95 protein-coding genes, 2 tRNA genes and 1 pseudogene (2 of these 98 only partly in view) are annotated in these 115089 nt (G+C 70.9%); 47 read left to right on the plus strand and 51 right to left on the minus strand.

From position 1 onward, the window contains the following. A protein-coding gene (locus ACFY1J_RS01035; RefSeq protein WP_390730350.1) for an LLM class flavin-dependent oxidoreductase crosses the window boundary here: on the plus strand, window positions 1-63 show its 3' portion. Its footprint begins 1026 nt before the window's first position; the window shows 63 of its 1089 coding nt (coding positions 1027-1089); its start codon lies beyond the left edge, outside the window; the stop codon is at window positions 61-63. Here ACFY1J_RS01035 and ACFY1J_RS01040 read toward each other — a convergent pair. Beyond that, window positions 42-1883, minus strand: a complete 1842-nt coding sequence (locus ACFY1J_RS01040; RefSeq protein WP_390730351.1) for a putative bifunctional diguanylate cyclase/phosphodiesterase — start codon at window positions 1881-1883, stop codon at window positions 42-44. The two genes, ACFY1J_RS01035 and ACFY1J_RS01040, sit on opposite strands and share 22 nt — an antisense overlap. A 361-nt stretch (window positions 1884-2244) precedes the next feature. On the opposite strand from ACFY1J_RS01040, the gene ACFY1J_RS01045 reads away from it, so the two are divergent. Further along, window positions 2245-3459 (plus strand): M6 family metalloprotease domain-containing protein, encoded by a 1215-nt coding sequence (locus ACFY1J_RS01045; RefSeq protein ID WP_390730554.1) that lies wholly within the window; start codon window positions 2245-2247, stop codon window positions 3457-3459. 105 nt (window positions 3460-3564) lie between these two features. On the opposite strand, the gene ACFY1J_RS01050 is transcribed toward ACFY1J_RS01045, so the two are convergent. From ACFY1J_RS01050 to ACFY1J_RS01080, 7 genes are all read right to left on the minus strand, one after another. Further along, window positions 3565-3638, minus strand: a tRNA-Lys gene (locus ACFY1J_RS01050). Beyond that, window positions 3629-4210: a bifunctional DNA primase/polymerase gene (locus ACFY1J_RS01055; RefSeq protein ID WP_390706771.1), complete on the minus strand. Its 582-nt coding sequence runs from the start codon at window positions 4208-4210 to the stop codon at window positions 3629-3631. Before ACFY1J_RS01055 ends, ACFY1J_RS01050 begins: the two co-directional genes overlap by 10 nt. 160 nt (window positions 4211-4370) lie before the next feature. Next, window positions 4371-4742 carry a hypothetical protein gene (locus ACFY1J_RS01060; RefSeq protein WP_361614231.1) on the minus strand — a complete coding sequence of 124 codons (372 nt, stop codon included), beginning with the start codon at window positions 4740-4742 and terminating at the stop codon, window positions 4371-4373. Between the two features lie 315 nt (window positions 4743-5057). After that, complete coding sequence (locus ACFY1J_RS01065) at window positions 5058-6395, minus strand: AAA domain-containing protein (RefSeq protein WP_390706770.1); 1338 nt, start codon at window positions 6393-6395, stop codon at window positions 5058-5060. Beyond that, window positions 6392-7981, minus strand: a complete 1590-nt coding sequence (locus ACFY1J_RS01070) for a hypothetical protein (RefSeq protein ID WP_390706769.1) — start codon at window positions 7979-7981, stop codon at window positions 6392-6394. Before ACFY1J_RS01070 ends, ACFY1J_RS01065 begins: the two co-directional genes overlap by 4 nt. Then, on the minus strand, window positions 7972-9195 hold the full coding sequence (locus ACFY1J_RS01075; RefSeq protein WP_390706768.1) for a hypothetical protein: 1224 nt from the start codon (window positions 9193-9195) through the stop codon (window positions 7972-7974). The genes ACFY1J_RS01070 and ACFY1J_RS01075 overlap by 10 nt, the downstream gene beginning before the upstream one ends. Further along, entirely contained in the window at window positions 9092-10066 is a 975-nt protein-coding gene (locus ACFY1J_RS01080; RefSeq protein WP_390730352.1) for a phosphatase PAP2 family protein, read from the minus strand. Before ACFY1J_RS01080 ends, ACFY1J_RS01075 begins: the two co-directional genes overlap by 104 nt. Before the next feature lie 191 nt (window positions 10067-10257). Here ACFY1J_RS01080 and ACFY1J_RS01085 point away from each other — a divergent pair, with 191 nt between their 5' ends. Further along, window positions 10258-10854, plus strand: coding sequence for a histidine phosphatase family protein (locus ACFY1J_RS01085; RefSeq protein WP_390706766.1), 597 nt, complete (start codon window positions 10258-10260; stop codon window positions 10852-10854). Window positions 10855-11660: 806 nt separating this feature from the next. Here ACFY1J_RS01085 and ACFY1J_RS01090 read toward each other — a convergent pair. Next, window positions 11661-13100: a hypothetical protein gene (locus ACFY1J_RS01090; protein WP_390706765.1), complete on the minus strand. Its 1440-nt coding sequence runs from the start codon at window positions 13098-13100 to the stop codon at window positions 11661-11663. 265 nt (window positions 13101-13365) lie between these two features. Here ACFY1J_RS01090 and ACFY1J_RS01095 point away from each other — a divergent pair, with 265 nt between their 5' ends. Further along, a complete protein-coding gene (locus ACFY1J_RS01095; RefSeq protein WP_390730353.1) occupies window positions 13366-13770 on the plus strand; it encodes a hypothetical protein in 405 nt (134 codons plus the stop codon). Window positions 13771-13814: 44 nt separating this feature from the next. Further along, window positions 13815-14684, plus strand: a complete 870-nt coding sequence (locus ACFY1J_RS01100; protein WP_390706763.1) for a spermidine synthase — start codon at window positions 13815-13817, stop codon at window positions 14682-14684. A 54-nt stretch (window positions 14685-14738) separates the two neighbouring features. Here ACFY1J_RS01100 and ACFY1J_RS01105 read toward each other — a convergent pair whose 3' ends face one another. Continuing rightward, the gene (locus ACFY1J_RS01105; protein WP_390706762.1) at window positions 14739-15251 is read right to left on the minus strand and encodes a hypothetical protein; all 513 of its coding nucleotides are present in this window, start codon (window positions 15249-15251) and stop codon (window positions 14739-14741) included. 132 nt (window positions 15252-15383) lie between these two features. Here ACFY1J_RS01105 and ACFY1J_RS01110 point away from each other — a divergent pair, with 132 nt between their 5' ends. From ACFY1J_RS01110 to ACFY1J_RS01130, 5 genes are all read left to right on the plus strand, one after another. Further along, a complete protein-coding gene (locus tag ACFY1J_RS01110) occupies window positions 15384-16091 on the plus strand; it encodes a response regulator transcription factor (RefSeq protein WP_390706761.1) in 708 nt (235 codons plus the stop codon). After that, window positions 16088-17491: a sensor histidine kinase gene (locus tag ACFY1J_RS01115; RefSeq protein WP_390706760.1), complete on the plus strand. Its 1404-nt coding sequence runs from the start codon at window positions 16088-16090 to the stop codon at window positions 17489-17491. The genes ACFY1J_RS01110 and ACFY1J_RS01115 overlap by 4 nt, the downstream gene beginning before the upstream one ends. Window positions 17492-17600: 109 nt before the next feature. Next, entirely contained in the window at window positions 17601-19061 is a 1461-nt protein-coding gene (locus tag ACFY1J_RS01120; RefSeq protein WP_390706759.1) for a cellulose binding domain-containing protein, read from the plus strand. A gap of 238 nt (window positions 19062-19299) precedes the next feature. Beyond that, window positions 19300-19440, plus strand: coding sequence for a hypothetical protein (locus ACFY1J_RS01125; protein ID WP_390730354.1), 141 nt, complete (start codon window positions 19300-19302; stop codon window positions 19438-19440). Further along, entirely contained in the window at window positions 19440-19691 is a 252-nt protein-coding gene (locus ACFY1J_RS01130) for a hypothetical protein (protein ID WP_390730355.1), read from the plus strand. Before ACFY1J_RS01125 ends, ACFY1J_RS01130 begins: the two co-directional genes overlap by 1 nt. Before the next feature lie 115 nt (window positions 19692-19806). Here ACFY1J_RS01130 and ACFY1J_RS01135 read toward each other — a convergent pair whose 3' ends face one another. From ACFY1J_RS01135 to ACFY1J_RS01150, 4 genes are all read right to left on the minus strand, one after another. Then, complete coding sequence (locus ACFY1J_RS01135; protein ID WP_390706757.1) at window positions 19807-21240, minus strand: GH1 family beta-glucosidase; 1434 nt, start codon at window positions 21238-21240, stop codon at window positions 19807-19809. A gap of 127 nt (window positions 21241-21367) precedes the next feature. Then, entirely contained in the window at window positions 21368-22273 is a 906-nt protein-coding gene (locus ACFY1J_RS01140; RefSeq protein WP_390706756.1) for a carbohydrate ABC transporter permease, read from the minus strand. After that, window positions 22270-23295 (minus strand): carbohydrate ABC transporter permease, encoded by a 1026-nt coding sequence (locus ACFY1J_RS01145; protein WP_390706755.1) that lies wholly within the window; start codon window positions 23293-23295, stop codon window positions 22270-22272. Before ACFY1J_RS01145 ends, ACFY1J_RS01140 begins: the two co-directional genes overlap by 4 nt. Further along, window positions 23292-24623 (minus strand): ABC transporter substrate-binding protein, encoded by a 1332-nt coding sequence (locus ACFY1J_RS01150; protein ID WP_390706754.1) that lies wholly within the window; start codon window positions 24621-24623, stop codon window positions 23292-23294. Before ACFY1J_RS01150 ends, ACFY1J_RS01145 begins: the two co-directional genes overlap by 4 nt. Before the next feature lie 393 nt (window positions 24624-25016). Between ACFY1J_RS01150 and ACFY1J_RS01155 the strand changes: the two genes are divergently transcribed. Beyond that, the gene (locus ACFY1J_RS01155) at window positions 25017-26072 is read left to right on the plus strand and encodes a LacI family DNA-binding transcriptional regulator (RefSeq protein ID WP_390706753.1); all 1056 of its coding nucleotides are present in this window, start codon (window positions 25017-25019) and stop codon (window positions 26070-26072) included. A gap of 77 nt (window positions 26073-26149) precedes the next feature. Here the strand turns inward: ACFY1J_RS01155 and ACFY1J_RS01160 are convergent. The 4 genes from ACFY1J_RS01160 to ACFY1J_RS01175 all read right to left on the minus strand — a co-directional run bounded on the left by ACFY1J_RS01160 (window position 26150) and on the right by ACFY1J_RS01175 (window position 28951). Next, window positions 26150-26222 (minus strand) — tRNA-His (locus tag ACFY1J_RS01160). 117 nt (window positions 26223-26339) lie between these two features. Continuing rightward, window positions 26340-26942, minus strand: a complete 603-nt coding sequence (gene orn, locus ACFY1J_RS01165) for an oligoribonuclease (RefSeq protein WP_390706752.1) — start codon at window positions 26940-26942, stop codon at window positions 26340-26342. 165 nt (window positions 26943-27107) lie between these two features. After that, entirely contained in the window at window positions 27108-28313 is a 1206-nt protein-coding gene (locus tag ACFY1J_RS01170; RefSeq protein ID WP_390706751.1) for a helix-turn-helix domain-containing protein, read from the minus strand. 380 nt (window positions 28314-28693) lie between these two features. After that, complete coding sequence (locus ACFY1J_RS01175) at window positions 28694-28951, minus strand: hypothetical protein (protein ID WP_390706750.1); 258 nt, start codon at window positions 28949-28951, stop codon at window positions 28694-28696. 352 nt (window positions 28952-29303) lie between these two features. On the opposite strand from ACFY1J_RS01175, the gene ACFY1J_RS01180 reads away from it, so the two are divergent. After that, a complete protein-coding gene (locus ACFY1J_RS01180; RefSeq protein WP_263209035.1) occupies window positions 29304-29831 on the plus strand; it encodes a universal stress protein in 528 nt (175 codons plus the stop codon). 127 nt (window positions 29832-29958) lie between these two features. After that, complete coding sequence (locus ACFY1J_RS01185) at window positions 29959-30522, plus strand: GPR1/FUN34/YaaH family transporter (protein WP_390706749.1); 564 nt, start codon at window positions 29959-29961, stop codon at window positions 30520-30522. A 179-nt stretch (window positions 30523-30701) separates the two neighbouring features. On the opposite strand, the gene glmS is transcribed toward ACFY1J_RS01185, so the two are convergent. Together glmS and ACFY1J_RS01195 are read right to left on the minus strand one after the other, a co-directional pair. Further along, complete coding sequence (gene glmS, locus ACFY1J_RS01190; protein ID WP_390730356.1) at window positions 30702-32519, minus strand: glutamine--fructose-6-phosphate transaminase (isomerizing); 1818 nt, start codon at window positions 32517-32519, stop codon at window positions 30702-30704. A gap of 45 nt (window positions 32520-32564) precedes the next feature. Beyond that, window positions 32565-32822, minus strand: a complete 258-nt coding sequence (locus tag ACFY1J_RS01195; protein ID WP_390706747.1) for a hypothetical protein — start codon at window positions 32820-32822, stop codon at window positions 32565-32567. A gap of 186 nt (window positions 32823-33008) precedes the next feature. Here ACFY1J_RS01195 and ACFY1J_RS01200 point away from each other — a divergent pair, with 186 nt between their 5' ends. Then, window positions 33009-34574, plus strand: coding sequence for a purple acid phosphatase family protein (locus ACFY1J_RS01200; RefSeq protein WP_390730357.1), 1566 nt, complete (start codon window positions 33009-33011; stop codon window positions 34572-34574). A gap of 55 nt (window positions 34575-34629) precedes the next feature. Here ACFY1J_RS01200 and ACFY1J_RS01205 read toward each other — a convergent pair whose 3' ends face one another. Further along, entirely contained in the window at window positions 34630-35517 is an 888-nt protein-coding gene (locus ACFY1J_RS01205) for a DUF4429 domain-containing protein (protein WP_390706745.1), read from the minus strand. A 92-nt stretch (window positions 35518-35609) separates the two neighbouring features. Between ACFY1J_RS01205 and ACFY1J_RS01210 the strand changes: the two genes are divergently transcribed. Then, entirely contained in the window at window positions 35610-37178 is a 1569-nt protein-coding gene (locus ACFY1J_RS01210) for a beta-N-acetylhexosaminidase (RefSeq protein ID WP_390706744.1), read from the plus strand. 65 nt (window positions 37179-37243) lie between these two features. On the opposite strand, the gene ACFY1J_RS01215 is transcribed toward ACFY1J_RS01210, so the two are convergent. From ACFY1J_RS01215 to ACFY1J_RS01270, 12 genes are all read right to left on the minus strand, one after another. Then, a complete protein-coding gene (locus ACFY1J_RS01215) occupies window positions 37244-39013 on the minus strand; it encodes an IucA/IucC family protein (protein ID WP_390706743.1) in 1770 nt (589 codons plus the stop codon). Then, the gene (locus ACFY1J_RS01220) at window positions 39010-39534 is read right to left on the minus strand and encodes a GNAT family N-acetyltransferase (RefSeq protein WP_390706742.1); all 525 of its coding nucleotides are present in this window, start codon (window positions 39532-39534) and stop codon (window positions 39010-39012) included. The genes ACFY1J_RS01215 and ACFY1J_RS01220 overlap by 4 nt, the downstream gene beginning before the upstream one ends. Next, window positions 39531-40817: a lysine N(6)-hydroxylase/L-ornithine N(5)-oxygenase family protein gene (locus tag ACFY1J_RS01225; protein WP_390706741.1), complete on the minus strand. Its 1287-nt coding sequence runs from the start codon at window positions 40815-40817 to the stop codon at window positions 39531-39533. Before ACFY1J_RS01225 ends, ACFY1J_RS01220 begins: the two co-directional genes overlap by 4 nt. After that, the gene (gene desA / locus ACFY1J_RS01230) at window positions 40801-42267 is read right to left on the minus strand and encodes a lysine decarboxylase DesA (protein ID WP_390730358.1); all 1467 of its coding nucleotides are present in this window, start codon (window positions 42265-42267) and stop codon (window positions 40801-40803) included. The genes ACFY1J_RS01225 and desA overlap by 17 nt, the downstream gene beginning before the upstream one ends. A gap of 134 nt (window positions 42268-42401) precedes the next feature. Continuing rightward, window positions 42402-43235 (minus strand): siderophore-interacting protein, encoded by an 834-nt coding sequence (locus ACFY1J_RS01235; protein ID WP_390706739.1) that lies wholly within the window; start codon window positions 43233-43235, stop codon window positions 42402-42404. A gap of 158 nt (window positions 43236-43393) precedes the next feature. Beyond that, window positions 43394-44434 carry an ABC transporter substrate-binding protein gene (locus tag ACFY1J_RS01240; protein ID WP_390706738.1) on the minus strand — a complete coding sequence of 347 codons (1041 nt, stop codon included), beginning with the start codon at window positions 44432-44434 and terminating at the stop codon, window positions 43394-43396. 154 nt (window positions 44435-44588) lie between these two features. Next, entirely contained in the window at window positions 44589-45023 is a 435-nt protein-coding gene (locus ACFY1J_RS01245) for a hypothetical protein (RefSeq protein WP_390706737.1), read from the minus strand. A gap of 134 nt (window positions 45024-45157) precedes the next feature. Then, the gene (locus tag ACFY1J_RS01250) at window positions 45158-45904 is read right to left on the minus strand and encodes a peptidase inhibitor family I36 protein (protein WP_390706736.1); all 747 of its coding nucleotides are present in this window, start codon (window positions 45902-45904) and stop codon (window positions 45158-45160) included. Between the two features lie 355 nt (window positions 45905-46259). After that, window positions 46260-47423, minus strand: coding sequence for an acyl-CoA dehydrogenase family protein (locus ACFY1J_RS01255; RefSeq protein WP_363295302.1), 1164 nt, complete (start codon window positions 47421-47423; stop codon window positions 46260-46262). 5 nt (window positions 47424-47428) lie between these two features. After that, on the minus strand, window positions 47429-48373 hold the full coding sequence (locus tag ACFY1J_RS01260) for a hydroxymethylglutaryl-CoA lyase (RefSeq protein ID WP_390706735.1): 945 nt from the start codon (window positions 48371-48373) through the stop codon (window positions 47429-47431). Next, window positions 48370-50310, minus strand: a complete 1941-nt coding sequence (locus ACFY1J_RS01265; protein ID WP_390706734.1) for an acetyl/propionyl/methylcrotonyl-CoA carboxylase subunit alpha — start codon at window positions 50308-50310, stop codon at window positions 48370-48372. The genes ACFY1J_RS01260 and ACFY1J_RS01265 overlap by 4 nt, the downstream gene beginning before the upstream one ends. A gap of 11 nt (window positions 50311-50321) precedes the next feature. Next, on the minus strand, window positions 50322-51938 hold the full coding sequence (locus ACFY1J_RS01270; RefSeq protein WP_390706733.1) for a carboxyl transferase domain-containing protein: 1617 nt from the start codon (window positions 51936-51938) through the stop codon (window positions 50322-50324). A 95-nt stretch (window positions 51939-52033) separates the two neighbouring features. Here ACFY1J_RS01270 and ACFY1J_RS01275 point away from each other — a divergent pair, with 95 nt between their 5' ends. The 5 genes and pseudogenes from ACFY1J_RS01275 to ACFY1J_RS01295 all read left to right on the plus strand — a co-directional run bounded on the left by ACFY1J_RS01275 (window position 52034) and on the right by ACFY1J_RS01295 (window position 55933). Next, entirely contained in the window at window positions 52034-52639 is a 606-nt protein-coding gene (locus ACFY1J_RS01275) for a TetR/AcrR family transcriptional regulator (protein ID WP_390706732.1), read from the plus strand. A gap of 50 nt (window positions 52640-52689) precedes the next feature. Further along, a pseudogene (locus ACFY1J_RS01280) lies at window positions 52690-53083 on the plus strand (hypothetical protein). A 104-nt stretch (window positions 53084-53187) separates the two neighbouring features. After that, window positions 53188-54345, plus strand: coding sequence for an acyl-CoA dehydrogenase family protein (locus ACFY1J_RS01285; protein WP_390706731.1), 1158 nt, complete (start codon window positions 53188-53190; stop codon window positions 54343-54345). Window positions 54346-54381: 36 nt separating this feature from the next. Continuing rightward, a complete protein-coding gene (gene tesB, locus ACFY1J_RS01290) occupies window positions 54382-55248 on the plus strand; it encodes an acyl-CoA thioesterase II (protein WP_390706730.1) in 867 nt (288 codons plus the stop codon). Window positions 55249-55582: 334 nt separating this feature from the next. Further along, window positions 55583-55933: a hypothetical protein gene (locus ACFY1J_RS01295; protein WP_390706729.1), complete on the plus strand. Its 351-nt coding sequence runs from the start codon at window positions 55583-55585 to the stop codon at window positions 55931-55933. Window positions 55934-56025: 92 nt separating this feature from the next. On the opposite strand, the gene ACFY1J_RS01300 is transcribed toward ACFY1J_RS01295, so the two are convergent. After that, window positions 56026-56823 carry a phosphatase gene (locus tag ACFY1J_RS01300; protein WP_390706728.1) on the minus strand — a complete coding sequence of 266 codons (798 nt, stop codon included), beginning with the start codon at window positions 56821-56823 and terminating at the stop codon, window positions 56026-56028. A gap of 65 nt (window positions 56824-56888) precedes the next feature. Continuing rightward, complete coding sequence (locus tag ACFY1J_RS01305) at window positions 56889-58379, minus strand: PucR family transcriptional regulator (protein WP_390706727.1); 1491 nt, start codon at window positions 58377-58379, stop codon at window positions 56889-56891. A 189-nt stretch (window positions 58380-58568) separates the two neighbouring features. On the opposite strand from ACFY1J_RS01305, the gene ACFY1J_RS01310 reads away from it, so the two are divergent. The 3 genes from ACFY1J_RS01310 to ACFY1J_RS01320 are packed head-to-tail and all read left to right on the plus strand — an operon-like array spanning window position 58569 to window position 62763. Further along, on the plus strand, window positions 58569-60029 hold the full coding sequence (locus tag ACFY1J_RS01310; protein ID WP_390730359.1) for a sodium:solute symporter: 1461 nt from the start codon (window positions 58569-58571) through the stop codon (window positions 60027-60029). A 56-nt stretch (window positions 60030-60085) separates the two neighbouring features. Beyond that, entirely contained in the window at window positions 60086-61054 is a 969-nt protein-coding gene (gene speB / locus ACFY1J_RS01315; RefSeq protein ID WP_390730360.1) for an agmatinase, read from the plus strand. Between the two features lie 23 nt (window positions 61055-61077). Further along, window positions 61078-62763 carry a thiamine pyrophosphate-binding protein gene (locus ACFY1J_RS01320; protein ID WP_390730361.1) on the plus strand — a complete coding sequence of 562 codons (1686 nt, stop codon included), beginning with the start codon at window positions 61078-61080 and terminating at the stop codon, window positions 62761-62763. 12 nt (window positions 62764-62775) lie between these two features. Here the strand turns inward: ACFY1J_RS01320 and ACFY1J_RS01325 are convergent, their stop codons facing one another. Together ACFY1J_RS01325 and ACFY1J_RS01330 are read right to left on the minus strand one after the other, a co-directional pair. Next, complete coding sequence (locus ACFY1J_RS01325; protein WP_390706724.1) at window positions 62776-63129, minus strand: peptidase inhibitor family I36 protein; 354 nt, start codon at window positions 63127-63129, stop codon at window positions 62776-62778. 155 nt (window positions 63130-63284) lie between these two features. After that, window positions 63285-63593: a hypothetical protein gene (locus ACFY1J_RS01330; RefSeq protein ID WP_390706723.1), complete on the minus strand. Its 309-nt coding sequence runs from the start codon at window positions 63591-63593 to the stop codon at window positions 63285-63287. Window positions 63594-63751: 158 nt separating this feature from the next. On the opposite strand from ACFY1J_RS01330, the gene ACFY1J_RS01335 reads away from it, so the two are divergent. The 5 genes from ACFY1J_RS01335 to ACFY1J_RS01355 all read left to right on the plus strand — a co-directional run bounded on the left by ACFY1J_RS01335 (window position 63752) and on the right by ACFY1J_RS01355 (window position 71628). Then, complete coding sequence (locus tag ACFY1J_RS01335) at window positions 63752-64675, plus strand: serine hydrolase (RefSeq protein WP_390730362.1); 924 nt, start codon at window positions 63752-63754, stop codon at window positions 64673-64675. 53 nt (window positions 64676-64728) lie between these two features. Beyond that, complete coding sequence (locus ACFY1J_RS01340; RefSeq protein WP_390706721.1) at window positions 64729-65754, plus strand: esterase-like activity of phytase family protein; 1026 nt, start codon at window positions 64729-64731, stop codon at window positions 65752-65754. Between the two features lie 110 nt (window positions 65755-65864). After that, on the plus strand, window positions 65865-69608 hold the full coding sequence (locus ACFY1J_RS01345; RefSeq protein WP_390706720.1) for an ABC transporter ATP-binding protein: 3744 nt from the start codon (window positions 65865-65867) through the stop codon (window positions 69606-69608). Window positions 69609-69720: 112 nt separating this feature from the next. Next, a complete protein-coding gene (locus tag ACFY1J_RS01350; RefSeq protein ID WP_390706719.1) occupies window positions 69721-70110 on the plus strand; it encodes a hypothetical protein in 390 nt (129 codons plus the stop codon). An 84-nt stretch (window positions 70111-70194) separates the two neighbouring features. After that, a complete protein-coding gene (locus ACFY1J_RS01355; protein ID WP_390730363.1) occupies window positions 70195-71628 on the plus strand; it encodes an aminopeptidase in 1434 nt (477 codons plus the stop codon). A 30-nt stretch (window positions 71629-71658) separates the two neighbouring features. Here the strand turns inward: ACFY1J_RS01355 and ACFY1J_RS01360 are convergent, their stop codons facing one another. Further along, a complete protein-coding gene (locus ACFY1J_RS01360) occupies window positions 71659-72279 on the minus strand; it encodes a hypothetical protein (protein WP_390706717.1) in 621 nt (206 codons plus the stop codon). A 113-nt stretch (window positions 72280-72392) separates the two neighbouring features. Beyond that, window positions 72393-74234 (minus strand): glycoside hydrolase family 3 protein, encoded by a 1842-nt coding sequence (locus ACFY1J_RS01365; RefSeq protein ID WP_390706716.1) that lies wholly within the window; start codon window positions 74232-74234, stop codon window positions 72393-72395. A 398-nt stretch (window positions 74235-74632) separates the two neighbouring features. Between ACFY1J_RS01365 and aroA the strand changes: the two genes are divergently transcribed. Together aroA and ACFY1J_RS01375 are read left to right on the plus strand one after the other, a co-directional pair. Continuing rightward, complete coding sequence (gene aroA / locus ACFY1J_RS01370) at window positions 74633-75883, plus strand: 3-phosphoshikimate 1-carboxyvinyltransferase (protein ID WP_390730364.1); 1251 nt, start codon at window positions 74633-74635, stop codon at window positions 75881-75883. Further along, the gene (locus tag ACFY1J_RS01375) at window positions 75880-76482 is read left to right on the plus strand and encodes an RBBP9/YdeN family alpha/beta hydrolase (protein WP_390706714.1); all 603 of its coding nucleotides are present in this window, start codon (window positions 75880-75882) and stop codon (window positions 76480-76482) included. Before aroA ends, ACFY1J_RS01375 begins: the two co-directional genes overlap by 4 nt. On the opposite strand, the gene ACFY1J_RS01380 is transcribed toward ACFY1J_RS01375, so the two are convergent. From ACFY1J_RS01380 to ACFY1J_RS01395, 4 genes are all read right to left on the minus strand, one after another. Then, a complete protein-coding gene (locus ACFY1J_RS01380; RefSeq protein WP_390730365.1) occupies window positions 76457-77707 on the minus strand; it encodes an MFS transporter in 1251 nt (416 codons plus the stop codon). The genes ACFY1J_RS01375 and ACFY1J_RS01380 overlap by 26 nt on opposite strands. Window positions 77708-77845: 138 nt before the next feature. Continuing rightward, window positions 77846-78646, minus strand: coding sequence for a sugar phosphate isomerase/epimerase family protein (locus ACFY1J_RS01385; RefSeq protein WP_390730366.1), 801 nt, complete (start codon window positions 78644-78646; stop codon window positions 77846-77848). Window positions 78647-78662: 16 nt separating this feature from the next. Then, window positions 78663-79595 (minus strand): GNAT family N-acetyltransferase, encoded by a 933-nt coding sequence (locus tag ACFY1J_RS01390; protein WP_390730367.1) that lies wholly within the window; start codon window positions 79593-79595, stop codon window positions 78663-78665. A 583-nt stretch (window positions 79596-80178) separates the two neighbouring features. After that, complete coding sequence (locus tag ACFY1J_RS01395; protein WP_390706710.1) at window positions 80179-81225, minus strand: LacI family DNA-binding transcriptional regulator; 1047 nt, start codon at window positions 81223-81225, stop codon at window positions 80179-80181. Between the two features lie 306 nt (window positions 81226-81531). Here ACFY1J_RS01395 and ACFY1J_RS01400 point away from each other — a divergent pair, with 306 nt between their 5' ends. The 3 genes from ACFY1J_RS01400 to ACFY1J_RS01410 are packed head-to-tail and all read left to right on the plus strand — an operon-like array spanning window position 81532 to window position 84661. Further along, window positions 81532-82683, plus strand: coding sequence for a Gfo/Idh/MocA family protein (locus tag ACFY1J_RS01400; protein ID WP_390730368.1), 1152 nt, complete (start codon window positions 81532-81534; stop codon window positions 82681-82683). Beyond that, window positions 82680-83831, plus strand: coding sequence for a dihydrodipicolinate synthase family protein (locus tag ACFY1J_RS01405; RefSeq protein WP_390730369.1), 1152 nt, complete (start codon window positions 82680-82682; stop codon window positions 83829-83831). The genes ACFY1J_RS01400 and ACFY1J_RS01405 overlap by 4 nt, the downstream gene beginning before the upstream one ends. 29 nt (window positions 83832-83860) lie before the next feature. Further along, window positions 83861-84661, plus strand: a complete 801-nt coding sequence (locus tag ACFY1J_RS01410) for a sugar phosphate isomerase/epimerase family protein (RefSeq protein WP_390730370.1) — start codon at window positions 83861-83863, stop codon at window positions 84659-84661. 244 nt (window positions 84662-84905) lie between these two features. Here the strand turns inward: ACFY1J_RS01410 and ACFY1J_RS01415 are convergent, their stop codons facing one another. Continuing rightward, on the minus strand, window positions 84906-85808 hold the full coding sequence (locus ACFY1J_RS01415; protein WP_390706706.1) for a ribokinase: 903 nt from the start codon (window positions 85806-85808) through the stop codon (window positions 84906-84908). Window positions 85809-85954: 146 nt separating this feature from the next. Between ACFY1J_RS01415 and ACFY1J_RS01420 the strand changes: the two genes are divergently transcribed. Together ACFY1J_RS01420 and ACFY1J_RS01425 are read left to right on the plus strand one after the other, a co-directional pair. After that, on the plus strand, window positions 85955-88213 hold the full coding sequence (locus tag ACFY1J_RS01420) for an ATP-dependent RecD-like DNA helicase (RefSeq protein ID WP_390730371.1): 2259 nt from the start codon (window positions 85955-85957) through the stop codon (window positions 88211-88213). Window positions 88214-88410: 197 nt separating this feature from the next. Continuing rightward, the gene (locus ACFY1J_RS01425) at window positions 88411-89700 is read left to right on the plus strand and encodes a citrate synthase (protein WP_390730372.1); all 1290 of its coding nucleotides are present in this window, start codon (window positions 88411-88413) and stop codon (window positions 89698-89700) included. 768 nt (window positions 89701-90468) lie between these two features. Here ACFY1J_RS01425 and ACFY1J_RS01430 read toward each other — a convergent pair. The 4 genes from ACFY1J_RS01430 to ACFY1J_RS01445 all read right to left on the minus strand — a co-directional run bounded on the left by ACFY1J_RS01430 (window position 90469) and on the right by ACFY1J_RS01445 (window position 94911). After that, complete coding sequence (locus ACFY1J_RS01430) at window positions 90469-92742, minus strand: heavy metal translocating P-type ATPase (protein ID WP_390730373.1); 2274 nt, start codon at window positions 92740-92742, stop codon at window positions 90469-90471. A gap of 114 nt (window positions 92743-92856) precedes the next feature. Further along, a complete protein-coding gene (locus ACFY1J_RS01435; RefSeq protein ID WP_316754217.1) occupies window positions 92857-93096 on the minus strand; it encodes a heavy-metal-associated domain-containing protein in 240 nt (79 codons plus the stop codon). Window positions 93097-93169: 73 nt separating this feature from the next. Further along, window positions 93170-94120 (minus strand): PrsW family intramembrane metalloprotease, encoded by a 951-nt coding sequence (locus tag ACFY1J_RS01440; protein WP_390730374.1) that lies wholly within the window; start codon window positions 94118-94120, stop codon window positions 93170-93172. A gap of 119 nt (window positions 94121-94239) precedes the next feature. After that, window positions 94240-94911, minus strand: coding sequence for a TetR/AcrR family transcriptional regulator (locus ACFY1J_RS01445; protein WP_390706702.1), 672 nt, complete (start codon window positions 94909-94911; stop codon window positions 94240-94242). A gap of 160 nt (window positions 94912-95071) precedes the next feature. On the opposite strand from ACFY1J_RS01445, the gene ACFY1J_RS01450 reads away from it, so the two are divergent. Further along, window positions 95072-97282 (plus strand): MMPL family transporter, encoded by a 2211-nt coding sequence (locus ACFY1J_RS01450; protein ID WP_390730375.1) that lies wholly within the window; start codon window positions 95072-95074, stop codon window positions 97280-97282. 31 nt (window positions 97283-97313) lie between these two features. Further along, window positions 97314-98357, plus strand: a complete 1044-nt coding sequence (locus ACFY1J_RS01455) for a zinc-dependent alcohol dehydrogenase family protein (protein ID WP_390706700.1) — start codon at window positions 97314-97316, stop codon at window positions 98355-98357. A gap of 67 nt (window positions 98358-98424) precedes the next feature. On the opposite strand, the gene ACFY1J_RS01460 is transcribed toward ACFY1J_RS01455, so the two are convergent. Next, entirely contained in the window at window positions 98425-98625 is a 201-nt protein-coding gene (locus ACFY1J_RS01460) for an AlpA family transcriptional regulator (RefSeq protein ID WP_263208920.1), read from the minus strand. 307 nt (window positions 98626-98932) lie between these two features. Here ACFY1J_RS01460 and iolC point away from each other — a divergent pair, with 307 nt between their 5' ends. Genes iolC through mmsA form a run of 5 tightly spaced genes read left to right on the plus strand, consistent with a single transcriptional unit; the run spans window position 98933 to window position 105073 of the window. Further along, window positions 98933-99907 (plus strand): 5-dehydro-2-deoxygluconokinase, encoded by a 975-nt coding sequence (gene iolC / locus ACFY1J_RS01465; protein ID WP_390706699.1) that lies wholly within the window; start codon window positions 98933-98935, stop codon window positions 99905-99907. Between the two features lie 44 nt (window positions 99908-99951). Next, the gene (locus ACFY1J_RS01470; RefSeq protein ID WP_390706976.1) at window positions 99952-100842 is read left to right on the plus strand and encodes a deoxyribose-phosphate aldolase; all 891 of its coding nucleotides are present in this window, start codon (window positions 99952-99954) and stop codon (window positions 100840-100842) included. Between the two features lie 9 nt (window positions 100843-100851). Further along, a complete protein-coding gene (iolB, locus tag ACFY1J_RS01475) occupies window positions 100852-101676 on the plus strand; it encodes a 5-deoxy-glucuronate isomerase (RefSeq protein WP_390706698.1) in 825 nt (274 codons plus the stop codon). Beyond that, window positions 101673-103556, plus strand: a complete 1884-nt coding sequence (gene iolD / locus ACFY1J_RS01480; RefSeq protein ID WP_390730376.1) for a 3D-(3,5/4)-trihydroxycyclohexane-1,2-dione acylhydrolase (decyclizing) — start codon at window positions 101673-101675, stop codon at window positions 103554-103556. The genes iolB and iolD overlap by 4 nt, the downstream gene beginning before the upstream one ends. 14 nt (window positions 103557-103570) lie before the next feature. Beyond that, window positions 103571-105073: a CoA-acylating methylmalonate-semialdehyde dehydrogenase gene (mmsA, locus tag ACFY1J_RS01485; RefSeq protein ID WP_390730377.1), complete on the plus strand. Its 1503-nt coding sequence runs from the start codon at window positions 103571-103573 to the stop codon at window positions 105071-105073. A gap of 65 nt (window positions 105074-105138) precedes the next feature. Here mmsA and ACFY1J_RS01490 read toward each other — a convergent pair whose 3' ends face one another. Beyond that, entirely contained in the window at window positions 105139-105984 is an 846-nt protein-coding gene (locus ACFY1J_RS01490) for a hypothetical protein (RefSeq protein WP_390706695.1), read from the minus strand. A gap of 362 nt (window positions 105985-106346) precedes the next feature. On the opposite strand from ACFY1J_RS01490, the gene ACFY1J_RS01495 reads away from it, so the two are divergent. Beyond that, the gene (locus ACFY1J_RS01495; protein WP_390706694.1) at window positions 106347-107747 is read left to right on the plus strand and encodes an APC family permease; all 1401 of its coding nucleotides are present in this window, start codon (window positions 106347-106349) and stop codon (window positions 107745-107747) included. A gap of 7 nt (window positions 107748-107754) precedes the next feature. Here ACFY1J_RS01495 and ACFY1J_RS01500 read toward each other — a convergent pair whose 3' ends face one another. Beyond that, on the minus strand, window positions 107755-108183 hold the full coding sequence (locus ACFY1J_RS01500; protein ID WP_390706693.1) for a GNAT family N-acetyltransferase: 429 nt from the start codon (window positions 108181-108183) through the stop codon (window positions 107755-107757). 115 nt (window positions 108184-108298) lie between these two features. Between ACFY1J_RS01500 and ACFY1J_RS01505 the strand changes: the two genes are divergently transcribed. From ACFY1J_RS01505 to ACFY1J_RS01520, 4 genes are all read left to right on the plus strand, one after another. Then, window positions 108299-110956, plus strand: coding sequence for a CocE/NonD family hydrolase (locus tag ACFY1J_RS01505; RefSeq protein ID WP_390706692.1), 2658 nt, complete (start codon window positions 108299-108301; stop codon window positions 110954-110956). Then, a complete protein-coding gene (locus ACFY1J_RS01510; RefSeq protein WP_390730378.1) occupies window positions 110953-111825 on the plus strand; it encodes an ABC transporter permease in 873 nt (290 codons plus the stop codon). The genes ACFY1J_RS01505 and ACFY1J_RS01510 overlap by 4 nt, the downstream gene beginning before the upstream one ends. Before the next feature lie 147 nt (window positions 111826-111972). Continuing rightward, complete coding sequence (locus ACFY1J_RS01515) at window positions 111973-113517, plus strand: von Willebrand factor type A domain-containing protein (protein ID WP_390706690.1); 1545 nt, start codon at window positions 111973-111975, stop codon at window positions 113515-113517. Window positions 113518-113631: 114 nt separating this feature from the next. Next, a protein-coding gene (locus tag ACFY1J_RS01520) for an AMP-dependent synthetase/ligase (RefSeq protein WP_390706689.1) crosses the window boundary here: on the plus strand, window positions 113632-115089 show its 5' portion. It continues 462 nt past the right edge of the window; the window shows 1458 of its 1920 coding nt (coding positions 1-1458); it begins with the start codon at window positions 113632-113634; its stop codon lies off the right edge, out of view.

Genomic DNA, 115089 nt, shown 5'->3' on the forward strand with positions numbered 1-115089 from the left:
GGCGAGCTGCGGCTGCGCTCGTACGAACTGATCGCGGACGCCTACGGGTTGCCGACCGCATAGGTCTCGGTCCCCAGCAACTCGGAGATACGATCCGGCGACACCGGGCGGGAGTACAGCCAGCCCTGACCGGTGTCGCAGCCGATGTGGCGCAGCCGGGTGGCCTGGGCGGACGTCTCCACGCACTCGGCGGTGACCGTGAGGCCGAGGCGGTGGGCCAGCTGGATCATCGCCTCCACCACGACCTCGTCGGCCGGGTTCGGTCGGTCGCCCGGGTCGTCGTACTGGAAGCCCCGTACGAACGAGCCGTCCAGCTTGAGCACCGACACCGGCAGTCGGCTCAGGTACGCCAGATTCGAGTAGCCGGTGCCGAAGTCGTCGATGGCGATGCGGACACCCATGTCGCTGAGGGCCTGGAGGGCCTGCAGCGGGCGGCCCGCCGAACCCATCACCGCGGACTCGGTCAGCTCCAGCTGCAACAGATGCGGGGCCAGGCCCGTCTCCGCGAGGGTCTCCGCCACGTCCGCCACCAGGTCCGAGTCCCACACCTGACGGACCGCCACATTGACGCTCACGAAGATCGGCGCCTCGTCGGGGTGGTCCAGCTGCCAACGGCGGGCCTGGCGGCAGGCGGTGACCAGGGCCCAGCGGCCGAGCGGGACGATGGAGCCGTCCTCCTCGGCCAGTCCGATGAACCGATTCGGCGTCAGTGTGCCGAACTGAGGATGATTCCAGCGGACCAACGCCTCGACACCGCGCAGCCGGCCGTCCTCCATCCCGACCAACGGCTGGTACTCCAGGGTGAATTCACCCCGGTCGATCGCGGGACGCAGCGTCGAGGAGAGCGCCTGGCGGGTCATACGGTGCGCGTTGCGCTCCGGGTCGAACAGCGTCCAGCGGGCCTTGCCGTCGGCCTTCGCCCAGTACAGCGTCGTATCGGCGGCCTGCATCAGGCCGGTGGCCGTCGTCCCGGCGGCGTGGCGTTCGACGACACCGATCGACGCGGTGAGCGACAGCCGCTGGCCCGCCAGATCGAAGGGGGCCTGCAGCGCCTCCAGGGCCGCCTCGGCCAGGTCGGCCAGCTGCTCGGTGCCCGTCGAGTCCTCGACCAGCAGGGCGAATTCGTCGCCGCCGAGCCTGGCGACCAGGGGCGCGCCGGTGCGCGCGTACCCGGCCTCGTCGGCGACTCTGGTCAGGCGTTCGGCGACGGCGGCCAGCAGCCGGTCGCCGATGCGGTGGCCGAGGGTGTCGTTGACCGCCTTGAAGCCGTCCACGTCCAGGTAGCACAGGCCGATCCGGCCCGTGCCGCTCTGCTCGTACGTCTCCGCCTCCAGCGCGGCCGACAGCCGCTCGAAGAACAGTGTGCGGTTGGGCAGCCGGGTCACCGGGTCGTGCATCTGCAAGTGCCGCAGTCTGGACTGGAGTTCACGGTTCCCGCTGATGTCGGCGACGGACAGCAGGACACCGGGTGCGGAACCGGCCAAGGGCGCGACCGTGACCTGCGCCCACACCGAGTGGCCGTCGGGGTGCTTGAGCCGGCGGGTGCAGCGTAGCTTCGCCTGCCGGCCGCGCAGCACCTCGCGGTAGGCGTGCCAGATGCGGGCGTCGGAGGCCAGGTCCACCAGGTCGGCGGCGATACGGCCGTCGAGCGCGTCGGGGGCCGTGCCGAGCAGCGTGCCGAACGCGTCGTTGGCGTCGACGACCAGGCCTTCGCGGTCGACCACCGCCATCCCGAGCGGGGCGGTCGCGAAGACGGTGCGGTAGGCGTCCGCCGGGGGATCGGGACGGGACTCGGCACAAGCAGGCGCACTGAAGTCACTCTCTGTGACGGCGGACCGGTCGAGGTCTGCCGTGGGCGTCGGCCCTTCGGACGTTCCGCTCACCGCTCGCTCCCGCAGTGCACTCGATGTCTGTCCGTGCAGGAAAGTGTGCCGATCATAGGGGCTGGCCCCGGGGCCTTCCAGCCACTCTCCAGTGTCCACGACGAACCGGCCGTTCTGACAGATCGTTTCTGCCCGCACGTGGACGGCTTCTTCAAGCCCTCGACCACTTGTGACGTTCCGTGAGTGCTCCGGGGTGTCGCCCACTCGGCCCAATGCGCGGCCTCTCACTCTTCTGGTGCAGACAAACAGGACGAAGGACGGCAAAGTCACACACGCTGGGTGCGGTGTCCCGTGAACCGCAACCGGAGGTCCCTTCGTGCCGCGTCCTCAGCTGCGCAGCACCGCCGCAGTGTTCACCGCGATGTCGGCGCTCGCGGCGACCTCGATCCTGTCCGGCCCCTCGGCCGCCGAGGCGTTCTCCACGGTGCCGTGCGCGCTGCACCGGACCGACGCGCACCACTCGGAGGGCGTGGACACCTGGAACGCCGCCTACACCCGGCCGACCCGCCCGATGTCGGCCGTGATGGTGTTCCTCTCCTTCCCGGACGCCACCCCGCGCACCACTCCCGCGGAGCTGACCGCCGACCACTTCCCGGCCACCAGCCGCTTCTTCGAGCAGGCCTCCTACGGGAAGTTCACGCTGGTCCCGCATCCGCTGACGCACTGGCTCCGTATGCCGCACCCGTCGACGTCGTACGCCATACGGCGTGACTGGAACCCGTCCCGGCGGGCCGCCTATCTGCGTGACGCGTTCGCCGTGGCCGACCGCGAGGTCGACTTCTCGCGCTACGGCGTCGTCTACTTCGTGGCCGACCCGGATGCGCCAGGCGTGGACTCCGACGCGACGAAGGTCGTCAACCTCGACACCCCGGCCCATGTCGACGGCACGGACGTACGGCGGGTCGTCACGGTCTTCGAGCACCATCCGCCGGACCGGCTGGTCCTCGCGCACGAGACGGGGCACGTCTTCGACCTGCCGGACCTGTACCACCGCCCGGCTGACGGGAAGGGCGACTGGGACACGTACGTCGGCGACTGGGACCTGATGGGCAGCCAGTTCGGACTGTCCCCGGATCTGTTCGCCTGGCACAAGTGGAAGCTGGGCTGGCTCGATCCCCGGCAGGTGACCTGCGTCCGGGGGGCCGGACCCACGCGGCTGACCCTCGAACCCCTCGCCGCCGGGCCGGGGACCCCCGTCACGGCCGCCTCCGGCGCTCCGGCGTTCGGGCTGGGCGACGGCACGAAGCTGGCCGTCGTACGCACCGGAGCCGACAGCGTGCTGGCCTTCGAGGCCCGCGGCCCGGCCGGGAACGACCATGCGACCTGCCGGGAGGGTGTGCTCGTGTACCGGGTGCGCGGCGAGGCGGCGTCGGGGGGCGGGCCGGTCGAGGTCGTGGACGCCCATCCGCACACCGAGGCCTGCTGGGAGGACTCGGTGTACGCGCCGCTGGCCGATGCGCCGGTCGGGCTCGGGGAGAGCTTCACGGTGTCCGGGGAGGGCGTGAAGGTGGAGGTGGAGGGGCGCACGGCGTCGGGGGCGTGGACGGTGAAGATCACACCGGGGGTCGCCGGCTGAGCGCGTGCGATGTCGTACGAGGGCGGCTGCGGCGTGCACGGAAGGTTGAGGTAACAACAATGGCGGACCGAGTTCTCCCGAACCCGACCCGCCATCGTGGATGCGTGCGCCGCCAGGGACTCGAACCCCGGACCCGCTGATTAAGAGTCAGCTGCTCTAACCAACTGAGCTAGCGGCGCCTGCTGACGTCGTAGACCTTAGCATCCTGATCGGCGGGAGGAAAAATCGATATCCGCACGCCTGCGCGGGCCGCCCGTACGGCCGCCCAGAGCAGGACCTCGGGGCCGGGCAGCCAGGGGTGCCGGGTGTCGGGGGCGACCAGCCAGCGGGAGCCGCCGGAGGCGGGAGCACCGTCGCCGGTGAGCGCCGGGACGGTCACGGCGTCTCCGGTGCCGTGGCAGATGAGGGGAGGCACGCCCCCTGTCCGGCCGCTGACGCCCTGCCGCGTCCCCCACTCCTCCCAGGCCAGCAGCGAGGGCAGCCGCTGGGCCGTGCCCGGCGCGGCGAACAGCAGCATCCGGCCCCGGAACACCGCGACCGGCCCGGATCCCGGGCCCTCGTCCCACAGCCGGTCCAGCATCCGGCGTCCGAAGACCACCGGCACGTTCACCACGTCGAAGGCGGCGCCGCAGGGCAGGACCACCGGTGCGTCCGGGCGCTCCGCCCAGAGTGCGAGTGTGCCGCGCGGATACGTTCCGGCAGAGGCGAGCCAGGTGGCGCCGTCGGAGGTGACATTCCGTGTGCTGCTCATGGGGAATACATCTACCGGCGGTGAGCGGGCACTTCCGGAGGGTTGCGGAAAACGGGGACGGGAGGGGGTGGGGAGGGGTATCTTGCCCGCCTGGCATATGCCGCGCGGGTTGCCTGCGGCGCCTTCGCCGACCCGCTCACCCGCTCATGCGGTCACACGCTCACACGGGATCGGCAGTACCCCGGCCCTCGGCGCCGGCGCCGCGCATCAGGTCCCGCCCGAACTCCACCATCCTCCTGGCGTAGTCCTCGGTCCACTCCGCGCGCTCCGCGATGTCCGCCGGGGTCAGCCGGTCGAACCGCCGGGGGTCGGCCAGCTGCGCCGCGGCGATGGCCTGGTACTCCATCGCCCGGTCGGTGGCCGCGCTGAACGCTTGCATCAGCTCTGTCGCCCGCGCCAGCAGGGCACGCGGATCCTCGATCGACTCCAGGTCGAAGAAGTGCTCAGGGTCGGAGACCGCCTCCACGGGCTCGAAGAGCAGGGGCGCGGGGCGTAGCCGCGGTTCGTTCCGACGCGGCGTGGGCTCCGCCATGTCTTCTCCTCCTCGTACGGTTCGATGGGCGCCGCCTTCCGGGGTGGGCCACCGTCCATTGTCGCGCGCCCGCGCAAGGGGCCATGGGGAGCGCGCTGTACGGCTGTCGCCCGGGTCTGCGGGCGGTCTACGGGCCGCGCTGGTCAGGGCCGCCACACCACCCTGTGTTCGGCCAGGTGTGCGAGTACCGCGTGGTTCGCCTCCCAGCCGTCCGGGCTGTATTCATTGGCCGCCTCCGGGGGCGTGCCGGACTCCGTCCGGCGGATGGGGCGGCGGCGGGCTGATGGCCTGCCTGGGCAGATGCCGGTGGTGCGGTCACGGCCGCCAGACCACCTTGTGCTCGGCCAGGTGTGCGAGTACCGCGTGGTTCGCCTCCCACCCGTCCGGGAACTTCACGACCGTGCCCAGCTGGACCGGTTCCGTCGACGGGTAGTCGTCCAGGAGGTCGGTCACGCCTGCTCGGCAGACCACGATGCAGGCCTGACGGTGCCGGGAGGCGAGGACGCACAGGCGGCCCGTCTCCAGGTGGAAGGCGGTGGCGTCGGGGCGGCCGGAGAGCGGGTGCAGGACCACCGTGACGTCGAACTCCCGGCCCTGCAGCCGGTTCGCCGTGTCGACCGTGACGTCCGGCACGCCCAGCTCCGCCAAGGCCGCCCGCACCGCCGCAGCCTGGTCCCGGTGCGCCGTGCCGACCGCGATCCGGTCCGCGGTCAGGGGAGCGGGCTCGGGCGAGCGCTCCGACGTGGCCGCGCCACCCCGGTCCAGCAGCCGTCGTACGACCGTCGCCACCGCCCGCACCGCCTCCGGATCGGTCCGCGGAGTGTGCCGCGCGGGCAGTTCCAGCAGGCCCCAGCCGGACTCCGCCGCCTCGTCGATCACCCGGTCCGGGCCCGAGCCGTCCGACGGGACCGCGAAGGTGAGCCGCCGGTCGCCGTGGTCCGTGCCGCTGCGGAACGGCGTGTAGGGGTAGAAGGCGTCCGAGACCAGCGGGGCCGCCGACGCGGGGAGCCGCCAGGACACGGGGAGCCGGTGCTGCGGCAGCTCCGGATTGTGCGCGAGCAGCGTCGACACCGCCGAGGCCGAGGGGTCGTACGACAGCCCGGCCCACTGCTCGCTGCCCACGATCGCGAACGGGTCCAGCTGCCCCGGGTCGCCCACGAACAGCGCCCGCTCGAACAGCCCGGCCACGGCGAGCAGCGCGTCCGAGCGCATCTGGTACGCCTCGTCGACGATCGCGTGCCGCCACGGCTCGTCCACCTTGACGTGCGCCCACTTCGCGGCGGTGGACAGGACGACCGGGATGCCGGCCAGGTCCGCCGCCTTCGCCGACTTCCGTACGTTCGGCAGATCGTCCAGCGCCTTGTCGTACGGCTCGGCGTCGCTGCTGTGCAGGCGCCCCACGGGCAACTCGGGGCTCTTCTCGGCGAGCCGTACGACCAGGTCGTCGACCTGGGCATTCGTCTGCGCGACCACCATCAGCGGGCGCCCGGCGTCGGCGAGTTCGAGCGCCGCGCGGACGACGAGCGTGGACTTGCCGGCGCCGGGCGGAGAGTCCACGACCACGCCCCGGTCGATACCGTGCAGGGTGTCGTGGAGGATCGCGTCGGTGGCGCGCGCGGCGGCCGTACCGGGGTCGAAGGCCGGAGCGGTCACAGGACGTCCTCCTCGGTCACGGCGTCGGCGGCCTCGGTGACCGCCTCGCCCGGCGGCCCGCCGTGCGTCCACGGTGTCTGCTCCTGGTCGGGCAGCTTGGCGCCGCCCCGCTGCTCGTGCTCGAACAGCGTGAAGCAGAGCCGGTCGCCCTTCTCCGGCACCGACCCCTCCTCCGGCTCCTTGCCGCGGCCCATCTTGTCGACGATCCGCAGCACGACCAGCCCCTCGCCCTCGTGTCCGACGAACTCGGCCGCCTGCGGCTTCCCGCCCAGCGAGCGGTACACCTTCGCCCGCTCCCCGAGATGCGGCCGGTCGTCCGTGCGGACCGTGACCAGCGGGCGCGGACTGGGCCGCTTGCCCTCGCTGTACGCCATGACCACATCGACGACCTCGCCAGCGAACGCCTCCCCGGAAAGCTGCCGCCCGGCCATCACCAGCGGGTCGTCCAGCGCCTCCTGGGCCTCCAGCCGGGCCTGCTCACGCTCGCGCGTGGCGAGTTTGCCCGCGGCCGTCACCGCGTCGTCGCGGCGCGGCTGCGGGGGCTCCCCGGCGACGACGCGGTCGCGGTGACCGGTGAACGACCAGCGGTCGCGGGTCCACCGCTCCTCGACGTGCGCGCCCTCCGGAAGCGCCCGCAGCAGGTCGATGCCGCGCCACACCGCGTCCCAGGTGGGCCGGGTACGGCTCTCCACCAGCGCCCGGATCTCCCGCTCGGCGGCGGTGAGCACACCGAGCCGGTCGTCGGCCTGCATGCCGTCCTCGGCGGCGGCGAGGGCGGTACGCGCGCGGTCGTAGCGCTCGAAGGCGGGGGCGAGCAGCTTGTTGTCGAACGCCGGGTCCGTGGCCGGGCCCGCGGGCGGGCACAGCAGCTGGTCGTCGGCGTCCCGCGCATGCCCGGCGCGCAGGGCCGCCTCGGCGCCGCTCTCGCCCTCGGGCGGGTCGATCCAGGCGAGCAGCGCGCCCAGGTGCTGGTCCTCCAGGCCGGACTGCCCGGTCGCCCAGTGCCGGGCCAGCACGTCCGTCGCGGCCAGCAGCAGCGAGGAGCCGGGCACCCGGGCCCGCTCCCCGAAGTGGGTCAGCCACCGCCCGAGCAGCGGCACCCGGGGCGGCGCGGGATACGGGGCCTCGGGCTCCTGCTCGGCGGTGCGCCGGAACCGCATGGAGCGGCCCAGCAGCCGTACGAAGTCGATGCCCGCGCGGCCCGGGACGATCAACTGCGGGGCGTCCGCGCACAGTTCGACCTCGACCTTGACCCGCTTGCCCGTCTCCGGGTCGGTCTCGGTGCGCTCGGCGGCCTCGACCGTATCGGCGTAGTCGTCGATGTACGGCAGGACGCTGTCGGCCAGTTCGGCGAGGAACGCGAAGCGCAGGTCACGGTCGCGCGGCTGCGGTACGACGAGCAGGCGCGGCGCGTCCCGGTCGGTGCCGACCAGCGCCCCGAGCGGGGCACCGGCCTCACCGGAGGTGGTCAGCGGCACGAACACCAGGGGACGGTCGGACAGATGCCGGTGCCGGACGGTGGCGGCGGGACCGGCCCGGCCGGTGCTGATGGCCTCCAGCCGGGCGAGAGTCGCGATCAGGGACAAGGGACCACCTCCTGACCGGTCCGGGCGCCGGGCAGCGCCCCCTGACCGGCGCCCGCCAGTGCCTCGGCCCGCAGGGCGGCCGCCCGGCGCAGCGCCGCGACCGCCGGGTCGTCCGGGTCGCCGCTCTCGCCGCGGGCCGCCGACAGGACCTCGTCGACCGTGGTCAGGCCGCCCAGTTCGGCGCGGACCGGGCGGCCCAGGGTGGTCACCGCGCCGGCCGCGCGGGAGCGTTCCCGGCAGTGGAAGGCCAGTTCGCAGGCGGCCAGGCAGTCGGGCGCGTACGTCGCCGGGACCGCGTCGACCGCGGCCGTGAGCTCCTCGGCCGGCAGGTCCGGGGCGAAGCAGGTGCCCTCGGGCAGCGCGTCGGCGATGTCCTGGATGCCGGTGAGGCGGGTCAGCTGGCGGGCGGTGACCGCGCGCTGTTTGCGCACGTCGACGGCGGAGGCGGTGGCGAGGTTGGAGAAGTCCTTCGGGCAGACCAGCAGGATCCGGTGGCGCACGCGCGGGACGGGCTCCAGGCGCGCGGCGACCTCCTCCAGCGCCAGCACGTACACCGCGGCCTGCCGTGCGGCCGCGCCGACCTTCGCCGGGTCCGCCGAACCGTCCAGCAGCGGGAAGGACTTGATCTCCACGACCGTCCAGCTGCCGTCCGGGTGCACCACCACCGCGTCCGGCTCGAGGAAGGCGGGGGAGCCCGCGACGTCGAGGGCGAGCATCGGGTGGTCGAGCAGTGTCCAGCCGCCGCGCGCCTCGGTGGCCTCGCGCAGCGCCAGCGCCGTACGCGCGGTGCGCCCCTCGGGGCCGATGGCGGACAGGTCGGGCACCCGCGCCTCGTGCGGGGGTTCGGCGCCCGGGTCCAGCCGGGTGTGCGCCAGCCGCAGCAGTTCCGCGCCGCCGTCGGCCTTCACCCGTGCCTCGAACGCGTTGCCCCGGGTGAGGGCGAACTGCGACTGTCCGAAGGCGGACGGCGCGCCCAGCGCGCTTGCCAGCGCCACCTTGTCCACTCCGGCGCCGTCGAGGATCGCGCGCCGTCGGCACCCCGGGTTCGCGGCGAGCGCCGCCAGGGCGCGCGCGTCCAGTGCCTTGGCCGGTACGTCCGGTCCGCGCAGCTCAGCGAGCCGCTGCCGGAGCGCCGTCCCCCGCGTCCGTGGAAGAGGCGTCCGGCTCGGCCGCGGATCCGATCCGCTCCTCGCGCTGCCGTGGAATTCGCTCACCCGCGGAAGTCTGGCATCCGCCACTGACAATCGAGGAACCTGCGCCGACAATCGGGGAGCCTGAGCCGCCGGAGTGTGCCGTGACGACCGGAGTGCGCGGGGCCGGCCGCGCCCGGACCATGTCCGCGACGCGCATCATGTACGGCGCGAGCAGCAGGCCGGCGCCCATCACGGCCACGCCCGCGACCGCGTCGAGGGAGTAGTGGTTGGCGGTGCCCATGACCACGATCGCGGTCAGCAGCGGGTAGGCGATGCCGAAGAACTTCGCCACGCGCGTGCCGCCGTAGCGCCACAGCATCACACCGCACCACAGGGCCCAGCCCACGTGCAGGCTCGGCATGGCCGCGTACTGGTTCGTCATGCCGCCCATGCCCCGCGGGGCGCTGGCCTCGCCGCCCCACCAGCCGTACGAGCTGTACTGGGCCATCGTGTCGACGAAGCCGTGGCCGGAGGTGAGGAGCCGGGGCGGGCAGGTCGGCAGTAGCGTGAAGCCGATGAGGCCGATGAACGTGGACGTCATCAGCCAGGTGCGGGCGGCGCGGTAGAACTGCGTGCGCTTGCGGAACAGCCAGACCAGGATCACGGGCGTGACCAGATAGTGCAGCGACGCGTACCAGAAGTCGGCCGGCACGCCGAGCCATGCCTCGCGGGTGAACAGCCGGTTGAGCGGGTGCTCGGCGTTGAGGTGCAGGGCCTTCTCGATGCGCAGGATCGCCAGGCCGTGGTCCACTGCGCCGGAGACGTCGCCGCGGGCGAGCAGACGGCCGGCCGAGTAGCAGCCGTACACCAGGAGGATCAGCGGCAGCTCGGTCCACCAGCGCAGCCGTGTCCTCGGGGACACCTCGGTGCCCGGTGTCTCGGTCTGCGGCATCCGATCGCCCTCCCCCTTCTTGTTCCGCGGCGCCCGGTGGGCCGACCGTGACACTTTACGGTGTACGCGCTCGCCCCTCATGGGGTGCTCCAGCCCTCAAAGACGCAGAGATCGCCCACCGGGTTGCCCCCGCACAGGGTGCGCGATGATGGAGGGGTTCCGCCTCCGATTTCCGCCCGGAAAGGTCGCCCATGGCACCGCGCATCCTGCTGGCCAGGCACGGACAGACCGAGTGGTCGCTGTCCGGCAAGCACACCGGCAGGACCGATGTGCCGCTCCTGGACGAGGGACGGCGGGGTGCCAAGCTCCTCGGCGAGCGGCTGCACCGGGCACCGTTCGACGGGCTGCCCGGCGTCGACGTGCGCACCAGCCCGCTGGCACGCGCGCGTGAGACGTGCGAACTCGCCGGGTTCGGCGGGCGCGCGGAGGTCTGGGACACGCTCATGGAGTGGGACTACGGCGCCTACGAGGGCATGACCCCCGACGACATCCAGGCCGTCCGGCCGGGCTGGCTGATCTGGCGCGACGGCGTGCCCGAGGGCGAGACCCTCGCCGAGGTGACCGCGCGGGCGGACGAGGTGGTCGCCTGGGCCCGGTCCGCCGACCGCGACGTCCTGGTCTTCGCCCACGGGCACATCCTGCGCTCCATAGGCGCGAGATGGCTGGGCCTGCCCCTGGACTTCGCGGCCCGCATCCGCCTCAACCCCACGTCCCTGTCGATCCTGGGCTGGGCTTACGGAGCCCCGGCCCTCGAAAGCTGGAACGACTCGGGCCACCTGGCCGCGTAGCCCCCGCGCGCGTACGGGGCCACCAGCCGGCCCGCCGGCCGCGGCCGCCGTAGACCTCATAGCCCCCGCGCGCACGGGGCCACCTTCGACGGCCCACCTGCCGCGCACGGCAAACGCCGACCGCACGCGCCGGGCGGCGCAGCTCGACGGGGACCCGGTCGTCCTGTCCCGGTCGTCCGCCGTAGCTTGGCGGGTTCCGCTCGGCCTGTCCCGGCCGCCTGCCGCGCGCGGCAATCGCTCGCATGCGACCGCCGTGCCCTACACGGCAACGGGCCGCTGTCGTTGGGCCGGTCCCGCTCGCCGTGCCCGGGCCGGCCGCCTCCCCGTGCGCGGCAACTGCCTGGTCGGCCGGGGAAGCAGTGCACTGTTGCAAGCGGCGGTCGGCGGCTGTCGTTGGGCCGGTCCCGCTCGCCGTGCCCAGGGCAGCCGCCTCCCGTGCGCGGAGCCCGCCCCCCCCGTACGCAGCGTCAACGGCACCCGTCGTACGCGAGATCCGCCGGTCGTACGCGGCGACCTGCCGCCAGCGTGCTCGGCCGTACCCCGGGCTCGCCGTCCGCTGTCTGCGTAACCGTGCCGTGGTGCGGCTTCTCCGCCGGTGTGCGCCAAGACCGGCACTCGTACGCGAAAACCGCCCGCCCCGCGCGGCCAGTCGCCCTCGCCGTACCCGCCCACCCGTCTGCAGTCCGCGGAATCGCCCGCTCGTACGGCGTGAGGCATGGGCGTGCGTCAACACCGGCTGTCGCACGCCAACACCGCCCCTCCGTCCTCGAACGCCGCCCGCCATACCCGCGGCCCGCCGGCCCGCTTCACACCGAACGTGGCAGTGAGGTGTGCTTCTCCAGGAACTCCGACACCCCCGACGCGCGCCGGTGGGGCAGCAGTACCCGGGCCGTGCCCGCGAGCATCGTCTGGATGCGGGAGGACTGGACCTGTTCCAGGAGGTCGAGGACCTGCATTCCGGCCAGTGCCGCCTCGTCGGGGCGGCCCCCGCGCGCGAGGTCGTCGGCGAGTTCGGCGGTGTACAGGGCGATGTTCCGGGTGAAGTGGGGGTCCTGGAGCTGCGCGGCACGATGGGCGTGCCGGGCGGCGCGCGGCCAGTCGCCCAGCGTCGACCAGCACTGCGCCTCCAGTCCCTCCAGTTCGGCCTCTCCGTAGAAGCTCATCCACTCGGGATCGGCGTCCGAGTGGCCCCGCTCGTAGAGGGCCTGCGCGCGGGCCAGCGCCTGTTCGCATCCGGTGCGGTCGGCCAGCCCCGCCCAGCCGCCCGCCTCGCGCAGCGCGAGCAGCGACATCAGGCGCGCGGAGCCCAGTGACCGCCCCGCCCGCTGCGCGGCCTGTGCCGCCCGCACCGCCTCCCGGGGCCGGCCCGCGTCCCGCGCGAGGAACGCCGTGTTGCAGAAGGCGTGCGCCTCCAGGGCGTCGTCGCCGATCATCCGGGCGGTCGCCAGCGCCTCCGCGTAGTGCGAGCGGGCGTCGTCGAAGCGCCCGGAGTCGTGCGCCAGCCAGCCCACCGAGATGGCGAGTTCACCGGCGCCGGAGTGCAGCCGGTCGGCGGTCGTCTGCCGGGTCGTACCGGCGTCCAGCAGCTCGTACGCGGCGCGCAGCGGAGCCGCCGCGCGCCGGTAGAGGCCGTCCGCGCCGTGCCGGTCGTCGAGCAGCCGGATTCTGCGTACGGCCTCCTCAAGGGCTGACGCCTCCCCGGACCCGGCGCGGCGGCTCGGCCGGTCGGCGGCCGCGGCGTCGATGGTGAGCCCGAACGGGCCCAGCGCGGCGGCCACCGTGGCGCCCCCGCCGGTCATGAATGCGCGACGTAGCACGTCGCTCTCCTCGTGGTTCTCGTGCGTTACGTACGGGTTCTGCGTGTCATACGGCTCGTGGGCCCCCCGCGTCTCACACGTGGCGAACGCCGGGAGCGTGATGCGCGAGGGGGGCTCGTCCTCGGCCGGGCGCGCCCCGCGTCCGCGGACGGACGAGCGGGGCGCGAAGCCGAGGTCGGCGAGCGTGCGGCCGGGGAACATGTGCAGGAACACCCGTTCGTACGCATAGTTCGGGCAGCGGATCTCGCCCGCCTCGACCCGGCCGATGTAACGAGCGTCACAGCTGACCCGCTCGCCGATCTCACGGGCGGCCCGCCGCACCAGAGCCGCGAACTCGGCGGGTGACCGCCGGCCGCGCAGCTGCCGGAAGGCGAGATTCGGCCGTGGTGGCCGCTCGGGCTGTGACGAGGTCACGGTTGACGACGCCATGGCCGGGTCCTCTCGTGCGAACCGTCGAACCGCGCCGGATACGGTGCAAAACGGGCTGAGTCGCCCGTACGACACCCTGGTTCCGGCGGGCACGAACGTACCTGCTGTGTCCGGTCCGCCACGCAGTGTTTAGCTACAAACCGGATATCTCATCCACGATCTGCCATGAACTGCCATCCTTTGCGGCTGACTTGTGCCGTAGCCGTTGACGCCGTGCCGCGTTGGACCTCATGGACTGCAAGCGGGCGGCGTGGTGGAGGCCGGGATGGAGACCAGCCAGAGCAACGATCCTTGTACGCACGACGATCCGTGTACGCCGTCGGAACCGGCGTGCGACCTCGTGACGGTGCCGGCCAGACAGGGGCTGGAGGCGGTCGACATCCTGCGGCGGGGGGCCGGGGAGGCGGTGGGGCCCGTACTGCACGACGACGGGTGCGACACGCTCGGCTTCCTCGTGCCGCCGGGCACCGCGGCCGCGTGGGACGTCCCCGGGAGCACGTGCACGGAGACCAACGGCCGCGGACTGAGCCTGGATCCGGAGCCCCCGCTGGAGGGTTCGGACTGGCTGCTGCCCCCCGGCGAGGCCGAGCTCGCGACGGATCCGGTGGAGCTGCGAAGAGCCCTCGGGGAAGCGGCGCGACTGATCGAGGCCGCGGACAGCTGCCGCTGAGGCTCCGCGCGGCACGCCCCACACCCACCTGCGAAAATGGTGGCGTGGGCAAGTCCAGGAACCAGCGTCGCAGGTCGGCCGCCGTCGAGGCCGTCACGGAGACCGTCGACGGAGGGCTTGCGCAGCTCATACCCGACCCCGACCGGAGCCGGGCCTGGACCCTGCTGATAGACGGCGCCCCGCAGTCGCATGTCGACCTCGACGACCCCTCCTATCTCTTCTTCGAGTACCAGCGGCGGCTCGGACACGTCATCGACCTGGTCGCCCCGCCCGGCCGCCCCGTGCACGCCGTGCACCTCGGCGGTGGCGCCTTCACCCTCGCCCGGTACGTCGCCGCCACCCGCCCCCGCTCCACCCAGCAGGTCGTCGAGCGCGACGCGAGCCTTGTCCAACTGGTCCGCCGGGAACTCCCGTTGGACCCCGGCACCCGGATCCGGGTGCGGTCGGTGGACGCCCGCGAGGGCTTGACCAAGGTGCCGGACGGCTGGGCCGACCTGGTCATAGCCGATGTGTTCAGCGCGGCCCGCACACCCGCCCACCTCACCTCGACCGAGTTCCTCGACGAGGTCCGCCGCGTCCTGAACCCCACCGGCGTCTACGCCGCCAACCTCGCCGACGGACCGCCGCTCGCCCATCTGCGCGGCCAGATCGCCACCGCGGCCGCCCGGTTCACCGAGCTCGCCCTCGTCGCCGACCCGGCCGTGCTGCGCGGCAAACGGTTCGGCAACGCGGTCCTCGTCGCCTCCGACCGCCCCCTGCCGCTCGCCGAACTGACCCGCCGGGCCGCCTCGGACCCGCACCCCGGCCGGGTCGAACACGGCCGACAGCTCACCGACTTCACCGGCGGCGCCGTACCCGTGACGGACGAGGCGGCAGTGGCCTCCCCGGCCCCACCGCCCTCCGTGTTCCGCTGACCTGGGCGGCGGTGGCGTGTCCGGTGTTTGGTGGCGCTGCCGGCGGCGGTGCCGTCAGTAGGTGTTCACCTCCACATGCGGTGGCCCGTCGTGCCAGGTGCAGAACACCGACACCCGGTCCGCGCCCTTGCTGTACTCCACCCGGATCCACGTCTCCGTCTTCCACACCTGCATCGACCAGCCGGTGCCCGGCGTCGCCGAGACGAGCGTCGCGCTGGTCCTGCCCAGGTCGAAGACCGCCCGCCCGCCGGCGGTGTCATAGCTCTTGACCTGACCGGAGGCGGTGGGGGAGACGGTGGCGTTCGTCGCCGGCTTCCGCGAGGGCGCCGGCGAGCCGGTCGTGGACGGCTTGTCCGACGGTGACGCGGATGCGGTGGGCGGCCGGGACGTCGCGGATGCCAGCGGCTTCGAGCCCTGCGTCGTCGCGTCCGCCGCCGTGATGGGCAGGGCGCGTGGCGGGTCGTACGCCGTGCCCGCCATCACCGTATGGACGCCCCACCACGACAGCGTGACCGCCGCGCCCGTGGCGAGCGACCAAGCCAGTATGTGTACGAGTCCTCTGCGCATCGTCGGCCATACTGCCTCAGGCGCCCCATGGCGCGCATCCGGCCGGAGTCGACCCGAGTCGACCCGAGTTATCCACAGGCGGTTGTCCACAGGGCCGGACCTGCGCCGCTCCCATGGCGTACGGTGCGGCGCATGGCAAGTGTGCTCGTGGTCGAGGACGACCAGTTCGTACGCTCGGCGCTCATCCGGCATCTGACCGACGCCTCGCACACCGTGCGCAGCGTCGGTACGGCACTGGAGGCGCTGCGCGAGGTCGCCCATTTCCGTTTCGACGTGGTCATCCTGGACCTCGGCCTGCCCGATCTGGACGGCTCCGAGGCCCTGAAGATGCTGCGCGGCATCACCGATGTGCCGGTCATCATCGCCACCGCCCGGGACGACGAGACGGAGGTCGTCCGGCTGCTGAACGCCGGGGCGGACGACTATCTCACCAAGCCGTTCTCCGTCGAGCACCTGTCGGCGCGCATCGCCGCGGTCCTGCGCCGCTCCCGGGCGTCCGCGGCCGACGTCCCGCCGTCGGCCGTCATCCGCGTCGGCGGTCTGAGCGTCGACCCACAGCGCCGCCAGGCCGAACTCGACGGCATCCGGCTCGATCTGACCCGCCGTGAGTTCGACCTCCTGGCCTTCTTGGCCGGTCGCCCCGGCGTCGTCGTTCCGCGCAAGGAACTGCTCGCCGAGGTCTGGCAGCAGTCCTACGGCGACGACCAGACCATCGACGTCCATCTGTCCTGGCTGCGGCGGAAGCTGGGCGAGACGGCGGCGCGGCCGCGCTATCTGCACACCCTGCGCGGTGTCGGCGTGAAGCTGGAGCCACCCGGGGAAGCGGAGCCGGCGCGATGAGGTGGGCACTGGTCAAGGTCTGTCTGGCGGTCACCACGATGGTCGTGGTCGCCTTCGCCGTCCCGCTCGGGCTCGTCATCAAGGAGATGGCCCGGGACCGCGCCTTCTCCAACGCGGAGCGGGAGGCCGCGGCGGTCGCCCCCGCCCTGTCCATCACCACCGACCGCGACAAGCTGGAGCGGGTGGTCGCCTCGGCGGGCGCCGACGCCGGGATGGCGGTGCACATACCGGCCGTGGACGCGGCGGCCGCCGTCGACATCGGCCGGCAGCGCGCCGCGAACCGGGACATCGTGACCGTGCGCCGGCTGGGCCGCGCCTCCACCACCGCGGTGCCGGGCGGCTCCACGCTGCTCCAGCCGGTCGCGCTCAGCTCCGGCGCGATCGCCGTCGTCGAGGTGTACGTCCCCGAGTCCGAGGTCAGCAATGGCGTCGGCACGGCCTGGGGAGTCCTCGCCGTCGTCGGCATCGCGCTGATCCTCGGCTCGGTCGCGGTCGCCGACCGGCTGGGCGTGCGCATGGTGCAGCCCGCGCAGCGGCTGGTCGAGGGCGCGCACGAGCTGGGGGAGGGGAAGCTCGGGGCGCGGGTGCCTGAGGAAGGGCCGAACGAACTGCGGCTGGCGGCGGTGGCGTTCAACTCCATGGCCGACCAGGTCGTCCAACTCCTGGCGAACGAGCGTGAGCTGGCAGCGGACCTGTCCCACCGGCTGCGCACCCCGCTCACCGTCCTGCGGCTGAACACGGCCTCGCTCGGCGAGGGGCCCGCCGCGGAGCAGACCCGGGCCGCGGTCGCCCAGCTGGAGCGCGAGGTCGACACGATCATCCGTACGGCACGGGAGGCCAAGCCGCAGACCGCCGCGGCCGGCCCCGGCGCCGGGTGCGACGCGGCCGAAGTGGTCCGGGAGCGGATGGAGTTCTGGTCGGCGCTCGCCGAGGACGAGGGCCGCAAGTGGCGGGTGGCCGGGGTCGGGCGGCCGGTGCGGACACCCGTGGCCCGGGCCGACCTGGCCGCCGCGCTCGACGCACTGCTCGGCAATGTCTTCCGGCACACCGCGGAGGGCACGGCCTTCGCGGTGGACGTGCACAACGGCGAGGACGCGGTGATCGTGCTGGTCTCGGACGCGGGCTCCGGCATACCCGACCCCGAGGCGGCGATGGCCCGCGGCCGCGGCTCCGGCACGGACGGCTCGACCGGCCTCGGCCTGGACATCGTGCGCCGGCTCGCCGAGTCGACGGGCGGGGACGTGCGGATCGGCTCGTCCGTCCTCGGCGGCACCGAGGTGCGCATCTGGATCCAGCTGGACGGGCGGGAACCGGTGCGCAGGGGACACCGGGGGGCCGTTCGCCGCCGCCGTTCCGGCAAATTGGTCTCGACCTTTAACCGGTCCCGATCCCTTCCTTAAGCGCACCCTAAGATCCCCAACCGCCGTCCCTATCAGGCCGTTTGTCCGAATCCCTGCCGCTAGCGTCTGCCGCACCTCACCCCACGGAACAGTGAAGGCAGGCACGAGGATGAGCATCCACCGGCGCAGGATCAGTGGCAGGAACAAGGCGATCGGCGGTCTGGTGGCCGCGGCCGTGGTCGGCGGCGGAGCGGTCATGTTCAGCGGTATCGCGCAGGCCGCGGGTGTCGGCGCCGCGTACACCAAGACCAGCGACTGGTCGACGGGTTACACCGCGCAGTACGTCGTCACGAACAACAGCGGTCAGACGGAGAAGGACTGGACGCTGGAGTTCGACCTGCCGGCCGGCGCGAAGCTCAGCTCCCTGTGGAACGGCGAGTCGAGCGTGAGCGGGCAGCACGTCACCGTGAAGCCCCCCAAGTGGGACACGGACGGTCTGGCGCCCGGCAAGTCGGTCACCGTCGGCTTCGTGGTCAACGGCACCGGCGACCCGTCCGGTTGCCGTATCGACAACGCGAAGTGTTCCGCCGACGACACCGCGACGCCAGAGCCGACCGGCCGCCCGACGCAGTCACCGACCCCAACCCCGACGCCCACGCACAGCACAACCCCCACCCCCACTCCCACCCCGACGGCCACGGCCTCCCCGTCCCAGAGCACCGGCACCGGCACGACCACCTCCGCCGGCTTCGCCCCCTACGTCGACACCTCCCTCTACCCGGCCTTCGACCTGGTGGCGAGCGCGAACGCGACCGGCGTGAAGAACTACAACCTCGCCTTCATCACGGACGGAGGAGGCTGCACGCCCAAGTGGGGCGGGGTGACGGACCTGGCGAGCGACGGCGTGGCCAACCAGATCGGCGCGCTGCGCGCCAAGGGCGGCGACGTCCGCGTCTCCTTCGGCGGCGCCTCCGGCTCCGAACTGGCGACGACCTGCTCCTCGGCGGACGCGCTGGCGGCGGCGTACGGCAAGGCCGTGGACGCGTACAAGCTCACCAAGGTCGACTTCGACGTGGAGGGCGGCGCACTGCCCAACACGGCGGCGAACACCCTGCGCGCCAAGGCGATAGCCAAGCTCCAGGCGCAGCACCCGAACCTGGACGTCTCCTTCACCCTCCCGGTGATGCCCGAGGGCCTGACCCAGGACGGCGTGAACCTCCTGTCCAACGCCAAGTCCAACGGCGTGAAGATCAGCACGGTCAACATCATGGCGATGGACTACGGCCCCGCCTACAGCGGCGACATGGGCACCTACGCCGAACAGGCCGCCACCGCCACCCAGGCCCAGGTCAAGAGCGTGCTGGCGCTCTCCGACAGCGCGGCCTGGAAAACGGTCGCCGTGACCCCGATGATCGGCGTCAACGACGTCTCCTCCGAGATCTTCAAGGTCGACGACGCCACCCAGCTGGTCAACTTCGCCAAGTCCAAGGGCATCGGCTGGCTGTCCATGTGGTCGGCAACCCGCGACAAGCAGTGCGACGGCGGCCCCAAGCCCACCGCGGACGCAACCTGCAGCTCCATCACCCAGGACAAGTCCGCCTTCTCGAAGGCCTTCGGGGCGATCGGCTGACGGACAGATCACAGCTTTGTCGGGATCCTGAAAGGGGCCGGAACGACACTGTTCCGGCCCCTCGCCATCCTTGGCGGAGCCGCAGGGCTGCCCGTCGTCCCGTACGCCGATGGCCAACGCCACACGGTTCGAGCTCGCGCGACAATATTCGGCATAGGCCAGCGGCACATTCATCCGTATGGCTGAACGCACTCAACAACAGCCACTGCCACACCGGCATCCCCCTACGTTCAGTCACATGGTCAGTTCAGCGCACGAGGCGATGCACCAGATCTTCCGGGAGGATCCGGGCCTGTTGGCTCGAGCCCTCCCCAGGGCGGGCATCCCCTTCCCCGAGCCCATGGCGATCCAGCCCCTCGTCAACTGTGGAGGAACCTGATGGCCACATACACCCCGCGTTTCCCCGGCAGCGGCACCCTCATCGAGGAAACCCTCATCGAGGGCCGCGCGGAAGGCCGCGCGGAGGGCCGCGCGGAGGACATCCTCCGTATCCTCGACCGGCGTGGCATCGAGGTCCCCGAGGCCGTTCGGGAGCGGGTCACCGCCTGCACCGACCTGGACATCCTGGGCACTTGGTTCGACCGTGCCCTCACCGCCGCAAGTGCCGAGGAGCTGTTCGCGGAGTCGTGACCGGCAGTGGCGCGGAGAAGGGCCCCGCGGAGTCCCACTCCGCGGGGCCCTTGCCACTGCTCGGCCGAGCGGGCGCGGCACTCCCCTCCGGGTGCCTCGCCCTGTTCATGGGGTGTCAGGCCGTGGGCTCCAGCGGCGGCAGGGAGCCCGTTCGGGCCGCTCGTGCGTACCAGCGTGCGCTCGACTTCGGGGTCCGGGCCAGCGTTGCGTAGTCCACGTACACCGCGCCGAAGCGCTTCCCGTAGCCGTACGCCCACTCGAAGTTGTCCATCAGGGACCACAGGTAGTAGCCGCGCACGTCCGCGCCGTCCGTGATGGCGCGGCGTACCGCCGACAGATGGCCGTGCAGATAGGCGATGCGCTCGGGGTCGTGGACGCGGCCGTCCGGGTCGGGCTTGTCGTCGTAGGCCGCGCCGTTCTCGGTGACGTACAGGGGCAGGCCGGGCACCTCCCGTGAGTAGCGCATGATCAGGTCGTGCAGACCCGTCGGGTCGATCGTCCAGCCCATCTCCGTGCGCTCGCCCGGCGTCTGGTGGAAGGTCACGTCGTCCGCGCCCGGCCAGGGGGAGTGCTCGCTGGCGCCGTGTCCGTCCGCGCGCCGGGCGGACGTGTCCGAAGGATCGGCGGCCGAGACCAGCGTCGGGGTGTAGTAGTTCAGGCCCAGCGCGTCCAGCGGCTGGTTGATGGTCCGCAGGTCGCCGTCGAGGACGTACGACCAGTCGGTGATCTGGGCCGTCGCCTCGAACAGCGTCTGCGGATAGGCACCATGCAGCATCGGGCCGTGGAAGACGCCGTTGGCCAGGTCGTCGATCTTCCGGCCGGCCACCAGGTCCGCCGGGCCCTGGGAAACCGTGCGCACCACCGAGGAGTTGAGGCTCACCGCGACCGAGTTGCGGGCCGGCATCGCCGAGCGGAGGGCCGAAGCACCCAGCCCGTGGGCCAGATTGAGGTGGTGCGCGGCCCTCAGGGCGGCGGCCGGCTCGGTACGGCCCGGAGCGTGCACACCCGAGCCGTACCCCAGGAAGGCGCTGCACCACGGCTCGTTGAGCGTGATCCACTGCTCCACCCGGTCGCCGAGCGCCTCGCCGACGATCTGCGCGTACTCGGCGAAGCGGTAAGCCGTGTCCCGCTCCGGCCAGCCGCCCGCCTCCTCCAGCTCCTGCGGCAGGTCCCAGTGGTAGAGGGTGATCGCGGGCCGGATGCCATGGGCGAGAAGCTCGTCCACCAGACGCCGGTAGAAGTCCAGGCCCACCTGCACCGCAGGCCCCCGGCCCGTCGGCTGCACCCGCGACCAGGAGACCGAGAACCGGTACGCGTTCAGGCCCAGCTCCGCCATCAGCGCCACGTCGTCGCGGTAGCGGTGGTAGTGGTCGACAGCGATGTCACCGGTCTCACCTGCGGCGGTCCTGCCCGGCGTATGACTGAAGGTGTCCCAGATCGAGGGCGTGCGGCCGTCCTCCCGCACCGCCCCCTCGATCTGGTACGCGGAGGTTGCGGCGCCCCAGAGGAAGGCGGGAGGAAAGGTCACGGAGGTAATGGGTTCAGTCATGGAAGCGCTCCCATAAGAGGTCGTGGAGACCGACGGGTGGGTGGGGGGAAGGGGAGGGGGAGGGGCATGTGGGGGGCGGGCGGCGGTGGCCCGGCCCCCCGGGCCTTCGGCACGGGCCGGGTGGGGCTCAGCCCTTGATCGCGCCCTGCATGATCCCGCCCACGATCTGCTTGCCGAACAGGAGGAAGGCGATGAGCAGCGGCAGGGTCCCGAGCAGCGCGCCCGCCATGATGACCGCCTGGTCCGGGACATAGCCGGTACCGAGCGAGTTGAGCGCGACCTGCACGGTCGGGTTCTGCTGGTTCAGGGCGATGATCGGCCACAGGAAGTCGTTCCAGGCGAACACGAAGGTCAGCAGGCCGAGTACGGCCATCGCCGGCCGTGCCGCGGGGAACACGACGTGCCACACGATCCGGATGCTGCTGGCCCCGTCCACCCGGGCCGCCTCGATCAGCTCGGACGGCAGCGCCTGCACCAGGTACTGCCGCATGAAGAACGTGCCGAACGCGGTCACCAGGCTCGGCAGGATCACCGTCTGCAACTGGTTCGACCAGCCCAGGTCCGACATCCACAGATACAGCGGTACGACGGCCAGCTGCGGCGGGATCATCATCGTGCCGATGGTCAGCAGCAACAGGACGCCCGAGAACCGGAACCGCAGCTTGGCGAAGGCGAAGCCGGCGAGCGTGGAGAACAGCACCGTGGAGACGGTGATCGCGCCCGCGACGAGCGTGGAGTTGAACATCGCGGTGCCGAGCCCCGCCTGGTCCCAGGCGGCCTGCAGGTTCTTGAACAGATTGCCGCCGAACCACAGCGGCGGCGGCGTCTCGGCCAGCCTGCGGTCGGTGCGCGAGGCGGCCACCGCCGTCCACACCAGCGGCGCGAGCGAGACGAGCGAGAACACGACCAGCACGACATAGGTGACCGGACCGGCGTGCAGCTGCTTGCCCGCGCCCATCACCCGGCGGCGCCCGGGCCTGCGGTCGGAGGTGCCCTTCGCCGCCTGCGGAATCGTCAGTTCACTGGTCGTCATTGGGTCTTCCTCAGACGTCGGGTGAGCACCAGATTGATCACGGCGATGATCAGCAGGATCAGGAACATCGACCAGGCGATCGCGGACGCCTTGCCGAGGTTGCCGATGATCCAGCCCTGGTCGTACATGTACAGGCCGAGCGTCTGGTACTGGTGCTCGGAGCCGCCCTTCGAACCGCTGACCCCGCCGAACAGCAGCGGCTCACCGAAGAGCTGGGTCGCGCCGATGGTGGAGACGACCACCGTGAACAGGATCGTCGGCCGCAGCTGCGGGACGGTGACGTGCCGGAACTGCTGCCAGCGGTTGGCGCCGTCGATCGCCGCCGACTCGTACAGGTCGGCCGGGATCGCCTGCATCGCCGCCAGATAGATCAGCGCGTTGTAGCCGGTCCACCGCCAGATCACGATCGAGGACACCGCGAACTGCGAACCCCAGTCCGACTCACGCCAGTTGACCGGATCGACCCCGAAGAAGTGCAGCACCCAGTTGACCATGCCGCCGTCCCAGGAGTACAGCAGCGTGAAGACCAGGGTCGCCGCGGCCACCGAGGTGGCGTACGGGGTGAGCATCACGACCCGCCACACGGTCGAGCCGCGCAGCTTGTAGTTGAGCAGATGCGCCAGCCAGATCGCCGCGAGCAACTGCGGCACCGTGGAGATCAGGCCGATGGAGAAGGTGTTCTGCAGGGCGTTCCAGAAGAAGTCCGAGGACAACAGGTTCTTGTAGTTGTCCAGGCCCGCCCAGGTCTGGTGGTCCAGCGAGGACAGCTGCACGTCGTGCAGCGAGTACCAGGCCGTGTACAGCAGCGGGACCAGCGAGAAGGCCCCGAAGAGGACGAAGAAGGGGGCGACGAACGCGTACGGCGACGCCTTCATGTCCCAGCGGTACAGCCGGCTGCGCCAGGAGTCGGCGCCCGCCGGCCCACCGCGACCGTGAGCGCCGCGGGCCGCGCCCGGCTGGGAGCCGGACGCGGCGTCGGCGCTCGACGCGGGCTGCGCGAGAGCCTGCTTGGGGCTGGTCACTGGCCGAGCACGTCCTTGATCTCCTTGGTGGCGGCGTCCCAGCCCTGGGCCGGGGACTTGCCCTTCTGCTCCACCTGGAGGATGCCGACGTCGGTCAGCGCGGTGTTGATCGGCTGGTCCTTGACGCCGAAGTACTGGACCGGGATGGTCTTGGCCGAGTCGGCGAAGATCTGCGTGATCGGCGCGTCGGAGAAGTACGAGGTCGTGTCCGCGGCCGGCTTCAGGCCGGCGTACGCCGACGGAGTCGACGGGAAGCTGGCCTGCTTGGCGAAGACCTTGGCCTGCTGCTCGGGCGCGGTCAGCCACTTGGCCAGGGCGATGGCCTCCTTCTGGTGCTTGCCCGCCGTCGGCACGCCGAGGAAGGAGCCGCCCCAGTTGGCCGCGGTCGGCGCGGCCGCCACGTCCCAGTTGCCCTTGCCGGAGTCACCGGACTTCTGCTCGATGTAGCCGATCATCCAGGCCGGGCAGGCCACCGTGGCGAAGGTGCCATTGGCGTAGCCCTGGTCCCACGGCTTGTCGAACTGCTTCAGCTTGGCCGACATGTCGCTGGTCGCCACGGTCATCGCGACGTCCCAGGCCTTCTTCACGCCGTCGGACTTGTCCCAGATGACGTTGCCGTTCTTGTCGTAGTACCGCTCGCTGCCGCCGCCGAGGGCCGCGTTGTAGACCGAGGAGGCGGAGTCCACGAACTTGGTGCCCTTGGGCGCCTTCTTCATGTACTCCTTGCCCAGGTCGACGTACTTGGCCCAGTCGCCCTTCCACTGCGCGGCGAGCTTGGTCCGGTCGGTCTCCAGGCCGGCCTTCTTGAACAGGTCCTTGCGGTAGCAGATCGCCATCGGACCGACGTCCGTGCCGAGCCCGATCGTCTTGCCGTCCTTGGTGGTGGCCTGCGCCAGCTTCCAGTCCAGCCACTGGGACTTGTCGACCTCCTTGCCGAGGTCCACGAACTTGTTCGCCTGCGTCTGCACGGCCTCGGTGATGTTGCCGACCTCGATCGCCTGGATGTCGTCGGTGCCGGAACCGGCCTGCAGCCGCGTCAGCACCTTCGGCCAGTACACATCGGTACGGGTGGTGACGTTCTCCTTGATGTTGATGTCCGGGTGGAGCTTCATGTACTCGTCGTAGAGGCCGGCCTGCTTGTAGCCGAAGACGCCGAAGGTCCCGATGGTCAGTGTGGTCTTGCCCTTGCCACTGCCGTTGCCGCCGTTGTCCGAGTTGGACGAGCCGTCGTCCGAGTCGTTGGCGCAGCCGGCCAGCAGTCCCGTGGCCAGTGCGGCGACGGCCGCGAGGGCCACCAGCCTGTGGGACCGGCGGGTACTCGTGCGCATTGCGTCCTCCTGTTGCCTGACGTGCCGACCCCCCGGCCAACTGCACTGGTTGGGCCCGTTCGTACTCGCTGCGGCTCGGGCGGGGAACGTGCGGGATGTGTATGTGTCAGGTACTGTGGGAGCGCTCCCACAGGTGATGTGTTGAAGAGTCGTCGGTCCGAGGCGGGGTGTCAAGGGAGCGGACGAGGAGCGCTGTGTTCAGTTATCGGGCTGTTAGCTAACTTCGGTCGGCGGCCGAAGGGCAGACGAGGTCAGGACAATTCGGCGCGCCCGGCGCTCGCGGGGGAGGCTGCCGGGGTCAGCACGAGGCCCGCGCCCGGCGGCGGTCACCCCCGGCGCACGGGACTGTTAGATTCCAGGCCAGCGACATGAACGTCGAGGGAGGCGGGGCCCATGGCAAGCCACGGAACACGGGGGCGCAGCGGTGGTCGGCCCACCCTCGAAGAGGTCGCCGCCCGCGCCGGCGTCGGCCGCGGCACGGTCTCCCGGGTGATCAACGGCTCGCCCCGGGTCAGCGAGGCCACCCGCGCGGCCGTCGAGGCGGCGGTCGAGGAACTCGGATACGTCCCGAACACCGCGGCCCGCGCTCTGGCCGCCAACCGCACGGACGCGATCGCCCTGGTCGTCCCCGAGCCGGAGACCCGGTTCTTCGCGGAGCCGTACTTCTCGGACATGCTGCGCGGTGTCGGCGCCGAACTGGCCGACACCGAGATGCAGTTGCTGCTGATCTTCGCCGGCAGCGACCGGGAGCGGCAGCGGCTCGCCCAGTATCTGGCCGCGCACCGGGTGGACGGCGTCCTGCTGGTCTCGGTCCACGCGGACGACCCGCTCCCGGATCTGCTGTCCCAGCTGGAGATCCCGGCGGTGATCAGCGGCCCCCGCTCGGCGAGGGAGACGCTGACCTCGGTGGACTCGGACAACTACGGCGGCGGCCGCTCGGCCGTCGAGCACCTGCTCGCCGGCGGCCGCCGTACGATCGCCCACATCACGGGCCGCCTGGACGTGTACGGCGCCCAGCGGCGCGTGGACGGCTACCGTGACGCCCTGCGCGACGCGGGCCACGAGGTCGACGAACGGCTCATCGAGCCCGGCGACTTCACCGAGGAGGGCGGCCGCCGTGCGATGACGAAGCTCCTTGCGCGCACTCCCGGCCTGGACGCGGTCTTCGCCGGCTCGGACGTGACGGCGGCCGGCGCCCGCCAGGTGCTGCGCGAGCAGGGCCGCCGCATCCCCGAGGACGTGGCCCTGGTCGGGTACGACGACTCGGCGATCGCCCGCCACATGGACCCGCCGCTCACCAGCGTCCGCCAGCCCATCGTGGAGATGGGCCGCGCGATGCTGGACCTGCTCCTGACTGAGATCGCGGACCGCCGCCCGGCCGCGTCCCGGGGGCTGGAGCGCCGGCACCTGGTGCTGCCGACGGAACTGGTGACGCGTACGTCGTCCTAGGAAGGCATCGCTCGGACACGGGCAAACGAATCAGCCGGTGACCCGTCTTACGACGAGGTCACCGGCTGATTACTCAGGGTGAGTGACGGGACTCGAACCCGCGGCATCCTGGACCACAACCAGGTGCTCTACCAGCTGAGCTACACCCACCATGACCGGCGGTTCACTTGGTGGTTTCCCCGACCGGCCGAGAAAAAGTGTACAGGGTCCGAAGGGGTGCTCGCGCACGGCTTTTCGCGGCGGCCCCCTTGCGGCCCCCGCCGGCGCCTACTGCGCAGGCAGGACGTGCTTTCCGGCGATGGCCTTGGCGGTCTCCGAGTCGGGTCCGGGCTGCGGTACGAAGATCGCCTCCCGGTAGTACCTGAGCTCCGCGATGGACTCGCGGATGTCGGCGAGCGCCCGGTGGTTGCCGTTCTTCTCCGGGCTGTTGAAGTAGGCGCGCGGGTACCAGCGGCGGGCGAGCTCCTTGATGCTTGAGACGTCCACGATCCGGTAGTGGAGGTAGTCCTCCAGCGTCGGCATGTCCCGCAGCAGGAAGCCGCGGTCCGTACCGACGGAGTTGCCGCACAGCGGGGCCTTGCCCGGTTCCTTGACGTGCTCGCGTACGTACGCCAGGACCTGTTCCTCGGCCTCGACCAGCGTCGTGCCGCCGGCCAGTTCGTCGAGCAGACCGGAGGCGGTGTGCATCTGCCGCACCACGTCCGGCATGGTCTCCAGGGCCTTGGCGGGCGGGCGGATCACGATGTCCACCCCCTCGCCGAGTACGTTCAGCTCGGAGTCGGTGACCAGCGCGGCCACCTCGATGAGCGCGTCGTCGGACAGCGAGAGACCGGTCATCTCGCAGTCGATCCACACCATGCGATCGTTCATGTGTCTAACCTTACGGCGCGTATGCGCTCCACGGGCCTGCCGTGCAAGGGGTTGCTGTGGCGTGGGACGGTCCATGGTGCCGGTGTGACGTCCGGGAACGGCAAAAGAGGACGGGAACGAGAAAAGAGGAAGGGTCCGGGCTCGTCCCGGACCCTTCCTCTTTTCTCAGCTACCGCTTCTCGGTCCCGGCAGGCTCGCCGACAGACCCAGTGCGGCCGTGCGCCGTGTCTGCATCGGCACCGCGCTCTCCGGATGCAGCAGCGCGGGCGCCGGTCCCACCGGCCCGGGCGGCAGTGCGCCCGTCGGCCCGGCCGGAGGCATCACCGGCTCGCCCTCGCCCGGCTTGTCGCCCTGCGGCCGGCGCGCCCGGTACGCGGCGCGGTACGCCGCCGGGGACGAGCCCAGCTGGCGGCGGAAGTGGCCGCGCAGGGCCACCGGCGAGCGGAAGCCGCAGCGGCCCGCGACCTCGTCGACCGAGTAGTCCGACGTCTCCAGCAGACGCTGCGCCTGCAGCACCCGCTGGGTGATCAGCCACTGGAGCGGGGCGCTGCCGGTGAGCGAGCGGAAGCGTCGGTCGAATGTCCGCCTGCTCATGTACGCGCGTGCCGCCAGCGTCTCCACGTCGAACTGCTCGTGCAGGTGCTCCAGCGCCCAGGCGACGACCTCCGCGAGCGGGTCGGCGCCGATCTCTTCGGGTAAAGACCGATCGAGGTAGCGCTCCTGACCGCCGCTCCGGCGCGGCGGGACCACCAGCCGGCGGGCCAGCGCACCGGCCGCCTCGTTGCCGTGGTCGCTCCGCACGATGTGCAGACACAGGTCGATCCCGGCCGCCGTACCCGCCGATGTCAGGACGTCGCCGTCGTCGACGAACAGCTCACGCGGATCGACGTGCACCGACGGATAGCGCTTGGCCAGCGTCGGTGCGTACATCCAGTGCGTGGTCGCCGGGCGGCCGTCCAGCAGGCCGGCGGCGGCCAGCACGAAGGCGCCCGTGCACAGCCCGACGATGCGGGCCCCCTCCTCGTGGGCTCGGCGCAGCGAGTCCAGCGCCTCCTCCGGTGGCGGAGAGGTGATCGAGCGCCAGGCCGGCACCACGACGGTGCCCGCCCGCGAGATCGCCTCCAGGCCGTGCGGCGCGGTGAGTTCGAGTCCCCCTGTGGTCCGCAGCGGGCCTTCCTCACCTCCGCACACCAGCAGTCGGTAGCGCGGCACTCCGGCGTCCTGGCGGTCGATACCGAACACCGAAAGCGGTATGGAGCTCTCGAAAATGGGGCCGCCGCTGAACAGCAGCACCGCGACGATCTCCTTGCGGCGTCGCCCGGAAAGCTTCCGGGCCGCGGCTTCCGGCGCGGCAGTGGAGTCGTGGCTCATCCTGCTAAGCCCCCCTCGGTGGTCGCGGCTCCTCGGTTGTGTCGCTCCTGCACGTTTCCCCTCGGTCCTGCACGAGTCCCCCGCCGTAAAGAAAGTCAAGATCGAATCTACTGGGTCCCGCGCGGTCGCGGTGACCCAGGTAGACACTCGGCACATTGTCGACATGACAACTTGGCGTGAAGCATTCGATCACGAAGCGTTGCACTCGTGGGCCGTGCGGGGAAGTGCGCCTCGTCGCAGTGGCCAAAGCGCGTAGGGTGCGCAGGGCCTCCTGGACCCTTTCCGTGCAGGTGGAACGGGGGTTGGGGGGTGGTTGGGGCACCTCTTGCACAGTGTCCAGAAGTTGGCTGAAAAGATACGTCGGTGTGCGCGGAAACCGGTCAGTCGACCGGTGTATTCGGCTTGCTGTGACGTCCGCCTCTGTGGGACGCACAGCGTTCGGAGTGGCGCAGCAGGAAACGGCAGGCACCGGTGAGGGCGGCGAGGCCGAGCGCGGTGCCGGTGGCGCCGGCGAGCGAGGTGCCGTACCAGAGAAGCACCACCGGGACGAGGACGCAGCTGAAGGCCGCCCAGCGGACCAGTTCGCTCACGGTGTCCGGCGCGGGACGCCGTTCGGTGGTGGGGCGCGGTCCGGACATGTCGCTCTCCCTGCGTCTGCCCGGGGCGGTGCTCGGGCGGTGACTCAATGGAGTCAACGCGCGTTCGATCCGTCGGTCACTGTGTGTACCCGTCGGACGGAGCGCAGTTGTTTGAATCCTGTGCAAACCGCCTGTACGGGGCAGCAACCATTGCGTTACGGGCGCGGCTCGTGCATGCTCCGGTGAACCCCTACCGGGCTTCGAGGGATCCCCTACGGAGCGTGCACGGGCTCTGGGCTAAGGAGGCGTGCCGCCGTACCCTTGGGGGTATGGGGTTGGGAAGATGTTTCCCGGACACGGCTCCGCCGCACACTGTCGTCCCACCCACGAGGATCTAAACGCCGAGACACTCATGGCCGGTCACGAATTCTTCGAACCCGCGGACCGCAAGCGGAACGTCGCCGACCCCACGGCGGACGAGCCCCTGGCGGCGGAAGAGTCACGTCCATCCTGCGACCCAGCTTTCAAGCACGGCGTGGTCGTCGGTTTCGACGGCTCCACGTCGAGCGAGCGCGCCCTGGCCTACGCGATCGGCATGGCCCATCGCTCCGGGTCGGGTCTGATCATCGTTCATGTCGCCAACCGGCTGCCCACCACGGTGTGGGCCGGCTGCGAGCCACCCGTCTTCGTCGACGTACCGGACCACCGCACCGAGGTGCTGGGGCTGGAACTCGCCTGTGCGGACTATCTGTCCGAGGTGCCGTGGATCCTCGTCGAGCGCGGCGGTGACATCTGCCACGAACTCGAAGAGGTCGGGCGGGAGTACGAGGCCGACGCGATCGTCGTCGGGTCCACCCACGGCATCGTCGGCCGGATCTTCGGCTCCGTCGCCGGACGGCTCGCCAAGCGGGCGAAGCGGCCCGTGGTGGTCATTCCGTAACCGCTTCACGCACCGTCAACTCCCTTTGTGCCGTGCCTGAATCTACTCGCGCGTAGATGTGTTTGTGCCCTTGTGAAGGGCATATATCGGTCACCGCACAACTGCACATGCATGAAGGGAGCCCGCCGTGGACAACGACGTCTCTGCGGGAAGCACCACCACTGTCGTCGGTCGACTCGCCCTCGGAATCACCCTGTTGGCGTTCGGACTCGGATACACCGATGTGATCGACGGCGTGACGGCGACCGACGCCGTCTCACTGGCCCACTACGTAGGCGGCGTTGCACTCTTCGTCGCCGGTCTGCTGGCGTTCCGCGACCGCGGCAACGCCACCGGTACGGCCTTCTCGGCGCTAGGCGCACTCTGGTTCACCTGGGCGGTCTCGGCCGGGAACCAGATGTCCGACAACGCCGCCGGGCTCTTCCTGCTCCTGTTCGCCCTCGTGGCGCTCTCGTTGACCCTCGCGGGCGGTGACATGCTCGGTCAGGGCATGCACGGGCTGCTGTTCCTGTCGATGCTCGTCCTGGCCGTGGCCCGGTTCGCGGACAGTTCGGCTCTCACCAAAGCCGGCGGCTGGGTCGGCGTGGCCGCGGGTGCCGTTGCGTGGTACGCGGCCACAGCGGCGCTTGCCCACTGGCCGACCGCACTTCCTAGGCGCGCTGCCGGCCGGGGAGTGACGGCCACCGGCTAATTCGGCAGCCATGCCGGGGAGTTGGGCGTCCCCGGCGTTGTATGAGCGGACCCCCCCGTGTGAGGTGGCAACACGTGGGGGTCCGTTCGGTTCCATGGCCTGTGCAGGTGCGTGGGGGCTGGTCGCGCCCACGCGGCGGAGCCGCACATCGATGCGGCCCCGCGCCCCTCAGGGGCGCTTTACTCCACCGTCACCGACTTCGCGAGGTTCCTCGGCTTGTCGATGTCCCTGCCCAGGATCTTTGCCGTGTGGTACGCGAGGAGCTGGAGGGGGATGCCCATCAGGATCGGGTCCAGTTCGTCCTCGTTCTTCGGGACGACGATCGTCTTGTCGGCCTTCTCCTGCTCCTGGTGGGCCACCGCGAGGATCTTGCCGCTGCGGGCCTTGATCTCCTCCAGGGCCGCGCGGTTCTTCTCCAGTAGGTCGTCGTCCGGGACGATCGCGACCGTCGGCAGGGCGGGCTCGATCAGGGCGAGCGGGCCGTGCTTCAGCTCGGAGGCCGGGTAGGCCTCGGCGTGGATGTAGGTGATCTCCTTGAGCTTCAGGGAGGCCTCGCGGGCCACCGGGTAACCCCGCACGCGGCCGATGAAGAGCATCGAGCGGGCCTCGGCGTACTCCTCGGCCAGCTGCTTGACCTCGTCCTCCTGCTTGAGGATCTCGGAGATCTGGGCCGGCAGCTTCCGCAGGCCCTCGATGATCCGCTTGCCGTCGCTGACCGAGAGGTCACGGGTGCGGCCGAGGTGCAGGGCGAGCAGGGCGAAGGCGACCGTGGTGTTGGTGAAGCACTTCGTCGAGACCACGCAGACCTCGGGACCGGCGTGCACGTAGATGCCGCCGTCCGCCTCGCGGGCGATCGCCGAGCCGACCACGTTGACCACGCCGAGCACCCGGGCGCCCTTGCGCTTCAGTTCCTGGACGGCGGCCAGCACGTCGTAGGTCTCACCGGACTGCGACACCGCGATGTACAGCGTGTCGGGGTCCACCACCGCGTTGCGGTAGCGGAACTCGGAGGCGGGCTCGGCGTCCGCGGGGATGCGGGCGAGCTCCTCGATCAGCTGGGCGCCGATCATGCCCGCGTGGTACGAGGTGCCGCAGCCGAGGATCTTCACCCGGCGGATCCGGCGCGCCTCGCGGGCGTCCAGGTTCAGGCCGCCGAGGTGCACGGTGGAGAAGCGGTCGTCGATGCGGCCGCGCAGCACGCGGTCCACGGCGTCGGCCTGCTCGTGGATCTCCTTGTGCATGTAGGTGTCGTGGCCGCCCATGTCGTAGGAGGCGGCCTCCCACTCCACGGTGGTCGGCTCGGCCGTGGTGCGGGTGCCCTCGGTGGTGTACGTGCGGAAGTCATCGGCCTTGAGGGTGGCCATCTCGCCGTCGTCGAGCGTGACTATCTGGCGGGTGTGGGTGACCAGCGCGGCGATGTCCGATGCGACGAACATCTCCTTCTCGCCGATGCCGAGGACGACCGGGGAGCCGTTTCGAGCCACCACGATGCGGTCCGAGAAGTCGGCGTGCATGACGGCGATGCCGTACGTGCCCTCGACGACCCGGAGCGCCTGGCGGACCTTCTCCTCCAGGGACTCCGCCTGGGAGCGGGCGATCAGATGGACGAGGACCTCGGTGTCGGTCTCGGAGAGGAACTCGACGCCGTCCGCCTCCAGCTTGCGGCGCAGGTCGGCGGCGTTGTCGATGATGCCGTTGTGCACGACGGCGACCTTCTGGTCGGCCGACATGTGCGGGTGGGCGTTCACGTCGGACGGGGCGCCGTGGGTGGCCCAGCGGGTGTGGGCGATACCGGTGGTGCCCTTGAAGCGCGCCGGGACCTTGGCCTCCAGGTCGCGGACCCGCCCCTTGGCCTTGACCATCTTCAGGCCGGCCGTCTTCGGGGAGGTGACGACGATGCCCGCGGAGTCGTAGCCGCGGTACTCCAGGCGCTGCAGGCCCTCCAGGAGCAGCGGGGCCACGTCACGCTTCCCGATGTATCCGACAATTCCGCACATATATAGGTATCCCTCAGCCTGTCGTTCTGTTGTTCCGGCTGGTTCTCAGCCGTAGACCATGCGGCGCAGCTGTCTGAGCGTGAGCTCCGGCGGCGCCACCGCCCGGTACCTCAGGTCCGCCTCGATCCGTTCGAAGATCGTCGCGTTCACCAGGCCCTGGGCCTGCAGCTCGCGATGGCGGCGACGGACGAAGTCCTCGGTCGTCTCGTCGAAGTAGGCGAGCACGTCCTGGACCACACGCAGCGCCTCGCCCCGGCTCAGGGGCGTGGACCGCGTCAGGTGATCAACAAGTTCGTCGTGCACCCGGTAGATCCTGAGCCACCGGCGCCGGTTTCGCAAGAATCCTGCCCGATTGCGGGCACGGAGGTGTTGAAAATCCTTGGACGAACATTGAATCTCTCATGGATCCCTGTTCGTGATCTGTCCATCCTGTGTCTTGCGTCTCGTCGCCTCTGGAGACGAGTTTCAGACGCCATGGACATTCCTCGTATGGGAGTACCCGAGAAGCTGGCCGAGCGCATGAGCATGGCCGAGCAGCACGAATATCTGCGCGCCAGATTCTCGCGGCGCACGATGATCAGAGGCGGTGCCGTCACGCTCGGCGCCGTCACGGGTGGCGCGTTCATCCCGGGCGGGACCGCCCAGGCCGCCGTTCCGACCCAGTCCGCCGCCCCGGCCACCGAGATGGTCGACGGCGCCCTTGTCGCCCCCTTCGGCCGCCACCTCGCCTACGGCAACGACCCGCGCACCGAGATGACCATCTCGTGGCAGGTCCCGGTCGCCGTGAAGAAGCCGTTCATCCGCATCGGCGCCCACCCCTGGGACCTCTCCCGCAAGATCGAGGCCGAGGTCCGCACCCTCTACACCCCGGCCGGTGTCGGCGCGAGCGGTGACCACACGCAGTACTACCTGCACGCCAGGCTCACCCACCTGCGCCCCGGCAAGACCTACTACTACGGCGTCGGCCACCAGGGCTTCGACCCGGCCGAGCGGCACCTCGCCGGCACCCTGGGCACCTTCACCACCGCCCCCGACCGCGAGCAGCCGTTCACCTTCACGGCCTTCGGCGACCAGGGCGTCAGCTACCACGCCCTGGCCAACGACAGCCTGATCCTTGGTCAGAACCCGGCCTTCCATCTGCACGCCGGCGACATCGCCTACGGCGACCCGGCCGGCCAGGGCAAGACCACCGACACCGGCTTCGACTCGCGCACCTGGGACCAGTTCCTGTACCAGACCGAGTCGGTCGCCAAGCAGATCCCGTGGATGGTCAGCTACGGCAACCACGACATGGAGGCCTGGTACTCGCCCAACGGCTACGGCGGCGAGGAGGCCCGCTGGACGCTCCCGGACAACGGTCCGGACCCGAAGAACCTTCCGGGCGTCTACTCCTTCGTCTACGGCAACACGGCGATCGTCTCGCTGGACCCCAACGACGTCTCCTTCGAGATCCCGGCGAACCTGGGCATTTCGGGCGGTACTCAGACGACATGGTTCGAGGCGCAGCTGAAGAAGTTCCGCGCCTCGAAGGACATCGACTTCATCATCGTGTTCTTCCACCACTGCGCCTACTGCACCTCCACCGCGCACGCCTCGGAGGGGGGTGTGCGCCAGGAGTGGGTGCCGCTGTTCGACAAGTACCAGGTCGACCTCGTCATCAACGGCCACAACCACCAGTACGAGCGCACGGACGTCATCAAGGGCAACGAGGTCACCAAGAAGCTGCCGATCGGCGGCACGGCGTACTCGGACACCGAGGGCGTGGTCTACGTGACGGCGGGCGCGGCCGGCCGCAGCCTGTACGCCTTCACCGCCCCGGACTCCTACGAGGGCCACGAGCACGAGGTGGACTCCGTCGCCTCGTTCATCTGCCTCAAGGACGGCAAGCAGAACGAGACCGTCACCTGGTCCCGCGTCCGCTACCTCAACTACTCCTTCCTGCGCGTGGACGTCGCCCCCGCGCCGAAGGGCCGCTACACCACCCTGAAGGTCTCGGGCATCGCCGAGACCGGTGACCGGATCGACCACTTCACGGTGGCACGCCGGGCGAAGTAGCCGCGGCCGCGCCCCGACGGCGGGGGCGCACCCGGACACGGCGGGCGGGCGGTCCTCACATGCGCTTGAGGATCGCCTGCTTGGCCAGGGCGAACTCCTCGTCCGTCAGGACGCCCGTGCGGTGCAGCTCGCCCAGCTCACGCAGCCGCCGCAGCAGCGCGTCGTGGTCGTCCTCGATCGTGGGCGCGGTCCGCTGCTGCGGGACCTCGTGCAGCCGCGGCCGCACCTCCGGTACGGCGGCGGCCGAGGGGTGCGGCAGCCGCGCCTGCACGGCCGCCGCGACCAGCGCCATCAGCGGGTCCTTCTTGAAGCCCCACAGCTCCACGGAGTTGGGGTCGTACTTCGGCGGTGCCTTGGTCGGCGCGCCCCGCACCGTGAAGCGCAGATGGCCGTTCTCCAGGCCCGCCGCGGGTTGCCACTCCACCGCGTCGATCTCGGTGACGGCGAGCGTCCGGGCGCCCGCCGCGGCCTTGGCGTCCTCGGTCTTCCAGTTCCACTCCAGGCGTACCTGCTCGCCGTCGAAGCCCGCCGTGCCGTCCCCGGCGGAGACGGAGAGCGGAACGGACGGGCCGGGCAGCAGATACTCGGTCACCGGATCGGCCGGAACCTGGTCCAGAAGCAGGGCGTTGCGCACCTCGTCCACGAAGTACTCGGCGACTCCGTAGCGATCGGACTCGACCGTCAGCTGGTAGGGGTCGTTGGGCTCGGCGAGGCGGCCGCCGGTCGCGTGCAGCAGCGGGTCGGCGCCGTCGCGCAGCCGCAGTCGCAGCCGCCCCGACTTCTTCCCCTGCTCGAACGAGATACCGGCCAACGCCCCCAGAGGGACCACGAGTTCCCCCAGGGTCCTGCGCAGCAGACCCACGTTCTTGTCCCGGCCCGGGGTCAGTCGAAGGGCGTCGGCGTCGAAGGCCCACGTGCCGTCCTTCTGGATGATTTCCGCCATGAGGGGATTGTTTCATCGGTTCTGCGAGAGGGTGGTCTCTACCAATTTCGAAGGGAGCGCATGTGAGACGGCACCCCAGAACGACTCCCCGTATGGCCCGCATCCTCGGATCCCTGCTCCTCGTGGCCGCGGCCGGCGCCTTCACCGTCGGCGCGGCACCGTCGGCGAGAGCCACCCCCACCCCGCTCGACCGGGTGGTGCCGGCACCCGCGTCGGTCACCCCGGGCGGATCCCCGTACCGCATCACCCGTGGCACCCGCATCAGCGTCACCGGCTCCGGCGAGGCCCGGCGGGTCGGCGAATACCTGGCCGCCGTCCTGCGGCCCTCCACCGGCTATCCGCTCCCGGTGACGGCGAACGGACACGGCGGCATCCGACTCCTCCTCACCAAGGGCGTGTTCGGCGCGGAGGGCTACCGCCTCGACAGCGGCCGCGGCGGCGTCACCATCACCGCGAGCGCACCCGCCGGTCTCTTCCACGGCGTCCAGACCCTGCGCCAGCTGCTGCCCGCGGCCGTGGAGAAGAAGTCCGTACAGCCCGGCCCCTGGCTGGTCGCCGGCGGCACCGTCCAGGACTCGCCGCGCTATGCCTACCGGGGCGCCATGCTCGATGTGTCCCGGCACTTCTTCACCGTCGCCCAGGTCAAGCGCTACATCGACGAACTCGCCCTCTACAAGATCAACAAGCTGCATCTGCACCTCAGCGACGACCAGGGCTGGCGCATCGCGATCGACTCCTGGCCGCGCCTTGCCGCTTACGGCGGCTCAACCCAGGTCGGCGGCGGCCCCGGCGGCCACTACACCAAGGCCGACTACCGGGAGATCGTCCGCTACGCCGCCTCCCGCTATCTCGAAGTCGTCCCCGAGATAGACCTGCCCGGCCACACCAACGCGGCCCTCGCCTCGTACGCCGACCTGAACTGCGACGGCGTCGCGCCCCCGCTCTACACCGGCACCGACGTCGGCTTCAGCACACTGTGCGTGCCGAAGAAGATCACCTACGACTTCGTGGACGACGTCGTCCGCGAACTGGCCGCGCTCACCCCGGGCCGCTATCTCCACATCGGCGGCGACGAGGCGCACTCCACCAGCCACGCCGACTACGTGGCCTTCATGGACAAGGTGCAGCCCGTCGTCGCCAAGTACGGCAAGACGGTGATCGGCTGGCACCAGCTGACCGGAGCGAGGCCCGCCCCGGGCGCCCTGGCCCAGTACTGGGGCCTGGACGACACCAGCGCCGAGGAGAAGGCCCAGGTCGCCAAGGCCGCGCGGAACGGGACCGGGCTGATCCTGTCCCCGGCCGACCGGATCTACCTCGACATGAAGTACACCGAGGACACCCCGCTGGGCCAGGACTGGGCCGGCCTGGTCGAGGTGAAGCGGTCGTACGACTGGGATCCGGGCGACTACCTCGCCGGAGCCCCCGCGTCGGCCGTGCGGGGCGTGGAGGCCCCGCTGTGGACCGAGACCATCACCGACTCCGCCGCCATCGAGTACATGGCCTTCCCACGGCTCGCGGGGGCCGCCGAGCTGGGCTGGTCACCCGCGGCCACGCACGGCTGGGACGCCTACAAGGTGCGGCTGGCCGCGCAGGGGCCGCGCTGGGACGCACTCGGCATCAAGTACTACAAGTCTCCCCAGGTACCCTGGCCGACGAGTTGAGAGAAGACTGACGGGCACCCCGGAGGACCGTACTCCGGGGTGCCCGCCGGTTCGTGAGGGCCTTCCTACCGCCCCGCGAGGGGATTGCGCAGAGTGCCGACGAGCTGGAGCGCGCCGGAGGGATCCGCGAGATCCACCATCTGCCGGTTGTCGCGCAACTGGAGCCGGTTGAGGCACGACAGCGCGAACTCCGGAGCGAACAGGTCGTACTGCCGGAACTTGTCGGCGAGTTCCGGCGCCGACTCCTGATACTCGCGGGTGACCTCCGCGACCGTACGCCAGAAGTCGTCCTCCGCCAGGATCCCCTCGGTGGCGAGGTTCGCCGCGAGGAAGCGGAAGAAGCAGTCGAAGACGTCCGTGAAGACCGACAGCAGCTTCGTGTCCTCCGGCACCTCGACCCGGATCCGCCGCACCTCGGGCGGCAGCACCGCGTCCGGGTCCATCACCACGATCTCCTCGGCGATGTCCTTGTAGATCGCGCGCCGGACCACGCCGTCCTTCAGGACCAGGATCACGTTCTCGCCGTGCGGCATATAGGCCAGGTCGTAGGCGTAGAAGCTGTGCAGCAGGGGCGTGTAGTACGCCCGCAGGTACTGGCGCAGCCACTCGGCGGGCGTCAGCCCGGACCGCTCGATCAGGGCGCCGGCGAAGGACGCGCCCTCGTGGTCCACATGGACCAGACAGGCCATGGTGGCGAGCGACTCGCCCTCCTGGAGGGACGGAACCGGGCTCTCGCGCCACAGCGCGGCCAGCATCTTGCGGTACGGCGAGTACCGGTCGGTCGCCGCCTCGTACTCCAGATGCCGGTAGCCGACGGCCGCGCGCTCCCGGATGATCGACAGCCCGGTCGACTTCAGCACCGGGTCGTTGTCGATCAGCCGGGCCAGCCAGTCGTTGATCGCCGGGGTCGCCTCCATGTAGGCGGCGGAGAGCCCGCGCATGAAGCCCATGTTGAGGACGGACAGGGCCGTCTTCACATAGTGCTTCTCGGGGTGGGAGCGGTTGAAGAAGGTCCGGATGGACTGCTGGGCCAGATACTCGTCGTCGCCCTCGCCCAGGCAGACGAGATGCCCGCGGGCGACCTCGGCGGCGAAGGTGACGGTGAGCTTGTTCCACCACTGCCAGGGGTGGACGGGTATGAGGAGATAGTCGGCGGGGTCGAGCCCCTGCTCGCGCAGGATCGTGTCGAACCGCCCGACCGTCTCCGCGCCCAGCTCCTCCCGTACGAAGGTCTCGTACTCGATGCCCGCACCGGCCGTGAACGCCGCCCGCGAGCGGTGCGCGGCGAGCCAGATCAGCCGGACGGGGCTCGCGGTCTCCGGGGCGTACGACAGGTACTCATGGATGCCGAAGCCGAGCCGCCCGTTGTTGGCGACGAAGCACGGGTGGCCCTCGGTCATCCCGGTCTCGATCGCCTGGAAGCCGCTCCGTGCCAGCTCGGCCACCGGGATCTGCGGCTTGCCGAGCTTGTAGCAGGTGCCGGAGAGGGTGGAGGAGATCTCCTCCAGGTAGACCGGCAGGATCTCGTCGCTCAGGCCCAGCGCGTCCTTCAGCTCGACGAAGAAGTCCAGGGCCGCGAGCGGGAGTTCGGCGTCGTCCCGGGTGCGGGTGATCGAGTCGGCGTCGACCTGCCAGTGGTCGAGGGCACGGCGGGTGGCCTTGAACCGGTAGCGGGTGAGGCCGTCGTCGCTGTGGACGACGTACCCGTCGCCTTCCTGCCGGGGCGTGATGAGCCGCTCGTGCGCGAACTCGGCGAGCGCCTTGCGCACGAGCAGACGGTTGGCCGTCTCCCAGCGCTCGGGGGACAGATGGGCCACGGCGTCGGCGGGGCTCATACCGCCACCGCCTGCTCGAACCGCTCCCGCGTGCAGAAGCTCAGCAGCGCCTGCTTCTCCGGCTTGCGGATCTCCCGCTCGGGCACGAACCCGACGGCCTCGTTCAGGGCGTGCACCGCCTTGTTGCGCACATCCGGCTCGACGACGATCCGGGCGGTCGCCGGATCCTCGAAGAGGTGCGCCACCACGGCGGTGATGACGGCCCTGGTGAAGCCGTGCACGGGCGTCTGCGTCGGCGGCACCAGGAAGTGCATGCCGACGTCCCCCGGCTCGGGCTCGTACAGCCCGACCAGCTCCCGATGGGCGGGGTCGTACGTCTCCATGAGGAACGCCGGCTCCCCGTCGAGCAGCCCGAGGAGGGCGTGGTGGTGCTCGTCGGCCGCGATCTCCATGTAGGCGCGCTCGACGTCCTCCAGCTTCGCGTCCCGCATCATCCAGAAGGCGGCCTTGGGATGCGTGACCCAGGCGTGCAGCAGCTCGGCGTCCTTGAGGGGGTCGAGGGGGCGGAAGGTGAACCTCATACGGCGAACTCCTGGAACGCGATCGTCTTCTCGACCGGGTAGTACTCCGTGCCGAGCAGCTCGCGGATGATGGAGCTGTTGCGGTACGGGCCCATGCCCAGGTCGGGGCTGGTGACGCTGTGGGTGTGGACGCCGGCGTTCTGCAGGAACACCCCGCGGCCCGTCACGTCGATCGCGTAGTTGCGGGCGACGTCGAAGCGGCCGTGGCCGTCGAAGCGGAGGCGGTCGTGGACCGGGGCGAGGAAGGCCGGCGGCTCGTAGTGGTAGCCGGTGGCCAGCACCAGGCCCTCGGTGCGGAGCTCGAAGTCCTTGCCCTGCTCGTCCTGGTGGAAGCCGAGGGTGTACGCGCCGTCCGCGTGAGCGGCGGTCGTCAGCGTGGAGTTGGTCAGCAGGCGGGTGCGGACCGGGCGGTCGCCGCTCTCCACGTTCTTCTGGTAGAGCAGGTCGAAGATCGAGTCGATCAGATCCGAGTTGATGCCCTTGAAGAGGCCCTTCTGCCGCTTCTCCAGCCGGTAGCGGGTCTCCTCGGGCAGCGCGCGGAAGTAGTCGATGTAGTCCGGGGAGGTCAACTCCAGGGTCAGCTTGGTGTACTCCAGCGGGAAGAACCGCGGGGAGCGGGTGACCCAGTTGAGCTCATAGCCGTGGACGTCGATCTCGGAGAGGAGTTCGTAGTAGATCTCCGCGGCGCTCTGGCCGCTGCCGACGATCGTGATGGACTTCTTCGCCTGCAGCTCCGCCTTGCGGGGCATGTACCGCGCGGTGTGGATGAAGTCGCCGTCCAGGTCCCGGCAGACCCCGGGCACGAAGGGGACCGTACCCGTGCCGAGGACCAGACGACGGGACCGGAAGGTCTCGCCGGCCTCGGTGCGGACGACGTACAGATCGTCCTCGTACGTCACCTCGGTGACCGTCGTGCCGAAGCGGACGCTGCTCAGCTTGCCCGCGGCCCAGCGGCAGTAGTCGTCGTACTCGACCCTGAGCGGATAGAAGTTCTCCCGGATGTAGAACGAGTACAGCCGCCCCTTCTCCTTCAGGTAGTTGAGGAAGGAGTACGGGGACGTCGGGTCGGCCATGGTGACCAGGTCCGACATGAACGGGGTCTGGAGATGGGCGCCGTCGAGGAACATTCCGGCGTGCCACTCGAAGTCGGGCTTCGAGTCGAGGAACACCCCGTCGAGCTCGGCGATCGGCTCGGTGAGGCAGGCGAGGCCGAGGTTGAAGGGGCCGAGCCCGATCCCCACGAAGTCGTAGGTCTTGTTCGGGGCTTCAGGACGCGCGGTCAAGAGACTCTCCCAGGTACTGCTCGGCGTGGCCGGCGATCAGGTCGAGGACGGCGGCGATGTCGGTCGCCCGCGTCTCGGGGTTGAGAAGGGTGAACTTCAGGTAGTGGCGGCCGCCGACCTTGGTGCCCGCGACCACGGCGTCGCCGGAGGCGAACAGGGCCCTGCGGGCGTACAGGTTGGCGCGGTCGATCTCGGCCGGGTCGGTGACGGCCGCCGGGATGCAGCGGAAGACGAGGGTGGACAGGGACGGCCGGACGACGACGTCGAAGCGCGGGTCGGCGGCGAGCAGCTCCCAGCCCTCGGCGGCCAGGTCGCACACCTCGTCGAACAGCTCGCCGATGCCGTCGGCGCCCATCACGCGCAGGGTCATCCACAGTTTGAGCGCGTCGAAGCGGCGGGTCGTCTGCAGGGACTTGTCGACCTGGTTGGGGATGCGCTCCCGCACCATGCGGCGCGGGTTGAGGTACTCCGCGTGATAGGTCGCGTGCTGCAGCGTGGCGGAGTCACGGACCAGCACGGCGGAGGAACTCACCGGCTGGAAGAAGGACTTGTGGTAGTCGACGGTGACCGAGTCGGCGCGCTCGATGCCGTCGATGCGGTCCCGGTGTTTGAGGGAGGCGAGCAGCCCGCAGCCGTAGGCGGCGTCGACGTGCATCCACACGCCGTACTGGGCACACAGCTCGGCGATCTCGGGCAGCGGGTCGATGGACCCGAAGTCGGTGGTGCCGGCGGTGGCGACGACGGCCATGGGAATCAGTCCGTCCTGTGCGCAGCGCTCCAGCTCGTGAGCGAGGGCGACGGTCTGCATACGCTTGTCGTGGTCGACGGGGACGGTGACCACCGCGTCCGGGCCGAGGCCGAGGAGTTGCGCGGACTTCTTCACGCTGAAGTGGCTGACCTCGGAGGCGAAGATGCGCAGTTTCGCGGGGGAGGCCGGATGTTCCCACCCTGCCTGCCCGGCCTTGGCCTCCTCGCGGGCCAGCATCAGCGCCTGGAGGTTGGACTGGGTGCCGCCGGAGGTGAACACGCCGTCGGCGGCCGCGCCGAGGCCGATGCGGTCGGCCGTCCAGTCGATGAGCCTGCGCTCGATGAGGGTGCCGCCGGCCGACTGGTCCCAGGTGTCGAGCGAGGAGTTGACCGCGGAGAGGACGGCCTCGCCGAGCACCGCCGGGATGACGACCGGGCAGTTGAGGTGGGCGAGGTAGCGGGGGTGGTGGAAGTAGATCGCGTCGCGGAGGTAGACCTCCTCCAGCTCGTCCAGGACGGCTGTGGTGTCGTGCAGCGGCCGGTCGAGGTCGATCCGCTCGATACGGGGGGCCAGGGCGTCGACCGTGACGCCGGTGAACGGACGGTCGGTGGTGGCGAGTTTGGCCGCCACCCGCTCGACTCCTTCGGTCACGGAGCGGCGGTAGTGCTCCGCGGTGAGGTCATTGAGCAGGTGCGAGCGCATGTGGGGGTCCTCCGAGGGGACGGTCCGTGCGGGGAACGGGGGAGAAGTGGAGCTCCGCGGTTCAACTTAGGTTAGCCTAACCTAAATTGAGGAGAGGGCTGCCCCTTCCGTGACCGCGGTCACGTGGACCGGAGTTACTCGGACGCCCGGAGCTGCTCCTCCGTCAACCCACGTCGCCAGTAGCCGACGAACGTGACGCACCGGCGGTCGATGCCGCGCTCGCCGACGATGTGCCGGCGCAACGCCTTGACGCATCCGGACTCGCCCGCGATCCAGACGTAGGGCCGCTCGGCGGGCGGGAGTTCGGTGTCGCGAAGGACATCGAGGGCCATGGGGGACCGCTCGGTGCCGCTCGGGCCCCGCACGAGCCAGGTGACCTCCGCGTCCGCCTGGGTGACGACGTCCTGGATGTCGGCGGCGTGGTTCACCTCCAGCCAGACGCGCACCGGGGTGCCGGCCGGCAGGGTCTCCAGGGTGGCGCAGACGGCGGGTACGGCGGACTCGTCGCCCCACATCACCACCAGATCGGTCCCCTCGGGCGGGCGGAAGCGGATCGCGCGGTTGTCGGCGATCGCCGGGCCGAGGAGGAGGACGCGGTCACCCGGGGAGGCTTGGGAGGCCCAGTGCGAGGCGGGGCCCGACGGGCTGTGCAGCACGAAGTCGATGTCCACCTCGTCGGGGTCCCGGCGCAGGGCCCGCAGAGTGTACGAGCGCATCACCGCCCGTACGCCGTCCGGCAGTTCGCGCCACGCCTGCCACCAGCCGTCACCCAGGTCGAGGGGTACGACGGGCTCGGTCTGGCCGGGGTGCGGCAAGAACAGGGACAGGGACTGGTCCCGCCCGTGGGAGTGGAACGCGTGCAGATCGGACCCGGTGAAGGTGACCCGGACCAGAGACGGGCCGAGCCGCCTCGTCCGTACGACCCGGAGGGAGAAGAAACGGAACGGAGCGGCCACGGCCGTCGTCATGTGTGCTCCTGAGGTGTCGTCAGGGATCAAGGGGCGGAAGTGCAGCCAACCCAGGGGCGCGGGACTGCGTCGATATGCGGCTCCGCCGCGTGGGCGCGACCAGCCACACACGGCCCGCAGCCGCCCACGATGCAAACGGCCCTCTCCCGGCGAAGCGCCTAGTTGGCCTTCTCCAGCGCCTCGGCGAGGCCGGTGAGCAGCGGCACGCACTTGTCGTACGACAGGATCGGCTCGGGGGAGCGGGCGATGACCTGGCCCGCCTTGACCGCGGGCAGCTTCTTCCAGGTCGCCTTGGTGATGTCGGCGGGCTGGATGGTCGAGGAGCGGTCGTCCATCATGATGATGTCGGCCTGGTACTTGTCGACGTTCTCCCAGCTCAGCGACTCGAACCAGCCGCCGCCCTGCTTCTTGGCGCTCTCCGGCGGCTCGACGAAGTTCACGCCGAGGGCCTTGAAGTACTCCAGGTCGATCGAGAGGTTGGTGCCGGAGACATAGAAGAGATCGGCGCTCGCGGAACCGGCCAGCACCTTGATGCCGGGCTTGGCCTTGGCGGCCGCGCGCAGCCGGGCGGCGGCGTCCTCGAAGCGCTTCTTCGCGCCGGTGACCGCGGCGGCCTTCATATCGGCGCCGAGCGACTCGGCGAGCTCCCACATGCGCTGCAGGGACGCGGTGAGCTGGCGGTCGTAGACGGAGATGCCGACGCTCGGGGCGAGCTTGGCGATCTTGTCCTTGGACTCGTCGGGGACGTACCAGAGGGTGCCCGCGGAGTCGAACATCGTGGAGACAAGCACGTCCGGGGCGAGGGCCGCGTACTTCTCGACGTTGAACTGGCCCCAGGTGTTGCCGAGGACCGTGACCTTGCTGACGTCCATGTCGCCGGCCTGGACGTCGGCCTTGCCGTCCTTGGTCGTCGTCGGGCCGAACACGCCCTTGACCGGGATGCCGTAGTCGTGGAGCGCGGCGGCGACGCCGGTGAACGCGACGATGTTCGCCGGGACCCTGTCCAGCTTCACGGTCGTGCCGCGGTCGTCCTTGAAGGTCCAGGGGCCGGACTCGGCGGCCTTCGCCTGCTCGCCCGAGCCCGCGTCTTCGCTGCCCTTGTCGTCCCCGCAGGCGGTGAGTGCGGCACCGAGTCCGAGGGCGCCGCCCGCGGCGAGCAGACCGCGGCGAGTGAGGTGGGTGGCACGGGCATGGGACATGGGTATGACTGCTTTCGACCGGGGCGAAGCGCCCGCCGGACAAGTTCCAAGCTAGGTTAGCCTAACCTTAGTAGTTGTCCAGAGGGCGGGCCGGAGCCGGGCGAGTGGGCCGCCTGTGCCCGGTTGCTTCACACCCCGATCGTCAACGCGGCCGTCAGAACTTGTAGTTGGTGATGACGGCGTTGCCGTAGACGTCGTAGACGGACGCGTAGCCTTCCTTCGAGTCCTTCCAGGAGGCGAAGGCCTTGGCGATCGCGGTGGCGGCCGCCTGCGGGTCCGCCACCTGCGTCTTCCCGCCGTTGATGTCGGTGGAGATGTACGCGTTGCCCGTCAGCTTGTTCCACTCGCCGAGGATGCGGTCGACGCGGGTGACGGCGGTCTTCTGCTCCGCGGTTCCGTGCTCCTTGACCCAGGACCGGAACTCCGCGGCGTTCTGCTTCGACTGCGCCTTGTCCGTGTCGTCGGGCAGCTTCTCCACGACCCCGATCTTGTCCGGCTTCGCGGTGCTCTCGGTGGAGCAGGCGGTGGTTCCGGCGGCGAGGACGGCGCCGAGTGCGAAAACGGCGGCGATGCGGGGGGTGCGCTTCACGGAGGTCTCCATCGGATACATCGGATACATCGGATACAAGGGCGGGGACATGGGGTGGGCGGGAAATGCCACGGTACCGGCACCCCGCGCGGGGTGCCGGTACGGCTGGAATCGGGTACGGCTGGAATTACCTGTCAGAACTTGATGGCGTCGGCCCTGTCGTTCCAGCTGCCGCCGTAGGTGTAGTCAATGTCCTTGAAATTCGAATAAAGGCTGTAGCCCGCCCCCAGGAAAAGGTGGGGATCCGGCATGCCCGTGCGGAAGTCGTACAGCTCGACACCGCGCTGCGGCCGGTTCACGAACGCGGAACTGGCCTTGTCCCGGAACGAGGGCGAGTACTGGTCGAGGTGACGGGTCTTGGCCTCCGCATAGGTCGGCCACTGCAGACGCCGGCCGGAGTAGTTGGCGTCCTGCCACAGGCACACATAGGAGCTGGGGCAGTCCGAGTAACCCCGGGCCGCGACTCCCTGCTTGGCCTGCTTCGGGCTCGTCAGCGCGAGCTTCATCTGCTTCGGGCTCGCCAGTGCCTGCTTCGCGCCCGCCCGCGCCTGGGCCGTGGGCGCGTGCGCGGCAAGGTACTTGTTGGACTCGGCGTCGCTGTCGAAGCACCGCATGGTGCCGTCCTCCGACACCTCGACGCAGACGTTCGCGCCCTTCCAGTCGGACGCGGGGTCGATCTTCTCCCCCTTGTAGTACATGTCCACCTTGTCGGTGGAGCCAGGAGCCGTACGGACCGCCGTCTCCTGCTCGGGCGTGAGGACTCCCGTCACGACGTCGGTGGCGGAGCCGGTCTCACCGGCCGCCAGCGAAGGCGTGGCGGCCAGACCGGTCAGCGTCATGGAGCCGACGGCCGCAATGGTCAGCATGGTGCGTATGCGCACAAATACCCCCTGGTTCAGTTGGCGCACAGCGGGGAAGAGAGCACGTCGAATCGTCCGGGCGGTCGGCCGAAAACCGAATGGCCCGGAGGCAGGCGTGAAACCGTCAGCGAATGCGACGCCGTGCCGAAGGCACGCGTCACCGCAATGGAATGTCGCTCACGACGAAATCTCTCCCCCGTTTTCCCCTTCCGATCCTGCGCATCCCCGGTGGTCGGTGGGGTGCCATGGGCAGGTGATCGGAATCTGATCGGAATCTAACATGACCGCCAACTTTTGGCCAAGTGTTATCCGTTGAGGGTGCGTCAGGGGGCGTCAGAGGGGGCTTGGAGGCCAGGTGCGGAGACGGCGGGCGGCCTCAGCCGGCGACCAGTCCCAGCTCCCGGGCGATCAGCATCCGCTGCACCTCGCTCGTCCCCTCGCCGATCTCCAGGATCTTGGAGTCGCGCCACATCCGGGCCACCGGGTACTCGTTCATGAAGCCGTAGCCGCCGTGCACCTGGGTGGCGTCGCGGGCGTTGTCGACCGCGATCGTGGAGGAGTAGAGCTTGGCCAGGGCCGCCTCCTTCTTGAAGGGCTCGCCGGCGACCAGGCGGCTCGCCGCGTCGCGCCAGGCGAGGCGGGCCGTGTGGGCCTTCATCTCCATGTCGGCGATCTTGAACTGGATCGCCTGGTTGGCACCGATCGGCCGGCCGAAGGCCTGCCGCTCCTTCGCGTACTTCACCGACTCGTCCACACAGCCCTGCGCCAGACCGGTCGCGAGCGCCGCGATGGCGATGCGGCCCTCGTCGAGGATGCGCAGGAACTGCGCATAGCCCCGGCCCTCCTCGCCCAGCAGATTGGCCGCCGGGACACGGACGTCCGAGAAGGACAGCTCACGGGTGTCCGAGGCGTTCCAGCCCACCTTCGAGTAGGGGGCCGCCACGGTGAAGCCGGGAGTGCCCGACGGGACGATGATCGCGGAGATCCGCGGCCGGCCGTCCGGCTTGCGGCCGGTGACCGCGGTGACCGTCACCAACCCCGTGATGTCCGTACCCGAGTTGGTGATGAAGCACTTCGAGCCGTTGATCACCCACTCGTCCGTCTCCGGGTCGAGGCGGGCCGTCGTACGCGTCGCGCCCGCGTCCGAGCCGCCGTCCGGCTCCGTGAGCCCGAACGCGCCCAGCATCTCGCCGCTGCACAGCCGGGGCAGCCACTCGCGCTTCTGCTCCTCCGTGCCGAAGAGATGGATCGGCATGGCACCGAGTGAGACCCCGGCCTCGAGCGTGATCGCGACCGACGAGTCCACCCGGGCCAGCTCCTCCAGCGCCACGCCGAGCGCCAGATAGTCGCCGCCCATGCCGCCGTACTCCTCCGGGAACGGCAGCCCGAACAGGCCCATGCGGCCCATCTCGCGGACGATCTCGTAAGGGAACTCGTGCCGTTCGTAGAAGTCACCGATCTTCGGCGCCACGACGTCGTGGGCGAACTCCTCCACCGTGCGGCGGAGTTCTTCGAGTTCGGGGGAGAGTCGGTGGTCCATGGTGATCACTGCTCCTTGTGGGACAGGGCGCGTACGGTGCGGGACGGGCTGGGTCGGCCCAGGTGGGCGGCCATCCACACGCTGGTGGCGACGAGACGGCCGAGGTCGACCCCGGTGTCGATGCCGAGGCCCTGCAGCATCCAGACGAGGTCTTCGGTGGCGAGATTGCCGGTCGCGGACTTGGCGTAGGGGCAGCCGCCGAGGCCTCCTGCGGAGGCGTCGATCGTCGTGACCCCGTGTTCCAGTGCCGCATAGGTGTTGGCCAGTGCCTGGCCGTAGGTGTCGTGGAAGTGCACGCCGATCACATTCGTCGGCACGCCCTCCTCGTTGAGCACGGAGAGGAGTTCGAGGACATGACCCGGGGTCGCGACCCCGATCGTGTCGCCCAGGCTCAGCTCGTCGCAGCCCATGTCCATCAGCGCCCTGCACACGCGCACGACCTGGTGGATGGGGACCGCGCCCTCCCAGGGGTCGCCGAAGCACATCGAGACATAGCCGCGCACATGGGCGCCCGTCTCCTTCGCGCGGGCCACCACCGGCGCGAAGACGCCGAGCGACTCGTCCACCGTCCGGTTGAGGTTGGCCTTGGCGAAGGACTCGGTCGCGCTGGCGAAGACGGCCACGCGGTCCGCGCCCAGGGCCAGTGCGCGGTCGAGCCCGCGCCCGTTGGGTACCAGCACCGGCAGGTGCACGCCTTTGAGCTCCCTGACGAGCGGGAACAGCTGCTCCGCGTCCGCCAGTTGGGGCACCCACTTGGGGTGCACGAAGCTCGTCGCCTCGATGGTCGTCAGGCCCGCGTCGGCCAGCCGGCGGATGAACTCCGCCTTGATCTCCGTCGGTACGGCCAGCTTCTCGTTCTGCAGGCCGTCGCGTGCGCCCACCTCGTGGATCCGCACCCGCTGGGGCAGGTCCGAGGCCGGTACGACCATGGGGAGTTGCTCGGCTGTCATGACTCCGCCGCTCCTTCTTCCTCGTGCGGCGCGATGACCGCCAGCACCTGGTCCATGGCGACCGTCGTGCCGGGCTTCACATCCAGCTCGGCGACCGTGCCGGCGTGCGGGGCGGAGACGACGTGCTCCATCTTCATCGCCTCGACCACCAACAGGCTCTGTCCGGCGGTCACTTCGTCACCGACGGCCACCTTCACGACCGTGACCGTGCCCGGCATGGGCGCGGTGAGCGAGTCGGCGCCCGCGTGCCCGGCCCGGGTGAGGGACGCCGCCACCGGGTCGTGGTCGCGCACGTGCCAGGCCTCGCCGTCGCGGCCGATCCAGTCGGCCACGCGGTGGAAGGTGTGGCGGACCCCGTCGAGGGTGACGGCCACCGAGTCCGCGGTGACGGTGTGGGTGCCGCGCGGGACGTACTCCACGGGGTCGCTCACCCGCAGGTGGAAGCCCACGGGCCGCGGCGTGCCGCCGAGCCGCCAGCCGTTCGGCACCGAGAACGGGTCGGTCCAGCCGTCGCCCCGGGGACGCAGGCCGTCGAGCCGCACGGCCGCCGCGGCCTCGTACACCTCGTCAGGTACGTCCGTGGCGACGAGTTCGTCCACCACCCGCTCCACCAGACCCGTGTCCAACTCGCCCGCGACGACCGCCGGATGGGCGAGGAGCCGCCGCAGGAAGGCCGCGTTGGTCTGCACGCCCAGCGTGACCGTCTCGGCCAGCGCCGCGCGCAGCCTGCGCAGCGCGGTCTCCCGGTCGGGGCCGTACGCGATCACCTTGGACAGCATCGGGTCGTACAGGCTGCCCACCTCGGTGCCCTCGCTGAGCCCGGAGTCGGTGCGCAGGCCTTCGCCCTGGGGCTCGCGCAGCCGCAGCACGGTGCCGCCGGACGGCAGGAACCCGCGCGCGGGGTCCTCGGCGCAGATCCGGGCCTCGACCGCGTGGCCGGTCAGCCGGACGTCCTCCTGCGCGAACGGCAGCCGCTCGCCCGCCGCCACCCGCAGCTGCCACTCCACCAGGTCGAGCCCGGTGATCAGCTCGGTGACCGGGTGCTCCACCTGGAGACGGGTGTTCATCTCCATGAAGTAGTACGACGACGGGTCGCCGCCCGGCACGATGAACTCCACCGTGCCCGCGCCCCGGTATCCGCACGACCGGGCCGCCTGCACCGCGGCCTCGCCCATCCCGGCCCGGATCTCCTCGTCGAGGAGCACGCTCGGCGCCTCCTCGATGATCTTCTGGTGCCGGCGCTGGAGCGAGCACTCGCGCTCGCCCAGGTGCACCACATTGCCGTGGCCGTCGGCCAGGACCTGGATCTCGATGTGCCGGGGGCGGTCCACCCAGCGCTCCACCAGGAGCGTGTCGTCACCGAAGGAGGCGCGCGCCTCGCGGCGGGCCGCGGCGATCTCCTCCTCCAGCACCGACAGTTCGCGCACCAGGCGCATGCCCTTGCCGCCACCGCCCGCCGACGGCTTGAGCAGCACGGGCACACCGATCTCCCGGGCCGCGTCGGCCAGCTGGGCATCGCTCAGCCCGCTCCCGCTGGAGCCGGGCACGACCGGCACCCCGGCCGCCCGCACCGTCTCCTTGGCGCGGATCTTGTCGCCCATGAGGGAGATCGCGTCCGCGGGCGGGCCGATGAAGACCAGCCCCGCCTCGGCGCACGCGCGCGCGAACCCGGCGTTCTCCGCCAGGAAGCCGTACCCCGGGTGGACCGCCTGGGCGCCGGTGCGGGCGGCGGCCGCCAGCAGCCGCTCCACCGACAGATAGCTCTCGGCGGCCGGCGCCGGACCGATCCGTACCGCCGTGTCGGCCTCCCGTACGTGCCGCGCGTCGGCGTCGGCGTCGGAGAAGACGGCCACCGAGCGCACGCCCAGCGAGCGGAGCGTACGGATGACGCGTACGGCGATCTCGCCCCGGTTGGCCACGAGCACTGTGTCGAACACGGTTCCCCTCCTCACATCCGGAAGACGCCGAACTGGGGCTCACCCAGTGGCGCGTTGGCACAAGCGGTCAGGGCGAGGCCCAGCACCTGACGGGTCTCCAGCGGGTCGATCACGCCGTCGTCCCAGAGCCGGGCCGTGGCGTAGTAGGCGTTGCCCTGCCGCTCGTACTGCGCGCGGATGGGGGCCTTGAAGGCCTCCTCGTCCGGCGCGGGCCACTGCTCGCCGCGCGCCTCCAGCTGGTCCCGCTTGACGGTCGCGAGGACGGAGGCGGCCTGCTCGCCGCCCATGACGGAGATCTTGGCGTTGGGCCACATCCACAGGAAGCGGGGGGAGTAGGCCCGGCCGCACATCGAGTAGTTCCCCGCGCCGTACGAACCGCCGACCACCACCGTCAGCTTCGGCACGCGCGTGCAGGCGACCGCCGTCACCATCTTGGCGCCGTGCTTGGCGATGCCGCCGGCCTCGTAGTCCCTGCCGACCATGAAGCCGGAGATGTTCTGCAGGAACACCAGCGGGATGCCGCGCTGGTCGCACAGCTCGATGAAGTGGGCGCCCTTCTGGGCCGACTCGGAGAACAGGATGCCGTTGTTGGCGACGATCCCGACCGGGTGGCCGTGGATCCGGGCGAAGCCGGTGATCAGGGTCTGCCCGAACTCGGACTTGAACTCCGCGAAACGGGAGCCGTCGACCACGCGCGCGATGATCTCGCGTACGTCGTAGGGGGTGCGGGAGTCGACCGGCACCGCCCCGTACAGCCCGTACGGGTCGACCTTGGGCTCGGCCGCCGCGGTGACCTCCCAGGGGAGCGCCCCGCGCGCGGGCAGCGTGGCGACGATGGTGCGCACGATCCGCAGCGCGTGGGCGTCGTCCTCGGCGAGGTGGTCGGTGACCCCGGAGATCCGGGAGTGGACCTCGCCGCCGCCCAGCTCCTCGGCGGTCACCACCTCACCGGTGGCGGCCTTCACCAGCGGGGGCCCGCCCAGGAAGATCGTCCCTTGGTTGCGGACGATCACGGCCTCGTCGCTCATCGCCGGGACGTACGCGCCACCGGCGGTGCAGGATCCGAGGACGGCGGCGATCTGGGGGATGCCCGCGCCGGACATCCGGGCCTGGTTGTAGAAGATCCGCCCGAAGTGCTCGCGGTCCGGGAACACCTCGTCCTGCATGGGCAGGAAGGCGCCGCCGGAGTCGACGAGGTAGACGCAGGGGAGGCGGTTCTCCAGGGCCACCTCCTGTGCGCGCAGGTGCTTCTTCACCGTCATCGGGTAGTACGTGCCGCCCTTGACGGTGGCGTCGTTGGCGACGATCACGCACTCGCGCCCGCTGACCCGCCCGATCCCGGCGATCACGCCCGCGGCCGGGGCCTGGCCGTCGTACATCCCCTCGGCCGCGAGCGGTGCGAGCTCCAGGAACGGCGAGCCCGGGTCCAGCAGCGTGTCCACGCGGTCGCGCGGCAGCAGCTTGCCGCGCGCGGTGTGCCGGGCGCGCGCCTTCTCGCCGCCGCCGAGCGCCGCCGCGGCCAGCCTGCCGCGCAGCTCCCCGACGAGTGCGAGGTGGGCTTCCTCGTTGGCTCGCCAGGCCTCCGACGCGGGATCTGCCGCGCTCGTCAGCTCCGGTGCCTCTTGCATCCTGCGGTCCCCTCACCCAGCGATCGACTGTTAATGAGCGTTAACCATTTCCTTCAGGTTAACGACCGCTAACCTCCCTGTCTAGAATTGCCTGCATGGTCACCAGAACCGACGCCCCCACCCGCCGTGAGCAGATCCTCAAGGAGGCCGCTCGGCTCTTCGCCGAGCGCGGCTTCCACGGCGTCGGAGTCGACGAGATAGGGGCCGCGGTCGGAATCAGCGGCCCCGGTCTCTACCGGCACTTCGCGGGCAAGGACGCGATGCTCGCGGAGCTTCTGGTCGGGATCAGCGGTCAGCTGCTGACCGGGGCGAAGCGGCGCCTGGCGGAGGCCGACGGCGCGGCCGGTCCCTCGGCGGTCCTCGACTCCCTCATCGAGGGCCACATCGACTTCGCCCTCGACGACCGCCCCCTGATCACCCTGCACGACCGCGAGCTGGACCGCCTCCGGGACAGCGACCGCAAGCTGGTGCGCCAGTTGCAGCGGCAGTACGTCGAGCTGTGGGTGGAGGTCGTGCGGGAGGTGTACCCGGGCCTGGCGGAACCGTCGGCCCGGTCGGCGGTGCACTCGGTCTTCGGCCTGCTGAACTCCACGCCGCACCTGGGACGCCCCGGCTCGCTCCCAGGCCGCACAGCCACGGCCACCCTCCTCCATCGAATGGCCCGAGGCGCACTCGCCGCGGCGGAGACCGCCGGGGACTGAGCCGAGAGCGGGTCGGTGTCGGTCTGCCTCAGTACGCTGAGGACATGGGCATGGACTACGCCAAGATGCGCGCGATCGCCGAGGAGCTCGGAGCCTACGCCGAGCACCTCGAAGGGGCTTGGAGCGTCGAGATCGGGCCGTCGGGTCCGATACTGGCCATGATGTGCCCGTCGAAGCGGCACGAGGGCACGATCCGCCGCATCTGCAAGCAGCTGGACGAGCAGCTTCTTGCGACGCGTCGAGAAGCTTGACGACTACCCGGCCATGGGTATCGACCACTACATGATCGTCGACCCGCGCACCGGCACGATCGAGGTGCATTCCGATCCGTGCAAGGGCCGGTACACCCGCAAGGATCCGTACATCTACGGCGACTCGGTCCCCTTCGGCCCCTGGTTCCTGGAGACCTCCGCGTTCCGCCGTTACGGCAAGGCCGGGGACTGAGCCGAACGGGTGGGGAAGGTCACCCTGGACGTCTGAACGTACTCGCCGGTATCTTGGGGTCTGAGCAAGCGCTTAGACATGCCGAAGTACGTGGAGGTGGCGGAGTGCGCCGTACGCTGTTCAACGAGGATCACGAGGCGTTCCGGGAGACCATCCGCGCCTTCATCGAGGCCGAGGTCGTGCCCGTGTACGACGAGTGGCTCGCCGCCGGCCAGGCGCCCCGCGACTTCTACTACAAGCTCGCCGAGCTCGGCGTCTTCGGCATCCGTGTCGACGAGGAGTACGGCGGCGCCGGCATCGACTCGTACAAGTTCGAGGCCGTCCTGTACGAGGAGACCGCCCGCGCCGGCATCACCTTCGGCGGCTCCGGCGTGCACGTGCTGCTCGGCCTGCCGTACATCAAGCTGCTCGCCTCCGACGAGCAGAAGAAGCGCTTCCTGCCGAAGTTCGTCTCCGGCGAGGAGATGTGGGCCATCGCGATGACCGAGCCGGGCACCGGCTCCGACCTCGCGGGCATGCGGACCACCGCCAAGCTCTCCGAGGACGGCACGCACTACGTCCTCAACGGCGCCAAGACCTTCATCACCGGCGGTGTGCACGCCGACCGCATGATCGTCTGCGCCCGCACCGCCGCGCCCACCGCCGAGGACCGCCGCCACGGCATCTCCCTCTTCGTGGTGGACACCAAGGCCGAGGGCTACTCCATCGGCCGCAAGCTCGACAAGCTGGGCCTGAAGACCTCCGACACCGCCGAGCTGGCGTTCGTCGACGTCAAGGTCCCGGTCGAGGACCTCCTCGGCGAGGAGAACCGGGGCTTCTACTACCTCGGCCACAACCTCGCCTCCGAGCGCTGGGGCATCGCCTACGGCGCCTACGCGCAGGCCAAGGCCGCCGTCCGGTTCGCCAAGGACTACGTCCAGCAGCGCACCGTCTTCGGCCAGACCGTCGCGTCCTTCCAGAACACCAAGTTCGAGCTGGCCGCCTGCCAGGCCGAGGTGGACGCGGCCGAGGCCGTCGCCGACCGCGCGACGGAGGCTCTCGACGCCGGTGAGCTGACCCCGGCCGAGGCCGCCTCCGCCAAGCTCTTCTGCACCGAGGTCGCCCACCGCGTGATCGACCGCTGCCTCCAGCTGCACGGCGGCTACGGCTTCATGAACGAGTACCCGATCGCCCGCCTGTACGCGGACAACCGCGTCAACCGCATCTACGGCGGCACCAGCGAGATCATGAAGTCGATCATCGCCAAGGACATGGGCCTGTAAGGCCCACGACATCACTGGCCGGTACAACCTTCTCCCATGAGCCAGGCACTCCAGGAGCTCCTCGATCTGCTCGACCTAGAGCAGATCGAGGAGAACATCTTCCGCGGCCAGTCCCGGTCCGCCGTCGTCCCGCGGGTCTTCGGCGGACAGGTCGCGGCCCAGGCGCTGGTCGCCGCCGGACGCACGGTCCCGGCCGACCGGCTCGCCCACTCGCTGCACGCGTACTTCCTGCGCATCGGCGACCCGGGCGCGCCCATCGTCTACAACGTCGAGCGCATCCGTGACGGCCGCTCCTTCACCACCCGCCGGGTGGTCGCCATCCAGCACGGCAGGCCGATCTTCGTCCTGTCCGCGTCCTTCCAGGCGTACGAGGACGGCCTCGACCACCAGACGCCCATGCCACCCGCACCCGCCCCGGAGACGCTGCCCACCTCCCAGGAGCGGCTGCGCGGCTACGGGCACCTCGACCGCGCGATCGTCGAGAAGTTCCTGGAGGCGCGCGAGGCGGTCGACCTGCGCTATGTCGACGAGCCGCCGTACGGGAAGTTCGGCGAGCCGCGCGAGCCGCACTCGCAGGTGTGGTTCCGCACCAACGGCAAGCTCGACGACGACCCCCTGCTGCACGTCGTGCTCGCCACGTACGTCTCCGACATGACGCTGCTCGACTCGGTGCTGCTCGCCCACGGCCGCGGCGGCTGGGCCGTGGGTGACGTCGTGGGTGCCTCGCTGGACCACGCGATGTGGTTCCACCGTCCGTTCCGCGCCGACGAGTGGCTGCTGTACGACCAGGAGTCACCGTCCGCGCACGGCGGCCGCGGGCTCGGGCAGGCCCGTATCTACACGCAGGACGGACAGCTCGCGATCTCGGTCATCCAGGAAGGCGTGGTCCGGGTTCCACGTTAGAAGTCCGTAAGCATGTGATAAGTCCGTAAGAAGGTGCTTTGTTCGGTACTTCCGAACTGGCCTATATGTGAATGCTGTACTAGGCTCTTTGGTTGAAAGCCGCATAACACGGCACGACCGGCCGACCCGGTCCCGATACCACGGGACCAGGGCCGCGGGCCCAGGAGGCGCAACCGTGCGCGGCCCGGAGGCGTCGGCGGTCGGCCACGTGTCTCTCCTGAATACGCGGTGACACCTCAGACCGCGCCGCACTTCCCCTTTTTGCGGCAGCGGCCATCAACCTCGCGCTCCCCTGCGGGAGTTGCGAGACGCGATGGAACGAAAGGTATTTCCCATGCGACCACAACGCGCGAAGCGTCTCGTTGCGGTGTCCGCAGCCGGTCTGCTGATGGCCGGTGGAGCCGCGCTCGGCGCGGCGGGCACGGCATCGGCGTCCGCCCCGTCCCACGAGCACAGCAGCTACAGCACCGACTGCGACAACTGCGACCACGGCTTCCGCGGTGACCATGGTGACCACGGCGATCGTGGCGACCACGGCGGTGACCACGGCGATCGTGGCGACCACGGCGGTGACCGTGGCGACCACGGCGGTGACCACGGCGATCACGGCGGTAACGGCGGTGACCACGGCGGTAACGGCGGTGACCACGGCGGCGGCAATGGAGGTGGACACGGCGGCCGCTGAGGATTCTCCGCACGCACACAGAGCACGACGTGCGGCTCCGTGGAGGGAGCCGCACGTCGCGGTGTGTCAGGAGAGCGGGCCGTGAGCCGCCGTCAAATGCCCTGTGCCAGGCCCGCTTCCGCCAGCAGATACGCCGTCAGGGGGTCGTAGTGGCGCGGGCTGACCACATGGTCGTCCAGCGGCACCGCCACCTGCAGGGTGTCCTCCGACTCGGCGAGGAACAGGGCCGGGTCGTTGCAGTCCGCGTAACCGACGGAGTCGAGGCCGGCCTGACCGGCGTACCCGGCCCAGCCGTGGTCCGCGACGACCAGGTCGGGCAGCGGGCGCCCCTCGCGCTCAAGTCCCATGAGAATGGCCCGCATCGGCTCGCCGGAGTGGGTGTGCCACAGCGTGGCGCCGTGTTCGAGCACTGCCACGTCCGCGAACTGCATGACGTAACCCTCCTCCGTCTGCAGCCCGTCGGGGATGACCACGATCTCGCAGCCGGCGGTGCGCAGCGCGGCGGCCGTGGCGCGGTGCACGTCCAGCAGGCCGCCCGGGTGGCCGGTGGCGAACAGCACCCGCTGCTGTCCGTCGGCCGCCTTGCGCAGCCGTCCCGCCAGCCGTTGCAGGGCGTCGACGGTGAGTTCGGGGTCGATCGTGTCCTGTCCGTAGCGGTACTCGGGGTCGTCGTTCACCCCGACCCGCTCCGCCATCACCGCGAGCACGTCCTGCTCGTCCCGCCAGCGGTCCCCGAGTTCCAGCCCGAGCCAGAAGTTGCGCTCGCCGTTCGCCAGCCTGCGGTAGTGGTTCAGGTTGTTCTCGCGGGGGGTGGCGACGTCGCCCGCTATACGGGTCCTCACAAGGTGGTCGACGAGCTCGGCGCGGCTGGGTGTCCCGGGTATCGGCATGCTCCCATTGTGGGGCAGCGCGCTGTGCGATTTCCCTGCGTATCGTGCGCTGGGACGTGGGTCACTCACAGGTGTTTCAGCGCGAACCAGAGCTCCATGCGCACATCGGGATCGTCGAGGTCCGCGTCAAGAAGCGCGGCACAGCGGGCGATCCGCTGCCGCACGGTGTTGCGGTGCACCGTCAGCGCCACCGCCGTGCGGTCCCAACTGCCGTGCAGGGAAAGCCAGGCGCGCAGGGTGTCGGTGAGCGCCGGCTTGGCCGCGATCGGGGCGAGCACGGCGCGGGCGTGCGCCTCGGCCTCCGCGCCGGGAACCAGGTCGTCGAGTCCGGGGCGGTCGCCGTGCCGGACCAGCGCGGTGCGGGTGGCACGGGCGCGGGCCAGGGCGCGGGCCGCCTGGGTGTCGGCCGACGGCCACTCGTGCGGGGTAACGGCGGCGCTGACGCCGAGGGCCCAGCCGGGCTGCGGGGCCGGTTCGCGCTCGGCCGGCACGAGGACCCGTACGACGTCACGGGCGAGGTCGACCAGCGGCGACCCGAGGGCGGCGCCCAGCGCCGAGGCGGCCACCGCGTCCGGCGCCTGCGCATCCGGCCGCGCGTGCACCACGACCCACCGCTCGCCCCCCACCAGCGGGGCCACGTCCTCCGGCGGCGCCCCCAGCAGCAGCCGTACGAGCGCCGAGGAGCGTGCCGCGCCGGCCCCGCTCTGATGCTCCCCGGTCAGCAGGGAGAGCAGGACGGCGGCCACGGAGGCGATGGTGTGGTCGCCGGGTTCGCGACGGGCGGTGGCCACCCCGAGGACGAAGCCCTGCCCGGTGCCGAGCGCGTAGGCGGCGAGGTGGGTGTCCGCGGCGGTGCCGGCGGCGGAGGTGGGTGCCTGTGCCCGGGTGGGCCGTACCACGCCCGCCAGCTCCTCCAGCGCCTCGCGCACCTCCTCCTCGGGGCCTCGGCCCGCCGTCGCGATCCGGGTGCCGTCCGGCCCGTACAGCGCCGCCCAGCCGCCGAGCCGCTGGGCCAGCTGGCGCAGGACCGAGGGGACCGGGTCGGGGCGGGAGGCGGCCGCTGCCAGGCTCTGCTGGGCCTCGGTCGTGCGGCGCAGCTCGGCCAGCCGGGCCTGGGCCATGAGCTGCCAGACCGCGCGGGCGATCCCCGAGAACGTGGTCTGCGGCGGGACCTCCAGCAGGGGCAGCTCATAGGCGTCGCAGGCCGCCACCAGGGCGCGCGGCACCGTGTCGTGGACCGGGGCGAGGCCGAAGCCGAGGGCGGTGCCGCCCGCCGCCACGATCCGGGAGACATAGCCGTCGAAGTAGGACCCCGAGCCCGCCGCCTCCGGGACGTGCACGCCCGCCGTCAGCAGCAGCTCACCGCCCAGCAGATACGGGTACGGGTCGGCCATCTCCGAGGTGTGCGCCCAGTGGATCACGATGCCCTCGGCCGGGGGCCCGGCGATCTGCCGCAGGGCGAGGTCCTCGCGCGCCAGCAGGGCCGTCAGCGGGACCGGTGGGGTGGGTGGGACCGCTGGTGCGTGCGTTTCCGACATGGTGTGCGTTCCCTCCATCCCGTTCCGCGCGAATGGATGAAACGTACACTTCGCAGTCTCTTTCCGGCCACCTAGTGTCAAGTCCAGACCGGCAGTCGCGGGTACGGGCGGATGTCCCCGCGATCCGCTGCCGACGTCCCTGTTCCCAGGAACCCCCCACGTAACTGCACGACACGCCACCGGAATGTGCGCGAAGGAGGGCCCTTCATGGCCGTCGACTACACAGTGATCGTCGTCTATCTCGCCGGCATGCTGGCCATGGGCTGGTGGGGCATGCGCCGCGCCAGGTCCAAGAGCGATTTCCTGGTGGCCGGGCGCCGCCTCGGGCCCGCCATGTACTCCGGCACCATGGCGGCGATCGTCCTCGGCGGCGCGTCCACCATCGGCGGTGTGGGCCTCGGCTACAAGTACGGCCTCTCCGGCGCCTGGATGGTCTTCACCATCGGCCTCGGCCTGCTGGCCCTGTCGGTCTTCTTCTCCGCCCGCATAGCCCGCCTCAAGGTCTACACCGTCTCCGAGATGCTGGACCTGCGCTACGGCGGCCGGGCCGGCGTCATCTCCGGCGTGGTCATGTGGGCGTACACCCTGATGCTCGCGGTGACCTCGACCATCGCGTACGCCACGATCTTCGACGTGCTGTTCGACATGAACCGCACCGTCGCGATCATCCTCGGCGGCTCGATCGTCGTCGCCTACTCCACGCTCGGCGGCATGTGGTCGATCACCCTCACCGACATGGTGCAGTTCGTGGTCAAGACGATCGGCGTGCTGCTCCTGCTCCTGCCGATCGCGGTCGTCAAGGCGGGCGGCTTCTGGGAGATGAAGGCCAAGCTGCCCACCGAGTACTTCGACCCGCTGGGCATCGGCGGCGAGACGATCTTCACCTACGTGCTGATCTACACGTTCGGCATGCTCATCGGCCAGGACATCTGGCAGCGCGTCTTCACCGCCCGCGGCGACCGCACGGCCAAGTGGGGCGGCACGGTCGCCGGCACCTACTGTCTGGTCTACGCCCTGGCCGGCGCCGTCATCGGCACGGCCGCCCGGGTCCTGTACCCCAAGCTCGGCAACGCCGACGACGCCTTCGCGACCATCGTCAAGGACGAGCTGCCCGTCGGCGTCCGCGGACTGGTGCTGGCCGCCGCCCTCGCCGCCGTGATGTCCACGTCCTCCGGCGCCCTGATCGCCTGCGCCACCGTTGCCAACAACGACATCTGGTCCCGGCTGCGCGGTGCCGTGCGCCGCACCCGGGACGAGCACGACGAGGTCAAGGGCAACCGTGCCTTCATCCTGCTCATGGGTCTCGCCGTGATCGGCACGGCCATTGCCCTCAACAACGTCGTCGAGGCGCTGACCGTCGCCTACAACCTGCTCGTCGGCGGGCTGCTCGTGCCGATCCTCGGCGGCCTGATGTGGAAGCGCGGCACCGTCCAGGGCGCCCTCGCCTCCGTGATCGTCGGCGGCCTCGCGGTGATCGGCCTGATGGCCGGATACGGCATCCTCGCCAATGAGCCCGTCTACTACGGCCTGCTGTCCTCCCTCGTCGCCTACGTCGCCGTCTCCCTGGTGACGAAGCCCACCGACGCGGCCGTCCTCGCCACCTGGCGCGAGCGGCTGGCCGGGCGGTCCCCTGAACTCGTGTCCGAACCGGTCCCGGCTCACCAGTAGAGTCGTATGACAAGCAGTACATGTGCGACCAAGCGCAAGAAAGAAGGCATTTCAGTATGAGCAGCAACGAGACGCCCCGCGGCCCCGTCGACTCCTCCCGCATCCCGCGGTACGCGGGTCCCGCGACCTTCGCCCGGCTGCCCCGCCTCGACGAGGTCGGCACCGCCGACGTCGCCGTCGTGGGCGTGCCGTTCGACTCCGGCGTCTCGTACCGGCCGGGCGCCCGCTTCGGCGGCAACGCCATCCGCGAGGCGTCCCGGCTGCTGCGCCCCTACAACCCGGCGCAGGACGCCTCCCCCTTCGCCCTCGCCCAGGTCGCGGACGGCGGCGACATCGCCGTGAACCCGTTCAACATCAACGAGGCCGTGGACACCATCGAGGCGGCGGCGGACGAGCTGCTCGGCACCGGTGCCCGGCTGATGACCCTCGGCGGCGACCACACCATCGCCCTCCCGCTGCTGCGCTCGGTCGCGAAGAAGCACGGCCCGGTCGCCCTGCTCCACTTCGACGCCCACCTCGACACCTGGGACACCTACTTCGGCGCCGAGTACACGCACGGCACCCCGTTCCGCCGCGCGGTCGAGGAGGGCATCCTCGACACCGAGGCGCTCTCCCACGTCGGTACCCGCGGCCCGCTGTACGGCAAGAAGGACCTCACCGACGACGAGAAGATGGGCTTCGGCATCGTCACCTCCGCGGACATCTACCGCCGCGGCGCCGACGAGGTCGCCGACCAGCTGCGCCAGCGCATCGGCGACCGCCCGCTGTACATCTCCATCGACATCGACTGCCTCGACCCGGCGCACGCGCCCGGCACCGGCACGCCGGAGGCCGGCGGCATGACCTCCCGCGAGCTGCTGGAGATTCTGCGCGGTCTCGCGTCGTGCAACCTGGTGTCGGCGGACGTCGTCGAGGTGGCCCCCGCGTACGACCACGCGGAGATCACCTCGGTGGCCGCCTCGCACACCGCGTACGAACTGACCACCATCATGAGCCGCCAGATCGCGGCGGCCCGCAACGCCTGACGCTCCTTAGGAGACCGAGAGCAGTGACGCACGACCACGACCTGGTGCTCCGCCCGACGCCCGCGCAGACGGAGGCCGCGCTGAACCCTCCCCCCGGCCGCAACGGCGGGGACCTGGTCGTGGAGACCCTGGCCGGGCTGGGCGCGACGACCGTCTTCGGTCTGCCCGGCCAGCACGCCCTCGGTATGTTCGACGCCCTGCGCCGCTCGGACCTGCGCTATGTGGGCCTGCGCGTGGAGAACAACGCGGGCTTCGCGGCGGACGCCTACGGCCGGATCACCGGCGAGGCCGCGCCGCTGCTGCTGTCGACCGGCCCGGGAGCCCTCACCTCCCTGGCCGCGCTCCAGGAGGCGGCGGCGGCCAGCGCCCCCGTCCTGGCCATCGGCAGCCAGGTCCCCACCGCGGGGCTGGGCGGCGGCCGGCACGGCTATCTGCATGAACTCCCGGACCAGGCAGCCTCGTTCCGGGGCGTGGTCAAGTCGGTCCACACGGTCCGCACCCACTCCCAGATCCCGTCCGCGATCGCGGCGGCCTGGAAGTCGGCGCTGACGGCCCCGCACGGCCCGGTGTGGGTGGAGATCCCGCAGGACGTGCTCCTGGCGGAGACCTCGCTGCCGGTCGTGACGGCGGTCGACGCGACACCGGACGAGCAGGCTCCGCGCCCCGAACTCACCGCCGTGGCGGCCGACCTGCTGTCGCATGCGGCACGTCCGGCGATCATCGCGGGCGGGGGAGTCGTACGGGCGGACGCCTCCGGCAAGCTGAGGCAGCTCGCCGAGCTGCTCGACGCCCCGGTCGTCACCACCTTCGGCGGCAAGGGCGCCTTCCCCTGGACGCACCCGCTGTCCCTCCAGTCCTGGCTGGAGGACCGCCACACCACGGACTTCCTGGAGGACGCCGACGTACTCCTCGTAGTCGGCTCGGGTCTTGGCGAACTCTCCTCCAACTACCACACGTTCAAGCCCCGCGGCCGAGTGATCCAGATCGAGGCGGACCTCGGCAAGCTGGAGTCCAACCACCCGGCGCTGGGCATCCACGCGGACGCGCGCCTCGCGCTGCAGGCGCTCCTGGAGACGGTGCGGGAGCGCACGGACCCGACGGCGCCGGAGCGCGTGCGTGACCTGCTCTCCCGTGTCGCGCGGCGCATCGCCGACCAGGAACTGACCCTGGAGCAGGACGTGTTGGCCTCGGTGCGCAGGGCACTGCCCGCCGACTCCCCGTCCTTCTGGGACATGACGATCCTGGCGTACTGGGCGTGGTCGGCCTTCGATCCACGCAACACGAATCTGATGCACTCCGCCCAGGGCGCCGGCGGCCTCGGCTACGGCTTCCCCGCGGCGCTGGGCGGGGCCGCCGCCGACCCGACCCGCCCGGTGCTGGCGGTGTCCGGCGACGGCGGCGCGCTGTACTCGATCGCCGAGCTGGCGACGGCCCGCCAGTACGACCTGAACGTCACCTGGCTGATCGTCGACGACGGCGGCTACGGCATCCTGCGCGAGTACATGACCGACGCGTTCGGGCAGGCGACGGCAACGGAACTGACCCGCCCGGACTATGTGGCCCTCGCCGAGTCCTTCGGTGTCCCGAGTACCCGCACGAGCCCCGAGACACTGGAGGAGGACCTGGCGAAGGCCCTGGCGTCACCCGGCCCGTCGGTGGTCGTGCTCCCGGCGGTGCTGCGGATGTTCGCGCCGACGCATCTGGGCTGAACGGACGCCGTATCAGCAGGCGCCCGGCCCCACACCGTCGATACGGCCGCCGAAGTCGCCGTAGTACTGGGAGCGCCAGTCCCCGTTGAACACGTCCCGCTTCTCGACCGGGTCCCAGTTGATGAAGCAGGCGCGGGTACTGGCGACGAAGGAGCCGACGTTGTCATGGAGATTGGGCGGCATGTCACGGTAACCGCTGCGCGCCGTCCACTCCCAGTAGTCACCACCGAAGCCCTCACCGCTCCAGAAACACACCGACCCGTCCGGGCAGCTCGGAGCGGCAGCCTGCGCGGACGCCGCCTGCGCGGGCAGCACGAGAGCGGTCAGGGCGAGGGCGGCGGCGAGGGACCAGGAACGAAGCTTCACGGAACTCTCCGAAGAAAGGAGTGGGAAACCCCGGCGGAACCACCGGGGCATCGCCATGCTCCTGCCCGGCGACCGGGACACGCCCGGGTCCAAGATTTACTTCACCTGTGTGAGCGAAGCACGAGCCCGGAGGGGTTCTCCAGTGCGTGTCGGGGTCAGCAGGCGTCCGACGGGTCCAGGCGGTGGACGGTCGACTGGCCGCTCTGCGAGGACTGGCTGCTCTGCGAGGAGTTGGACGTCGTGGTCTTGCTGTACGCGCTCTCCTTCACCGCCGTGCCGTGCTTCTTCACCTGGCGAGCGCGGTCGTGTAGTACGGGTGCAAGGACCGCCGCCAGGATCATGATTCCGATCAGCGCGGGGAGCGACCAGCGCGGTGCCGCGTCCGGCGGCGCCGTCGGCGGGGCCTCGGACGGCGGATCGGGGGTCACGGTCGTGTGGGGGTGAGGATCGGTGGCAGATGTCACAAGGCGCATCGTGCACAGCGGGGGTGGGTGAGCGCTGTGCCAAACCTGGCGAATTCCTGTGAAAACGCCCAGGGCGTGGCAAGGGCTTGCAAAGGCTTTGCCCAACGACACGATCCGCACGTACAACCATTCGGGTGAACGTGTGAGTCAACACGGGTATGACTCACCGGACATCCAGACGCGCCAGAGTGCTGGCGGCCGCCGTCGGCGCCGCAGTGCTCATACCGGGCATCGCCGCCGCCACGCCGGCCGCCGCGGCGGCGCCGACGGTCAGTTGCACCTCCGCCAAGGCGGGCCTGGCCGACAAGCTCAAGAAGGACATCACGGCGGCGCTCGCGAACCGCAGGGGCACGGTCGCGGTCGGCCTGTACGACCGCTCCACCAAAACCACCTGCACCCTGCGGCCCACCACCGCGTACGACTCGGCCAGCACGGTCAAGGTCACCGTCCTCGCCACGCTGCTGTGGGACGCGAAGAAGCACAACCGGTATCTGACGAGCACCGAGCAGTCGCTCGCCACCGCGATGATCACCAAGTCGGACAACACCGCGACCAGCAAGCTGTGGAAGCAGCTGGGCCTGACGAAGATCAAGGGCTTCCTGGCCGCCGCCGGCATGACGAACACCACGCCGGGGGCCGACGGCTACTGGGGCCTGACCCGGGAGAACGTCACCGACGAGCAGAAGCTGCTCAAGCTCATCACCGCCAAGAACACCGTGCTGAGCGACAACTCCCGTGCCTACATCCTGAAGTTGATGGGCCAGGTCATCTCGTCGCAGCGCTGGGGCACGCCCGCCGGTGCGCCCTCCTCGGTCGCCGTGCACGTCAAGAACGGCTGGCTGCAGCGCTCCACGCACGGCTGGCGGGTGCACAGCCTGGGCACCTTCAACGGCGCCGGCCACGACTACATGATCACGGTGCTGACGCAGGACAACAGCACCATGGACTACGGCGTCACCACCATCCAGAACGTGGCCAAGGCCATCCACAAGGACCTGGTGCCGACGACGTCCACCGTCACGCGCTACACCCCGACCAGCGCACCGAGCGAGGCGTTCGTGGCGGTGCCGCCGCAGGGCTGACGCTTCACGAGGCGGTCTGCTGCCCGTCATCGGGCCGCCCTACGGTGACGCCCATGCGCCTGAGAACCGTACTCGCCACCCTCACCGCCGGCCTGGCGGCGGCCACTTGTCTGTCCGCCGCCGGGCCCGCCAGTGCCGACTCCGCCACGGACAACGCCTGTTCGCCCTCCGTCTCCATCGACCGCTTCTCCGACGCGCTCGACAAGACGACGTACAACGGCACCTTCGTCGGCAACTTCTCCGCCCTCGCCATGGACCGGGACGGCTCGCTGGCCGCCCTGGAGGACCGCTCCTCCCTCTTCGATCTGGACCCGAAGACCCTCCAGCCGGCCTCGGCCGTCCACCTGGCCGACGAGAAGGGCGCCGACCTCGACTCCGAGGGGCTGGTCATCGACCGGGACGGCACCCGGCTCATCACCTCCGAGACCGAGCCCTCCGTCCGCCGCTACTCCCGCGACGGGAAGATCCTCGACCGCCTCCCGGTCCCGTCCTCCCTGCTGGTCGCCCCGGCCGGCCGCGCCACCGGCAACCGGACCTTCGAGGGCCTGACCCTCCTGCCCGGCGGCCGCACCCTGCTCGCCTCCATGGAGTACGCGATCTCCGGGGACTCCGCCGGCATCGTCCGCTTCCAGACCTGGAAGCGTCACCACGGCCGCTTCGAGCTCGCCGCCCAGTACGCCTACCGCACCGACGCGGGCCTCGGCGTCCCCGAGGTCCAGGCCACCCCCGACGGCCGCCTCCTCGTCCTGGAGCGCGGCTTCACCGCGGGCGTCGGCAACACCGTCCGCCTCTACCGGGCCGACCTCAGCCACGCCACGGACACCAGCGGCATCGAGAACCTGACGGGGCAGCCGGATGTTCACCTGATCAAGAAGACCCTGCTCGCGGACATCGCCGACTGCCCGTCCCTCGCGGCCACGGCCAAGCAGCCCCAGCCGAACCCCCTGCTGGACAACATCGAGGGCATGACGATCACGGGACGTGACCGCACCGGCCGTCTGAAGGTCCTGCTGGTCAGCGACGACAACCAGAACGCCGCGCAGACGACGCGGTTCTACTACCTGCGGATACGCGTCTGACCCACCTGCGGATACGCGGCCGATCGTTTCCGTGTGTTGCGGAGGGATGAAATCCGCTTCTGCGTGCGTTGGTGCCTTCCGGGACGTCATTTTCAACGGAGGGCACCGGCGTGGCAGCGCAGCAGGGGGATACACAGGGCTGGGCACGGCGACTCGTGGGGTATGCCTGGCGCTACCCGAAGGACGTGGTCCTCGCCCTCGGCTCCTCGCTGGCCGGTATGGCCGTCATGGCGCTGGTCCCGCTGATCACCAAGGTGATCATCGATGATGTGATCGGCGACCACAGCCGTTCCATGACTCCCTGGGCCGGCGCCCTGATCGGCGCCGCCGTCCTCGTCTACGTCTCCACCTACATCCGCCGCTACTACGGCGGCCGTCTCGCCCTCGACGTCCAGCACGACCTGCGGACCGAGATGTACGGCACGATCACCCGCCTCGACGGCCGCCGTCAGGACGAGCTGTCCACCGGCCAGGTGGTCGGCCGCGCCACCAGCGACCTCCAGCTGATCCAGGGCCTGCTCTTCATGCTGCCGATGACCATCGGCAACGTCCTGCTGTTCCTGATCTCCCTGGTGATCATGGCCTGGCTGTCGCTCCCGCTGACCCTGGTCGCCCTCGCCGTGGCGCCCGCGCTGGGCTGGATAGCCAGGCGCAGCCGCACCCGCCTCCACCCCGCCACCTGGTACGCCCAGGCCCAGGCCGCCGCCGTCGCGGGTGTGGTCGACGGCGCCGTCAGCGGCGTACGCGTGGTGAAGGGCTTCGGACAGGAGGACCAGGAGACCGGGAAGCTGCGGGAGGTCGGCCGCCGCCTCTTCGCCGGGCGGCTGCGCACCATCCGGCTGAACAGCAGGTTCACCCCGGCCCTCCAGGCCGTCCCCGCGCTCGGCCAGGTCGCGATGCTGGCGCTGGGCGGCTGGCTCGCCGTGCGCGGGCACATCACCCTCGGCACCTTCGTCGCCTTCTCCACCTATCTCGCCCAGCTCGTCGGCCCGGTCCGGATGCTCGCCGTGGTCCTCACGGTCGGCCAGCAGGCCCGTGCGAGCACCGAGCGCGTGCTGGAGCTGATCGACACCGAGCCGACGTTCAAGGAGGGCACCAAGACCCTCCCCGCGGACGCGCCCGCGACGGTCGAGTTCGACGACGTGTCCTTCGGGTACGGCGACGCCCCCGGCACGGCCGGCCCGGTGCTCGAAGGGCTCAGCTTCGAGATCCGCCCCGGCGAGACCCTCGCTGTCGTCGGCTCCTCCGGCTCCGGCAAGTCCACGGTCTCCCTCCTCCTCCCGCGCTTCTACGACGTCACCCACGGCGCCGTCCTGGTCGGCGGCCACGATGTGCGCGAGCTGACCCTGGACTCCCTCAGGGCCGCGATCGGCCTGGTACCCGAGGACTCCTTCCTGTTCTCGGACAGCGTGCGCAACAACATCGCGTACGGCCGCCCCGACGCGACGCAGGAGGAGATCGAGAAGGCCGCCCGCGCCGCCCAGGCGGACCGTTTCATCGCCGAGCTGCCCGACGGTTACGACACCACGGTCGGCGAGCACGGGCTCACCCTCTCCGGCGGCCAGCGCCAGCGCGTCGCGCTCGCCCGCGCCATCCTGACCGATCCGCGTCTGCTGGTCCTCGACGACGCGACCTCCGCGGTGGACGCGCGCGTGGAGCACGAGATCCACGAGGCGCTGAAGCAGGTCATGGAGGGCCGTACGACCCTGTTGATCGCGCACCGCCGCTCCACGCTCAACCTCGCCGACCGCATCGCCGTCCTCGACGGCGGCCGGCTGGCCGACATCGGCACCCACCAGGAACTGCAGGAACGATCCGCCCTCTACCGTCGCCTGCTCACCGATCCCGACGAGCTGGGCGGCGTCTCCCCGGGCCACACCGAGCCCGCCCTGCCGCACGAGGACACCAGCGTCCGTGAGGAGCTGGACGCCGAGTTCGACGCCGAACGCGCAGTGACCCCCCGTCTGTGGACCGGCGACCGCCGGCCCAAGGACCAGGCGCTGGCCGACTCCCCGGCCACCCCCGAACTCCTCACCCTGGTCGAGGCGCTGCCCCCGGCGACCGACACCCCCGACGTCGACGAGGCGAGGGCGGTCCGGCCGGAGGACTCCTACGGACTGACCCGGCTGCTCCGCGGCTTCGGCCGGCCCCTGCTCGCCGGCCTGCTGCTGGTCGCCGTGGACGCCGGCATGGGACTGCTGCTGCCGATCCTGATCCGGCACGGCATCGACCAGGGCGTCACCCGGCTCGCCCTCGGCGCGGTCTGGTCGGCGTCCCTGCTCGCCCTGCTCGCCGTACTCGTCCAGTGGACGGCCCAGATCGGCGAGACACGGATCACCGGACGCACCGGCGAACGTGTCCTCTACGCCCTCCGCCTGAAGATCTTCGCCCAGCTCCAGCGGCTGGGGCTCGACTACTACGAGCGCGAGCTGACCGGCCGGATCATGACCCGGATGACGACGGACGTGGACGCGCTGTCGACGTTCCTGCAGACCGGTCTGGTCACGGCGTTCGTCTCGGTCGTCACCTTCTTCGGCATCATGGGCGTCCTGCTGGTGCTCGACGTACAGCTGGCGCTGGTCGTCTTCGCGACCCTGCCCCCGCTGATCGTCGCCACCTTCTTCTTCCGCCGGGCGAGCGTGAAGGCGTACGAACTCGCCCGTGAACGCGTGTCGGTGGTCAACGCCGACCTCCAGGAGTCCGTCTCCGGGCTGCGGATCGTGCAGGCCTTCCGGCGCGAGCGGGACGGCGGACGGCGGTTCGCGGAGCGCAGCGACGCCTACCGGCGCGCCCGGATCCGCGGTCAGTGGCTGATATCCGTCTACTTCCCCTTCGTCCAGCTGCTGGCGTCGGTCGCGGCCGCCGCGGTCCTCATCGCGGGCGCCGGCCGGATCGAGGCGGCGACGCTCACCACGGGCGCACTGGTCGCCTATCTGCTCTACATCGACCTCTTCTTCGCCCCCGTCCAGCAGCTCTCCCAGGTTTTCGACGGCTACCAGCAGGCCACCGTCTCCCTCGGTCGTATCCAGGAGCTGCTGCGGGAGCCGACCTCCACCAGCCCCGCCGACGAGCCGCTCGAAGTCCGCTCGCTGAGGGGCGAGATCGCCTTCGAGGACGTGCGCTTCGCGTACGGCGCCGACGAAGAGGCGCTCAGCGGCATCGAGTTGACGATCCCGGCCGGCCAGACCGTCGCCTTCGTCGGCGAGACGGGGGCGGGCAAGTCGACCCTGGTCAAGCTGGTGGCGCGGTTCTACGACCCGACGGGCGGCCGGGTGACGGTCGACGGCACGGATCTGCGGGCACTCGACCTCACGTCGTACCGGCACCGCCTGGGCGTCGTCCCGCAGGAGGCGTACCTCTTCCAGGGCACCGTGCGCGACGCCATCGCCTATGGCCGGCCCGACGCCACCGACGCCCAGGTCGAGGCGGCGGCGCGGGCGGTCGGCGCCCACGACATGATCGCCACGCTGGAGGGCGGCTATCTCCACGAGGTCGCCGAGCGCGGCCGCAACCTCTCGGCGGGCCAGCGCCAGCTGATCGCACTCGCCCGCGCCGAACTGGTCGACCCGGACGTCCTGCTCCTCGACGAGGCGACGGCGGCCCTGGACCTGGCCACGGAAGCCCTGGTCAACCAGGCCACGGACCGCCTCGCCGGCCGTCGGACGACACTGGTCGTCGCCCACCGCCTCACCACCGCCGCCCGTGCGGACCGGGTCGTGGTGGTGGACCACGGGCGGGTGGTGGAGGACGGGACGCACGAGGAGCTGCTCCGACTCGGCGGACACTACGCGGAGTTGTGGCGCACTTTCGTGGGCCGGGCCGAACCCGAGGAGCCGGTGGGCGTGTCCCGCTGACGTCCAGGGGCGGGCACTTCCGGCGGTCGTGCAACCATCCGACATATGTCGTGCGTCCGTACATCAGTACGTACATCGATGGATGCAAGTCTGCGGTACGGGAGGGACGACAGTGGACAGTGGTGCGATACGCCGACGGCTGGCGCTCGGTGCGGCCGTGCTGGCCGCGTCCGGGGTGCTCGCGCTCGTGGCACCGGGCAGCGCCCAGGCGGCGGACGGCTCCTGCACCGGGCGCAGGGTGAAGACCCTGCCCTTCTCCACCGGCACCGTGCTCGTCTACCGGAGCAACGGCTACGTCTGCGCCGTCACCGTGCCCGACCACCCCGGGACCAAGCGCTCGATGTCGGTCAGCGTGCAGGCCCGCGGCAACCGTCCGGTCGTCGACAAGGGCCGCTTCGCGTACCGCGCGGGCCCGGTGACGGTGCACGCAGGACACCGCTGCGTATGGGTGAAGGGTTCGGTGGGCGCGGGCAAGGTGAGTTCCGGCTGGATCCTGTGCTGATCCGGCACTAGCTCAATTCCCCCTGGTGTGACGGATGTTGCTCCGATAGTTTCCGGCGCACATCTGTCTCACAGGGGAGTGTGCATGCGCAAGGCGCTCAGATGGCTGCTCGCGCTCATGGTGTTCCTAGGCACGCTGAGCACGGCGGGAGCGGCCACCGCCGCCGACGCCACGGGCGGCACGGACGTCGACATCAAGGACCGGCTGCTCGCGATACCGGGCATCAGCCTGATCCAGGAGAAGCCGTACGACGGCTATCGCTACTTCGTCCTGAACTACACCCAGCCCATCGACCACCGACACCCGTCGAAGGGCACGTTCCAGCAGCGGATCACCGTGCTGCACAAGGACGTCAGCCGCCCGACGGTCTTCTACACCAGCGGCTACAACGTCTCCACGAACCCCGGCCGCCGCGAGCCGACCCAGATCGTGGACGGCAACCAGGTCTCCCTGGAGTACCGCTTCTTCACCCCGTCCCGCCCCGACCCCGCCGACTGGACCAAGCTCGACATCTGGCAGGCGGCGAGCGACCAGCACCGTGTCTTCGAGGCCCTCAAGCCGCTCTACACGGGCAACTGGCTGGCGACGGGCGGCTCGAAGGGCGGCATGACCGCCACCTACTACGAGCGCTTCTACCCGCGCGACATGGACGGCGTGGTCGCGTACGTGGCCCCCAACGACGTCGTGAACAAAGAGGATTCGGCCTACGACCGCTTCTTCGAGAACGTCGGCACCAAGGAGTGCCGGGACCGGCTGAACGCGGTACAGCGGGAGGCGCTGGTGCGCCGTGCGTCCCTGGAGAAGAAGTACGAGGCGTACGCCGCCGGCAACGGCCTCACCTTCACCACCGTCGGCGGCCTGGACCGCGCCTACGAGGCGGTCGTCCTGGACTACGTCTGGGGCTTCTGGCAGTACAGCCTGCTGTCCGACTGCGACAAGATCCCCGCGAACGCGGCAAAGGCGACCGACGACGAGATCTGGACCTCCGTCGACACGATCTCCGGCTTCTCCGCCTACGCCGACCAGGGCCTGGAGACCTACACCCCGTACTACTACCAGGCCGGCACCCAACTCGGCGCGCCCACGATCCAATTCCCGCACATCGAGAAGCGCCTGATCCGCTACGGCTACCAGCCCCCGCGGAACTTCGTACCGCGCTCGATCCCGATGCGCTGGCAGCCGGGCGTCATGCGTGACGTGGACACCTGGGTCCGCCACCGCGCCCACCACATGCTGTTCGTCTACGGCCAGAACGACCCGTGGGGTTCGGAGCGCTTCCGGCTGGGCGCGGGCGCCCGTGACTCCTACGTCTTCACCGCGCCCGGCCTGAACCACGGCGCGAACGTCGCGGGCCTGGTGCCCGACCAGAAGGCCCTGGCCACGGCCCGGATCCTTCAGTGGGCGGGGGTCGCGTCGCCCGCGGTGCAGGCGAACCCGTCGGCGGCGAAGCCGCTGGCCCGCTACGACGCGAAGCTGGACCGGGCCGACGTGGAGCGGGAGCCCGTGCTGCGGCCCTAGCGGTGTGCTGTTGAGGGGACCGGTGGGATGTCACACGGGCCGTGCGCATCCCACCGGCTCCGGACCCCCGAGCTGCACGTACAGGGCCGTCGACGCGGGGCACTCGGTGCGGCCGGCCACCGCCTCGACGACCTTGTACTGCGGCTTTCGTCTGCCCGAGCCGTCACAGGCCGTCTCCCGGACCTGGCCGTCGCCGGAGCCGTAGACACAGTCGCCGACGATCGTGCGGGGGCCGCCCCCGCCGCCGGGGTCGCCGGGGTGCGGCGGTTCGAGGTTGCGCATACAGGCGTAGCCCCGCGGGATCGTCCCGTCGCCGTCCTCGTCGCTCGACGGGCGCTGCTCGCTGATGTGGAGCACGAAGTCGGTCGTGGCCGGGCAGAGGGGGCCGTCGCCCATCCTGCCGTCGTAGCGGGCGACGACCCGGGCGGCCGCACGCTCACTGGTGCAGGGGACCTCGGTGAAGCTCGTCGTGCCGAAGGAACTGCACTCGTCGGCCGCGAGGAACTGGACGCCGTATCCGGAGGTTTGAGCGGGTGTCGGTCTCGCTACGGGCTCGCCGGGGACCTGCGACCGCTGGCAGCCCGTCGCCACCAGGGCGACGAGCAGCGCCGGCAGTGCGCACACCACCCCCACCGTCCGTCTCCCGCGCATGGCGATCCCCCCAGACACCCCCGCCCAGCGTGGCCCGCGACGGCGGGCACACGCCAGCGGTGTGGCAGGCTTTCCGCCTGTTGGCGGCGTTACGCCCGGTGTGCGACGTACACCTAGTACGACAGCCCATGGCCGATGGGGTACAGCACCTGTGTCGGATCGTCCGCCCGCTGCACCGGCACCGGCAGCTTCCCGCGCGGCGCGACCCGCCCGGCGACGACCCGCGCGGCGGCGCGCAGTTCGACGTCGGTCCAGGAGTAGGTGGCAAGGCAGCCCGGGACGGAGGGGAGCTGGGCGACGTCGTACGGGTTGCGGACCGCGATCGCCACCACCGGCCTCCCGGTCGCCACCAGCTGTTCCACCAGCGTCTTCTGGCTGCCGGCCGCTGTGACGTTGTACGTCCCGACGACCACCGCGTCCGCGTCCCGCGCCGCCGTGACCGCCTTGGCGATGGTCGCGGCGGAGGGGGCCGTGCCGGTCGGCAGGGCGGTGGCGGTGAAGCCGAGTTCGGTGAGGGCGGCGGCCAGGACCGAGGTGGGCGGGCCCGTGGTGCCGGACGGGGAGGCGGGATCGGCGCCGACGACCAGGATCTTGTGGTGCGTTCGTCGGGACAGCGGCAGGACTCCGCCCTCGTTGACCAGGAGGGTCGTCGTCCGCTCGGCGATGCGGTCGGCCACCGCGAGGTGCGCCGCCGTACCGACCACGTGGTCGATGCCGGCCGGGCTGACGTACGGCTGGTCGAGGATCCCCAGCCTCGCCTTCAGCCGCAGGATGCGCAGGATCGATTCGTCGAGCCGTGCCTCCGTCAACTCGCCGTTCTGTACGGCCTTGAGGACGGCGTTCCACGCCACGCTCAGGTTCGGCGGGTTGAGGAGCTGGTCGACTCCCGCCTTCAGGGCGAGCACCGGCACCCGGTCGTCCCCGTACTTCGTGCGTACGCCCTCCATGCCGAGCGAGTCGGTGACCACGACCCCGTCGTAGCCCAGTTCCTCACGGAGGATGCCGGTGAGGATGGGGTGGGAGAGGGTGGCCGGGTCGCCCGAGTCGTCCAGCGCCGGGAACTGGATGTGCGCGGTCATGATCGAGTCGATGCCCGCCCTGATCGCCGCCCGGAAGGGCACCGCGTCCAGCCGCTCCCACAACTCCCGGCTGTGCGTGATGACCGGGAAGCCGTAGTGGCTGTCCACGGCGGTGTCGCCGTGCCCCGGGAAGTGCTTGGCGGTGGCCGCGACCCGCGCCGACTGATACCCCTTCACCTCGGCCGCCACCAGCCCGGCGACCGCGTCCGGATCGGCGCCGAAGGACCGTACGCCGATGACCGGGTTGGCCGGGTTGACGTTCACGTCGGCGTCGGGGGAGTAGTCCTGGTTGATGCCGATGGCGCGCAGTTCGGCGCCGGAGATCCGGCCGAGGGCACGGGCGTCGGCGCGGGAGCCGCCGGCCCCCATGGCCATGGCGCCCGGGAAGAGGGTGGCGGGCTTGCCGACCCGGCAGACGATGCCGTGCTCCTGGTCGGTGGCGACGAGGAGGGGGAGCCCGCGGGGTTGTTCAAGCGAGGCCCGCTGGATGCCGTTGGACAGATCGGCGATCTGGTGGGGATCGCGGGTGTTGTGGGCCCAGGTGAAGTAGATGATGCCGCCGACGCGGTACTTGGCGATCAGTTCGACGGCCGTGCGTACGCCGATCTCCTTGAGGTTGGCGTCGATGTCGGCCTGGTCGGGGGCGGTGGCGGAGTGGCCGTAGACCCGCATCACGAAGAGCTGGCCGACCTTCTCCTCCAGCGTCATGCGGGAGACGAGGGCGCGGAGCTTCATCTCGCCGGGACCGGCGGCGTTCGCGGTACCGCCGACCGTCAGCGAGGCGGTGACGCCGGCGGTCGCGGCGAGGACGGTACGTCTGGACGGACGTGCGGTGCTTTCTGTGCTTCCTGTGTTTCCCGTACTGGTGTCGGGCACGTGCGCTCCTTATGGAGATCACTGAAGGAAACTTCCGAGAAGTCACCCATATCCGGGAAGTTTCTGCCAGTCAAGGGAATGCACAGTAACCAGACCGGGGCCGCCATCGGCGCAGTTGGAGGGGGGCGCGCCGATGACGGCGTGCTGCCGGCCGCAGTGCGGCGGAGAGGGTGGTCAGCGATCGCAGCCAGCAGCGAGGCCGACACCGCACCGCGGAGACTCGTCCGGCAGCCTGCGGGTTGGACGGACCGGGGTGGGGCAGGGTTCCCCGGCCGGGGTGGATTCCCGCAAGTCGGTGAAGGGGTGCCGGGGGTGCCGGAGGAGGCGCGTGCGACGGCGCGCGGTCCAGTCGGCGGACGCACCGGCACACGCCGGGCCCTTGGCCGGATCATGTGGGCATGCCCGTAGTCGACATCCCCGGTTCCAAGTCCATCACCGCCCGCGCCCTCTTCCTCGCGGCAGCGGCCGACGGAGTCACCACCCTCGTACGACCGCTTCGTTCGGACGACACCGAGGGCTTCGCCGAGGGCCTGACCCGGCTCGGCTACCGCGTGGGCCGCACCCCGGACACCTGGCAGATCGACGGCCGCCCCGAGGGCCCCGCGCTGCCCGAGGCCGATGTCTACTGCCGCGACGGCGCGACCACGGCCCGCTTCCTGCCCACCCTGGCCGCGGCCGGCCACGGCAGCTACCGCTTCGACGCCTCGCCCCAGATGCGCCGCCGTCCCCTGGCCCCGCTGACCCGGGCCCTGCGCGACCTCGGCGTGGACCTGCGGCACGAAGAGGCGGAGGGGCACCACCCGCTGCGGATCGAGGCGGCGGGCGTCGAGGGTGGCGAGGTGGTCCTGGATGCGGGCCAGTCGTCCCAGTACCTGACGGCCCTGCTCCTGCTGGGCCCGCTGACCCGCAGGGGCCTGCGGATCCGGGTGACGGAACTGGTCTCGGCGCCGTACGTGGAGATCACCATCGCGATGATGCGGGAGTTCGGGGCCGAGGTACGGCGGGAGGGCGACGTCTTCGTGGTCGGGCCGGGCGGCTACCGGGCCACGACGTACGCGGTGGAGCCGGACGCGTCGACATCGAGCTACTCCCTCGCGGCGGCGGCCGTCACCCCGGGCGCGGAGGTCACCGTCCCCGGGCTGGGAGCCGGTGCCCTCCAGGGAGACCTGGCCTTCGTGGACGTACTGCGCAGGATGGGTGCCGAGGCGGAGATCGGTCCCGACCGCACGACGGTGCGGGGGACGGGAGTGCTGAGGGGCCTGACGGTCAACATGCGGGACATCTCCGACACGATGCCCACGCTGGCCGCGATCGCGCCCTTCGCCTCCGGCCCGGTCCGCATCGAGGACGTGGCCAATACGCGCGTGAAGGAGTGCGACCGGCTGGACGCCTGCGCGGAGAACCTCCGGCGGCTGGGGATCTCCGTGTCCACCGGCCCCGACCGGATCGAGATCGAGCCCGGCGAGCCCCTGCCCGACGTACAGATCAAGTCCTACGGCGACCACCGCATCGTCATGTCCTTCGCGGTGACGGGACTTCGGGTGCCGGGAGTGTCGTTCGACGACCCCGGGTGCGTACGGAAGACGTTCCCCGGGTTCCACGAGGCCTTCGGGAACCTGAGGGCCGCACTGGGATCATCGAACGCATGACCAAGCACGCTCCGGGCTCCTACCTCATCCTGCACGGCTGGCAGAACCGCCGCCCCGCGGACCACTGGCAGCACTGGCTGGCCGACCGGCTCACCGAGCTGGGACACCGGGTCACCTATCCGCAGCTGCCCGACCCCGACGACCCGGACCTCGACGTCTGGCTCGGCGAACTGGCCCGCCACCTCGGCGGGCTCGACCCGGCCGGGGAACGCGTCGTCCTCGCGCACAGCGCCTCCGCCGTGCTCTGGCTGCACGCGGCCGCCCGGGGCATGAAGGAGCAGCGGGCGGCCGACCGGGTGCTGCTCGTCGCGCCGCCGTCCGCCTCCGTGCTCGTACGGCATCCGGAAGTCGCCGAGTTCGTGCCGCCCGCCCCGGACTTCGCCCTCCCCGGGCCCACCCGGCTCGTCGCCGGCGACGACGACCCGTACTGCCCCGAGGGCGCGCGCACCCTCTACGGCGACCCGCTGGGCATCCCCACCGAGATCGTCCCGGGCGCCGGCCATCTCGACCTCGTCGCGGGCTACGGCTCCTGGCCCGCCGTACTGGAGTGGTGCCTGGACGCCTCCGCGCCGCTCACCGCTCGTCCGGCGGCGCACTAGCCCCGTCGCGCAGCTCCGGTGTCGTGGCGCCCACCGCGCCGACCGCCAGCAGGCACAGCAGACCGCCGGTGATCAGGGCGGTGGCACCGGAGGTCCAGCCGGCCACCAGACCGCCGCGCACATTGCCGAGGCTGGGGCCCGCCTGGCCGACGATCGTCTCCGCCGCCGTGACCCGGCCCAGCAGGGCGTCGGGGGTACGGGTCTGCACGATCGTCGAGCGCGAGACGACGGACAGGGCGTCGGCCGCTCCGGCCACGACCAGGAGGCCGAGGCCGGTCCACGGGTCGGTGGACATGCCGAACAGGACGAGTGCGGCGCCCCAGGTTCCCGCCCCGCACAGCATCACCCGGCCCGGCCGGCCGAGCCGGGTCACCGAGCCGGACAGGGCCGTCGCCCCGATGCCGCCGATCGCCATCGCGGAGAGGAGGAGGCCCAGCGTGCGCGGGTTGTCGCCGAAGCGCTCGGCGTTGACCAGGGGGAAGAGGCTGGTCGGGAAGGACAGCACGGTCGCGGCCAGGTCGGTCAACAGCGCGCCCCGCACCACCCGGTGCCGGGCCAGGAAGCGCAGCCCGTCCAGCACGCCGTGCAGGCCCGCCCGCGACGGCTCGCCCTCGGGTGGCAGCGCGGGCAGGCCGAAGGCGCCGTAGAAGGCGAGGGCGAAGCTCAGGGCGTCCAGGAGGTAGCAGGCGCCGATGCCCAGCCAGCCCAGCAGCACACCCCCCAGCGCGGGGCCGGCCAGCATCATCGACTTGCCGGTGATCTGGTTGAGGGCCAGTCCCGCGGCCACCTGGTCCTTGGGCAGCAGACGGGGGACGAAGACGCCCGCCGCCGGTGCGCCGAGCGCGCCGAAGGCCGACTGCGTGGACACCAGGGCGAGGACGGCGGTCACCGGGACGTGCCCGGTGAAGCCCTGCACGGCGAGCAGCACGGAGCAGGCCGCCTGGCCGACGGTCGCCGTCAGAAAGACCCGGCGCCGGTCGGCCCGGTCCACCCAGGCCCCGGCGAACAGCCCGAACACCACCAGCGGCAGCGCCTGCGCCAGCCCGATCGCACCGCTCCAGGCCGCGCTGTGGGTCATGTCCCAGACCTGGTACATGACGGTGACCATGGTCATGAAGCCACCGAGCGAGGACACCGTCCGGCCGACCAGCAGCCGCCGGAAGACGGGGGAGGTGCGCAGGGGCCTGACGTCGATGAGGGAACGCGTCAGGCGCGTCAGGCTCATGAGGGCATGACGGGGTGCGGCGAGGTGGGTGGGTGAGTCACCGGGGGAGGCTAACCGCGGGGCTGCGGGGCGGGCCAACCAATTACCGGGCCCGGTTGTTCGGGGAGGGGGAGGGGAGGGTTCGGAGGAGAGGGAGTCTCAGGCGGCGTCGGTGAGCAGTCGTGCGAGATGGTCCCGGCCCTTGCCCAGCAGCTCCGGAAGCGGCGGTGCCGCCTCGTACCACCGCTTCTCGTACTCCCAGCACAGCCAGCCCTCCCAGCTGTGCCGGCAGAGCACGTCCACGCACTCGGTGAGCGGCAGCACCCCGGCGCCGAGCGGCAGCGGGGTGGTGTCGTCGGCCGAGGCGATGTCCTTGACCTGGACGTATCCGAGATACGGGGCGAGTGCCGCGTAGGACTCCGAGGGCTGCTCGCCGCCCAGCCAGGTGTGCATCACGTCCCACAGCGCGCCGACCTGGCGGTGGCCGACCCGGCCCAGGATGCGGATCGCGTCGGCGCCGGTGCGGTGCGAGTCATGGGTTTCGAGCAGGATGCGGACGCCGAGGGCGGAGGCGTGCTCGGCGGCGGTGCCCAGCCGCCGGGCGGCCGTGGCGTCGGCCTCGTCCCGGGGTTGGTCGGGGGCGGCGCCCGGGAAGACCCGGACGAAGGGGGCGCCCAGGTCATGGGCGAGATCGAGGAGCCCGCGGAGCTCGTCGAGCACGGGCTCGTCGTCACCCGGCGCGGCGACGCGCGTGTACCCGGCGATGCCCATGATCTCGATCCCCGCCGCCTTGAACTCGGCGGCCACATCGGTCCGTTCGTCCGGTCCGAGGCCGATGTGCACCGGCTCCTCCGGGTGGGTGCGCAGCTCGACGCCGTGATAGCCGTGCGCGGTCGCGAGCGCCAGTACCTCAGGTACGGGCAGACCGGGAACACCGAGGGTGGAGAAGGCGAGCTTCATATGTGGACCCTACTCGTCAATCGCCCGATCCGTGCAGATCCAGACGCCAGTCCTGTCCCGTCAGATCCTTGCCGAAGGAGCGGTGGGCCGTCTCGGTGACCAGGGCGAAGCCATGGCGCTGGTAGATACGGCGGGCGGCGGAGAGGACGTCGTTGGTCCACAGGACCAGCTCGCGGTAGCCGACACCGCGCGCGAAGTCGATGACGGCCTCGACGAGCCGGTCGCCGATGCCGAGCCCGCGCGCGTCGGGCTCGACGAGGAGGAGGCGGAGGCGGGCGGTGGCCGGGGCTTCGTCCCGTACGCACATCACGCATCCCACGGGCCGCCCGCCCAGCTCGGCGATCCACACCCGCTCCAGATGCGGGTCGTGGTCCTGCGCGAAGTCGGCGACGATACGCGCGACCAGCCCTTCGTAGTCCGCGTTCCAGCCGTATTCGGCGGCGTACAGTGCGGCGTTGCGCTGCACGATCCAGCCGAGGTCACCGGGACCGGGCTCGCGCAGCACGACCTCGCCCCGGCCTGGGGTGTTCTCATCTCCCAGGAGGGTACGGATGGTCCGCATCGCCTCCGCGAGGCGCGGCCGGTCACCGGGGCGCACCGTGCCGAGCAGCGAGCCGACGCTCTCCCGGGCCCGCTCGTCGAGCAGCTCGGCGGCCTCCCGCCCCCGCGGGGTGAGCGAGATGCGCCGCCGCCGCGGATCCCTCTCGGAGGCCGAGCGCTCGACCAGCCCGTCCTGCTCGAACTTGTTCAGGATCCGGCTCAAGTAACCGGCGTCCAACGAGAGTTCGAAGCGCAGATCGGCCGCGTCGGTACGAGGGGAGTGCGCCAGCTCGTACAGGACACGGGACTCGGTGAGGGTGTAGGGGGCGTAGAGGTGGCGGCCGTAGTCGAGGGCGCCGATGACGTTCGTGTAGAAGCGGTTGAAGGCACGGATGTCCTGAACACTCATGATCGCTCGGCCCCCCGGATACTTGACTCAGTCAGAGATACCGCCGGTTCGAGGCTAGGGCACGGGGGCGGGGGGCGTCCATGCCGGGGCTAGGACCGGCTTGGGTGTACGGCCGCAACCGCAGCATGGTCGGGCGCTCCGCTGTCGCTCCGCGTCGCCTTCGGCGATGACCCTGCGGGTCACCCTTGACCAGGGCCGCGGAAGCACGGGTGAGAAGCGAGCGGGCGGCCGAGGGAAAGTGGCCGGCTTGGGTGGGTCGGGCCCTTGGGTGGGCTGCGTTCTGGGCCGGGGTGGTGGGGCGCGTCGGCGCCTCGCCTGCACGCCGGGTGGGCTGGCGGCTTGCGGTCGGTGGGTGGGTGCGGGTGGTGGGTGGTGGCGCGTCCCCGACGCCGGCGCCCGCCCGCGCCCCCCCGCCTCTCACGTCACATCGGCCCCACCGGTCACATGCAGGGGTGTGAGTGGAAGGAATGGGTCAGGTGGGGGTCGGGGAGGGGCAGGGCGGTGGGGGTGTGGGTGGCCCAGAGCTTCCACTCCGTCTCTGTTGGAGTGGGCAGGGCGGACCGAGTCGTGGGGTGCGGCGGTGCTAGGCCCGCGGTACTCCGGAGGAGGCTCGGACCATCAGTTCTCCGCGTACCGTTGCGATTCCGCCGGGCGGGGGTTCCTCTCGGCCCATTGCGATGCGGCCCGCTCGGGCTCCGGCCTCGGAGAGGGGGAGGCGTACCGTCGTCAGGGACGGTACCGCGTCGAGGCTGAAGGGCAGGTCGTCGAAGCCCGCCACCGAGACGTCCTCGGGGATGCGGCGGCCGGAGTCGCGCAGGGCCGCGCAGGCGCCCAGGGCGACGGAGTCGTTCGCGGCCACCACCGCCGTCAGGGACGGGTCCCTGCGCAGCAGTTCGAGCGTCGCCTCGTAGCCCGACCGGCGGTCGTAGCGGCCGTGGACTGTCCAGCGCGCGTCCTCCTCGATGCCTGCCGCCTCCAGTGCCGCCCGGTGTCCCTCCAGCCGGTGGCGGGTCGTGGTCCGCTCCTCGGGGCCGGCGATGTAGCCGAGGCGGCGGTGGCCCAGGCCGATCAGGTGCTCGGTCAGCTGGCGGGCGCCGCCGCGGTTGTCGAAGGTGAGGGCGATGGCCTGGGTGCCGGGGGCCGGCGGGCGCCCGCACAGGACCACCCGTGTTCCGGCCTCCGTCAGTTTGCGGAGCTTGGCCGTCATGGTGGCCGCGTGCGGTTCGTCCTCCACCGCGCCGCCCGTCAGGATCACCGCCGCGGCCCGCTGCCGCTGGAGCAGGGTCAGATAGGTCAGTTCGCGCTCCGGGGAGCCTCCGGTGTTGCAGACGACCGCCAGCCTCTCGCCGCCCGCGCGGCCGCCGGGGCCGCCGATCTCGCCCTGGATCGCGCTCGCCATGATGCCGAAGAAGGGGTCCGCGATGTCGTTGACCAGAATGCCGACCAGGTCCGAGGTCGCCGCCGCGAGGGCGCTCGCCGGGCCGTTGAGGACGTAGTCCAGCTCGTCGACCGCCCGCAGCACCCGCTCCCGCGTGGAGGCGGCCACGGGATAGTTGCCGTTCAGCACGCGCGACACCGTCGCGGGCGAGACCTGGGCGCGGGCCGCCACGTCCGCCAGGGTCACCGTCATCTCGTCGTCCTCCGGTCGCGCTTCTCGTCGTACGTCCACGTGCGGCGTACGTCGTCATACACAGGCCGCGCACGGGTCACGGTTCCACGGCCACGGTTTTGTGCAGTTCGAGCAGACCTTACGGCCCAGGACCCCTCTTGTTCGCCCCCTCGAACAACTCGATGTGGACACGGCCTTGTCCGGACCATGGGTCAGAGGCTAGCTTCTCCTGTGGTAGAAAGCGCTTGCTGTGCGGTCTACCAGTAGTGCCGGGGAAGGCAAGAGAAGACCGGTATCCAGGCGTCGAACGCCTACGAAGGGAATGACGTGACACGCAAGACCGTGCGTATCGCCATGAACGGCGTGACCGGGCGTATGGGTTACCGCCAGCACCTCGTCCGGTCGATCCTCGCCCTGCGCGACCAGGGCGGCCTCGACCTCGGCGACGGCACCGTGCTGTGGCCGGAGCCGATCCTCGTCGGCCGCCGCGGGCACGCCCTGCGCGAGATCGCCGAGCGGCACGGGCTGGAACACTGGTCGACGGACGTGGACGCGGTCCTCGCCGACCCGACCGTCGACATCTACTTCGACGCCCAGGTCACCTCCGCCCGCGAGGAGGCCATCGAGCGGGCCGTCGCCGCGGGCAAGCACATCTACACCGAGAAGCCCACCGCCACAGGGCTGGAGGGCGCCCTCGAACTCGCCCGCCTCGCCCACGAGAAGGGGATCAAGCACGGTGTCGTACAGGACAAGATCTTCCTGCCGGGGCTGCTCAAGCTGAAGCGGCTCATCGACGGCGGCTTCTTCGGGCGGATCCTGTCCGTCCGGGGCGAGTTCGGATACTGGGTCTTCGAGGGCGACTGGCAGTCGGCCCAGCGGCCCTCCTGGAACTACCGTGCCGAGGACGGCGGCGGCATCGTCGTCGACATGTTCCCGCACTGGGAGTATGTGCTGCATGGGCTTTTTGGGCGGGTTGTGTCCGTGCAGGCGCTCGCCGCCACGCATGTTCCGCAGCGCTGGGACGAGGACGGCAAGCCCTACGACGCCACCGCTGACGACGCCGCGTACGGCATCTTCGAGCTGGAGGGCGGTGCCGTCGCCCAGATCAACTCCTCCTGGGCGGTGCGGGTCAACCGGGACGAACTCGTCGAGTTCCAGGTCGACGGGACGCTGGGGTCGGCCGTCGCCGGGCTGCGCAACTGCCGCGTCCAGCACCGGTCCGCCACCCCCAAGCCCGTGTGGGACCCGGACGTCCCCGCCACCGAGGTCTTCCGCGACCAGTGGCAGGAGGTGCCGGACAACGCCGAGTTCGACAACGGCTTCAAGGCGCAGTGGGAGCTGTTCCTGAAGCACGTGTACGCCGATGCGCCGTACCACTGGGACCTGCTCGCCGGAGCCCGTGGCGTCCAGCTCGCCGAACTGGGCCTGAAGTCCTCGGCCGAGGGCCGCCGTCTCGACGTCCCGGAGATCTCGCTGTGACCATTCGACTCCCTGGACCTGGTGGTCGGTTGCGGGCCCACGAGCCTCGTGCGGAGCCGCTCGCGCTTGCTTCGGGTGCTCCGTTCACCTCCCGTACGGTCTTCTCTGCCGCGCATGTCGTCGCCGATCCGTTCGCCGACGTGTCGCCCGACTCGCCGGCCGCTGTCGACTGGGACGCCACCCTCGCCTTCCGCCGCCATCTGTGGTCGCACGGGCTGGGCGTCGCCGAGGCCATGGACACCGCCCAGCGCGGAATGGGACTGGACTGGGCGGGTGCGGCCGAGCTGATCCGGCGGTCCGCCGCCGAGGCGAAGGCGGCCGGCGGGCGGATCGCCTGCGGAGTCGGCACCGATCAGATCGCCGGCGGGTCACTCGTGGAGATCCGCGCGGCGTACGAGGAGCAGCTCGCGCTCGTCGAGGAGTCCGGGGCGCAGGCGATCGTGATGGCCTCGCGGGCGCTGGCGGCGGCCGCCGAAGGGCCCGAGGACTACCAGGAGGTGTACGGCCATCTCCTGCGGCAGGCCTCCGAACCGGTGATCCTGCACTGGCTCGGGCCGATGTTCGACCCGGCGCTGGAGGGCTACTGGGGGTCGGCCGACCTCGACGCCGCCACTGGCACCTTCCTGGAGGTCGTCGCCGCGCACCCGGACAAGGTCGACGGAATCAAGATCTCCCTGCTGGACGCCCAGCGGGAGATCGATCTGCGCCGCCGGCTCCCGCAGGGCGTGCGCTGCTACACCGGAGACGACTTCAACTACCCCGAACTGATCGCGGGCGACGAGAAGGGCTTCAGCCACGCACTGCTCGGCATCTTCGACCCGCTCGGTCCCCTGGCGGCGCAGGCGGTCCGGGTCCTCGACACGGGCGACCGGGCCGGCTTCCGTGAACTGCTCGACCCGACCGTCGAGTTGTCCCGCCACCTCTTCCGGGCCCCGACCCGCTTCTACAAGACCGGGGTCGTCTTCCTGGCCTGGCTCGCGGGGCACCAGGCGCACTTCACGATGGTCGGCGGCCTCCAGTCGGCCCGCTCCCTGCCGCACTTCGCCCGCGCCTACGAACTCGCCGACGGCCTCGGTCTGTTCCCGGACCCGAAGCTCGCGGAGGAGCGGATGAAGAGTCTGCTCTGTCTGTACGGGGTGAACCAGTGACCGGTCTTGAGCGTTTCAGCATCAACCAGATGACCGTGAGGCAGCTGTCGATGCCCGAACTGGTCGACGCCTGCCGCGAGCTGGGCGTCGGCAACGTCGGCCTGTGGCGGGAGCCCGTGCAGACGTACGGCCTGGAGGAGACCACGAAGCTCGTCCGTGACGCGGGCCTGACGGTGACCACCCTGTGCCGGGGCGGCTTCTTCACGGCCGTCGACCCGGACGCGCGTGCCGTCGCCCTTGCCGACAACCGCCGTGCCGTCGACGAGGCGGCCGCGCTCGGCACGGACACCCTGGTGCTGGTCTCGGGCGGCCTCCCGTCCGGCTCCCGGGACCTGCACGGCGCCCGCGAGTGCATCGGGGACGCGCTCGCGGAACTGGGCCCGTACGCGGAGTCCCGGGGTGTACGGCTGGCCATCGAGGCCCTCCACCCGATGTACGCCTCCGACCGCTGTGTGGTCTCCACCCTCGCCCAGGCCCTGGACCTCGCGGAACGCTTCCCCGCGCACCAGGTGGGCGTCACAGTGGACACGTACCACATCTGGTGGGACGACTCGGCGCCCGCGCAGATCGAGCGGGCGGGCGCGGGCGGCCGTATCCACAGCTTCCAACTCGCCGACTGGACCACCCCGTTGCCGCAGGGCGTCCTCAACGGACGCGGGCAGCTCGGGGACGGCTCGATCGACATGCGGGAGTGGACGCGGTACGTGGCGGCGGCCGGCTACACCGGTCCCATCGAGGTCGAGCTGTTCAACGAGGAGTTGTGGGCACGGGACGGACGAGAGGTGCTCGCGGAGACGGCGGCGCGGTTCATTGAACACGTGTTCCAATGAGCACGTGGCCGACGTGCGGCGCCCCTCGGCTGAAAAAATCTTGGAATTCCCGTACAACCCTTCTCCCACCTGCCGTGTCGTACTTGGAGTCAGGGCTTCTGGAGGGGGATCCGGGGGGATCGCGGGGGTTCTGATACGGAGGGGAAGAGCCGAGGGGGCCCGATCGACGGATCGGGCCCCCTCGAAGCTGTCCGACGCCTGCCCAAGTGTCCGGCGCCTCCCTCTCAGAGCCTCGCGACCTCTCTCAGAGCCTCGCGACCTCTTCTGCCGTCGGGAACGACTCCTGTGCGCCCCGCTTCGTTACGGCGGCGGCTCCCACGCGGGCCGCATAGGCCGCCGCCTCCGTGAGGGACGCGCCCGTCCCCAGGCGCCAGGCCAGTGCCGCGGTGAACGCGTCGCCCGCGCCGGTGGTGTCCACCGCGGCCACCTTCACCGACGGGACACGCGCCACGCCCTGGGCGTCGGCCACCAGCGCGCCCTCCGCGCCCAGCGTCACGACCACCGACCGCGGGCCCTTCGCCAGCAGCAGCCGCGCCCAGTCCTCGGGCTTCTCGCTCACACAGGCGTCCCCCAGGACGACCTTCGCCTCGTGCTCGTTCACGATCAGCGGGTTGCAGGCGGCCAGCACCTCGGCCGGGAGCGGGCGCGGCGGAGAAGGGTTCAGGACGAAGCGGCCGTCGGGGGCGAGACTGCGTACGACCTCCACGACCGTCTCCAGCGGGATCTCCAGCTGCGCCGACACCACCCGGGAGGCGTGGAAGAGGCTCCCGGCAGCCCGTATGTCCGTCGGCGTCAGCCGGCCGTTCGCGCCCGGCGACACCACGATGCTGTTGTCCCCGGACGGGTCCACCGTGATCAGCGCGACCCCGGTCGGCGCGCCGCCGACCAGCACGCCCACCGTGTCGACACCGGCCGCCCGCTGCGACTCCAGGAGCAGTCGGCCGTGGGCGTCGTCCCCGACCCGGGCCAGCAGGGCCGTACGGGCCCCGAGCCGGGCGGCCGCGACCGCCTGGTTGGCGCCCTTGCCGCCGGGGTGGACGGCCAGGTCTTTGCCGAGCACCGTCTCTCCGGCGCCGGGACGCCGCTCGACACCTATCACCAGGTCGGCGTTGGCCGATCCCACGACCAGGAGGTCGTAGTCGTACATGTGAGGGCTCCTGTTCCGACTGTTCCGACTGTTGCGACTGTTGCGACGAAGAGCGCGGTACCTCGGACGTGTATAGCGCGCCTGCACTTCCCGCCCGTTGCCCGCGGGCTTCCCGGACTGTCACAGGCCCCCTGTAGCGTCGGATCATGTCCAATCAGGCGGGGGCTGCCCAGCCCGGGGAGCGGCGATCGGCCACGCTGGAAGGCGTGCTCGAACGGATCACGTATGCCAATGAGGAGAACGGCTACACGGTCGCCCGGGTCGACGCCGGCAGAGGCGCCGGTGATCTCCTCACCGTCGTCGGCGCGCTGCTCGGCGCCCAGGTCGGCGAGTCCCTGCGCATGGAGGGCCGCTGGGGCTCTCATCCCCAGTACGGCAAGCAGTTCACCGTCGAGAACTACACGACGGTCCTGCCGGCCACGGTCCAGGGCATCCGGCGCTACCTCGGGTCCGGGCTGGTCAAGGGCATCGGACCGGTCTTCGCCGACCGCATCACCCAGCACTTCGGCATGGACACCCTGCGGATCATCGAGGAGGAGCCCAAGCGGCTGATCGAGGTCCCCGGCCTGGGGCCCAAGCGGACCAGGAAGATCGCCGACGCCTGGGAGGAGCAGAAGGCGATCAAGGAGGTCATGCTCTTCCTGCAGACGGTGGAGGTCTCGACGTCCATCGCGGTGCGCATCTACAAGAAGTACGGCGACGCCTCGATCTCGGTCGTGAAGAACCAGCCGTACCGACTGGCCGCCGACGTCTGGGGCATCGGCTTCCTCACCGCCGACAAGATCGCCCAGTCCGTCGGCATCCCGCACGACAGCCCGGAGCGCGTCAAGGCCGGACTGCAGTACGCGCTCTCGCAATCCGCCGACCAGGGGAACTGCTATCTGCCCGAGGAGCGGCTCATCGCCGACGCGGTGAAGCTGCTGCAGGTCGACACCGGGCTGGTCATCGAGTGCCTCGGCGAGCTGGCGGAGCCGCCCGAGGACGGGTCCGACCCCGGTGTCGTACGGGAGAAGGTCCCGGGCCCGGACGGCGGCGAGCCCGTCACCGCCGTCTACCTCGTCCCCTTCCACCGCGCCGAACTCTCCCTCGCCGCCCAGCTGTTGCGCCTGCTGCGCACCGACGAGGACCGGATGCCCGGCTTCCGGGACGTGACCTGGGAGAAGGCGCTGGGCTGGCTGAAGTCCCGTACCGGTGCCGAGCTCGCCCCGGAGCAGGAGGCCGCGGTCAAGCTGGCGCTGACCGAGAAGGTCGCCGTCCTGACCGGCGGGCCCGGCTGCGGCAAGTCCTTCACGGTCCGCTCGATCGTGGAGCTGGCCCGCGCCAAGAAGGCCAGGGTCGTGCTCGCCGCGCCCACCGGCCGGGCCGCCAAGCGCCTGGCCGAGCTGACCGGAGCGGAGGCGTCCACCGTCCACCGGCTCCTCGAACTCAAGCCGGGCGGCGACGCGGCGTACGACAAGGACCGTCCGCTGGAGGCCGACCTGGTGGTGGTGGACGAGGCCTCCATGCTGGACCTGCTGCTCGCCAACAAGCTGGTCAAGGCGGTGGCTCCGGGGGCCCATCTGCTGTTCGTGGGGGACGTGGACCAGCTGCCCAGCGTGGGCGCGGGCGAGGTGCTGAGGGATCTGCTGGCCGACCGCAGCCCGATCCCGGCGGTCCGTCTGACCCGGGTCTTCCGTCAGGCGCAGCAGTCCGGGGTGGTGACCAACGCGCACCGGATCAACGCGGGGCAGCATCCGCTCACCGACGGGATGAAGGACTTCTTCCTCTTCGTCGAGGACGACACAGAGGAGGCGGGGCGGCTCACCGTGGATGTGGCGGCCCGGCGTGTTCCGGCCAAGTTCGGTCTCGACCCGCGCCGGGACGTCCAGGTCCTGGCGCCCATGCACCGCGGCCCCGCGGGCGCCGGCACGCTCAACGGCCTGCTCCAGCAGGCCATCACGCCCGGCCGCCCCGACCTGCCCGAGAAGCGGTTCGGCGGCCGGGTCTTCCGGGTCGGCGACAAGGTGACCCAGATTCGCAACAATTACGAGAAGGGCAAGAACGGTGTCTTCAACGGCACCGTGGGCGTGGTCACCTCGCTCGACCCGGTCGACCAGCGCCTCACGGTGCTGACGGACGAGGACGAGGAGGTTCCGTACGAATTCGACGAGCTGGACGAACTGGCGCATGCGTATGCGGTGACCATCCACCGCTCGCAGGGCAGTGAGTATCCGGCGGTGGTGATCCCGGTCACCACGGGTGCCTGGATGATGCTGCAGCGCAACCTCCTCTACACGGCGGTCACGCGCGCCAAGAAGCTGGTCGTCCTCGTCGGTTCACGCAAGGCGATCGGCCAGGCGGTGCGCACGGTGTCGGCCGGGCGACGCTGTACGGCACTGGACTTCCGGCTCGATCCCAAGAAATGATCGATCAAATGAGTCGCGAAGGTCACAGAGCACTTCCAGATGGGGAAACAACCGGGCAGGATGAGCAGGTTGGCGGCACTGAGTGCCGCCAGTAGGCCCAATGGTCGACCCCGAGTGCACTCTCCTGAGCCAAATGGGGGATGGTAGAGACAGTCAGGGCACCTCGAAGATGAGGCACTACGTCGGTGAGGGAAGACGTGAGCGACAACTCTGTAGTACTGCGGTACGGCGACGGCGAGTACACCTACCCGGTGATCGACAGCACCGTCGGCGACAAGGGCTTCGACATCGGGAAGCTCCGCGCCCAGACCGGTCTGGTGACTCTGGACAGCGGCTACGGCAACACCGCCGCCTATAAATCCGCGATCACCTACCTCGACGGCGAGGCGGGCATCCTCCGGTACCGCGGCTACCCGATCGAGCAGCTGGCCGAGCGCTCCACCTTCCTCGAGGTGGCCTATCTGCTGATCAACGGTGAGCTGCCGACCATCGACGAGCTCACCTCCTTCCAGAACGACATCACGCAGCACACCCTGCTGCACGAGGACGTCAAGAACTTCTACAAGGGCTTCCCGCGCGACGCCCACCCGATGGCGATGCTGTCGTCGGTCGTCTCGGCGCTGTCCACCTTCTACCAGGACAGCCACAACCCCTTCGACGAGAAGCAGCGCAACCTCTCGACGATCCGTCTGCTCGCCAAGCTCCCGACGATCGCGGCCTACGCGTACAAGAAGTCGATCGGTCACCCGTTCGTCTACCCGCGCAACGACCTCGGCTACGTCGAGAACTTCCTCCGTATGACCTTCTCGGTCCCGGCGCAGGACTACGACCTGGACCCGGTCGTCGTCTCCGCGCTCGACAAGCTGCTCATCCTGCACGCCGACCACGAGCAGAACTGCTCGACGTCGACGGTTCGCCTGGTCGGCTCGTCGCAGGCGAACATGTTCGCGTCGATCTCGGCCGGCATCTCCGCCCTGTGGGGCCCGCTGCACGGCGGCGCCAACCAGTCCGTCCTGGAGATGCTGGAGGGCATCCAGGTGAACGGCGGCGACGTCGACTCCTTCATCCGCAAGGTGAAGAACAAGGAGGACGGCGTCCGCCTGATGGGCTTCGGCCACCGGGTGTACAAGTCCTTCGACCCGCGCGCCAAGATCATCAAGGCCGCCGCGCACGATGTCCTCTCCGCCCTCGGCAAGTCCGACGAGCTGCTGGACATCGCGCTGAAGCTGGAGGAGCACGCGCTCTCCGACGACTACTTCGTCTCGCGCAACCTCTACCCGAACGTCGACTTCTACACCGGTCTGATCTACCGGGCCATGGGCTTCCCGACCGAGATGTTCACGGTCCTGTTCGCCCTCGGCCGGCTGCCGGGCTGGATCGCCCAGTGGCACGAGATGATCAAGGAGCCGGGCTCGCGCATCGGCCGCCCGCGCCAGATCTACACGGGCGTGGTGGAGCGCGACTTCATCCCGGTCGAGGAACGCTGACACCTGCCGGTGAGGGGCGCCGATCCACCGGTGCCCCTGCCACTGGGCTGAGGCTCCCGCCGCTGGGTTGGTGCTCCGTCGGCTCCGGTGCCCCGGGGGCTTCGGGTCCCCGGGTGGGAATGGTCGCGGATGCGGCGGAGCCCGCTGTCGTTCCGCCGAGGAGCGCTGATGCCCGCCGGTGAGGGGCGCCGTTTCGCGGCGCCGCGGCGGCGAAGCGCCGTAAAGAGAAGGACAGACAGAAGGCGCCCTGGAGCGTCGGTCCCCCCACGGGCCGACGACCAGGGCGCCTTCCCATGTCCCGGTGCGGATTCCCCCCACGGGATCCGGCCGGGCGCTTGCGAGGACAGCGCCTGAATCGCTGTTTGAGCACAACGAGCAGAACTCGCCGTACTCCGTCGTGCTCCAGTGATGCGGTGCGATCTGCCGGGACCCGTACGGATCGGGAGGGCCGCTCAAAGCTTCCCGAAGTACGCGCCCCGGCAACGCATTTCTGAGGAAGTCCCCCAAGACATCCCCAGATGCCGTCCAACGCCCCCCAAGACGCTGTACGACATCGCCAACTTAGACCTTCGAACCCCTTCGATGGTTACGTTCACATCACTGTGATCTGCGTCTCTTGCATATGTCCGTTAGATACGCAAGAGCCCCGATACGACGATCGAAGCCCAAGCGTAAGGATGATGCGCGAGCCTTGTGAAGAGCTTATGTGAGGCGCGCGTTGGTCTCTAGGGGGACTCTTACTTCGACTTGGCCGTACTGTCGGTAACTTCAGCGGAACGTACGGAGACGGAGGCTGTTCGTCACCACGAACACCGACGAGAAGGCCATCGCCGCCCCCGCGATCATCGGGTTCAGCAGCCCGGCCGCGGCCAGCGGCAGCGCGGCGACGTTGTAGCCGAACGCCCACACCAGGTTGCCCTTGATCGTGCTCAGCGTCCGCCGCGACAGCCGGATGGCATCCGCGGCCACCCGCAGATCCCCCCGCACCAGCGTCAGATCGCCCGCCTCGATCGCCGCGTCCGTACCGGTCCCCATCGCAAGACCCAGATCGGCGGTGGCGAGCGCGGCCGCGTCGTTGACGCCGTCACCCACCATGGCGACCGTCCGCCCCTCGCCCTGCAGCCGTCGTACGACCGCCACCTTGTCCTCGGGCAGCACCTCGGCGATCACCTCGTCGATCCCCACGGCACGCGCGACCGTCTCGGCCACCGCCCGGTTGTCCCCGGTGAGCAGCACCGGCGTGAGTCCGAGCGCGCGCAGCTCGCGCACCGCCTCCGCGCTGGTCTGCTTGACCGCGTCGGCGACGGCGAGAACGCCGCGAGCCGTTCCGTCCCAGCCGACCACGACGGCCGTACGACCGCCCTTCTCGGCCTCGTCCCGGGCGTGGGCCACATCCTCCGGAAGTGTCTCGAAAAGGCGGCCCACGGCCACCTCACGGCCCGCCACGCGCCCGCGTACGCCCCGCCCGGGGACGTTCTCGAAGTGCTCGACGTCCGGCAGCGTCCCGACACGCTTCTCGGCGCCCGCCGCGACCGCCCGGGCGACCGGGTGCTCGGAGGCGTGCTCCAGGGCGCCCGCGAGCCGCAGCAGCTCCTTCTCGTCGGTGCCCTCGGCGGCGTACACCTCCTGGAGGGTCATCCGGCCGGTGGTGACCGTGCCGGTCTTGTCCAGGACGACCGTGTCGACGCGGCGCGTGGACTCCAGGACCTCCGGGCCCTTGATCAGGATGCCGAGCTGGGCGCCCCGGCCGGTGCCGACCATCAGTGCGGTCGGCGTGGCCAGGCCCAGCGCGCACGGGCAGGCGATGATCAGCACGGCGACGGCCGCGGTGAAGGCGGCCACGCTGTCCCCGGTGACGCCGAGCCACACGCCGAACGTACCCAGCGCGATGAGGATGACCACCGGCACGAACACCGCCGAGACCCGGTCGGCCAGCCGCTGCACCTCCGCCTTGCCGTTCTGCGCGTCTTCCACCAGCTTCGCCATCCGCGAGAGCTGGGTGTCCGCGCCGACCCGGGTCGCCTCGACGACCAGCCGGCCCCCGGCGTTGACCGTCGCGCCCGTCACGGTGGAGCCGACCGACACGTCCACCGGCACCGACTCACCGGTCAGCATGGCGGCGTCGACCGCGGACACGCCCTCGACCACGGTGCCGTCGGTGGCGATCTTCTCGCCGGGCCGTACGACGAACCGGTCGCCGACCGCCAGGGAGGCCACCGGAACACGCACCTCACGGCCGTCCCGCAGGACGGCGACGTCCTTGGCGCCCAGCTCCATCAGCGCCCGCAGCGCCGCCCCGGCGCGCCGCTTGGAGCGGGCCTCCAGATAGCGGCCGAGCAGGATCAGCGCGACGACTCCGGCGGCGACCTCCAGGTAGATGGTGGACGCGCCGTCCATGCGGGAGACGGTGAACCGGAACTCGTCGTGCATGCCCGGCATGCCCGCGTCGCCGAAGAACAGCGCCCACAGCGACCAGCCGAACGCGGCCAGCGTGCCCACCGAGACGAGCGTGTCCATGGTGGCGGCGCCGTGCCGGGCGTTGGTCCACGCCGCGCGGTGGAAGGGCAGACCGCCCCAGACGACGACCGGGGCCGCGAGGGTGAGTGAGAGCCACTGCCAGTTGTCGAACTGCAGCGCCGGGACCATGGCCAGCAGCACCACCGGGGCGGCGAGCAGGACGGAGACCAGCAGACGGTGACGGAGGGCGGTGAGTTCGGGGTCCGCCTCGGGCGCTTCCGCGTTCTCGGGCCCGGCCTCGGGTTCGGGGAGCGGCGGCGGGGGCTCCTCGGCCGTGTACCCCGTCTTCACCACGGTGGCGATCAGATCGGCGACCTGCACGCCATCGGCGTACGAGACCTTCGCCTTCTCCGTCGCGTAGTTCACCGTGGCGGTGACCCCGTCCATCCGGTTGAGCTTCTTCTCGACCCGGGCGGCGCAGGAGGCGCAGGTCATCCCTCCGATGACGAGCTCGACCTCGGCGGTCCCGGTGTGTATCGGCGTATCCGTGGTGCCGCTGGTCGTATCTGTGGTGCTGCTGGTCATGTCCGGACTCCAGACATCGGACCGGACCGTACGGAAGCCAGTATCAGCTGGTCGGTACGGCCCGGTCGGAGGCGAAAGGTTTCGGGCCCCGCTCGCTGTGCCGGGCCCGGAGGGTCAGGCCTTGCCGACGAGCTCGAAGCCGGCCTCGTCGACGGCGGCGCGGACGGCCTCCTCGTCGAGCGGGGCGGCGGAGACCACGGTGACCTCGCCGGTGGAGGCGACGGCCTTCACCGAGTCGACGCCGGGGATCTCGGAGATCTCACTGGAGACGGAGCCCTCGCAGTGTCCGCAGCTCATCCCGCTCACCTTGTAGACGGTGGTGACGGAGCCCGGGGTGTCGGTCTGGGTGGTCATGTTGTTGCTCCTCGTCGAGGCGTGTGAGGCCGGTGGGACCCACGATGAGGCCCTCATTCCTCAGACTATACCCCTAGGGGGTACCTCTCCAAGGGATGTCCCGGCGTGCCAGCGCGCCCGCCCAGCCGACGCCGAGCAGCGACACGAGCACCAGACCGCCGATCGAGAAGAGCGCGAAGAGGTGGTCCCGCACCTCGGTGGGCGCGGGGAGGTACCCCTGGGCGAGGGGCTGCCGGTCCGGTCCGGTGTCGACCAGACGGGCCACGATCCAGGCCGCCGCGCCGTGCGTGGAGTCCCACAGGGTGTGCAGCAGGCAGACGCCGGCGTAGGCGGCGACGACCGGGGAGACGAGCCGGAAGCGGCCGTTCGGGCGGCGGTGGGAGAGCAGGACGGCGCCCGTGATCGCCGTCCACAGGCCGTGCCCGAGAGGCGTCAGCACCCCGCGCAGGAGTTCGGTTTCGAGCAGTGCGCGCAGATCGACGCCGTCGGCGGCGACGGCCGCGTCGAAGGCGTAGCCGACGCTCTCCAGCGCCGCGAAGCCGAGGCCGACGGTCGCGCCGAGCACCATCCCGGCCCGGGTGCCGTGGATCCCCGGCTGCCGGCGCAGCACGAACACCAGCGCGCCGAGCTTCGCCGCCTCCTCGGTCAGCGCGACGCCGACGAACAGCGACAGGGAGGGGCGGAGCAGGTGGTACTCCATCACCGACGCGCCGAGGACGCCGAGCGCGCCGCCGGCCAGGAGGCAGCCGAGGATCGCACTGACCCCCAGGTCGCGGCTGTGCCGCTCATAGGCCCAGAGCACGAAGGTGACGGGGACGAGGAAGCCGCCGAGCAGGATCAGGGTGGGCAGCAGCGCGAAGCTCCTCGTCGCGTACGTCACCAGCGCGGTCAGCACCCACAGGCCGAGCCCGCCGGCCAGGCAGCGCCGCCACAGACCGGCGCGGATGCGGGGGTAGGGCGGTGGGGGCTGCTTGGGGCCGGGGATGCGGGCGCGGGGTGCGCCGGGCGGCGGAGAGTGGGTCACGGCAAGTCCCCTCGTGCTCCTGCTGGCTGAGGCGATTCATCCGCACCTTAAGCAGATGTTCCTTGTGCCGCAGGCCGAGGGGAATACGGTGAATACGACCGTCTGGTCGGATGTATTCCCTATGTCGCTGCCCGGCCGCCGCCGCTGACGCCGAGTCGGCTGCCGACCAGGGGCTCCAGATAGCGGATGAGGACGTTCTTCACTTCCTGGATGTACGCCTCGCGCTGCGCACCCTCATGGGTGAGGACCAGCTCCAGGCCCGCCTTGTAGATGCCGAGGCAGATCTGCGCCGTGCGTGTGACGTCGGCCGGGGGCGTCTCGGGGAGGTACGAGGAGATCAGCCCCTCGATGCGGCCGACGAGGGTGGAGTGCAGCGCCTCGTGCTGCTCGGCCATCCGGCCGGGGATGTCGGGGCCGTGCATGAGCGCGAAGAAGACGGGGTGCTCGGTGTTGAAGGCCATGAAGCGGTCGACGGCCGCGGAGACGGCCTCCTCCAGCGGAGTGTCGGGGCCGACCGGCGCGAGCGCCTCGCCGTAGGTCTCCCGCATCTCGTGCATGAGCCGGTCGCCCAGTTCGATCGCGATCGCTTCCTTGTTCGGGAAGAACTGGTAGAGCGTGCCCGGCGAGACGCGTGCCTCGCGGGCGATGGCGTTGGTGCTGGACGCCGTGTAGCCGGTCGTGCAGAAGACGGAGGCCGCGGCCTCCAGCAACTGGGCGATGCGCCGCTCGCCGCGGGCCTGGCGGCGGCGCGGCTGCTCCTTGCCCTGTTCCTTCCCCGGCTTATCGGGCACGGCTTATCCCCAGCTTCCGAGCGTGATTGACAAACGCGAGTGCTCGCTCGCATTCTTGAGAAACGCGAGCGATCTCTCGTGTTTGTCAGTCTATGGCAATGACCGATCCATGCTGCCTGCCTGCGTACAGCACGGGTCACGGTGAAGGGGACACCGCACGATGACCGAAGTCAACAGGCCACCCCGGGTCGGCGGATGGACCCGCTTCGTGACCGCCCGGCCGCGGCTGTCGCTGCTCGCGGCCCTGGTGCTCACCGTGCTCGCGGTGCTGGCCGGCAGCGGCGTCGCCGACCGCCTCGGCAGCGGCGGCTGGGAGGACCCGAACGCCGAGTCCACCTACGCGACCAAGGCGCTGGAGCGCGAGTTCCCCGACTCCCAGCCCAACCTCCTGCTCCTCGTCGACTCCGGCCGGGCCTCGGTCGACGACCCGGCGGTCGCCGCCCAGGCCCGCACCCTCGTCGAGCGCCTGGCCGGCGAGAAGGGCGTCGTGGGCGTCGGCTCCTACTGGCAGGCCGATCCTTCGGCGGCTCCGGCCCTGCGCGGCAAGGACGGCCACGAGGCGCTGATAGCCGCCCGCATCACGGGCGACGAGAAGGCGATGGGGGACACCCTGGACCGCATCGCGCCCCACTACCGCGGGGCGCACGGTCCGGTGAAGGTCAAGGTCGGCGGCATCGTCGCCGTACGGCACGAGATGCAGACGATCATCAAGGAGGACCTGGCCCGGGCCGAGCTGATCGCCCTCCCGGTGACGCTCCTGCTGCTGGTGATGGTCTTCGGCAGCGCCGTCGCGGCCCTGCTGCCGCTGGGCATCGGCATCGTCGCCATCCTGGGGACGAACGCGGTGCTGCGCGGCCTGACGGAGCTCACCGACGTCTCCGTCTTCGCGCTGAACCTCACCACGGCCCTGGGACTCGGCCTCGCCATCGACTACGCACTCTTCATCGTCCGCCGCTTCCGCGAGGAACTGTCCACGGGCGCCGATCCGTTGACGGCCGTCGGCACCACCCTGCGCACGGCAGGGCGCACCGTGCTCTTCTCCGCGCTCACGGTCGCGGTGTCCCTGGCGGCGATGCTGCTCTTCCCGCAGTACTTCCTGCGCTCGTTCGCCTACGCGGGCATAGCGGTCGTGCTGCTGGCCGCCGCGGCCGCCCTGATCCTGCTTCCTGCCGCGCTGATGCTGCTCGGCCACCGGGTGAACTCCCTCGACCTGCGCCGACTGTTCCGCCGCGGCCGGGAGCCGAAGGTCTCGGGCGAGGAGGGCACGGCCTGGTCGCGCACCGCGACGCTGGTGATGCGCCGCGCCCCGTTCTTCGCCCTCGGTACCACGGCGCTCCTCATCCTCCTCGGACTGCCCTTCCTGGGCGTGAAGTTCGGCACGGCGGACGACCGCCAGCTGCCGTCGGGCGCCGAGTCCCACGTCGTGCAGCAGCACGTCCGGGACGGCTTCCCCGGCAGCCCCGGCGGCGGACTCGAGGTACTGGCCGAGGGGAAGGCGACCAAGGCGCAGTACGCCGCGTACGCGCAGCGGGTCTCCGCCCTGCCGGAGGTGGCACGGGTCGACGGCCCGCTGGTGCAGGGCGACTCGGCGTACTTCACGGTGCTGCCGAGGGGCGAGGCCGTCGACGACGCGGCCCAGAGCCTGGTGGGTGACCTGCGCGCCATGGACGCCCCGTTCGACACCAAGGTGACCGGCACGGCCGCCGTCCTGGTCGACTCCAAGCACGCGATAGCAGAGCGCCTGCCGTGGGCGGCCGCGTTCATCGTGATCGTCACCCTGTTCCTGGTCTTCCTGCTCACCGGCAGCGTGCTGATACCGGTCCAGGCGGTGGTGCTCAACGCGCTCAGCCTGACGGCGATGTTCGGTGCGGTGGTCTGGGTCTTCCAGGACGGCCATCTCTCCGGCCCGCTCGGCTTCACCAGCCCCGGCTCCATCGAGACGACCCTGCCGGTCCTGATGTTCTGTGTGGCCTTCGGTCTCTCCATGGACTACGGCGTGTTCCTGCTCTCCCGCATCAAGGAGGAGTACGACCGTACGGGCGACCACAACGAGGCGGTGCGGCACGGGTTGCAGCGCACGGGCGGGCTGATCACCGCGGCGGCGGTCATCCTGGCCGTGGTGATGGTCGCGATCGGCACCTCCCGGGTGACCAACACCAAGATGCTCGGCCTGGGCATCGCGCTCGCCGTCGTGATGGACGCGATGGTCGTGCGCAGCCTGCTGGTCCCGGCGATCATGCGCCTGACCGGCCGCGCCACCTGGTGGGCGCCGGGTCCGCTGCGCCGCTTCCACCAGCGGTTCGGACTGAGCGAGGGAGAGCCGGCCGCGCCCGCCGAGGCGGACGAGGAGAAGGAGGCCGCGACGGTGTGACCGGCGGGGGTGTTCTGCGAAGCTGTGGCACATGAGAGCCGTGGTGTTCGAGCAGTACGGGGAGCCGGCCGAGGTGCGGGAGGTGCCCGACCCGGAGCCCGCCGAGCACGGGGTCGTGGTCCGGGTCGAGGCGACCGGGCTGTGCCGCAGTGACTGGCACGGCTGGATGGGGCACGACCCGGACATCCGGCTCCCGCACGTGCCGGGGCACGAACTCGCCGGTGTCGTCGAGGCGGTGGGCCCCCGGGTGAGCGGATGGCGCCCCGGCGACCGGGTCACCGTGCCCTTCGTCTGCGCCTGCGGCAGCTGCTCCGCCTGTGCGGCGGGCGACCAGCAGGTGTGCGAGCGGCAGACCCAGCCGGGCTTCCACCACTGGGGCTCCTTCGCCCAGTATGTGGCGCTCGACCACGCCGATGTGAACCTGGTCGCGGTCCCGGACGGCATGTCCTTCGCCACCGCGGCCTCCCTGGGCTGCCGCTTCGCGACCGCCTTCCGCGCGGTGGTCCAGCAGGGCCGGGTGTCGGGTGGGGAGTGGGTCGTGGTGCACGGTTGCGGGGGCGTGGGCCTGTCGGCGGTGATGATCGCCGCGGCGTCGGGAGCCCGGGTGGTCGCCGTCGACGTGTCGCCCCAAGCCCTGGACCTGGCGCGGAAGTTCGGCGCCGCGGAGTGCGTGGACGCGACACAGGTGCCGGACACGGCGGCGGCCGTCCTCGACCTCACCTCGGGCGGCGCCCACCTCTCGCTCGACGCGCTCGGCTCCCCGTCCACCTGCGCCGCCTCGGTGAACGGTCTGCGCCGCCGCGGTCGCCATGTCCAGGTCGGCCTCCTGCCCTCCCCGGACGGTACGACCCCGGTCCCCATGGCCCGCGTGATCGCCCTGGAACTCGAACTCCTCGGCAGCCACGGCATGGCCGCGCACACCTACCCGGCGATGCTGGAGCTGGTCCGCGCGGGAGTCCTCCGCCCCGACCTGCTGGTCACCTCGACGATCCCACTGGACGCGGCCCCGGCCGCACTCACGGCGATGGACACGGCACCGGGCGCGGGCGTCACGGTCGTCGAACCCTGGAGCTGAGCCGGCCGAGGTGCCCGTGTCGCCGGTGTCCCACGCCAGGGCGGGACACCGGGCGCGCCGGGCGGGTTCAGGCCTGTCTGCGCCCGCGGTTGCCGGGCCGGGAGGCGACCCAGGCCCGCACGGTGTCGGCGTACCAGTAGGGCTTGCCGCCCTCCACATGGTCGGGCGGGGGCAGCAGCCCGTGTTTGCGGTAGGACCGCACGGTGTCGGGCTGGACGCGGATGTGGGCCGCGATCTCCTTGTAGGACCAGAGCCGTCGGTCGGTCATGAGCTGCACCTCCGTGCGCGCACCGCGGGGGCGGCCGGGAACGGCCGTCGGGGGAGCCGGGCGCTTCGCTGGCGATCGCCAAGCCTGTGCACGGTCAACGACGCAAAGTGAGCAACGGGCAGTGCCTGTCGACCGAGTGTGACCGAGGGCCCGCGTACGCGTGACGTATGTGACACACGGGAGGTGTTTGTGACACGGCCGTGGCAAAGCCGCACGCCGACACTGGTCCGAATGTCCGGACAAACCATTGACAGGGCTCCGGTTACGGGGCTACAAACCGGGGGAGAGCCGTGACGAAGGGAAACCGATGGCGTACGACCTGATCACCATGGGGCGGATCGGAGTGGACCTCTATCCGCTGCAGACAGGTGTTCCACTCGCCCAGGTGTCGTCCTTCGGCAAGTTCCTCGGCGGGTCGGCCACCAACGTCGCCGTCGCCGCGGCCCGCCTGGGCCGGCGTACCGCGGTCATCACCCGCACCGGCGACGATGCTTTCGGCGCCTATCTGCACGAGGCCCTGCGCGGCTTCGGAGTCGACGACCGCTGGGTCACCCCGGTCCCCGGACTGCCCACGCCGGTCACCTTCTGCGAGATCTTCCCGCCGGACGACTTCCCGCTCTACTTCTACCGGCAGCCCAAGGCGCCCGACCTGGAGATCGACGCCCATGAGCTGGACCTCGACGCCATCCGCGAGGCGGGCATCTTCTGGGTCACCGGTACGGGACTGAGCGAGGAACCCAGCCGTACGGCGACGCTGGCGGCCCTCGCGCACCGGGCCAAGTCCGGTACGACGGTCTTCGACCTCGACTGGCGCCCCATGTTCTGGCGCGACGACATCAGCGGCTCCCGCCGCGGGCCAGACAGTGCCCGCCCCTTCTACGCCGAGGCCCTGCGCCACAGCACGGTCGCCGTGGGCAACCTGGACGAGGTGGAGGTCGCCACCGGTGTGCGCGAGCCGCACGCCGCCGCCCGCGCGCTCCTCGACGCCGGTGTCGAACTCGCCGTCGTCAAGCAGGGGCCGAAGGGCGTCCTCGCCGTGAACCGGGAGGGCGAGTCGGCCGAGGTCCCGCCGCTCCCGGTCGACGTCCTCAACGGACTCGGCGCCGGTGACGCCTTCGGCGGCTCGCTCTGCCACGGCCTGCTGGCCGGCTGGGACCTGGAGAAGATCATGCGGCACGCCAACGCGGCCGGCGCGATCGTCGCCTCCCGGCTGGAGTGCTCCTCCGCGATGCCCACCCAGGACGAGGTGGCCGCCGCCCTCGCTGCGGGAGCGGTGCTGTGAGGGCCGGCAAGGTGGGCGGCGCCCACCACGAGGGCGGGGAGGGCATCGGGCACGCGCGCGTGGACGTCTCCGCGCTGGTCCACACCCGCACCCACCACCCCGAGGCGATCGCCGAGGCCGCCGTCCGCCGCGCCCGTCGGCCCCTCCTCAACGAGGACGGCCGGCTGATGATCGTCGCCGCCGACCACCCGGCCCGTGGCGCCCTCGGTGTCGGCGACCGCAGACTGGCCATGGCCAACCGCGCCGACCTGCTCGAACGCCTCTGCCTCGCGCTGTCGCGGCCCGGCGTCGACGGCGTGCTCGCCACCGCAGACATCCTCGACGACCTGCTGCTGCTCGGCGCCCTCGACCACAAGGTCGTCATGGGCTCGATGAACCGAGGCGGTCTGCAGGGCGCGTCCTTCGAGATGGACGACCGCTTCACCGGCCACCGCCCCGAGGACATCCAGCGGCTGGGCTTCGACGCGGGCAAGCTGCTGCTGCGCATCGACTACGACGACCCGGGCTCCCTGACCACCCTGGAGTCCACCGCCCGGGCCATCGACGACATGGCCGCCCGTCGGCTCCCGGTCTTCGTGGAGCCGTTCATCAGCCGCCGTACCCCCGACGGGAAGGTGATGAACGACCTGTCCGCCGAGGCGGTCACCAGGTCCATCGCCATCGCCTCGGGCCTGGGCGGCAGCTCGGCCTACACCTGGCTGAAGGTGCCGGTCACCGACAACCCCGACGACATGGCCCGGGTCATGGAGACCTCCACGCTCCCCGCGGTACTGCTGGGCGGCGAGGTCGGGGACGACCAGGAGGCGGCGTACGAGAAGTGGCGCGGCGCCCTCCAACTGCCCACCGTGCGGGGCCTGGTGGTGGGACGTTCACTGCTGTACCCGGCGGACGGCGATGTGGCCGCCGCCGTGGACACCGCTGTAGGACTGCTGTGAGGGGGCCGTATGACCAGCAATGACCTGCACCTGAGCAAGGGCTCGACCGCGGGCGCCCAGTATGTCGTCGACATCGACCCCAAACGGGCCGGATGGACGCACAGCAGTCTGCGGATCGTCGAGCTGGAGCCCGGCGGCACGCATATCTTCACCACCGGTGACAGCGAGTGGATCGTGCTTCCGCTGGAAGGCGGATGTACCGTCCGGACAGAGGGAAACGAGTTCCAACTCCTGGGCAGGGAAAGCGTGTTCGGCGGAGCCTCCGATTTCGCCTACGCCCCCCGTGACGCCCGGGTCCAGATCGCCTCCGGCGCGGGAGGCCGCTTCGCCCTGGCAGGAGCGAAGTGCGAGCGACGACTCCCCGCCCGCTACGGCCCCGCGCCGGAGGTCCCCGTCGAGGTGCGCGGCAGCGGCAACTGCTCGCGCCGCGTCCGCAACTTCGCCTCCGCCGACTCCTTCGACTGCGACAAGCTGATCGCCGTCGAGGTGATCACGCCCGGCGGCAACTGGTCCTCGTACCCGCCGCACAAGCACGACGAACACCGGCCCGGCGAGGAGTCGGAGCTGGAGGAGATCTACTACTTCGAGATCGACGGCCCGAACGGTTTCGGCTATCAGCGCGTATTCCCCTCCCGTGAGGGCGGAACCGACGTCCTCGCCGAGGTCCGCTCCGGCGATGCCGTCCTCGTCCCCGACGGATGGCACGGACCGTCGATCGCCCAGCCCGGGCACGACATGTACTACCTGAACGTCATGTCCGGTCCGGGTGAGACGCGGGAGTGGCGGATCTGCTTCCATCCGGCCCACCTAGAAAGTACAGAGGGTTACCGATGACCTCAACGACGAGGCTCACGGTCGCGCAGGCGCTAGTCCGCTTCCTGGCCGCGCAGTACACGGAGCGGGACGGCGTACGCCGCCGGCTGATCGACGCCACCTGGGGCATCTTCGGCCACGGCAACGTCGCCGGAATCGGCCAGGCGCTCATCGAGTACGGCGGCGACATGCCGTACCACCAGGGCCGCAACGAGCAGTCCATGGTGCACGCGGCGGTCGGCTACGCACGTCAGTCCAACCGGCTGTCCACGCACGCGGTGACGACCTCCATCGGCCCCGGCGCCACCAACCTCGTGACCGGCGCCGCCCTGGCCACCATCGATCACCTCCCCGTCCTGCTCCTGCCCGGCGACGTCTTCGCCACCCGCCCCGCCGACCCCGTCCTGCAGCAGCTCGAAGTCCCGTACGCGGGCGACGTGTCGGTCAACGACTGTCTGCGCCCGGTGTCGAAGTACTTCGACCGGATCACCCGGCCCGAGGCCCTGATCCCGGCCGCCCTCCAGGCCATGCGCGTGCTGGCCGACCCGGTCGAGACCGGTGCCGTCACCCTCGCCCTCCCGCAGGACGTGCAGGCGGAGGCCTACGACTGGCCGGAGGAGTTCTTCGCCGAGCGCGTGTGGACCGTACGGCGGCCGGGCCCCGACCCGGTCGAACTCGCCCAGGCCGTGCGGGCGATCCGGGCGGCGCGGCGGCCACTGGTGATCGCGGGCGGCGGGGTCCACCACAGCCGTGCCGAGGACGCCCTCGCCGAGTTCGCCGCGGCCACCCGCATCCCGGTCGCCTCCACCCAGGCCGGCAAGGGCTCCCTGCGCTGGGACCACCCCCAGGACGTCGGCGGCGTCGGCCACACCGGCACCGCGACCGCCGACGAACTCGCCCGCACCGCCGACCTGGTGATCGGCGTGGGCACCCGGTACACCGACTTCACCACCGCCTCCGGCACCCTCTTCGCCCACCCGGACGTGCGCTTCCTCAACCTCAACATCGCGCCCTTCGACGGCCACAAGCTCTCCGGCACGCCCCTGATCGCGGACGCCCGCAGCGGCCTGGAGGAGCTGACCGAGGCACTGGAGCTGCACGCCCACCGGGTGTCCGACGCGTACGCCATGGAGTACACCGAGGACAAGGAGCGCTGGGAGCAGCGCGTCGACGCCTGCTACGAGGCCGACGAGCCGGATGTACGGCCGACGCAGCCGCAGGTGCTGGGCGCGCTGGACGGGACAGTCGACGAGACGGACGTGATCATCAACGCGGCCGGTTCGCTCCCCGGCGATCTGCACAAGCTGTGGCGGTCGCGGTCGCGGGACCAGTACCACCTGGAGTACGGCTACTCCTGCATGGGCTACGAGATCCCGGCCGCGATCGGTGTGAAGCTCGCAGCCCCCGACCGGCCCGTATGGGCGCTGGTCGGCGACGGGACGTATCTGATGATGCCGACGGAGATCGTGACCGCCGTGCAGGAGGGCGTCGCGATCAAGCTGCTGCTCGTGCAGAACCACGGGTACGCATCGATCGGCGGGCTGTCCGAGACGGTGGGCGGCGAGAGGTTCGGCACCGCCTACCGCTTCCAGGCCGAAGACGGCACCTACACGGGCGCCCCGCTGCCCGTCGACCTGGCCGCCAACGCGGCCAGCCTCGGCATGCGCGTGCTGCGCGCGAAGACTGTCGGTGACCTGCGCACGGCACTCGCCGAGGCGCGGGCCGCCGACACTCCCACTTGTGTCTACGTGGAGACCGAAACCGCAGACACTGTGTCGGGCGCGCCTCCGGCGCAGGCCTGGTGGGATGTTCCTGTGGCCGAGACCGCGACCCGATCCTCCGCGGTCAAGGCACGTGAGCTGTACGAACGGCACGTCTCTACCCGACGCCGCCATCTGTGAAGGAGTAACCGGGCATGACGAAGATCGTCAACCACTGGATCGGCGGTAAGACCGTCGAAGGCGCGTCGGGTTCGTACGGGCCGGTCACGGACCCGGCGACCGGCGCGGTCACCACCAAGGTCGCGTTCGCCTCCGTGGACGAGGTCGACGCGGCGGTCGCCGCCGCCAAGGACGCCTACGCCACCTGGGGCCAGTCCTCGCTGGCCCAGCGCACCTCGATCCTGTTCAAGTTCCGCGCGCTGCTCGACGCCCACCGCGACGAGATCGCCGAGCTGATCACCGCCGAGCACGGCAAGGTGCACAGCGACGCCCTCGGTGAGGTGGCCCGCGGCCTGGAGATCGTCGACCTGGCCTGCGGCATCAACGTGCAGCTGAAGGGCGAGCTGTCGACGCAGGTCGCCAGCCGCGTCGACGTGGCCTCGATCCGGCAGCCGCTGGGTGTCGTCGTGGGCATCACGCCGTTCAACTTCCCGGCGATGGTCCCGATGTGGATGTTCCCGATCGCGATCGCGTGCGGCAACACCTTCGTGCTGAAGCCGTCCGAGAAGGACCCGTCGGCGTCCATCAAGATCGCCGAGCTGCTGGCCGAGGCCGGTCTGCCCGACGGCGTCTTCAACGTCGTGCACGGCGACAAGCTGGCCGTGGACCGCCTGCTGGAGCACCCGGACGTCAAGGCCGTCTCTTTCGTCGGCTCGACCCCGATCGCCCGCTACATCCACACCACCGCCTCCGCCAACGGCAAGCGCGTGCAGGCCCTGGGCGGCGCCAAGAACCACATGCTGGTGCTGCCGGACGCCGACCTGGACGCGGCCGCCGACGCCGTCGTCTCGGCCGCTTACGGCTCCGCGGGCGAGCGCTGCATGGCCATCTCCGCGGTCGTCGCGGTCGGCTCCATCGGCGACACGTTGGTGGAGAAGATCCGCGAGCGCGCCGAGAAGATCAAGATCGGCCCCGGCAACGACCCGGCCTCCGAGATGGGTCCGCTGATCACCAAGGTCCACCGCGACAAGGTGGCCTCCTACGTGGAGGGCGCCGCGGCCGAGGGCGCCGAGGTGGTCCTGGACGGCACCGGTTACACCGTGGACGGTTTCGAGGACGGCCACTGGCTCGGCATCTCGCTGCTCGACAAGGTGCCGACCAGCGCCAAGGCCTACCAGGACGAGATCTTCGGCCCGGTGCTGTGCGTGCTGCGCGTCGACACCTACGAGGAGGGCGTGGCCCTCATCAACGCCTCGCCGTTCGGCAACGGCACCGCGATCTTCACCCGGGACGGCGGCGCGGCCCGTCGCTTCCAGCTGGAGATCGAGGCCGGCATGGTCGGCGTGAACGTGCCGATCCCGGTGCCGGTGGGCTACCACTCCTTCGGTGGCTGGAAGGACTCGCTCTTCGGCGACCACCACATCTACGGCAACGACGGCACGCACTTCTACACCCGCGGCAAGGTCGTCACCACGCGCTGGCCCGACCCGGCCGACGCCCCGGCGGGCGTGGACCTGGGCTTCCCGCGCAACCACTGAGCCCGTACGGCGTGCCCCGTCCTCCGCATGGGAGAGGGCGGGGCACCGCCGTGCCCGGGCCTGCCCTACTGCTTCTGCTGTTGCTGCTGCTTGATCAGCTCGGTGAGGTCACCGGTCTGCGCGGCGGGCGGGGCCTTGACCGTGGCCGTCTTGCCGAACTTCTTGAAGTCCATGGTGACGGTCGCGGAGCCGAACGCCTGCTTCATGCGGACCGGCAGGTCCTTGTCGTTGACCCAGATGTCCATGGTCATCTGGCCGTTGGCGCCGGTCATCTGGCTGAGCATGTTGTTCTGGTCGCCGTAGACGTCCTTGAGCTTGCCCATCTGGTCCGCCTTCACCACGGCGTGGTAGTGGGTCGTGCTCTGTCCGTCGACGGTCTGCTTGCCGAGGTCGTCGACGTCGCTGGCGTACTTCAGGGCCTTCATGGAGGCCACCGGGCTGCCGCCGCCGGTGCCCCCGGCCATCGCCTGGCCGCCCTTCTCGCCGAACACGGCCGAGCCGTCGATCTTCATCCACTCCTTGCCCTTGAGCGGGCCGGAGGGCTGCGGGTCGACGTCGTAGTAATAAGCGCCGTCCACGAAGAGCATGCGGACCGTCGGCGAGCTCGTCAGCGTCTGCATCTGGACGGCCTTGGTGTCCATGTCGACGTCGAAGGCGAAACCGTCGCCCCAGGAGTACGTGCCCTCCATGGCCACCGGGCCCGTGCCCGTGCCCAGATCGGTGCTCATCTTCACCTCGGCCGAGCCGAGGTTCTCCGTCCGGTCCGTCGCCCGCGCCAGTGCCGCCATCGCCTTGTCGGCGTTGTCCACGGCCTTGGCCGCCGACTTCGCGCCCTCGGTGCCGCACGCGGAGGTCGCCAGCAGTGCCGCCGCCGTACACCCCACCCAGGCCACGGTGTGCTTCAGCTTCATGGTGTTCCCCACCCCTGAATTTGCTGTGTGCTGTTTGTGATTCCTTGACTCTAGCGGGCCCCACCGACAGTCGTGCGACCGCTTTACGGCGTCCGTATACCGGACGCTGCTACTTTTTTTGTCGTTCGTCCTGCGATTCCCGTATGGACCCCAGGTGCCGAATTGCCTGCACCGAGCTGCTGTTTACGTGATCGAAGTGCCTGTTGATCTTCGAATTCCGTAGGTAAACACCCATTGACGCGCCGGTTTTCGTCGGGGTTCTATCAGCGCCGGGAGCGACAGAAACACGTACGACGCGAGCCGCCGGAGGCGATAGCGCTCCCGCCCGAACCACCACCGCACGAGTCGATCGGAACCGCCGCATGACCGACACGCTCCGCCCCGTCGAGACCGCCGTCCTGGACGGGAGCTCGGACGCCCCTCAGAAGCTCAAGCGTTCCATCGGAGTGGTCGGCGGCACCCTGCTGACCCTGTCGTGCGTGACGCCCGCCTCCACACTGTTCGTGGTGGTCCCGGACCTGTTCGGCTCGCTCGGCACCGCGACCGCCCTGACGATCGCCATCGGCTCCCTCCTCTGTATCGCCGTGGCGTTCTGCTACTCGGAGCTGGGCACCCTCATCCCCAGCGCCGGCGGTGAGTACGCCATGGTCTCGACGATGGCCGGACGCCTGGCGGGCTGGCTGGTCTTCGTGCTGTCCCTGCTGGTCGTGATGATCGTCCCGCCGGTGATCGCGATGGGCACGGCCGACTACCTCGCACCGATCGTGCACCTCGACCCGGCGATGACCGGCGCCGGCGTGATGCTCCTCGCCACCCTCGCCGGCCTGCTCGACCTGCGGGCCAACGCCTGGATCACCGGCATCTTCCTGGTCCTGGAGGTCATCGCCGCCGGTGTCGTCGCCATGCTCGGCTTCACCCACGGCCACCGCGGCCTCGGCAGCCTCACCTCGATGCAGGTCGCGGGCGGCAACGGACACACGGACACCGTGACGGCCATGCTGGTCGTCTCCGGCCTGGCGATCGCCCTCTTCGTCACCCAGGGCTTCTCCACCGCCGTCTACCTCTCCGAGGAGCTGGAGCACCCGCGCCGCAACGTCGCCCGCACGGTCCTGGCCACCCTCGCCATCTCCACCGTGATCATCCTGGTCCCGGTCGTCGCCATCACCATGGGTGCCTCCGACATCAAGGAGCTGACCGGCGGCGACATCAGCACCATGGTCACCGCCTGGTCCAACTCGGCCGTCGGCACCTTCGTCAGCCTCTGCGTGGCCCTCGCGATCATCAACGCGGGCATCGTCATGGTCATCCAGAACTCCCGCGTCCTGTTCGCCTCCGCCCGCGACAAGGCCTGGCCCGAGCCGGTCAACAACGTCTTCTCCAAGCTCGGCCGCTTCGGCTCCCCCTGGGTCGCCACGCTCGCGGTGGGCGTGCCCGGCGCGCTGCTCTGCTTCGTCAACCTGGACACGCTCTACGGCGTCACGGGCGTCTCGGTGACCGGCATGTACCTGCTCGTCGCGGTCGCCGCCCTGCTCTCCCGCCGCGGCCACCACAAGCACACGCCCGCCTGGCGCATGCCGCTGTGGCCCGCGATGCCGGTCCTGCTCATCGCCGTCCTGGCCTATGTCCTCAGCCAGCAGGAGACCGTCTACCTGCTGTGGACCGGCGGCATCACCGCCGGCGCCACCCTCTACTGGGTCTTCTACCTCCGCCCGCGCGGCGAGACCCGCTGGCTGGTGTCGATCCCCGAGGACGCGCAGGCGTAACCCCGGCTCAGCCGAAGTCCCAGGTCACCACCGAGCACGTACCGTCGTCCTTGCCGCCCGCACTGCGATAGGCGGCAAGGGCGACATCGTTCCCGGTGTCGACCAGCACCCACATGCCGTAGCAGCCCAGCTCCCGGCCCAGCGCGGCGAGCCGGCCCACCAGCGCCCGCCCGATGCCCCGGCGCCGACACGGCTCCGCGACCGCGAGCTCGTACAGGAACATCTCGGTGCCCTTGTCGGGGTGGATGGTCTCCACGCCGCTGACGAATCCGACGGGGCCGGTCTCACCGTTCTCGCCGTCCTCTTCATAGGCGAGGAACAGATGGTGTCCGGCGGCGGTCAGGAAGCGCTCGGCCCACTCCGTGCGGACCGGGTGGTCGAACAGATGCTCGGCCCCCGCGACTTCGGCGACCGTGGTGGCACGACGGATGTCCATGCGCCTTCGTACCACGACCGAAGTACGCCGGAGGAGCCCTCTACTCCCACAGGAGGGCAAGGGGTTCAACCCGGCGGCTGCATCCGTTGTCGGTGACGGCCCGTACCGTTGAGCCATGGATCTTCGAGTGCCCGGATTCCGGGGGCTGCTTCGGGGGCCGCGGCGGCTGATGGCCGCCGCGGCCGTCGTCGTCGTGCTCGCCGGCGCCGGTACGTGGACGGCGGTCGCCTCGGACGACCCGCCCCCGGTGCGCCGGGCCGACCGGGTCGTCACGACCGGCGACGGGGTGCGCATCGACACCTCGTACTTCACCTCCGCCACCGCCGGCCGCCGCCCGGCCGTCCTGCTGGGGCACGGCTTCGGCGGCAGCAAGGACGACGTACGGCAGGAGGCGGAGGACCTCGCCCGGGACGGGTACGCGGTGCTGACCTGGTCCGCGCGCGGCTTCGGCAGGTCGACCGGGAAGATCGGGCTGAACGACCCCGAGGGCGAGGTCGCCGACGTCTCCCGGCTCATCGACTGGCTGGCGAAGCAGCCCCAGGTGCAGCTCGACAGCAGCGGCGACCCGCGCGTGGGCGTGGCCGGCGGCTCGTACGGCGGAGCCATCTCCCTGCTCGCCGCCGGACACGACGACCGGGTGGACGCCATCGCCCCGGCGATCACCTACTGGAACCTCGCGGACGCCCTGTTCCCGGACGGTGTGTTCAAGAAGCTCTGGGCCGGGATCTTCTTCAACTCCGGCGGCGGCTGCGACCGGTTCGAGCCCGCGCTGTGCCGGATGTACGACCGGGTTGCCGAGTCGGGCAAACCGGACGCGGCCGCGCGCAGTCTGCTGGAGGAGCGCTCGCCGTCCGCCGTCGCCGACCGCATCAAGGTGCCCACCCTCCTGGTGCAGGGCCAGACCGACTCCCTCTTCACCCTCGCCCAGTCCGACGCGGCCGCGAAGGCGATCCGCGCGAACGGCGCCCCGGTCGACGTCGACTGGATCGCGGGCGGGCACGACGGCGGAGACATGGAGTCCAGCCGGGTGCAGGCGCGGGTGACGGCCTGGTTCGACCGCTACCTCAAGGGCGACAAGAAGGCCGACACCGGCCCCGCCTTCCGGATCACCCGCACCGGAGGCGTCGACTCCACCGACGGCGCCGCCCAGCTGCGCGGCGCGAGCGCCGACGCCTACCCCGGCCTGGAGAACGACCGGCGGACCATCGCCCTGCGCGGCGGCGAGCAGCGCTTCGGCAACCCGGCCGGAGCCAGCCCGCCCGCCGTCTCCGCCCTGCCCGGCATCGGCGGCGGCAGTGGCGGCGGCCTCGCCCAGCTGTCCGCCCTCGGCGTCGGCATCTCCCTCGACTTCCCCGGCCAGTACGCGAAGTTCGACTCCGCAACCGTCACCACCGACCTGCGGATCACCGGCTCGCCGACGGTCACCGTCCATGTGACGTCGACCGATGACGACGCCGTCCTGTTCGGAAAGGTGTACGACGTCGGGCCGGGCGGCACCCAGCAGGTGCTGCCCTCCCAGCTGGTCACGCCCCTGCGCGTCGAGGGCGCCAAGTCGGGCAAGGACGTCACGGTCACGCTCCCGGCGATCGACCACGAGGTGCAGAAGGGCCACCGGCTGCGCCTGGTGTTCGCCTCCACGGACCTCGGCTACGCCTCCCCGGCGGCCCCGGCCACCTACACCGTCTCCCTGAAGGGAGACCTGAGCGTGCCCACCGCCCCGGCCGTCACGACCGCGGCCGCCGCGCTGCCCTCCTGGGTGTGGTGGCTGCCGCCGGCCGGCGCGCTGTTCGCCCTCGCCCTGCTGGTCACCGGCCGCCGCCGTACGGCGGTCCCCGCGCCCGACCCCGCTCTGGCCGAAGTCCCGCTCCAGATAACGGACCTGAGCAAGCGGTACGCGCAGTCCGCGGACCGGTACGCGGTGCGCGAGCTGTCCTTCCGCGTCGAGAAGGGCCAGGTGCTGGGCCTGCTCGGGCCGAACGGCGCGGGCAAGACGACGACCCTGCGCATGCTGATGGGCCTCATCAAGCCGGACGGCGGCGAGATACGGGTCTTCGGGCACGCGATCCGACCGGGCGCGCCGGTGCTGTCCCGGGTGGGCGCCTTCGTGGAGGGCGCGGGATTCCTGCCGCACCTCTCGGGCCGCGAGAACCTGGAGCTGTACTGGCAGGCGACCGGCCGCCCGGCCGAGGACGCGCACCTGGCGGAGGCCCTGGAGATCGCGGGCCTCGGTGACGCGCTCGCCCGCGCGGTGCGCACCTACTCGCAGGGCATGCGCCAGCGCCTCGCCATCGCCCAGGCCATGCTCGGCCTGCCCGACCTGCTCATCCTCGACGAGCCCACCAACGGTCTCGACCCGCCACAGATCCGCGAGATGCGCGAGGTGATGATCCGCTACGCGGCCGCGGGACGCACGGTGATCGTCTCCAGCCACCTCCTGGCCGAGGTCGAGCAGTCCTGCACCCACCTGGTGGTGATGGACCGGGGCCGGCTCGTCCAGGCCGGCCCGGTGGGGGAGATCATCGGCTCCGGCGACACGCTGCTCGTCGGCACCGCCGCACCCGTGGAGGAGCCCGTCGTCGAGAAGGTGGGCGCGCTGTCCGGCGTCGCCTCCGCGGTCCGCACCGAGGACGGCCTCCTCGTCCGCCTGGAGCCCGGCGGAAGCGCACAGCGGCTGGTCGCCGACCTCGTACGGCTCGATGTGCCCGTCGAGTCGGTCGGCCCCCACCGCCGCCTGGAGGACGCCTTCCTCACCCTGATCGGAGGTTCCGCGTGAGCACGCTCACCGAGCACACCGAGCCCGTCGAGGTGGCCTCCGGCTACCGGGCCGGGCGCACGCTGCCGCTGCGGGTGGAGCTGGTCCGCCAGCTCAAGCGGCGCCGCACGCTGATCATGGGCGGGATCCTCGCCGTGCTGCCGTTCGTGCTGGTCATCGCCTTCGCGATCGGCGGTGACCCGGGCAGCCGCAACGGCCAGGTCACGCTGATGGACACGGCCACCGCCTCCGGCGCCAACTTCGCCGCGGTGAACCTGTTCGTCTCGGCGGGCTTCCTCCTGGTGATCCCGGTCGCGCTGTTCTGCGGGGACACGGTCGCCTCGGAGGCCAGCTGGTCCTCCCTGCGGTATCTGCTCGCCGCGCCCGTACCCCGGGGCCGCCTGCTGTGGTCCAAGCTCGTCGTGGGGCTCGGGCTCAGCCTGGCCGTGATGGTGCTGCTGCCGGTCGTGGCGCTCGCGGTCGGCACCGCCGCCTACGGCTGGGGGCCACTGGAGATCCCCACCGGCGGCGCGCTCGACTCGGGCACCGCCGCCCAGCGCCTGGTGGTGGTCGTGGCGTATGTGTTTGTGTCCCAACTGGTCACCGCGGGCCTGGCGTTCTGGCTGTCGACCAAGACGGACGCCCCGCTCGGCGCGGTCGGCGGCGCGGTCGGCCTGACCATCGTCGGCAACGTCCTGGACGCCGTCACCGCCCTCGGCCACTGGCGCGACTTCCTGCCCGCGCACTGGCAGTTCGCCTGGGCCGACGCCGTACAGCCGCACCCCGAGTGGTCCGGCATGATCCAGGGCACCGCGATTTCCATAACGTACGCGCTCGTGCTGTTCGCCCTGGCCTTCCGGGGTTTCGCGCGCAAGGACGTGGTCTCCTAGGTCACCGGAGGATCACCCACCGGTCTCGGCGGGCCCGCTCCGTGGCCGCTTCGAGACGCATCCGCAACGCTCCGTGCCGCACGTTCCCGCCCGTGGCGCCGTCACAGTCACAGATATCGACGTCAACGGGCACAGGGGGCAGACGAGATGGAGCGGCACAGGACACGGCGGACACGGAGTGTGCTGATCGCCCTCGCGGCGGCGGGCGGCCTGCTGCTCACCGGCTGCGCGGGCGGCAGCGCGGACGGTTCCCACCGCGAGGCCAACAACGGCGGTTCCAAGAACGGCGGGCTTCCGGCTCCGGCGCCCGCCCCCGCGCAGAGCCAGGGGTCGCGGAAGGCACAGGGCGACGAGTGGAACACCCCCTCGGCCGACTACCTCTCCACCTTCGCCCTGGACGTGGACACCGCCTCCTACGGCTATGCGCGCCGCACGCTCGCCGACGGGCAGCGGCCCGACCCGTCGACGATCCGCCCCGAGGAGTTCGTCAACAGCTTCCGCCAGGACTACCGGCGCCCGGACGGCAACGGCTTCTCCGTCACGGTCGACGGCGCCCGTACCGACAAGCCGAACTGGTCCCTGGTCAGGGTCGGCCTGGCCACCCGAAACACCGCCGGGCAGACCGGTGAACGTCCGCCCGCCGCCCTCACGTTCGTCGTCGACGTCTCCGGTTCCATGAGCGAACCGGGCCGGCTGGACCTCGCCAAGCAGTCCCTCGGCACGATGACGGACCGGCTGCGCGACGACGACTCCGTCGCGATCGTCGCCTTCAGCTCGGAGGCCGAGACCGTGCTGCCGATGACCCGGCTCGGGGGCCACCGCGGCGAGATCCACGACGCGATCGACGGTCTGGAGGCGCTGTCCTCCACCGACCTCGGCGCGGGCGTCGAGACCGGGTACGCCACCGCCGTCGAGGGCCTGCGCAAGGGCGCCACCAACCGGGTCGTCCTCGTCTCCGACGCGCTCGCCAACACCGGCGACACCGACCCGGACTCCATCCTCGAACGCATCTCCACCGCCCGGCGCGAGCACGGCATCACCCTGTTCGGCGTCGGCGTGGGCAGCGACTACGGCGACGCCCTGATGGAGCGCCTCGCCGACAAGGGCGACGGGCACACGGTGTATGTGTCCGACACCGAGGACGCCCGCAAGGTGTTCTGCGAGCAGCTCCCGCAGAACATCGAGCTCACCGCCCGCGACGCCAAGGCCCAGGTCGCCTTCGACCCGCACACGGTCGCGGAGTTCCGTCTGGTCGGCTACGACGACCGCAGGGTCGCCGACGACGACTTCCGCAACGACCACGTCGACGGCGGCGAGGTCGGCCCCGGCCACACCGTCACCGCTCTGTACGCGGTCCGCACCAAGCCCGGCACCGACGGCCATCTCGCCACGGCCACCGTCCGCTGGCTCGACCCCGGCACCCGCGACCCGCACGAGGAGTCCGGTGAACTGGAGACCGCCGCGTTGCAGGACTCCGTCTGGAGCGCGAGCCCCCGCTTCCAGGTCACCGTGGTGGCCGCCTACTTCGCCGACGCCCTCCGCGAGGGGGACGACCGCTGGACCACGCTGCCCGGCGACCCCGGACTGAGCGAACTCCACCGCCACGCCGCCCGATTGGCCCGCACGACCGAGGACGAGGCGGTACGGCAGCTCGCCCAGGCCATCGAGCAGGCCGGACGCGGACTGGACTAGCGCGCGCTTCCCGGTGCTGCCGGACCCATTGACCTACGCTTACGCGTGAGTAAGTTGACCACCCGGTAAGTGCGTTCGGCAGCAGGGCAGCCAACAGCCGCGACGGGAGCCGTCATGGGCGTACGCAGGGACTTGAAGCGGGCACGGCGGCGCACCGATCTGGCGGCGCGCATCCGGGTCGAGACCGTCAGGGACGAGCACGGCGTCGTACGCGAGGCCCGCACCCCGGCGCTCGCGGCGGCCACGACGACCGGCTCCACCGCCGACCTGCCCTTCACCAACGCGGCCGAGGCCCCGGGCGCCGTGGTCCTGCGCCGCCGTGACAGCGGCGTGTGGCGCCCGGTCACGGCGGCCGCCTTCGCCCGCGACGTCACGGACGCGGCCAAGGGACTGATCGCGGCGGGCCTCGAACCGGGCGGGCGGGTCGCCGTCATGTCCCGCACCCGCTACGAGTGGACCGTCCTGGACTTCGCCATCTGGGCGGCCGGCGGCCAGACCGTTCCCATCTACGCGACCTCCTCCGCCGAGCAGGTGGAGTGGATCGTGCGCGACTCCGGCGCCCGCTACGTGGTCGCCGAGACGGCCGAGAACGCGGCCACCGTCGCCACCGGCACCGCCGGCCACCCCGAACCCCCGGACGTCTGGCGGCTCGACGCGGACGCCCTGGCCGAACTCACCGACCTCGGCCGGGACATCGCCGACGAGGAAGTCGCCAAGCGCCGCGGCACCCTGACCCCCGACACCGTGGCCACGGTCTGCTACACCTCCGGCACCACCGGAAAGCCCAAGGGCTGCGTCCTCACCCACGCCAATCTGCACGCCGAGGCCGCGAACACGGTCGAACTGCTCCACCCCGTCTTCCAGGCGGTCACCGGGCAGACCGCCTCCACCCTGCTCTTCCTGCCGCTCGCCCACATCATGGGCCGCACCCTGCAGATCGCCTGTCTGATGGCCCGTATCGAGATCGGCCACTTCCCCAGCGTCAAGCCGGACGAACTCCGCCCGGCGCTGCGGGAGTTCCGCCCCACCTTCCTGGTCGGGGTGCCGTACCTCTTCGAGAAGATCCACGACACCGGGCGCGCGACCGCCGAGCGGATCGGCCGGGGCGCGTCCTTCGACCGCGCCGACCGGATCGCCGTGCGCTTCGGGGAGGCGTATCTGCGCAGGTTCCTGGGCACCGGCAAAGGCCCCGGCCCCGGCCTGTACGCCGCCTGGGCACTGTACGATCTGCTGGTCTACCGCCGTATCCGCAAGGAGCTCGGCGGCCGCCTGCGGTACGCCATCAGCGGCGGCTCCCCGCTCGACCGCAACCTCAACCTGTTCTTCTCCGCGGCTGGAATCATCGTCTACGAGGGCTACGGCCTCACCGAGACCACCGCCGCCGCCACCATCGTGCCCCCGCTGGGGCCCCGCCCCGGCACGGTCGGCCAGCCGGTACCCGGAGCGGCCGTCCGCCTCGCGGAGGACGGCGAGGTGCTGATCAAGGGCGGGCTGGTCTTCGGGGCGTACTGGAACAACCCGGCCGCGACCGAGGCGGTGCTGCGCGAGGGCTGGTTCGCCACCGGCGACCTC

It is taken from the genome of Streptomyces sp. NPDC001406, from assembly GCF_042895285.1.
Taxonomy (GTDB): Bacteria; Actinomycetota; Actinomycetes; order Streptomycetales; family Streptomycetaceae; genus Streptomyces.

Excerpts from the sequence above, each read along its gene's own strand:
- ACFY1J_RS01045 (WP_390730554.1), top strand. The coding sequence starts at position 2,245 with ATGTCGGCGCTCGCGGCGACCTCGATCCTGTCCGGCCCCTCGGCCGCC.
- ACFY1J_RS01055 (WP_390706771.1), bottom strand. The coding sequence starts at position 4,210 with ATGAGCAGCACACGGAATGTCACCTCCGACGGCGCCACCTGGCTCGCC.
- ACFY1J_RS01060 (WP_361614231.1), bottom strand. The coding sequence starts at position 4,742 with ATGGCGGAGCCCACGCCGCGTCGGAACGAACCGCGGCTACGCCCCGCG.
- ACFY1J_RS01080 (WP_390730352.1), bottom strand. The coding sequence starts at position 10,066 with ATGCCGCAGACCGAGACACCGGGCACCGAGGTGTCCCCGAGGACACGG.
- ACFY1J_RS01085 (WP_390706766.1), top strand. The coding sequence starts at position 10,258 with ATGGCACCGCGCATCCTGCTGGCCAGGCACGGACAGACCGAGTGGTCG.
- ACFY1J_RS01090 (WP_390706765.1), bottom strand. The coding sequence starts at position 13,100 with ATGGCGTCGTCAACCGTGACCTCGTCACAGCCCGAGCGGCCACCACGG.
- ACFY1J_RS01095 (WP_390730353.1), top strand. The coding sequence starts at position 13,366 with ATGGAGACCAGCCAGAGCAACGATCCTTGTACGCACGACGATCCGTGT.
- ACFY1J_RS01105 (WP_390706762.1), bottom strand. The coding sequence starts at position 15,251 with ATGCGCAGAGGACTCGTACACATACTGGCTTGGTCGCTCGCCACGGGC.
- ACFY1J_RS01110 (WP_390706761.1), top strand. The coding sequence starts at position 15,384 with ATGGCAAGTGTGCTCGTGGTCGAGGACGACCAGTTCGTACGCTCGGCG.
- ACFY1J_RS01115 (WP_390706760.1), top strand. The coding sequence starts at position 16,088 with ATGAGGTGGGCACTGGTCAAGGTCTGTCTGGCGGTCACCACGATGGTC.
- ACFY1J_RS01120 (WP_390706759.1), top strand. The coding sequence starts at position 17,601 with ATGAGCATCCACCGGCGCAGGATCAGTGGCAGGAACAAGGCGATCGGC.
- ACFY1J_RS01125 (WP_390730354.1), top strand. The coding sequence starts at position 19,300 with ATGGTCAGTTCAGCGCACGAGGCGATGCACCAGATCTTCCGGGAGGAT.
- ACFY1J_RS01130 (WP_390730355.1), top strand. The coding sequence starts at position 19,440 with ATGGCCACATACACCCCGCGTTTCCCCGGCAGCGGCACCCTCATCGAG.
- ACFY1J_RS01135 (WP_390706757.1), bottom strand. The coding sequence starts at position 21,240 with ATGACTGAACCCATTACCTCCGTGACCTTTCCTCCCGCCTTCCTCTGG.
- ACFY1J_RS01140 (WP_390706756.1), bottom strand. The coding sequence starts at position 22,273 with ATGACGACCAGTGAACTGACGATTCCGCAGGCGGCGAAGGGCACCTCC.
- ACFY1J_RS01150 (WP_390706754.1), bottom strand. The coding sequence starts at position 24,623 with ATGCGCACGAGTACCCGCCGGTCCCACAGGCTGGTGGCCCTCGCGGCC.
- ACFY1J_RS01155 (WP_390706753.1), top strand. The coding sequence starts at position 25,017 with ATGGCAAGCCACGGAACACGGGGGCGCAGCGGTGGTCGGCCCACCCTC.
- orn (WP_390706752.1), bottom strand. The coding sequence starts at position 26,942 with ATGAACGATCGCATGGTGTGGATCGACTGCGAGATGACCGGTCTCTCG.
- ACFY1J_RS01170 (WP_390706751.1), bottom strand. The coding sequence starts at position 28,313 with ATGAGCCACGACTCCACTGCCGCGCCGGAAGCCGCGGCCCGGAAGCTT.
- ACFY1J_RS01175 (WP_390706750.1), bottom strand. The coding sequence starts at position 28,951 with ATGTCCGGACCGCGCCCCACCACCGAACGGCGTCCCGCGCCGGACACC.
- ACFY1J_RS01180 (WP_263209035.1), top strand. The coding sequence starts at position 29,304 with ATGGCCGGTCACGAATTCTTCGAACCCGCGGACCGCAAGCGGAACGTC.
- glmS (WP_390730356.1), bottom strand. The coding sequence starts at position 32,519 with ATGTGCGGAATTGTCGGATACATCGGGAAGCGTGACGTGGCCCCGCTG.
- ACFY1J_RS01200 (WP_390730357.1), top strand. The coding sequence starts at position 33,009 with ATGGGAGTACCCGAGAAGCTGGCCGAGCGCATGAGCATGGCCGAGCAG.
- ACFY1J_RS01205 (WP_390706745.1), bottom strand. The coding sequence starts at position 35,517 with ATGGCGGAAATCATCCAGAAGGACGGCACGTGGGCCTTCGACGCCGAC.
- ACFY1J_RS01210 (WP_390706744.1), top strand. The coding sequence starts at position 35,610 with ATGGCCCGCATCCTCGGATCCCTGCTCCTCGTGGCCGCGGCCGGCGCC.
- ACFY1J_RS01215 (WP_390706743.1), bottom strand. The coding sequence starts at position 39,013 with ATGAGCCCCGCCGACGCCGTGGCCCATCTGTCCCCCGAGCGCTGGGAG.
- ACFY1J_RS01220 (WP_390706742.1), bottom strand. The coding sequence starts at position 39,534 with ATGAGGTTCACCTTCCGCCCCCTCGACCCCCTCAAGGACGCCGAGCTG.
- desA (WP_390730358.1), bottom strand. The coding sequence starts at position 42,267 with ATGCGCTCGCACCTGCTCAATGACCTCACCGCGGAGCACTACCGCCGC.
- ACFY1J_RS01235 (WP_390706739.1), bottom strand. The coding sequence starts at position 43,235 with ATGACGACGGCCGTGGCCGCTCCGTTCCGTTTCTTCTCCCTCCGGGTC.
- ACFY1J_RS01240 (WP_390706738.1), bottom strand. The coding sequence starts at position 44,434 with ATGTCCCATGCCCGTGCCACCCACCTCACTCGCCGCGGTCTGCTCGCC.
- ACFY1J_RS01255 (WP_363295302.1), bottom strand. The coding sequence starts at position 47,423 with ATGGACCACCGACTCTCCCCCGAACTCGAAGAACTCCGCCGCACGGTG.
- ACFY1J_RS01260 (WP_390706735.1), bottom strand. The coding sequence starts at position 48,373 with ATGACAGCCGAGCAACTCCCCATGGTCGTACCGGCCTCGGACCTGCCC.
- ACFY1J_RS01270 (WP_390706733.1), bottom strand. The coding sequence starts at position 51,938 with ATGCAAGAGGCACCGGAGCTGACGAGCGCGGCAGATCCCGCGTCGGAG.
- ACFY1J_RS01275 (WP_390706732.1), top strand. The coding sequence starts at position 52,034 with ATGGTCACCAGAACCGACGCCCCCACCCGCCGTGAGCAGATCCTCAAG.
- tesB (WP_390706730.1), top strand. The coding sequence starts at position 54,382 with ATGAGCCAGGCACTCCAGGAGCTCCTCGATCTGCTCGACCTAGAGCAG.
- ACFY1J_RS01295 (WP_390706729.1), top strand. The coding sequence starts at position 55,583 with ATGCGACCACAACGCGCGAAGCGTCTCGTTGCGGTGTCCGCAGCCGGT.
- ACFY1J_RS01300 (WP_390706728.1), bottom strand. The coding sequence starts at position 56,823 with ATGCCGATACCCGGGACACCCAGCCGCGCCGAGCTCGTCGACCACCTT.
- ACFY1J_RS01305 (WP_390706727.1), bottom strand. The coding sequence starts at position 58,379 with ATGGAGGGAACGCACACCATGTCGGAAACGCACGCACCAGCGGTCCCA.
- ACFY1J_RS01310 (WP_390730359.1), top strand. The coding sequence starts at position 58,569 with ATGGCCGTCGACTACACAGTGATCGTCGTCTATCTCGCCGGCATGCTG.
- speB (WP_390730360.1), top strand. The coding sequence starts at position 60,086 with ATGAGCAGCAACGAGACGCCCCGCGGCCCCGTCGACTCCTCCCGCATC.
- ACFY1J_RS01335 (WP_390730362.1), top strand. The coding sequence starts at position 63,752 with ATGACTCACCGGACATCCAGACGCGCCAGAGTGCTGGCGGCCGCCGTC.
- ACFY1J_RS01340 (WP_390706721.1), top strand. The coding sequence starts at position 64,729 with ATGCGCCTGAGAACCGTACTCGCCACCCTCACCGCCGGCCTGGCGGCG.
- ACFY1J_RS01355 (WP_390730363.1), top strand. The coding sequence starts at position 70,195 with ATGCGCAAGGCGCTCAGATGGCTGCTCGCGCTCATGGTGTTCCTAGGC.
- ACFY1J_RS01360 (WP_390706717.1), bottom strand. The coding sequence starts at position 72,279 with ATGCGCGGGAGACGGACGGTGGGGGTGGTGTGCGCACTGCCGGCGCTG.
- aroA (WP_390730364.1), top strand. The coding sequence starts at position 74,633 with ATGCCCGTAGTCGACATCCCCGGTTCCAAGTCCATCACCGCCCGCGCC.
- ACFY1J_RS01375 (WP_390706714.1), top strand. The coding sequence starts at position 75,880 with ATGACCAAGCACGCTCCGGGCTCCTACCTCATCCTGCACGGCTGGCAG.
- ACFY1J_RS01380 (WP_390730365.1), bottom strand. The coding sequence starts at position 77,707 with ATGAGCCTGACGCGCCTGACGCGTTCCCTCATCGACGTCAGGCCCCTG.
- ACFY1J_RS01385 (WP_390730366.1), bottom strand. The coding sequence starts at position 78,646 with ATGAAGCTCGCCTTCTCCACCCTCGGTGTTCCCGGTCTGCCCGTACCT.
- ACFY1J_RS01390 (WP_390730367.1), bottom strand. The coding sequence starts at position 79,595 with ATGAGTGTTCAGGACATCCGTGCCTTCAACCGCTTCTACACGAACGTC.
- ACFY1J_RS01395 (WP_390706710.1), bottom strand. The coding sequence starts at position 81,225 with ATGACGGTGACCCTGGCGGACGTGGCGGCCCGCGCCCAGGTCTCGCCC.
- ACFY1J_RS01410 (WP_390730370.1), top strand. The coding sequence starts at position 83,861 with ATGACCGTGAGGCAGCTGTCGATGCCCGAACTGGTCGACGCCTGCCGC.
- ACFY1J_RS01415 (WP_390706706.1), bottom strand. The coding sequence starts at position 85,808 with ATGTACGACTACGACCTCCTGGTCGTGGGATCGGCCAACGCCGACCTG.
- ACFY1J_RS01420 (WP_390730371.1), top strand. The coding sequence starts at position 85,955 with ATGTCCAATCAGGCGGGGGCTGCCCAGCCCGGGGAGCGGCGATCGGCC.
- ACFY1J_RS01430 (WP_390730373.1), bottom strand. The coding sequence starts at position 92,742 with ATGACCAGCAGCACCACAGATACGACCAGCGGCACCACGGATACGCCG.
- ACFY1J_RS01435 (WP_316754217.1), bottom strand. The coding sequence starts at position 93,096 with ATGACCACCCAGACCGACACCCCGGGCTCCGTCACCACCGTCTACAAG.
- ACFY1J_RS01450 (WP_390730375.1), top strand. The coding sequence starts at position 95,072 with ATGACCGAAGTCAACAGGCCACCCCGGGTCGGCGGATGGACCCGCTTC.
- ACFY1J_RS01455 (WP_390706700.1), top strand. The coding sequence starts at position 97,314 with ATGAGAGCCGTGGTGTTCGAGCAGTACGGGGAGCCGGCCGAGGTGCGG.
- ACFY1J_RS01460 (WP_263208920.1), bottom strand. The coding sequence starts at position 98,625 with ATGACCGACCGACGGCTCTGGTCCTACAAGGAGATCGCGGCCCACATC.
- iolC (WP_390706699.1), top strand. The coding sequence starts at position 98,933 with ATGGCGTACGACCTGATCACCATGGGGCGGATCGGAGTGGACCTCTAT.
- iolB (WP_390706698.1), top strand. The coding sequence starts at position 100,852 with ATGACCAGCAATGACCTGCACCTGAGCAAGGGCTCGACCGCGGGCGCC.
- iolD (WP_390730376.1), top strand. The coding sequence starts at position 101,673 with ATGACCTCAACGACGAGGCTCACGGTCGCGCAGGCGCTAGTCCGCTTC.
- mmsA (WP_390730377.1), top strand. The coding sequence starts at position 103,571 with ATGACGAAGATCGTCAACCACTGGATCGGCGGTAAGACCGTCGAAGGC.
- ACFY1J_RS01490 (WP_390706695.1), bottom strand. The coding sequence starts at position 105,984 with ATGAAGCTGAAGCACACCGTGGCCTGGGTGGGGTGTACGGCGGCGGCA.
- ACFY1J_RS01495 (WP_390706694.1), top strand. The coding sequence starts at position 106,347 with ATGACCGACACGCTCCGCCCCGTCGAGACCGCCGTCCTGGACGGGAGC.
- ACFY1J_RS01500 (WP_390706693.1), bottom strand. The coding sequence starts at position 108,183 with ATGGACATCCGTCGTGCCACCACGGTCGCCGAAGTCGCGGGGGCCGAG.
- ACFY1J_RS01505 (WP_390706692.1), top strand. The coding sequence starts at position 108,299 with ATGGATCTTCGAGTGCCCGGATTCCGGGGGCTGCTTCGGGGGCCGCGG.
- ACFY1J_RS01515 (WP_390706690.1), top strand. The coding sequence starts at position 111,973 with ATGGAGCGGCACAGGACACGGCGGACACGGAGTGTGCTGATCGCCCTC.